Source organism: Pseudomonas sp. SDO5271_S396, from assembly GCF_054071795.1.
This window is the reverse complement of record NZ_JBSVWB010000026.1, coordinates 1-88,722: the sequence shown is the minus strand read 5'-3', so window position 1 is coordinate 88,722 and position 88,722 is coordinate 1. Positions and strand designations below refer to the sequence as shown.

Genomic DNA, 88,722 nt, shown 5'->3' with positions numbered 1-88,722 from the left:
AGCGATCTGTCAGTCAAGGAGTTTGTTGCTGATCTACCGCTATCGCAGGCAAGCCAGCTCCCACAGTTGAACAGCATTGCTCCCCCGACCGGTTTACATGCCCTGCACCCCGGGTAGAATGGCGCCTCTGCCCTACTCGAGTTCACTTCATGGCGTTGCCGACCCTGCGCATCATCGGTTTCATCATCGGCATCTTCCTGATCACCCTCGCGATCGCCATGGTCGTGCCCATGGCCACCCTGGTGATTTTCGAGCGCACCAGCGACCTGCCGTCGTTTCTGTGGGCCAGCATGATCACCTTTCTCGCCGGCCTGGCGCTGGTGATTCCCGGTCGACCCGAGCATGTGCACCTGCGCCCCCGGGACATGTACCTGCTTACCGTGACAAGCTGGGTGGTGGTTTGCGTGTTCGCCGCGCTGCCCTTTCTGCTGACCCAGCACATCAGCTACACCGACTCGTTTTTCGAAAGCATGTCCGGCATCACCGCCACCGGCTCCACCGTGCTGAGCGGGCTGGACAGCATGTCGCCGGGCATCCTGATGTGGCGTTCGCTGCTGCACTGGCTCGGCGGCATCGGCTTTATCGGCATGGCGGTGGCGATTCTGCCGCTGCTGCGCATTGGTGGCATGCGCCTGTTCCAGACCGAATCCTCGGACCGCTCGGAAAAGGTCATGCCCCGCTCACACATGGTGGCGCGGCTGATCGTGGCGGCGTACGTGGGTATCACCATTCTCGGTAGCCTGGCATTCTGGTGGGCCGGCATGGGCCTGTTCGATGCGATCAACCATGCCATGTCGGCGATTTCCACCGGCGGCTTTTCCACCTCCGATGAATCCCTGGCCCACTGGAAACAACCGGCGGTGCACTGGGTGGCGGTGGTGGTGATGATCCTTGGCAGCCTGCCGTTCACCCTGTACGTGGCCACGTTGCGCGGTAACCGCCGGGCACTGCTCAAGGACCAACAGGTGCAAGGTCTGCTGGGCCTGCTGCTGGTGACCTGGCTGGTACTCGGCACCTGGTACTGGTGGACCACCGATCTGCACTGGCTGGACGCTCTTCGCCACGTGGCACTGAACGTCACCTCGGTAGTGACCACCACCGGGTTTGCACTGGGCGACTACAGCCTGTGGGGTAACTTCTCACTGATGCTGTTTTTCTACCTCGGCTTCATCGGCGGTTGCTCCGGCTCCACCGCCGGCGGGATCAAGATTTTCCGCTTCCAGGTCGCCTATATCCTGCTCAAGGCCAACTTGAACCAGCTGATTCACCCACGTGCGGTGATCAAGCAGAAGTACAACGGCCACCGCCTCGATGAAGAAATCGTGCGTTCGATCCTGACCTTTTCGTTTTTCTTCGCGATCACCATCTGCGCCATCGCCCTGGCCTTGTCATTGCTGGGCCTGGACTGGATGACCGCGCTGACCGGCGCCGCCAGCACCGTGTCCGGCGTGGGCCCGGGGCTGGGGGAAACCATCGGGCCAGCCGGCAATTTCTCCAGTCTGCCGGACGCCGCCAAGTGGATCCTGTCGTTTGGCATGCTGCTGGGTCGGCTGGAGATCATCACGGTGTTTGTGCTGTGCATTCCGGCGTTCTGGCGTCACTGACCGCCGCTTCCAGCAGCCGCGCCCGGTATTCCCCGGGCGTGGCATCGAACCAGCGGCGGAACGCCCGGAAGAAATTGCTCGGATCGGCAAAGCCCAACAGGTAGGCAATCTCCAGCAAGGTCATGTTCGGCTGCGCCAGGTACTGCTCGGCCAGTTCGCGACGGGTGTCGTCGAGCAACGCCTGGAAACTGGTGCCCTCCTCTTGCAAACGCCGTTGCAAGGTGCGCTGGGACAGGTGCAGCGTCTGGGCCACCACCTCGCGCTTGGGCTCACCCTGGGGCAGCAGGCGGCACAGCACCTGCCGGGCCTTGTGGGTCACGCGGCTTTCCGAGAACCGTGCCAGGTACTCACCGGCAAACCGATCGTGCAACAACGCCATGGCCTCGTTGGCCGTAGGCAATGGCGCGTCCATGTCAGCCTTTTCGAAAATCAGCGCGTCATAGGGCGCATTGAATTCCAGCGGGGCGTGGAAGGCTTGTTTATAGGGGGCCAGGTCCGCCGGCTGATCGCCTTGCAGCACGACTTTGCGCGGTTGCAGGGTGCGCCCGGTCAGCCAGCCACACAGTGCCAGCGCACAGGCCAGCGACGCTTCGGCACTCTGGCGGGTGGGCGGCAGATGATCGCCGTGCACCGTCAGAATCAGCGCATAGCCTTCGGGTAACAGGCGGAAGCTCAAGTCGGCGCTTTCGGCGATGATGCGCTGGTAACGCACCAGTCGCATGAATCCCTCGGCCAGGGTGTTGCTGGACATCAACGCATAGCCGGCCACATGAAACGACGCCGGGCGCACCACCTTGCCCATGTTCAGGCCGATCGCCGGGTTACCCGACAGCTCCACCGCCCGCTGCCACAGCCGGGTCATGGAGTCTTGCGGAAAACGGGCATCGGGGTCGTCGAGGGCGGCGTAATCCAGGCCCAGTTGCTTGAACAAGGCTCGGCAATCCAGGCCGTCCATTTCCAATGCCTTGACTATCCCCATCGCCCAGCTTGCAGAAGTTGTTCGTTCGCTCATGGCGTCTTCTTAATCAAAGCAGGCTCATAACGGCAGCCAGGAAGCCAAGGATACTAAAGTGGCATCTATTGTCACTGGCTGTTACCACTGATCACTCTAGACTCAAATAAGCTCCCCGCCGAACATCTGTTGGGCGGTACAACAATCAAAGGGCCGTCCACCGTGGAAAACGTCAAGCGATTCAACAGCTTTGCCGAGTTTTACCCTTATTACCTGGCTGAACACGCCAACAGCACCTGCCGGCGCCTGCACTTTATCGGCACCACGCTGGTGATAGGCATTCTGGCGTATGCCATTGGCAGAGGGTCGCTGGGGTTGCTGATCGTCTTGCCGATTGCCGGCTACGGCTTCGCCTGGGTCGGGCATTTCTTCTTCGAAAAAAACCGCCCGGCCACCTTCCAGCACCCGCTCTACAGCCTATTGGGAGATTTCGTGATGTACCGCGACATGATCCTGGGCAAAGTGCCGTTCTAGCCGCGCGACCGTTTAAACGAAGAAAGTTCGGACAGCCGGCGACATAAAAATCTTTTTGTCATTTGCAGTGCTGTATCCTGCCAAGGCTTTTTGAGAGCGCGGAATCACCTGCGATTGAAAAAACAGACCTTGCGAGGAGCGACGACGATGCACGAGATACCCAATCTCCCCTTCCCAAGCCTGCACCCTACAGAGCAGCCAACACCGCAGCAGGCCAGCGACCAGCAGCCTGAGGCCAAAGAAGCCAAACCAGCCGACAGCGAAAGCCAGGGCTGAGCCGTACCAGACCGTGTGGAAAGCGCACCTTTGAGCGCTTTCCACACTGCCTGAACCACCCGAGGTACCGCATGACCGACACCCTCCCCGACACCCAGGACACCGCCGTACTCGACGCCGCCCTACAGATGGTCGAAATCTGGACCCGCCTCAGTGCCGACAAGCAAGCCGCGCTGCTCAAGCGCTTCGACACCCAGGAAAACGCCCTGGCCGCACTGGTCACAACGCAACTGCTGACCGCCCCCCAGTCCTGACTACCCGGCTTGAACGTCCTGAGGCGTTTTTGATCTGACGTTTTTGCCATTTACCGCCCAACGCACGGTCCGGCACCGGTATCATTAGCAGCCTATCTTTACCTGCTGCAACAGTGGACCTTTCCCATGCCAGATACCCAGCGCCCCATGGCGGTCACGCTGCAAGTCGTTTCCATCGTCCTGTTCACCTTTATCGGCTACCTGAATATCGGCATTCCTTTGGCCGTATTGCCGGGTTATGTGCACAGCCAGCTGGGCTTCGGCGCGGTGATCGCCGGCCTGGTGATCAGCGTGCAGTACCTGGCCACCCTGCTGAGTCGCCCGTACGCCGGGCGTATCATCGACAACCTGGGCTGCAAGCGTGCCGTGCTGATTGGCCTGGTGGGCTGCGGCCTGAGCGGCGTGTTCATGCTGCTCGCGGCCTGGCTGTCGAGCCTGCCGGCACTGAGTCTGGCCAGCCTGTTCATCGGCAGGCTGGTGTTGGGCAGCGCGGAGAGCCTGGTGGGTTCCGGCGCCATTGGCTGGGGCATTGGCCGGGTCGGCTCGGCCAACACGGCCAAGGTGATTTCCTGGAACGGCATCGCCAGCTACGGTGCGCTGGCCGTCGGTGCGCCACTGGGTGTGCTGCTGGTCAGCCATTTCGGGCTGTGGAGCATGGGCGTGAGCATCATCCTGCTGGCAGTGCTCGGCCTGAGCCTGGCCTGGCGCAAAGAAGCGGTGCCGATTGTCACCGGTGTGCGCCTGCCGTTCATGAACGTGCTGGGCCGGGTCTTCCCCCACGGCTGCGCGCTGGCCCTGGGCTCAATCGGGTTCGGCACCATCGCCACCTTCATCACCCTGTATTACACCACCCAGCACTGGGATAACGCGGTGTGGGCCCTGAGCCTGTTCGGCGCCAGTTTTATCGGCGCGCGCTTGCTGTTTGGCAACTTGATCAACCGGATCGGCGGCTTTCGCGTGGCAATCGTCTGCCTGTCGGTGGAAATCCTCGGCCTGCTGCTGTTGTGGCTGGCGACGGACGCCAACCTGGCGCTGGCCGGTGCGGCGTTGAGCGGGTTCGGATTTTCCCTGGTGTTTCCGGCGCTGGGGGTAGAGGCAGTCAATCTGGTGCCAGCTTCCAGCCGAGGCTCAGCAGTGGGGGCGTACTCGCTGTTTATCGACTTGTCATTGGGCATCACCGGCCCGCTGGCCGGGGCGGTGGCGGCAGGCTTCGGCTTTGCGTCGATCTTCCTGTTCGCCGCCCTTGCCGCCCTCGGTGGCTTGTCGCTGAGCGTCTATCTGTACCGGCAGGCACCCAAGGCCCGCGAGGCCCGCGGCGCCTAGAAGTCGACCTTGCCGCGCCCGGCCTTGATGCTACCGCGCTTGGTCTTGGATTCCAGCCGACGCGTCTTCGAGCCCAGGGTCGGCTTGGTGGGACGGCGCTTCTTTTCGACCTTGGTGGCGCTCTGGATCAACTCCACCAGCCGCTCCAGCGCATCCGCGCGATTCTGCTCCTGCGTACGGTATTGCTGGGCCTTGAGCACCAGCACGCCGTCGCTGGTGATCCGGCTGTCGCGCAATGCCAGCAATCGCTCCTTGTAGAACTCGGGCAACGACGACGCCGGAATATCAAAACGCAGGTGTACCGCGCTCGACACCTTGTTCACGTTCTGCCCACCGGCGCCCTGGGCGCGAATGGCGGTCAGCTCGATCTCGGCATCGGGCAGGTGCACGTTGTTGGAAATCACCAGCATGGGCAGCGCAGTCCTCTGAAAGGCCTCCAAGGATACGCGAATGTGCAGGGCCTGCCCCTTGAAACAACAAACCCGGCACAAGGCCGGGTCTGCTCGACAACATCAGGCGGTTACTTCGCCGCAGAAGGTGCAGCAGCCAATGTGTCCTGCGCACTGCGCCTGCCCTTGACGCAGTAGCACAAGCCCATAAACGCCACCCACACCGGAATCGCATACACCGACACCTGGATCCCCGGAATCATCAGCATGATCACCAGGATAAACACCACGAACGCCAGGCAAATGATGTTGCCGTAGGGGTACCACAACGCCTTGAACAACGGCGTCTGGCCGCTGCGGTTCAGGTGCTGGCGGAACTTGAGGTGGGAGAAGCTGATCATCGCCCAGTTGATCACCAGCGTGGCCACCACCAGGGACATCAGCAGTTCCAGCGCGTGTTGCGGGATCAGGTAGTTCATCAGCACCGCCACCAGGGTGATGGCGGCGGATGCGAGGATCGAACGCACCGGCACGCCGCGCTTGTCGATCTTCGCCAATGCCTTCGGCGCATCACCCTGCTCGGCCATGCCCAGCAGCATGCGGCTGTTACAGTAGGTGCCGCTGTTGTACACCGACAGGGCGGCGGTCAGTACCACGAAGTTGAGGATGTGCGCGGCGGTGTTGCTGCCCAGCATCGAGAACACCTGTACGAACGGGCTGCCGCTGTAGGCATCGCCGGAAGCATTGAGGGTCGCCAGCAGGCTGTCCCAAGGTGTCAGCGACAACAGCACCACCAGGGCGCCGATGTAGAAGATCAGGATGCGGTAGATCACCTGGTTGATCGCCTTGGGGATCACCGTGCGCGGCTGATCGGCTTCGGCTGCGGTGAAGCCGAGCATTTCCAGGCCACCGAAGGAAAACATGATGATCGCCATGGCCATCACCAGCCCACCGACGCCATGGGGGAAGAAACCACCGTGTTCCCACAGGTTGCTTACCGACGCCTGGGGCCCGCCGCTGCCGCTGACCAGCAGGTAGCTGCCCAGGGCGATCATGCCGACGATGGCCACGACCTTGATGATCGCAAACCAGAACTCGGCCTCACCGAAGACCTTGACGTTGGCCAGGTTGATCACGTTGATCAGCACGAAGAAGCCCGCCGCCGAAACCCAGGTCGGGATCTGCGGCCACCAGTAATGGATGTATTTGCCGACGGCGGTCAGCTCGGACATGCCCACCAGAATGTACAGGATCCAGCAGTTCCAACCCGACAGGAAGCCGGCGAAACCGCCCCAGTACTTGTGGGCAAAATGACTGAAGGAGCCGGCCACCGGCTCTTCGACGATCATTTCGCCGAGCTGGCGCATGATCATGAAGGCGATGAAGCCACAGATGGCATAGCCCAGGATCATCGACGGGCCGGCCGACTTGAGCACCCCGGCGGAGCCAAGGAACAGGCCGGTGCCGATGGCGCCACCGAGGGCGATCAACTGGATATGACGGTTTTTCAGGCCACGTTTCAGTTCGCCTGAAGCGGAAGGAGGGTTGCCACTCATGGAAAGGTTCTCCAGGAGTCAAGCGTGTGTCTTACGGTCATGCGCCACCTGTTTATTTTTATCTGTGACGAAATCGAACCCGCCAGGCTCGTGGCCGGGCGGAGTGATCAGGGCGGATAAACCCTGAGGTCTTGGCCTTTTGCGTGGTTACGCAAGGGAGTCACAGTAAAACGCGGCGCATTGTACACCGCTCGACTGCTTGCGGATGCACTAGGAAGGCGCACGCGACGATCTGTCAGGTATTTCTTACGGCGTGAGGATGCCCAAGCCCGTCTCGCCAAACGCGTAACTTAAACGTTACAGCTGTAAATTCTGCGTTACAAACAAGCTAAATCCGTCAGTCGACGGAAAAATGTCGGTAGGAAATTTCTGACACATTTAATAACTCAGTCGATTGTTTTTATTGATTAAAAAATTTTCGGGGAAAACAGAAAAAATAATTCAAATGAAACCGTGTCAATAAATTTTTTGCATTTTGAAACACATACACCTAGGTTCGATGCTTGCCAGCGAAGCCCGTTGGCAAGCCGTTCTCAAACATACGTCCTCTAGGAGATACACCATGCAAGTACTGGAAAACGACCTGGAAACCGAACTGCAACTCGACGATTGGTTTGAAGCGCCGACCCATGAGGCCGCCGTAGAAATGATGCAGGCCGACGCCGTTGTGCCGTTCGGCACTGCAATGTGGCCGTTCTGACACACGGCAGGCATTCGGCAGGTGCTGTGCACGGCACCTGCCTCCTTACCCAAGGCACAGAAGGACACCCGTCATGGACAAGGCCCGCGCCGTCGAACACTTTCTCTACTACCTCGCGCATCACCCGGCTCTCCACGGCCTGAACCGCCCCACGGTGCTGCTGGGCCATACCGAACGCTACGACACCATCGCCCAGGCGATCACCCAGGGCAGCACCGCCCGCTTCAACTTCCAGGTGCAGCGCCTGGACCTGGCCGCCACCGATACGCTGGCCCAGGCCATCGAGGCCTGCGACCTGTACCTGTTTCTCTATGACTCCTCCACCCTGCCCAACCCGCGTGCCGAAGGCCCGGATTTTGTCCGTGCCCTGCAAGGCGTGATGGCCGAACACTGGAAGAAGTCCCTGCTGTTCAAGGACTACGGCGACTATTTCTACGACACCTTCAGCGTCGAGCCGCAGCGCATCGCCGACCTGAACGCCACGCTGATCCGCCGCATGTCCCAGGCCAACGTACTGAGTTTCACGGACAAGCATGGCTCCCGCCTGGAAGCGCCGCTGAGCAGTATCAAGAAGTGGACCAATATCAATGGCGTCGGCAATCACGACCTGGCCCCCGGCGAAATCGCCACCCACAGCGAAGCCATCAACGGCCAGGTGCGGTTCGTCGGCACCTTTTTGAGCACTATTCCCTTTGCGCGCAAATACGGCGTACTGCAATCGCCACTGGAGTTGTGGATCGAAAACTCGACCATCTGCAGTGTGGCCAGCGACGTACCGGGGCTGGCGGATGACTTCAACAAATACCTGAATGCCAACCCGTCCAACCGGCGTGTGGAAGAGTTGGGCATTGGCACCAATGAAGGCGTGAAGGACCTGTACGCGCGCAATGCCGGCTTCGAGGAGCGCCATTGCGGCTTGCACCTGGGCCTGGGTGGCGGGCAGAAAGGCAGCCACCACCTGGATTTGATCTTCGCCAGCGGCGTGTTGGCGCTGGATGACAAGCCGGTCTTCGACGGCACTTTTGCGTTTTAGACGAACACCAGAATGACCCAGGTCCCTGTGGGAGCCGGGCTTGCCCGCGATGGCGGTGGATCAGTTGGCATACGTATCCAATGCCCCACCGCCTTCGCAGCGATGCGGCGACCCGACAAGCCAGCTCCCACAGTTGAACGCATTTCAAATCCAGATCCAAAAAAAACGCCAACCTGGGGTTGGCGTTTTTGTGCAGCACTTAAACCATCACTGCGGCTTCTTGCGACCGAAACCCGGGCGTTGACCCGAGCCGGCTGGCGCGCCACGGCGCTTGCCCGACGGCTCGTCCGCGACCAGTTTCGGGCCTGGGCGCTTGTTCGTCGCTGGTTTGGCTGGGCGCTTGGTGCTGGCGTTGTCGGCCGGGCGATCCGCTTCTCCACGGTTGCTGCGACCACCCGCCGGGGCTGGGCGCGGCGCACGGGGTGCACGCTCGCCTTCCTGACGCGAGGGTGCGGTCGGGCGACGCTCGCCTTCAATGTGCGGCTGGCGCGAGATACGCCCACCGGTCGCCGGTGCATCCAGCGCCGGGCGCAGGGTGCGGGCAACACGTTCGGTGCGAGGCACCGGGCGCGACGATTTACGCTGCAGGCGCTCGAGCTTGTCTTTGCTCTTGGCGTTCAGTTGCGGCATCGCCACCGGTGTCAGGCCGACTTCGGCACTGAGGATGTCGACTTCGTACTGGCTCATTTCGCGCCAACGGCCCATCGGCAGGTCGGAGTTGAGGAACACCGGACCGAACCGCACGCGCTTCAGGCGGCTGACCACCAGGCCCTGGGATTCCCACAGGCGACGCACTTCACGGTTACGTCCTTCCATCACCACGCAGTGGTACCAATGGTTGAAACCTTCGCCACCTGGCGCCTGCTGGATGTCGGTGAAACGCGCCGGGCCGTCTTCCAGCACCACGCCGGCCTTGAGGCGCTCGATCATCTCGTCGTCGACTTCGCCCCGCACACGCACGGCGTATTCGCGGTCCATCTCGTAGGATGGGTGCATCAGGCGGTTGGCCAGTTCGCCGTCGGTGGTGAACATCAACAAACCGGTGGTGTTGATGTCGAGACGGCCGATGTTGATCCAGCGACCTTCTTTCGGACGCGGCAGCTTGTCGAACACGGTCGGACGGCCTTCCGGGTCGTCACGGGTGCAGATCTCGCCATCGGGCTTGTTGTACATGATCACGCGGCGCACCGATTCGGCGGCCTCTTCACGCTTGATCACCTTGCCATCGATGGTGATTGCGTCGTGCAGGTCGACGCGCTGGCCGAGGGTGGCCTCGACGCCGTTGACCTTGATGCGCTTCTGGGTGATCCAGGCTTCGACGTCGCGGCGCGAACCTACTCCGATACGCGCGAGAACCTTTTGCAGTTTCTCGCCGGCGGGGCGGATATCGTGGCTGTCGTTCTGGTCTTGGTCGTTCATCTTAAGCACCTCCCGGTGGGTCGATTCAGGCATGGCCTGAAGAGTGTTGAAAGCAGGCTTTGGGCGAGCGCATCGCCAAAGGGTCGCGAATCATACGCCCATGGCGCGCGTTGCGCATCAGAGACTAGTCGATAAAGGCAAAGCCGCCGTATTTTCCGCCGACCGGTGCCCCTTGCGGGATCAGGTCAATCTTCGAACTGGCGGCGCTCGGCCTCGATAGCTTCGGCCAGCGCACGGGCTTCGTCTTCTTCGTCGCTCAGCGGCGGCTGTTCGAGGGCGGCGACGGCGGCCAGGAGCTTTTCGCGGGCCTCGGCGACGCCAAGAATGTCCTCTTCGAGTTCAGGCTCGGCTTCAACCTCAGGCTCGGCGTTCTCCTGAACCTGCGGGTCGACCGCATCGTCGCGCAGCAAGTCATCGAAGTCGGTCTTGATGCCCTGCTCCATGTCGTCCAGCTCCAGCAGCAAGGTATGGAAGCTGGTCTCGTCCTTGGGCTCTTCAGGCTCGGCCGTGGCGTCGGCCAACTCCTGCAAGCCTTGTGGCACCGGCGCGTCGTCGAAGTCGAGCACTGGTTCGGTTTCCATTTCGCGCAGCTCGGCGAGCGGTGGCAAATCGTCGAGGTTTTTCAGGTTGAAGTGGTCGAGAAAGGCTTTGGTGGTGGCAAACATCGCCGGTTTGCCGGGCACGTCGCGATAGCCGACGATGCGGATCCACTCGCGCTCCAGCAGCGTCTTGACGATATGGCTGTTGACCGCCACCCCGCGCACGTCCTCGATTTCACCCCGGGTGATCGGCTGGCGGTAAGCGATCAGCGCCATGGTCTCCAGCATCGCCCGGGAATAACGCTGCGGGCGCTCTTCCCACAATCGACCGACCCACGGGGAAAACTGCTCACGGATTTGCAGGCGATACCCCGAGGCCACTTCCTTGAGCTCGAACGCCCGCCCGTCGCACGACTTGCGCAGGATATCCAGGGCTTTCTTGAACACCGGCGGCTCCGGACGCTCGCCTTCTTCAAACAGTTCGAACAAACGCTCCATGGATTGCGGTTTGCCCGAGGCCAGGAGAAAGGCTTCCAGCAGCGGGGCCAGTTCGCGGGGTTCAGTCAGATTCATCGATTCAGCTCGTTATTCGGCTCGCGCCCGCACGTGGATGGCCGCAAAAGGTTCGTTCTGCACCAGCTCGATCAAGGACTCCTTGACCAGTTCAAGGATGGCCATGAAGGTGACCACCACGCCCAACTTGCCCTCTTCTGCCGTGAACAGCTCGACAAACGGCACAAAACCACCGCCCTTGAGCCGTTCAAGCACGTCGCTCATGCGCTCGCGGGTCGACAGGGCTTCGCGGCTGACCTGATGGCTTTCAAACATGTCGCCACGGCGCAGCACCTCGGCCATGGACATCAGCAACTCTTCCAGACTCACGTCCGGCAACAGCTTGCGCGCCCGGGCCTCGGGGGCGTCGAGCTTGGGCACGATCACATCGCGGCCCACGCGGCTCAGGCCATCGATGCCTTCGGCGGCGGCCTTGAAGCGCTCGTATTCCTGCAGGCGTCGGATCAGTTCGGCGCGCGGATCGTCCTCTTCGGCTTCGATCGTCTCCGAACGCGGGAGCAACATGCGGGACTTGATCTCCGCCAGCATCGCCGCCATCACCAGGTATTCGGCGGCCAGCTCCAGGCGCACCGACTGCATCAACTCGACATAGCCCATGTACTGGCGGGTGATTTCCGCCACCGGGATGTCGAGGATGTCGATGTTCTGCTTGCGAATCAGGTACAACAGCAAGTCCAGCGGGCCCTCGAAGGCTTCAAGGAACACTTCCAGCGCATCCGGCGGAATGTACAAGTCCACCGGCATTTCGGTGACGGCCTGGCCGTACACCACCGCAAAGGGCAGTTCCTGCTGCGCGCCCGCCTGGCTGTCGACGGTTTCCACGACCGACATTCAGGCCTCGACCCTGAACGGCGCCGGGTCGCCGCAGCCCACACGGATCACTTCGGGCTCGCCGTCGGCCAGGTTGATCACGGTCGAGGCCTTGCCGCCGCCGAAACCACCGTCGATGATCAGGTCCACTTGTTTTTCCAGGAGTTGGCGCATTTCGTAAGGGTCTTCGAGGGGTTCAGTGTCACCCGGCATGATCAGCGACACGCTCATCAGCGGCTCACCCAGCTCTTCGAGCAGCGCCAATGCGATGGGATGCTCCGGCACCCGCAGGCCGATGGTGCGCTTTTTCGGGTGCAGCAGCAGCCGTGGCACTTCTCGGGTGGCATTCAGGATAAAGGTATAGGGCCCGGGCGTGTGGGCCTTGAGCAGGCGGAACGTGCCGGTGTCGACCTTGGCGAACAGACCCAGTTGCGACAGATCGCTGCAGATCAGCGCAAAATTGTGTTTGTCGTCCAACTGACGCAAGCGGCGCACGCGCTCGACCGCACCCTTGTCGCCAATCTGGCAACCAATGGCGTAGGACGAGTCCGTAGGATAAATCACCACGCCGCCGGCGCGAATGATCTCCACAGACTGTTTAATCAGGCGCGCCTGGGGATTTTCCGGATGAATCTGGAAGAACTGACTCACATTTTCTACCTGTTCAGACGGTGACAAGAGCGGGGTCATGGTTGAAACGACGCCAAAGGGGTGGCAAATCGTCCGGAACCGCACGGTACTCGCCGATCTCGGACCAGCCGCCAGGGCCATGGAAATCACTGCCGGCGCTGACCAGCAGGCCAAATTCACGGGCCAGGATCGACAGGCTGCCCACTTGCTCGGCGGGCTGAAAACCATTGACCACTTCGAGCGCCTGGCCGCCCGCTTGAATATAGTCGGCAATCAGCTTGCGGCGCTTGCTGCGGGTGAAATCGTAATGCCAAGGGTGCGCCAGGCTCACCCAGGCGCCGGCATCGCGCAGGGTGCCGACGGTTTCCTCAAGGCTGGGCCAGTGTTGCTTGACGTCCCCCAGCTTGCCGGCCCCCAGCCATTTGCGAAAGGCTTCGGCGCGATCCTTGACGAACCCCTCGCGCACCATCCAGTCGGCGAAGTGCGGACGGGCCGGCGCGTTGCCGCTGTCACCCAGCTCCTGCTGGATGGCGCGAGCCCCCTCCAGCGCATTGGGCATGCCTTTGAGGGCCAGCTTGCGGCTTATTTCTTCGGACCGCAGCCAGCGGCCATCGTGCAATTTGGCGATCGCCGCCACCAGGGGCGGGGCATCCACCTCAAACCCGTAGCCAAGCACATGAATGGTGGCGCCGCCCCAGGTGCACGACAATTCGACACCATTGACCAGTTGCATGCCCAGGGCGTTCGTCGCCTCACGGGCTTCGGCCAGGCCTTCGACGGTGTCGTGGTCGGTCAGCGCGAGAATCCGCACCCCGTGTTCAAACGCACGCGCAACCAGTACCGCAGGCGCAAGGGCGCCGTCGGAGGCGGTGCTGTGGCAGTGCAGATCGACATTCACGGGCGTGTGTAACCTCAAGTCAGCTGGCGCTTTCGCAACCAAGGATGTTTGTTATTATGCCGCCACATCCAGCTTCTGGCTCTTACTGTGAAACAATTCATCGACTTCATCCCGCTGTTGCTGTTTTTCATCGTTTATAAACTCGACCCTCGCGTCATCGATCTGGCCGGCCATGAGCTGTCCTTCGGCGGCATCTACAGCGCCACGGCGGTGCTGATCATCAGCTCCATCGTGGTCTACGGGGCCATCTTCATCTCCCAGCGCAAACTGGAAAAAAGCCAATGGCTGACCCTGATCGCCTGCCTGGTGTTCGGTAGCCTGACCCTGGCCTTCCACAGCGAAACCTTTCTCAAATGGAAAGCCCCGGTGGTGAACTGGCTGTTCGCCCTGGCGTTCATCGGCAGCCATTTCATTGGCGATCGCCTGCTGATCAAGCGGATCATGGGCCACGCACTCACCCTGCCCGAGCCGGTGTGGTACCGCCTGAACATCGCCTGGATCGTCTTCTTTCTGTTCTGCGGCGCAGCCAACCTGTTCGTGGCCTTTACCTTCCAGAGCTACTGGGTCGACTTCAAGGTGTTCGGCAGCCTGGGCATGACCGTGCTGTTCCTGGTCGGCCAGGGGATCTACCTGTCGCGCCACCTGCATGACACCGACCCTACCACGCCCAAAACCGAGGACTGACATGCTCTACGCCATCATTGCCACCGACGTCGCCGACTCGCTGGAAAAACGCCTGAGCGTACGCCCGGCCCACGTCGAGCGCCTGAAACAGCTGCAGGCCGAAGGCCGTATCGTGCTGGCCGGCCCGCACCCGGCGGTGGACAGCAACGACCCGGGCGACGCCGGCTTCACCGGCAGCCTGATCGTCGCCGAGTTCGCCTCCCTCGCCGACGCCCAGGCCTGGGCCAAGGCCGATCCCTATGTCGCGGCCGGCGTGTATGCCGATGTCGTGATCAAGCCGTTCAAGCAAGTCCTGCCATAGCGCCGAGTCTGTGTCGAACCTGATACGTTCGGCACACTCCTAATTGCTCATTATTCTCGGTAACCTGCCGACAACGTTCTGAATATTCGTGTGGAATCAGGAGTTCCGATGCGCTTACGTCAGTTGTGTCTGTTGGCAGTGGTAATGATCGGGGCTACGGCCCACGCTGAAGAAACCCCGAACACCGGCAGCTCCACGGCCTTGTCCTTGAGTGCCGGCAGCCAGATCACCGAGTTGCAACAACGCTTGAAAGAGAGCGAACGGTTGCGCGAGGAACTGAGCAAGCAACTGCAAAACGCGGAAACCGCCCGCGAAAGCGCCCAATTGAGTCGCCTGCGCCAGGAGAACCAACGCCTTGCCCAGCAACTCAAAGAATCACAGGGCGGCGCCCTGGCCCGCTGGCTGACCGAGCAACAACAGTGGTTCGTCACCGGCGGGGCCGTCGCACTGATCGCCTTGCTGTGCGGGATCTTCGCCAGTGGTGGGCACCGTCGCCGTCGACAATGGCTAAATTGAGTGAGTCATGAGCGAGCTGTTACTGATAGATGATGACCAGGAGCTCTGTGAGCTGCTGACCAGTTGGTTGAGCCAGGAAGGCTTCCAGGTGCGCGCCTGCCATGATGGTTTGAGCGCACGCAAGGCCTTGGCCGACAGTGCCCCCGCCGCCGTTGTGCTCGATGTGATGCTGCCCGACGGCAGTGGGCTGGAACTGCTCAAGCAGTTGCGCAGCGACCATCCGGAACTGCCGGTGCTGATGCTTTCCGCGCGGGGCGAGCCGCTCGACCGTATTCTCGGCCTGGAACTGGGCGCTGACGATTACCTGGCCAAGCCCTGCGACCCCCGCGAACTCACCGCCCGCCTGCGCGCCGTGCTGCGCCGCAGCCACCCGGCCGCCGTGTCCACCCAGCTGGAACTGGGCGACCTGTGCTTCAGCCCGGTGCGCGGCGTGGTCAGCATCGACGAACAGGAGTTTTCCCTCACTGTCTCCGAAAGCCGCCTGCTGGAGGCGCTGCTGCGCCAGCCCGGCGAGCCGCTGGACAAACAGGAACTGGCGCAGATCGCCCTCGGCCGCAAGCTGACCCTTTACGATCGCAGCCTGGACATGCACGTGAGCAACCTGCGCAAGAAGATCGGCCCGCACCCGGATGGCCGCCCACGGATCGTGGCGCTGCGCAGCCGGGGTTATTACTACAGCCTCTAAGCGTTCCCTGTGGGAGCTGGCTTGCCTGCTCCCACAGGAGATGTGCCTGCCCTGACAGTTTTGTCAGCTCCAGCCAAAACCCTCTTTACCCAAGCTTTACCCACCCCTGACCGCCGCTGACCTTGATCTCCTTAACCTACTCACATCCGGACTCACCGGAATAGAGACAGGAGAATCACCATGCGCAAGACCCTTATCGCTCTGATGTTCGCCGCTGCCCTGCCCACCGTTGCCCTGGCCGCATTGCCTGACGGTCCCGGCCCGATGGGCGGCCCCGAAGGCCACATGATGGGTGGCCCTGGCCACGGCGGTGAACACGGCCCGCGTGGCAAAGGTGGCCCGTTCAGCCAGTTGGACCTGAGCCGCGAACAGCGTCAGCAGATCGGCAAACTGATGGGTGACCAATGGCACGCCCGCAAAGACCTGACCCAGAAGTACCTGAACAAACTGCCAGCCGCTGACCAGAAAGCCCTGCAGGACGAAATCGCCGCCGGCAAGCAAAAAACCCAGGCCGATATCCGTGCCGTGCTCAAGCCCGACCAGCAGAAAAAGTTCGACGAGATCGTCAAGCAACAGGCCGAGCGCCGTGCCGAGTGGAAGGAATTCCAGGCCTGGAAAGCGCAACAGCCGCAAAAAGCGCAATAATGCTCTAGCGTCACGTTCACAGCCCAGTGGCCCCCGCCGCTGGGCTTTTTCCTGTTTGGGGGGGTTCTGTGCGTTCATTGTTCTGGCGCATCCTGGCCAGTTTCTGGCTGGCCATCGCTCTGGTTGCCGGGTTGTCGATCCTGCTTGGGCACATGCTCAATCAGGATGCCTGGATTCTCAGCCGTCACCCCGGCCTCAATACCCTGGCCGAAGACTGGACCCAACTCTATGAAAGCCAGGGCGAGGACGCCGCCCAGGAGTTGCTGCAACAGCGCAAGCGCCAGTACCACATCGACGTTCAGGTATTGAACGAAAGTGGCGACCCGGTGGTGCGCGGCACCTTCCCGCGGCGCGCCGCTGCCTTTGAAGCCCGGCAGAATGACAGCCAGGACGGCCACCTGCCCTGGCGACGCCTGACCGCCGAGTACACCAGCGAAAAAACCGGCGACACCTACCTGCTGATCTACCGCATTCCCCACCCCGAGCTGGATGCCTGGCACCGCAGCAGCCTGCTGTGGCCGTTGAGCGCGCTGACCATCGCCCTGGTGGTACTGACCCTGTTCAGCCTGCTGGTGACGCTGTCCATCACCCGCCCCTTGAGCCGTTTGCGCGGCGCGGTGCATGACCTCGGCCAGACCACCTACCAGCAAAACAGCCTGGCTCGCCTGGCCGACCGCCGCGACGAGTTCGGCGTGCTCGCCACCGACTTCAACCGCATGGGTGCACGCCTGCAAAGCCTGATCGGCAGCCAGCGCCAGTTGCTGCGCGACGTCTCCCATGAACTGCGCTCGCCCCTGGCGCGCCTGCGCATTGCCCTGGCCCTGGCGGAACGCGCCGGCCCGGAAGAGCGCGAACGCCTCTGGCCACGCTTGACGCTGGAGTGCGACCGCCTCGAAGCGCTGATCAGCGAAATTCTGGTGCTGGCCCGTGTTGATGCCGACAACGCCAGCGCCGAAGACATCGACCTCAACGCACTGCTCAAGGGCTTGCAGAAGGATGCACAGCTCAGCGCGCCGGACCAGGAAGTACACCTGAGCGCTGAAACCGACCTGCACCTCAAGGGCTGGCCGACCATGATCGAGCGGGCCGTGGATAACCTGTTACGCAACGCTCAGCGCTTCAGCCCACCTGGCCAGCCGATCGAGTTGCAGGCGCAGCGCCTGGGCGAGCGCCTGCTGATCAGCGTGCGCGACCATGGCCCCGGCGTCGGCACCGAACACCTGGGGCAACTGGGCGAACCGTTTTACCGCGCCCCCGGGCAAACCGCCCAGGGCCATGGCCTGGGCCTGGCCATCGCCCGGCGTGCGGCGGAACGCCATGGCGGCAACCTACTGCTGGATAACCACCCCGAAGGCGGATTCATCGCCCGTATCGACCTGCCGTTGGAACCCGGGGTTGCCACACCCGCCGGATGATCTTCTATAGTGGCCCTTCTCTAAAACGGAGGGCCTTTGATGACTGACCTGCTGACCCCCATCCAAGCCGCACTCGATCTGCCGAACACCCCACTGACCGTGACCGGAGTCGGCGCATTGCCCTCGACCTTCGCCGTCACCGAACTGGCCGGCGCCAGCGTCGGTGCCGCCGGCCAGGCCGTGGCACGCCTGCTCGAACAACAAACCGGGCGCCTGCCCACTGTCACGGTGGACCGGCGCCTCGCCTCCTTCTGGTTCTCCTCCTCGATTCGCCCGGTGGGCTGGCAGGTGCCGCCGCTGTGGGACCCGGTGGCCGGCGACTATGCCAGCGCCGACGGCTGGATTCGTCTGCACACCAATGCGCCCCACCACCGCGCCGCCGCCGAGCGGGTGCTGGGCAAGGTCACGGACCGCGCGCAAATGGCCGCTCAGGTAGCCGCCTGGAATGCCGCTGAACTGGAACAGGCGATTGTCGATGAAGGCGGCTGCGCGGCGCAGATGCGCACCTGGCAAGCCTGGCAGGCGCATCCGCAGGGGCTGGCGGTAAATGCCGAAGCGCTGGTGCAGCGTGAGACATTCGACACCGTCATCGACAGGCCCTGGCTCGGCTCGGTCGCCCGCCCCCTGGCCGGCATCAAGGTACTGGACCTGACTCGCGTATTGGCCGGCCCGGTAGCCAGCCGTTTTCTCGCAGGCCTGGGCGCCGACGTGCTGCGTATCGACTCACCCACCTGGAACGAGCCGGGCGTGGTGCCGGAAATGACCCTGGGCAAACGCTGCGCCCGCCTGGACCTGAAGACCCCTCACGACCGGCAGGTGTTCGAAAACCTGCTCAAGGACGCCGACATTCTGTTCCACGGCTACCGCGCCGATGCGCTGGAACACCTGGGCTATACCGCCGCCGAATTGCACGCCATCGCCCCCGGGCTGATCGACGTGAGCCTCAACGCCTATGGCTGGAGCGGCCCGTGGCGCAACCGCCGAGGCTTCTACAGCCTGGTGCAGATGAGCAGCGGAATTGCCGCCGCCGGCATGGCCTGGAAACAATCGGATAAACCCGTGCCGCTGCCGTTGCAGGCGCTGGATCACGCCACTGGGTACTTGATGGCCGCCAGTGCGATTCAGGCGTTGAGCGAGCGGTTGAAGTCGGGGCGTGGAGGCTCGGCACGGTTGTCGTTGGCGCGCACGGCGACGTTATTGGTGGAGGCTGGGCAAGTGCCGGAGCACGTGGCATTGCGAGCCGAAGAACCGAGTGATCAAGGCGTGTTGGTGGAGCAGACGGTCTGGGGCCCGGCCCATCGACTGCTGCCGCCGTTGACCCTCAGCGGCACACCGTTGCAGTGGGATCTGCCGGCGGGAGAATTGGGCTCGCATCGGGCTCAGTGGTGACCTGAAGGCCGCTATCGCAGGCAAGCCAGCTCCCACATTTTGACCGCATTCCAAATGATGTACTCGGTCAAACGTGGGAGCGGCGGTGCGACGATTCGACTTGCTCGCGAAAAGGGCGGCAGGTACCCCCATCTCACAATGACAGCACCCCGCTGTACAACCCGTATGCCGCCAGCCCCGCGCCTGCAATCACGCAGGCGAAAATGCCTTTTTCCACCGAGGTAAACAAGGGTCGGCGCTGCTCACGCTTGGCCAGGGCGAACAGAATCACGCCCGGCGCATACAGCAACGCCGACAGCAGCAGGTACTTCAAACCGCCGGCGTACAACAGCCACACCGCATACCCGAGGGCAATGAGGCCCACCAGCAAATCCTTGAGGCGTTGGCCGTGGGCGCCCGCATAGGTTTCGCCACGCCCGCTCAACAGCACCGCATAGGCTGCCGACCACAGGTACGGCACCAGAATCATCGATGAGGCGAGGTAGATCAGCGTGGTGTAGGTGCTGTGGGAAAACAGCGTGATCACCAGAAACGCCTGAATCATCACGTTGGTCAGCCACAACGCATTGACCGGCACCTGGTTGGCGTTCTGCTTTTTCAGGAAGGCCGGCATGGTCTTGTCCTGCGCCGTGGCGTGGAGGATTTCCGCGCAGAGCAACGCCCAGGACAGCAAGGCACCCAACAGCGACACGGCCAGGCCCAGGCTGATCAACAGCGCCCCCCAGGGCCCGACGATATGCTCCAGCACCCCCGCCAGCGACGGGTTTTGCAATTTGGCCAGTTCCGGCTGGCCCATGATGCCCAGCGACAGCACGTTTACCAGCACCAACAGCGCCAGCACCCCGAGAAAGCCGATCACCGTGGCACGGCCCACGTCGGCGCGTTTTTCCGCACGCGCCGAATACACACTGGCGCCCTCGATGCCGATGAACACGAACACCGTGACCAGCATCATGTTGCGCACCTGGTCGACCACACCGCCGAACTGCGGGTTGCCCAGCCCCCAGATATCGCGGGTGAAGATATCGGCCCTGAACGCCACGGCAGCGATCACGATGAACATCACCAGCGGCACGATCTTCGCCACCGTGGTGATCTGGTTGATGAACGCCGCCTCTTTGATGCCTCGCATCACCAGAAAATGCACAGCCCACAACAGCAGCGATGCACAACCGATGGCCACCGGCGTATTGCCTTGGCCGAACACCGGAAAAAAATAACCGAGGGTACTGAATAGCAACACGAAGTAACCCACGTTGCCCATCCAGGCACTGATCCAGTAGCCCCAGGCGGATGAGAACCCCATGTAATCGCCGAATCCGGCCTTGGCGTACGCATACACGCCGGAATCCAGCTCGGGTTTGCGGTTGGCCAGGGTCTGGAACACAAAGGCCAGGGTCAGCATGCCGACGGCGGTGATCGCCCAACCGATCAGCACCGCGCCCACCTCCGCGCGCGCTGCCATGTTCTGCGGCAGAGAGAAGATGCCACCACCGATCATCGAGCCCACCACCAGGGCGATCAGGGCACCCAGTCGAAGTTTCTGTACGGATTGGGACATGGACACTCCTGTGCAGTGAACCGTTGTTCGAGCCAACAACCGTGCACTCGAATGATTAACTCAGCGAGTGTAGCGGTAATTGGAAAACACGAATTAAGCCGACGCGCTAATAGCCTATTGGCATGACCCTTAATAGGCTTAAGGCCTATTTAGAATTTAAATACTGCAACTGCGAAACCCTCGTCCAAAAAGTTTGCACATTCGAAAAAACGGACTAGCTTCAAACGTCCATACCCCTGACTAAATGATTAACCACAACGGACACAAGGCTCTGGAAAGCGCCTTGCCGAGGACTTTTATCGCCCGCGAACGCTCAACCCAAGTCATTAATTCACAATGGAATGTGCCAATGAAGTGATCTGAGTCAGCTGTTTGATTAGCGCACGGAATTATTCTGTGGTCTCTCTTCTCCTGCATTGGAGTCATGCAATGTCTGAAACTCCCGGAAAACTAAAACTGGGTGCATTGGTTGCACTTGTCGTGGGTTCGATGATTGGCGGCGGCATCTTCTCCCTGCCGCAGAACATGGCGGCCAGTGCCGATGTGGGCGCGGTGCTGATCGGGTGGGTCATCACCGCCATCGGCATGCTGACCCTGGCTTTCGTGTTCCAGACCCTCGCCAACCGCAAGCCCGACCTCGACGGCGGGGTCTACGCCTACGCCAAGGCCGGTTTCGGCGACTACATGGGTTTCTCATCCGCCTGGGGCTACTGGATCAGTGCCTGGCTCGGCAACGTCGGCTACTTCGTGCTCTTGTTCAGCACCCTCGGTTACTTCTTCCCGGTGTTTGGCGAAGGCAATACCCCCGCCGCCGTGATCGGCGCCTCGGTGCTGCTGTGGGCCGTGCACTTTCTGGTGCTGCGCGGCATCAAGGAAGCGGCGTTCATCAACCTGGTGACCACCGTCGCCAAGGTGGTACCGCTGCTGCTGTTCGTGTTGATCGCGCTGTTCGCGTTCAAGCTGGACATTTTCACCGCAGACATCTGGGGCGTGAAAAACCCGGACCTGGGCAGCGTGATGAACCAGGTGCGCAACATGATGCTGGTCACTGTGTGGGTGTTCATCGGCATCGAGGGCGCGAGCATCTTTTCCTCCCGCGCAGAAAAACGCTCCGACGTGGGCAAGGCCACGGTAATTGGCTTCATCACCGTGCTGCTGTTCCTGATGCTGGTGAACGTGCTGTCCCTGGGGATCATGACCCAACCGGAACTGGCCAAATTGCAGAACCCGTCGATGGCCGCCGTGCTGGAGCACGTGGTGGGCCACTGGGGCGCGGTGCTGATCAGCGTCGGCCTGATCATTTCCCTGCTCGGGGCGCTGTTGTCGTGGGTGCTGCTGTGTGCGGAGATCATGTTCGCCGCCGCCAAGGACCACACCATGCCGGAGTTCCTGCGCCGCGAAAACGCCAACCAGGTGCCCGCCAATGCCCTCTGGCTGACCAACGCCATGGTGCAGATTTTCCTGGTGATCACGCTGTTTTCCGCCAGCACTTACCTGTCGCTGATCTACCTCGCCACCTCGATGATCCTGGTGCCTTACCTGTGGTCGGCGGCCTATGCGCTGCTGCTGGCGGTGCGTGGCGAAACCTATGAAGCCGCCCTGGCCGAGCGCAAGAAAGACCTGTTCATCGGCGCCATTGCGTTGATCTACGCCATCTGGCTGCTCTACGCCGGCGGCGTGAAATACCTGCTGTTGTCCGCCCTGCTCTATGCCCCTGGCGTGATCCTGTTCGCCAAGGCCAAACGGGAACTGGGCAAACCGATTTTCACCAATGTCGAGAAGCTGATTTTTGCCGCAGTCGTCCTGGGCGCCCTGGTGGCGGCCTATGGCCTCTACGACGGCTTCCTGACTCTGTAACTTTTGTTCACTGGAGGATCTGTAATGACCACGGAAAAAGTGAAGTACGGCGTACATTCCGAAGCCGGCAAACTGCGTAAAGTCATGGTGTGTTCCCCCGGTTTGGCCCACCAGCGGCTGACCCCCAACAACTGCGATGAACTGTTGTTCGATGACGTGCTGTGGGTGGCCCAAGCCAAGCGCGACCACTTCGACTTCGTGACCAAAATGCGTGAGCGGGACATTGATGTGCTGGAAATGCACAACCTGCTCACCGACATCGTGGCCATCCCCGAGGCACTGGACTGGATCCTGGAGCGCAAGATCACCGCCAATACCGTTGGCCTGGGCCTGGTCGGCGAAGTCGGCTCCTGGCTGCGCAGCCTGGAACCGCGCAAGGTCGCCGAATACCTGATCGGTGGCGTGTCAGCCGATGACCTGCCGAGCAGCTTCGGTGGCAAGGCCATCGAGATGTTCCGCGATTTCCTCGGCCATTCGAGCTTCATCCTGCCCCCGCTACCCAACACCCAATTCACCCGCGACACCACCTGCTGGATCTACGGCGGCGTGACGCTCAACCCGATGTACTGGCCGGCGCGACGCCAGGAAACCCTGCTGGCCACCGCCATCTACAAATTCCACCCCGAGTTCACCAACGCCGACTTCCAGATCTGGTACGGCGACCCCGACCAGGAACACGGCGCCTCCACCCTGGAAGGCGGCGACGTGATGCCGATCGGCAACGGCGTGGTGCTGATCGGCATGGGCGAGCGTTCGTCCCACCAGGCCATCGGGCAATTGGCGCGCAACCTGTTCAGGAACAAGGCCGTGGAGAAAGTCATCGTCGCCGGCCTGCCCAAGTCTCGCGCGGCGATGCACCTGGACACCGTGTTCAGCTTCTGCGACCGCGACCTGGTCACCGTTTTCCCCGAAGTGGTCAGCCAGATCGTGCCGTTCACCCTGCGCCCTGACGAGAGCAAGCCCCACGGCATCGATATCCAGCGCGAGAAAACCAACTTCCTCGACACCGTCGCCGCCGCCCTCGGCCTCAAGGCCCTGCGCGTGGTGGAAACCGGCGGCAACAGCTTCGCCGCCGAACGCGAACAATGGGACGACGGCAACAACGTCGTGGCCGTGGAGCCCGGCGTGGTGATCGGTTACGACCGCAACACCTACACCAACACCCTGCTGCGCAAGGCCGGTGTGGAAGTCATCACCATCAGTGCCGGCGAACTGGGCCGGGGCCGGGGCGGCGGCCACTGCATGACCTGCCCGATCATCCGCGACCCTATCGACTACTAAGCGACCATCCCCTGGCCGGCGTCCATAAGACACCGGCCAGGCAGATCACCGAATCTCAGGAGAATCATCATGGCGTTCAACATCCACAACCGTAACCTGCTCAGCCTGGAACACCATACCGAACGCGAGCTGCGCTATCTGCTGGACCTGTCCCGCGATCTCAAGCGCGCCAAGTACACCGGCACCGAACAGCAGCACCTCAAGGGCAACAACATCGCGCTGATCTTCGAAAAAACCTCGACCCGCACCCGCTGCGCCTTCGAAGTGGCGGCCTATGACCAGGGCGCCAACGTCACTTACATCGACCCGAACTCTTCGCAGATCGGCCACAAGGAAAGCATGAAGGACACCGCCCGCGTGCTCGGGCGCATGTACGACGCCATCGAGTACCGGGGCTTCAAGCAGGAGATCGTCGAAGAGCTGGCCAAGTTCGCCGGCGTGCCGGTGTTCAACGGCCTGACCGATGAATACCACCCCACCCAGATGATCGCCGACGTGCTGACCATGCGCGAACACGCCGACAAGCCCCTGCATGAAATCAGCTACGCCTACCTCGGGGACGCGCGCAACAACATGGGCAACTCGCTGCTGCTGATCGGCGCCAAGCTGGGTATGGACGTGCGCATCTGCGCGCCGAAGGTACTGTGGCCCCACGATGACCTGGTGAGCCGTTGCAAGGAATACGCGCAAGCCAGCGGCGCGCGCATCACCCTCACCGAAGACCCGAAAGCGGCGGTCAAAGGCGTGGACTTCATCCACACCGACGTGTGGGTGTCCATGGGCGAGCCGGTGGAAGCCTGGGCCGAGCGCATCGAGCAACTGCTGCCCTATCAAGTGAATGCCGAACTGATGAAAGCGTCGGGCAACCCACGGACCAAGTTCATGCACTGCCTGCCGGCGTTCCACAACAGCGACACCAAGGTGGGCAAACAGATCGCGGAACAATACCCGCACCTGGCCAATGGCATCGAAGTGACCGACGACGTGTTCGAGTCGCCGGCGTGTATCGCCTTCGAGCAAGCGGAAAACCGCATGCACACCATCAAGGCGATTTTGGTGTCGACCCTGGCTGACCTCTAAGGCACGGCACCGTCAATGTGGGAGCTGGCTTGTGTGAGATCTGGCTTTTGTGGGAGCTGGCTTGCCTGCGATGCAGGCAACTCGGTCGATCAGATAGACCGCGGTGATGCCATCGCGGGCAAGCCCGGCTCCCACAAAAAGCCCGGCTCCCACATTGACTGCGTTCCTTCATCAGAATTTTTTCAGAAGGACATTTTGTATGCGTATCGTCGTTGCACTGGGCGGTAACGCCCTGCTCCGCCGGGGTGAGCCCATGACCGCGGACAACCAGCGCGCCAATATCCGGATCGCCACCGAACAGATCGCCAAGATCCATCCTGGCAACGAACTGGTGATCGCCCACGGCAATGGCCCGCAAGTCGGCCTGCTGTCGTTGCAGGCCGCCGCCTACACCCAGGTTTCACCCTACCCGCTGGACGTGCTGGGCGCCGAGACCGAGGGCATGATCGGTTACATCATCGAACAGGAACTGGGCAACCTGCTGGACTTCGAAGTGCCCTTCGCCACCCTGCTCACCCAGGTCGAAGTGGACGCCAAGGACCCGGCTTTCAAGAACCCGACCAAGCCCATCGGCCCGGTGTATTCCAAGGCAGAAGCGGAAAAACTCGCCGCCGAAAAAGGCTGGGCCATTGCGCCGGACGGCGACAAGTACCGCCGCGTGGTCGCCAGCCCGCGCCCTAAACGTATCTTTGAAATCCGCCCGATCAAGTGGCTGCTGGAAAAAAGCAGCATCGTGATCTGCGCCGGCGGCGGCGGCATCCCGACGATGTATGGCGAAGACGGCAAGCTCAGGGGCATCGAAGCGGTGATCGACAAGGACCTGTGCTCCTCGCTGCTGGCCGCGCAACTGGACGCCGACCTGCTGGTGATTGCCACCGACGTCAACGCCGCCTTCGTCGATTACGGCAAACCCGGCCAGAAGGCCATCGGCCAGGCCCACCCCGATGAAATGGAAAAACTCGGCTTCGCCGCCGGCTCCATGGGGCCAAAGGTACAAGCTGCCTGCGAGTTCGCGCGCCAGACTGGCAAAACCGCCGTCATCGGTTCACTCTCGGACATCGAAGCCATCGTCCAGGGCAGCGCCGGTACCCGCATCAGCACGGCAAAACCTGGCATCACCTACCTGTGAAGCAGAGGAGAAACGCCTATGGCCACGTTTGAACCCGGTCACTTGCACATCGAGCGTCACGCGCTCAATGCCCAGGACTTCAGCTACAACCTGTGCATCGACTACGAAGTCAGCCAGGACCCCAAGGAAGGCAAGGGCATGCTGTTCAAACTGCACGGTTCGGTGCAGGACAAGGACCTCAAGGAAGAATTCTTCCTGCCCAAGGACCAGGCGTTCGACTTTGCGCGGCATGCGATGAACATCGCGCAGAAATACGGCATGCCCAAGACCGCCGTACTGAGCGGAGCGATGCACAAGCAATATGACCTGATGTTCGAGGATGTGCGGCATCAGCTGGATGTGAAATCCGGCGACCCGGTCAAGCCTGAGCACCTGGAGTAGCCTTTTTCTCACAGGCAAAATGGATCAAATGTGGGAGCTGGCTTGCCTGCGATAGCGGAGTGTCAGGCGACATCAATGTCACTGTTGCACCGCTATCGCAGACAAGCCAGCTCCCACATTTTGATCTCCATCGTCAGCAAGGCATACTTGCCACCTCTCGCACCACAGAACCAAACGCCACCCCATGCGTATCCACGTCAGCTTCATCGACCGCGTCGGCATCACCCAGGAAGTCCTGGCCCTGCTCGGCGGGCGCAATCTCAACCTGGATGCGGTGGAGATGGTGCCGCCCAACGTCTATATCGATGCACCGACGTTGAGTGCCGCCGTGCTGGAAGAACTGCGCGATGCACTGTTCAGCGTGCACGGGGTGCAGGCCGTGACCGTGGTGGACATCCTCCCCGGCCAGCGCCGCCACTTGCAACTCGACGCCCTGCTGGCGGCCATGACCGACCCGGTGCTGGCCCTGGACAGCGCGGGCAAGATCCTGTTGGCCAACCCGGCGCTGATTGCGTTGTACGGGCGCGAGCCTGCTGGGGAAAGTATCAGCGAACTGTTCAACGACCCGGCACTGCTGGACACCCTGCTCGAACATGGCTTTCGCCTGCCCCTGCGCGAGATCAGCGTCAACGGCCAGACCCTGCTGCTGGACGCCACGCCGATCACCGACGCCGGCGCCCTGCTCACGCTGTACCAGCCCAACCGCATCGGCGAACAACTCTCGGCGCTGCACCATGACCATGCCGAAGGGTTCGATGCGCTGCTCGGCGAGTCGCCGGTCATCCGCACCCTCAAGGCCCGGGCGCAGCGCGTTGCGGCGCTGGATGCGCCGTTGTTGATCCAGGGCGAAACCGGCACCGGCAAGGAATTGGTGGCCCGCGCCTGTCACGCCATCAGCGCGCGCCACAGTGCGCCGTTCCTGGCGCTGAACTGCGCGGCGCTGCCGGAGAACCTCGCCGAAAGCGAGTTGTTCGGCTATGCCCCTGGCGCCTTCACCGGCGCCCAGCGCGGCGGCAAGCCGGGGCTGATGGAACTGGCCAACCAGGGCACGGTGTTCCTCGATGAGATCGGTGAGATGTCACCCTATTTGCAGGCCAAACTGCTGCGCTTTCTCAATGACGGCAGCTTCCGCCGTGTGGGCGGCGACCGCGAAGTGAAGGTCAATGTGCGCATCCTCAGCGCCACCCACCGCGACCTGGAAAAAATGGTCAGCGAAGGCACCTTCCGCGAAGACCTGTTCTACCGCCTCAATGTGCTCAACGTCGAGGTGCCGCCACTGCGCGAGCGCGGCCAGGACATCCTGTTGCTCGCCCGCTATTTCATGCAGCAAGCCTGTGCGCAGATCCAGCGCCCGGTCTGTCGCCTGGCGCCCGGCACCTACCCGGCGCTGCTGGACAACCGCTGGCCGGGCAACGTACGCCAGTTGCAGAACGTGATCTTTCGCGCCGCGGCCATCTGCGAAAGCAGCCTGGTGGACATCGGCGACCTCGACATAGCCGGCACTTCGGTAGCCCGCCAGAACGACGGCGAAGTCGACAGCCTGGAACAGGCCGTGGAAGACTTCGAGCGCAACCTGCTGGAATCGCTCTACACCCGCTACCCCTCGACCCGCCAACTGGCCAGCCGCCTGCAGACCTCCCACACGGCGATTGCCCATCGCCTGCGCAAGTACGGCATTCCCAACAAGCCCTGACGGGTAAAACGCAGTGCAAATGTGGGAGCTGGCTTGTCGGGTCGCCGCATCGCTGCGATAGCGGTCTGTCAGTGACACATGGGCTGGCTGATCCACCGCTATCGCAGGCAAGCCAGCTCCCACAGTGACCACAATCCAATTTTTTGGTCCAGGAACGACATCGGCTGTACCGAAAGCGCTACAGCGTAACGATATCGCTACAACCCTGTTTTTTGCGCGCCATGCAAGGCTTTGATCCACATAGGCTTTTTTTCTTGCGCGTAGCTGTAGCGAAATCGCTACAGCCAGGCCGAACAATGCTTGACCAATTTTTAATAAGTCATTGTTTTATAAAGATTTAAAAACATTGGCCGCGATTTTGCTAAGCAACTCCCCATTATTCCAATCCCGTCCACCAGACGAATCTGGCCCCGAGGAGTTTCCATGAGCGAGTTGCGTTTTACTGAAGATCACGAATGGCTGCGCGCCGAAGCTGACGGCAGCGTCACCGTGGGTATCACCGCGTTTGCGCAAAACGCGCTGGGTGATGTGGTTTTCGTGCAACTGCCAGAGCTGCAGGCCTACGACAAGGGCGCGGAAGCGGCCACGGTCGAGTCGGTCAAGGCCGCAAGCGGCGTTTACATGCCCCTCACCGGTGAAGTGGTGGCAGTGAACCCGGCGCTGGAAGACAGCCCGGAACTGGTCAACGAAGATCCGCTGGGCGAAGGCTGGTTCTTCCGCTTCAAACCGGCCGATGCCGGGGCGGTGGCTAAACTGTTGGATCAGGACGCGTACGACCGCCTGATCAAAGCCAACGCTGAAGCCTGAGGAGCGCGCAATGACCGTCAACATCACCACCGCCAACGAATTCATCGCCCGCCACATCGGCCCACGCCAGGAAGATGAGCAGCAGATGCTCGCCAGCCTGGGCTTCGACTCCCTGGAAGCACTGAGCGCCAGCGTGATCCCGGAAAGCATCAAGGGCACCAGCGTCCTCGGTCTGGAAGACGGCCTGAGCGAAGCGGCGGCCCTGGCCAAGATCAAGGCCATCGCCGGCAAGAACCAGCTGTTCAAGACCTACATCGGCCAGGGTTACTACAACTGCCACACACCGTCGCCGATCCTGCGCAACCTGCTGGAAAACCCGGCCTGGTACACCGCCTACACCCCCTACCAGCCCGAGATTTCCCAGGGCCGTCTCGAAGCGCTGCTGAACTTCCAGACCCTGATCAGCGACCTCACCGGCCTGCCGATCGCCAACGCCTCCTTGCTCGACGAAGCCACCGCCGCCGCCGAAGCCATGACCTTCTGCAAGCGCCTGAGCAAGAACAAAGGCAGCAACGCTTTCTTTGCCTCGATCCACAGCCACCCGCAAACCCTCGACGTGCTGCGCACCCGTGCCGAGCCGCTGGGCATCGACGTGGTGGTCGGCGATGAGCGCGAACTGACCGACGTCAGCCCGTTCTTCGGCGCCCTGCTGCAATACCCGGCGAGCAACGGTGATGTGTTCGACTACCGCGAGCTGACCGAGCGTTTCCACGCCGCCAACGCCCTGGTGGCCGTGGCCGCCGACCTGCTGGCCCTGACCCTGCTGACCCCTCCGGGCGAGTTCGGCGCCGACGTGGCCATCGGCAGCGCGCAGCGCTTCGGCGTGCCGCTGGGCTTCGGTGGCCCGCACGCGGCGTACTTCTCCACCAAGGATGCGTTCAAGCGCGACATGCCGGGCCGTCTGGTCGGTGTGTCCGTGGACCGTTTCGGCAAGCCGGCCCTGCGACTGGCCATGCAAACCCGCGAGCAACATATCCGCCGCGAGAAAGCCACGTCGAACATCTGCACCGCCCAGGTGCTGCTGGCCAACATCGCCAGCATGTACGCGGTGTATCACGGCCCCAAAGGCCTGACCCAGATCGCCCAGCGTGTGCATCAGCTGACCGCGATCCTGGCCAAGGGCCTGACCGCCCTGGGCTTGAAGGTCGAGCAGGAACACTTCTTCGACACCCTTACCCTCAACACCGGCGCCAACACCGCCGCCCTGCACGACAAGGCCCGTGCCCAGCGCATCAACCTGCGTGTGGTGGATAGCGAGCGTGTTGGTGTGTCGGTCGACGAAACCACTACCCAGGCCGACATCGAAGCGCTGTGGGCGATCTTCGCCGACGGCAAGCCCCTGCCAGCTTTCGCCCAAACGGAAAGCACACTGCCCGCCGCGCTGCTGCGCCAGTCGCCGATCCTCAGCCACCCGGTGTTCAACCGTTACCACTCCGAAACCGAGCTGATGCGCTACCTGCGCAAACTGGCCGACAAGGACCTGGCGCTGGACCGCACCATGATCCCGCTGGGCTCGTGCACCATGAAGCTCAACGCCGCCAGCGAAATGATCCCGGTGACCTGGGCCGAGTTCGGTGCCCTGCACCCGTTCGCCCCGGCCGAGCAAAGCGCGGGCTACCTGGAGCTGACCTCCGACCTGGAAGCCATGCTCTGCACGGCCACCGGTTACGACGCGATTTCCCTGCAACCGAACGCCGGTTCCCAGGGTGAATACGCGGGCCTGCTGGCCATTCGCGCCTATCACCAGAGCCGTGGCGAAGAGCGTCGCGATATCTGCCTGATCCCGTCGTCGGCCCACGGTACCAACCCGGCCACTGCCAACATGGCCGGCATGCGCGTCGTCGTCACCGCCTGTGACGCCCGTGGCAACGTCGATATCGAAGACCTGCGCGCCAAGGCCATCGAGCACCGCGAACACCTCGCCGCATTGATGATCACCTACCCGTCCACCCACGGCGTGTTCGAAGAAGGTATCCGCGAGATCTGCGGCATCATTCACGACAACGGCGGCCAGGTGTACATCGACGGCGCGAACATGAATGCCATGGTCGGCCTGTGCGCCCCGGGCAAGTTCGGCGGCGACGTATCTCACCTGAACCTGCACAAGACCTTCTGCATTCCCCACGGCGGTGGTGGCCCGGGCGTCGGCCCGATTGGCGTCAAGTCGCACCTCACGCCGTTCCTGCCGGGCCATGCGGCCATGGAACGCAAGGAAGGCGCGGTGTGCGCGGCGCCATTCGGCAGCGCGAGCATCCTGCCGATCACCTGGATGTACATCAGCATGATGGGCGGCGCTGGCCTCAAGCGCGCTTCGCAACTGGCGATCCTGAATGCCAACTACATTTCCCGTCGCCTCGAAGAGCACTACCCGGTGCTCTACACCGGCAGCAACGGCCTGGTGGCGCATGAGTGCATCCTGGATCTGCGCCCGCTGAAGGACAGCAGCGGCATCAGCGTGGATGACGTGGCCAAGCGCCTGATCGACTTCGGCTTCCATGCGCCGACCATGTCGTTCCCGGTGGCCGGCACCTTGATGATCGAGCCGACCGAAAGCGAGTCCAAGGAAGAGCTGGACCGCTTCTGCGACGCCATGATCGCCATCCGCGAGGAAATCCGCGCGGTGGAAAACGGCACCCTGGACAAAGACGACAACCCGTTGAAAAACGCGCCGCACACTGCGGCGGAACTGGTCGGCGAATGGAGCCATCCGTACAGCCGTGAGCAAGCGGTGTACCCGGTTGCCTCGCTGATAGAAGGCAAGTACTGGCCGCCGGTGGGTCGTGTGGACAATGTGTTTGGTGATCGCAACCTCGTGTGCGCTTGCCCGTCGATCGAGAGCTACGCGTAACCGACTGACGGAACACGGTCCAATGTGGGAGCTGGCTTTTGTGGGAGCTGGCTTGCCTGCTCCCACATGGACCGCCTCCACAGTTGGACCGAGCCCCCCAGAAAATAATAAGAAACCGGAGAACAACCATGTCCCTCAGCGTGTTCGACCTGTTCAAGATTGGTATCGGCCCCTCCAGTTCCCATACCGTTGGCCCGATGCGCGCCGCCGCTCGATTCGTCGAAGGGCTCAAACGCGACAACCTGTTGAGTGCCACCGCCTGCGTCAAGGTGGAACTCTATGGATCACTGGGCGCCACCGGCAAAGGCCACGGCAGTGACAAGGCCGTGCTGCTGGGTCTGGAAGGCGAACACCCGGACACCGTGAATACCGAAACCGTGGCCACGCGCCTGGCGCAGATGCGCAAGGACGGCCGCCTGAATCTGCTCGGTGAACACAGCATTGCGTTCAACGAGAAAGAACACCTGGCGATGATTCGCAAACCCCTCGCCTACCATCCCAACGGCATGATTTTTCGTGCGTTCGACGCCGCCCATATCCAGATCCGCAGTCGCGAGTACTACTCGGTGGGTGGCGGTTTTGTGGTGGATGAAGACGCAGCCGGTGCCGACCGCATTGTCGAAGACGCCACGCCCCTGACCTTTCCGTTCAAAAGCGCCAAGGACCTGTTGGCCCACTGCACCACCTACGGGCTGTCCATCAGCCAGGTGATGCTGACCAATGAAAGTGCCTGGCGCCCCGAAGCGGAAACCCGTGCCGGCCTGCTGAAGATCTGGCAGGTGATGCAGGACTGCGTGGACGCGGGCTGTCGCAACGAAGGCATTCTGGCCGGAGGGCTGAAGGTCAAGCGGCGTGCCGCAGCCTTGCACCGGCAGTTGTGCAAGAACCCGGAGTCGTCCCTGCGCGACCCGTTGTCAGTACTGGACTGGGTCAACCTTTACGCGCTGGCGGTCAACGAAGAAAACGCCAACGGCGGCCGCGTGGTCACGGCGCCCACCAACGGTGCGGCCGGGATCGTGCCAGCGGTGCTGCATTACTACATGCGGTTTATCCCCGGCGCGAACGAAGACGGCGTGGTGCGCTTTCTGCTCACCGCTGCCGCCATCGGCATTCTGTACAAGGAAAACGCCTCGATCTCCGGTGCCGAAGTCGGCTGCCAGGGTGAAGTGGGCGTGGCCTGTTCCATGGCTGCCGGTGCCTTGTGTGAAGTGCTGGGCGGCACGGTATCCCAGGTGGAAAACGCTGCCGAAATCGGCATGGAACACAACCTGGGTCTGACCTGCGACCCGATTGGCGGCCTGGTGCAGGTGCCGTGCATCGAGCGCAACGCGATGGGCTCGGTCAAGGCCATCAACGCCGTGCGGATGGCCTTGCGCGGCGATGGCCAGCACTTCGTGTCCCTCGACAAGGTGATCCGCACCATGCGCCAGACCGGCGCCGACATGAAAAGCAAATACAAGGAAACCGCCCGTGGCGGTTTGGCGGTCAACATTATCGAGTGCTGACGCCAAAGACGCGCCAGCACGTTTTTCAGGAGCTGAATATGTCCACCGAAACCCTGTTGAAAACCCCATTGCATGCGCTGCATATCGAACTGGGCGCGCGCATGGTGCCCTTCGCCGGCTACGACATGCCGGTGCAATACCCGCTGGGTGTGATGAAGGAACACCAGCACACCCGTGAACAGGCCGGGTTGTTCGACGTGTCCCACATGGGCCAGATCCGCCTCACCGGCGCCAACGCCGCCAAGGCCCTGGAAACCCTGGTGCCGGTAGACATCATCGACCTGCCGGTGGGCATGCAGCGCTACGCCATGTTCACCAACGATCAAGGCGGCATCCTCGATGACCTGATGGTGGCCAACCTGGGCAACGACGAACTGTTCCTGGTGGTCAACGCCGCCTGCAAGGAGCAGGACCTGGCCCACCTGCGCCAACACATTGGTGACCAGTGCACCATCGAGCCGCTGTTCGAAGAACGCGCCCTGCTGGCCCTGCAAGGCCCGGCGGCGGTAAAAGTGCTGGCACGCCTGGCACCGGAAGTCACCAAAATGACCTTCATGCAGTTCGCCGCCCTGCGCCTGCTGGGCGTGGACTGCTATGTCAGCCGTTCGGGTTACACCGGCGAAGACGGCTTCGAAATCTCGGTACCCGCCGCCAGCGCCGAGAGCCTGGCCCGCAGCCTGCTGGCCGAAACCGAAGTGCAGGCCATCGGCCTGGGCGCCCGCGACTCGCTGCGCCTGGAAGCCGGCCTGTGCCTGTACGGCCACGACATGAACACCGACACCACACCGATCGAGGCCAGCCTGCTGTGGGCGATCTCCAAGGCACGCCGCGCCGATGGCGCACGGGCCGGGGGTTTCCCGGGCGCGGACCGGATCTTCACCCAGCAGCAAACCGGTGTGAGCCGCAAGCGTGTCGGCCTGCTGCCACAAGAACGCACGCCGGTGCGTGAGGGTGCGGAGATTGTCGACGAACACGGCACCGTGATCGGCAGCGTATGCAGCGGCGGTTTCGGCCCGAGCCTGGGCGGCCCGCTTGCCATGGGTTACCTGGACAGCGCGTTTATCGCACTGGATACCGAAGTATCTGCATTGGTACGTGGGAAAAAGGTGCCATTACGTGTAAGCAAAATGCCATTTGTACCGCAGCGTTACTACCGCGGCTGATTTACTGTTCCTATAAGTAACACGGTTGCGTTAACGTGCACTAATCTGTAACGCAACCGCCATAAAACAGTGCATTGACGATAGTCAATGTAATGGGAACTTCGCTATAACAAGTGAATAACGCTATCGCATAAACGGGATCCACGTTTGTTGACCGAAGTGTCATAAAGCCGAGCAAAATCGCGCGGTTGCCCGGGGCTTGTTTTTTCTGCATTAGTTGGCGTAGAGTCTGCCCACTGTGTTTGCATGGGTCGCTTGGAACCTGGACCTGGGCAGTAGCTGAAGTAGTTGCGCTACAACCCGTTCGACGTCTCTTACTTTCCTGCAACCCAGCCCAGTACTCTTTCAGGTGAAAGGGGCTGTCATTAATTTTTAGCGTCAAAGGAAATAAGAAAATGGCTGAACGTCAGAGCGGTACCGTCAAGTGGTTTAACGACGAGAAAGGGTTTGGTTTTATCACTCCAGAAAGCGGTCCGGATCTGTTCGTGCATTTCCGCGCTATCCAGGGCAACGGTTTCAAGAGCCTGAAAGAAGGCCAGAAAGTCACCTTCCTCGCCGTGCAAGGCCAGAAAGGCATGCAGGCTGACGAAGTACAAGCAGAAGGCTGATCCCTGCTGCGACAAAAAGCCCCTGATGGTGACATCAGGGGCTTTTTTATGCGCGTTTGCTCGTAAAATGGCTTTTTTCCCATGAGAGCCCTGTCATGTCGAAACCCCTGCTGAGCCCCCAGGGCGAATTCCCCGCCGCAGGCCTGGGCCGTCGTCTGGCAGCCATGTTCTATGACTTCCTGCTGTGCACCGCCCTGCTGATCGTCACCGCCTTCCTCTACAAGCTGGTGTGGATGGCGTTTATCGGTGAGGCGAAGATGCGCACGCTCACCGAGTCCGGCGCGCTGGACGGCGACCCGCTGCTGTCGACGATCCTGTTGTTCGTACTGTTTGGGTTCTTCGCCAAGTTCTGGACCCATTCCGGACAGACCCTGGGCATGCAGGTGTGGGGCGTACGCGTACAGAACGCCGACGGCTCACGCATCAGCCTGTGGCAAGCGCTGTTGCGCTTCGTGGTGGCGATTGCGTCGTGGTTATGCGTGGGGCTGGGGTTTGTCTGGTCGCTGTTCGACAAGCGCAAGCGCAGCTGGCATGACATCTATTCGGACAGCCAACTGGTGCGGATCCCGAAGCAAAAGAAGTAATTCCAGACGACGCAAATCAAAGGTGGGAGCTGGCTTGCCTGCGATAGCGTCAGTCCAGTCACTGCAATATTGACTGATAGACCGCCATCGCAGGCAAGCCAGCTCCCACACAACGAGGTTAGGCGTTACCCGCCAGCTTGAGGCGTGCCGCCTGGGTGAAATCCAGCATGCGCTTGAGCGGGCGCACCGCGTGCGGAATCACCGAGGGTTCCACGAAAATCTCGTTGCTGCCTTCGCGCAGGCACTGCAACGTGCGCTCCAGCGTGTTCATCGCCATCCACGGGCAGTGCGCGCAACTGCGGCACGCGGCGCCGTTGCCGGCGGTGGGCGCTTCGACAAAGACTTTATCCGGGCACAACTGCTGCATCTTGTAGAAGATGCCGCGGTCGGTGGCCACGATAAAGGTCTTGTTCGGCAGGCGCTGTGCCGCCGCGATCAGTTGGCTGGTAGAACCCACCGCGTCCGCCAGTTCGATCACCGACGTCGGTGACTCCGGGTGCACCAGGATTGCCGCGTCCGGGTACAGCGCCTTCATGTCTTCAAGCTGCTTGGATTTGAACTCCTCGTGGACGATGCAGGCACCGTCCCACAGCAACATGTCGGCGCCGGTCTGGCGCTGGATGTAAGTGCCCAGGTGCTTGTCCGGCCCCCAGATGATCGTCTCGCCGTTGTCCATCAGGCTTTCGACGATTTCCAGCGCACAGCTGGAGGTCACCACCCAGTCAGCCCGGGCTTTGACCGCCGCCGAGGTGTTGGCGTACACCACCACGGTGCGCTCGGGGTGCTGGTCGCAAAAGGCGGAAAACTCATCCACCGGACAGCCGAGGTCCAGGGAGCAGGTGGCTTCCAGGGTCGGCATCAGGATGCGTTTTTCGGGGGTCAGGATCTTCGCGGTCTCGCCCATGAAACGTACCCCCGCGACCAGCACGGTCTTGGCCGGGTGGGCGGCACCGAAGCGCGCCATTTCCAGGGAGTCGGAGACACAGCCCCCGGTTTCTTCGGCCAGGGCCTGAATCACCGGGTCGCAATAGAAGTGGGCCACCAGTACCGCGTCCTGAGCTTTCAACTCAGCGGCGATGGCGGCGCGCAGGCTCGCCTCTTCGTCGGCGCTGAGGGCCTTGGGCTGCTTGGCGTCGAGGTGGGCTTGAACCAGAAGGCGTTCGGAAATGTGCGTCATGTTCGCAAGACCTGCAGGCGCAGTTGCGCGAAAGTCGAGTGTACCACCGGCTCTGGAGCCCTTCGGGCGCCGCCGGACGAAGTGATTGTGTTCATCAAGCACGGGTCAGGGTGAAGCTGCGCAAGGCTACAGAATATCGAGTGGATTCAAAAGCCTAAAGATGCATTCCGCATGTCGGCGCCAGACGCGTACCTGCTCAACCAAGTAGTCACTTGCGTTCCTAATCGGCTAATTAAAGCCGGATTTATACAACGCCACGATCAGCTCAAACAAAAAAACAGAACTTAAGACTTGTCTCAAAAACGTCCCGACAAATTGCCAAGCGCCTAAGTAACGGTAAGAATTGCCTCACTCAATTCATACCCGAGTCATACCGTGAATATTAAAACCATCATCGCCGATCATCATCCGGTCGTCCGTCTGAGTCTGCGCACGGTGCTGAACGAAGGTGGATATAAAATCGTTGGTGAAGCCGATACTGCCGAAGCCGTATTGAACTTGTGCAGCACACTTCGCCCGGGTTTTTTATTACTGGACGTCGCCCAGCCCGAGCTGGACGGTTTGCACTTGATCAGGCAATTGAAGTTGCGGGAGTTGCCCACCAAAATCCTGGTCTTTACCGGCCAGGTGTCGAACGCGATTACCGATCGCTGCATGGCGGAAGGCGCGCACGGCCTGGTCTACAAGCATGAAGATCCGTCCAGGTTGATCGACTCTATTCGCACGATCGCCACGGGATACACCTACTTTCCCAGTCGGAGGCCCGCCCCCGCCCACCAGGAATTCGATACCCAGCGGGACGAAAAACTGTTGAGTGCGCTGTCCCTGCGGGAACTCTGCGTCTTACAGAGACTGTCTTGGGGGCAGACTCAAAAGTCCATTGCCCAGACCTTGTGTTTAAGCAATAAAACGATCAGCACCTACAAAGCGCGGTTGTTATTCAAGTTAAACGCCAACACGTCCGTTGAACTGTATGAAATCGCCCGACGCAACGGATTGTCCTGAGCACTAAGGCTCCTGACATTTTTCAACTTACACCTGCAACGCCGCCACCTGTCACTGAAGAGGTGCGCACTTACGCGCCCGTTTCTTACATCACGTTAACGGAGGTCAGATTGCAATAGAGGACATTCAATGAGCACGGTCAACACACTCTTGTGCCTGGCGCTGAATATTTACCATGAGTCGCGTGGAGAGTCGGAAAGCGGCCAGATCGCCGTGGCCATGGTCACGATGAACCGCGCCGGATGGCAGCCGGAAAACGTCTGCACGGAGGTCTACAGGGAACGGCAGTTTTCCTGGACGAACATCCGCACCCCACTGCATCAAAAAGAAGACGGGGCGTGGCGCCAGGCCAAGAAAATCGCGAAAGAAGTGCTCAACGGCGAGCACCGGGACATTACCGACGGCGCCACACATTTTCATGCCCATGGCATTCGTCCGTACTGGAGCCGAACCTTTGAGCGAAAAATGCGCATTGGCCGGCATATTTTCTACACCCAGAATTGAGCGCTCAAATGTCCTTGAGGTGCAGGTGCAGTTTGAACAACTCGGTGTCGGTACGCACATTCAGCTTGCGCAGGGCGGCCTGTTTCTGACCGCTGATGGTCTTGCGACTGCGCAGGAACTTCACCGCAATCTGCGAGACGGACATGCCCTCCAGGCAGCAACGCAGCACTTCGCGTTCCTTGGGCGACAACGCAGGATAGTTGACCAGTTGCCCGGTACCGGGCTCACCGTCCTCACTCGCCGCAGTGGGCGTCTCGGGAGTGGAATCCAGCTCCGAGGCCATTGCCGGCGAAAGGTACAAACGGTCCAGCGCAACGGTGCGAATCGCCCGCACAAGGTGCTCAGGGTCCTGGGACTTGCCGAAGAAGCCGTTGGCGCCCGCGCGAATGGCCATGTTGACCGTCGCGGGCCGCTCCATGGAAGAAAGCACCAGGATGCGCAATTCAGGGTAATGACCGCGCAATAACTGGATCAGCCGCAAGCCGTCGAGTTCACCGTCGCTCAATTGGTAGTCGAGGATCAGCAGGTCGATGGGCTCTTCGCGCAGGGCCTGCAACAGTTGATTACCTTGGGCGTAGACACCGACGACTTTGATGTCGGACTCGGCTGACAGCCGGATGGTCAGCGCGTCGCGGATCAACGCATGATCATCCAAAAGGGCCACCTTGAGCGGTGAAACGACCGACCATCTCATCGTAAAGCCCTCTTGATGCATACAAGGTTGAACGAATCGCCTTACAGGATATTCGCTGATTGTGAACACACTATCCTAAGTTCGGGATAAAAAAAACCAGGGAATCACGTTTGCGAAGCGAGCGTTTCGGCCCTCGACAATAACAACATAACTATTTGTTTTTAATGATTTTTTTAAAAAATATCGCTTGACCTGGCTAACTGATCAGCGGCACGCCGCGACGGCGGGGGAAAAATCTTTCGGCACCGTTACACAAGCACACTGGCGGACGCGGAGCTATGTTGACTAGTAACAAATCTTACAAACTGATATGACATGGACTACAAAATCTGACGTTTTTTAAAGCGCACCTCCAACCGGGCTGAACCGTCAATGCTTCCTGATCGGACCTGACACCTTGAAGAGTTCCCAACGCTTGTTCGCCTGGTTATCGGGCACCCTGATCATACTGACGGCCATCGGTGCCCTGGCCCAGACACGCGAGCCGGTGCAACTGCTGGTCAATGCACCCATCACCGCGCCGCCGGTCAAATTCGATGCCCAGACCCGGGCGTGGCTGGCCACTCACCCAGAGGTCAACGTGGCGATCTGGAGCGGCGCGCTGCCGCCGTTGCACATGGGGTTCGAGCAAAACCAGTTCGAAGGCGTCGCGGCGGATTACCTGGGAACCGTTCAAGCCGCCACCGGGCTGCACTTGAAGTTCTGGCGCTATCCCAACCGCAAGGAGGCCCGGGAAGCCCTGGCCCGAGGCGACGTTGACCTATTGGCGCTGCACGACATCACCGAAGGCCAGGACGGGCCGATCACCCAGTCCCGACCCTATCTGCTCAACCGCAAGGTCATCGCCCGGCGCATCGGCGAAATCCTGCCGGCGACCACCGACCTGGACGGCCAGCGCCTGGCCTACGTCGGTGACGACAGCGTCGGCGCTGCCCTGCAACAGCAGTACCCCAAGGCTCGCCTGATCCAGTACTCCAACCACCTGATCGGCCTGACCTCCCTGGTGTACAACCAGGCCGACGCCATGTGGATGGACGCCATCACCGCCGAATTCATGATTCGGCTGCTGTACAACAATGACATCTACATCGCCGGCAGCGCCCTGCCCCGCGTCTCGGCGGATATCAATTTCGCGGTCAGCGACCGCCAGCCGCAATTGCTCACAGCCATCAACACCACGCTCGATGCCATCCCGCCGCTGGACATGATGCGCATCACCACGCGCTGGGGCTTGAGCAACAACTTTGTGGTCGACCAACCGCCCCTGGACCTGGATGCCGCCGAGACGGCCTGGCTGGCCAACCACAAAGAGATCAAGGTTCTGGTAGCCGGAGCCTATGCGCCCTTGACGTTTTTCGATGACCATGACGGCTTCCAGGGCCTCAGCGCCGACCTGCTGAAAATCGTCGGCCAGCGCACCGGCCTGAAAATCGAGATCGTGCGCAGCAACAGCATTACTGCGATGCTCAAACAGCTCCAGGACAATCAGGCCGACCTGATCGCCGCCCTCAGTATCGGCGAGGCACGGCTCAAGCCCGAGCAATTCACCCGGCCCTACCTGATCAACCCGTTCGTACTGGTCACCCGCCGCACCGGGGCAACGTTCGACAGCCTCGACGCCCTAAACGGCAAACGCCTGAGCCTGCCCGCCGGCAACCCGCTGGCTGCCTGGCTCACGCAACACTACCCGCAGATCATCCAGGTGCCGGTGCCCAATGCCGTGCGCGGCATCGAAATGCTCTCCAAGGGCGAAGTGGAAGCCGCCATGAATATCCAGATCGGCGCCGATTACTTCATCAAGCAGCATTTCCAGGACGCCTTGCAGATCAGTGCGGTAATCGGCGAGTACCCGGCCCGCATCGCCATGGCCGTGGGTGACGACGACCAGGCGCTGAAAAGCATCATCAACAAAGTGCTGCTGGGCATTCCGCCGGAAGAACTCAAGACCCTGAGCGACCGTTGGCGCAACCACGCCGCCCCGGCGGTGTCCAGTTCCTGGAACGCCTACAAGGACGACCTATACCCCATCATCGGCGGCGCCCTGGCCTTTGTGCTGGCGTTTCTGGTGTGGAATTACTACCTGCAAATCCAGATCAAGAAACGGCGCAGTGCCGAACGGGCCCTGAGTGACCAACTGGCGTTCAGCAAAACCCTGATCGACGGCTCACCCATCGCGCTGTACGTGCGCGACAAGTCCGGCCGCCTGGCCCATTGCAACCGCGCCTATCTGGAGTTTCTGCACACGACCCAGGACGAGGTCATCGGCAAGACCCTGAGTGAAACCGGGGTCATCTCGCCGACGCTGAGCGAGCAGTATCAGCAGATCTACGCCCACAGCGAGCAGAACCCGGAACCGACCTTCGCCGACCTGGACATCGACATCGACGGCCAGCAGCGTCAGATCTACCACTGGACCCTGCCCTTCCAGAACGCCGCCGGCGAGTTCTCCGGGGTGATCGGCGGCTGGCTGGACATCAGCGAGCGCGAGCAATTGATGGAACAACTGCTGCTGGCCAAGGAAGCCGCCGATGACGCCAATGAATCCAAGTCGACCTTCCTGGCGAGCATGAGCCATGAAATCCGCACGCCTATCAGCGCCTTGATCGGGCTGATCGAAATGCTCCGTGTCCGCGGTGGCACCCCGGAGCAACTGGACGAAAACCTGCGGGTGGCGCACCTGTCCGCGCAGTCATTGCTGTCGTTGATCGGCGACATCCTCGACCTGTCGAAAATCGAAGCCGGGGCCATGCAACCCCTGCACCGCCCCACACAGTTGGTCGAACTGCTGGAGTCGGTGCACACCCTGTTCGAAGTCAATGCCCAGCACAAACAGCTGGCCTTCGAGCTGCGCGTGGACGTCCATGACCCGGTGGTGGTCATCGACTCGCTGATGCTCAACCAGATCATCGCCAACCTGATCAGCAACGCGATCAAGTTCACCGAACAGGGTTCGGTGACGCTGTCCCTCAAGCAATTGCCGGATGACGCGGTCTCCGGCTTTTGCCGCTACCTGATCGAAGTGCGAGACACCGGCGTGGGCCTGAGTGACACGGCGAAAAAAGCCATCTTCGAACCCTTCGTGCAGGTATCGCCCAACACCAGCGGCGTGCGCAGCACCGGCCTGGGCCTGAGCATCTGCACACGCCTGGCGGCACTGCTCAACGCCCGCTTGAGCGTGACCAGCACCCTGGGCAAAGGCTCCTGCTTCCAGCTGGAATTCGCCGCCGAACGCACCCGGCTCAGTGCGGGCGTCCTGCCGGATCAGGCCCCCGGCCCGATGAACCACCGCCTGAATATCCTGGTGGTCGAAGACCACGCGCCCAATCGCCTGCTGCTGTGCCAGCAACTCGAATACCTGGGGCACCGCGTAGTGCCCTGCGACGATGGCGAAACCGCCCTGGCCGAGTGGAAACAGGCCGATCCGCCCTTCGACCTGACCATCACCGACTGCAATATGCCGTTGATGGACGGCTTTGAACTGACCCGTCAGATGCGCAGCCTGGAGCAGGAACGGGCGCTGAGCCCGCACCCGATCTTCGGCCTGACCGCCCACGCCCAATCGCAAATCGTGCAGGAATGCCTGGACGCGGGCATGACTCAGTGCCTGTTCAAACCCACCGGCATCGAGGCCCTGGCCCAGCACATCGGCACGGTATCGGCCGAGGCGGCCCGGCGTGTCGGTGCCGCCCGGGCCAGCGGCGGCGAGCTGCAAAAACTCAAGGTACTGGCACCCGAGGCCTACAAGCCCCTGGTCGAAAAGTTCATCAGCGCCAGCCGTGAAGACCGCGCCAGCTTCGAGGCGTTGCTGGGTACGGACGATGTGAGAAAACTCGGCACCCTGACCCATAAAGTCAAAGGCGGCGCCTTCATGGCCGGCGCCCAGCAACTGGTCGAAGCCTGCACCCAGCTCGAAGCCTTGCTCGAACAAGACCCGCCCGGGGCTTACCACGCGCAGGTGGAACGGGTCATCGCCATCATGCACAGCCTGGAACAGCAGTTGCTGGCCGAGATCGCCTGACGCGTCAGTCCGTCAGCTCGACCCGCCACTGCCCGGCGCGGATAGGCGCCGCGATGAAAAACGGCAGGTCCGCCGACCAGTGCCGGTGTTTCACTGTCGAGTGGTAACGGCAGACCTCCTGGCCGGCCTGATCCAACACGCGCCAGCCCTGGCGCTCACCGCAGGCTTTGGGGCTCGAACCCCGAATCGCCTGAAAGCTTGCATTGCTGCCCACATGAAAACGCTCGGTCTGCCAGCGGATCGGCCCATGCCTCGGAAATGGCCGGGCGCCCTGAAAGTCGAACCACTCATCATGGTTCAGCACGCTCTGGCGCAGCATCGGCCAGACCTGCTCGCGCAAGAAGATCTGATCGGCGAAGCGCGTCACATCCGCCTGCCGCGCCAGCCAGGCTTGCATCAACGGTTTCAACCGCGGCAACCCGCCCCGGCAACCGCCCCACAGCCCCGCCAGAATCAGCTCGGTATGGCTGAAGTAATCGCGAATATGGTGAAACCAGCACGGGCTCGCCAGCCACTGCTCGACCGCGACTTGCTCGCGTTCGGATAACAGCGAATCGGCATCGCGAATCAGGTAACGATCCACCTCCGGGTCATCCACCACCAGAAAGCGCCACATCAACGGGTGCACGCCATCGCGGGCCGCACCGCTCATGTCGATCACCTGGGCGCCGGCGTCCAGCAGACGTTGGCGGATCAGCGTCGGCACGCTGTCATCCAGGTAGACGCGGCAACGCCACGCCGGGAACAACTCCCGCGCCGCGTGCACGTTGGCGATGGCCGATTCGCAATAGCGCGGGCTGTCGCCGAACAAGGTGTAGGCAATGATATTGCGCTCGGGCGCGTCGGGCCTGAAGGCCGCAGGCGCCGCCGCGCGCGGGCCGAGGTCGACGCCCTTGCCGTGACGCGCGTCGGCCAGGGTCAACGAACGCTGGCCGTAACGGCGGACGTCGTCGCGCAGGCCCAGGTGGCCGCAGACTTCAGTGAGACCGTCAAGCCAGGTCGAACTGGCCTGGGCCTGCAACGCCGGGGGCGCGTTGAAGATCTGCAGGTACACGGCATGCGCCCGGCTGAACTGATTGAGCCGCATCAGGCACAACGCATAATCCGACAGCACGCCCATGTGCTGCGGCACGATCTTCAACGCGCCCTCGGCGGCCCCCAGCGCGGCAGCGAAGTCACTGCGCGCCATGGCCGCCTGGAATGCCTGGGCACACTGTTGAAACTGCCGGGCCGGGTTGGCCGCAGGTTTTTTGTGCATTTTCATCGTGCTTCCCCCCGCAGCCAGGCGCCCAGCGCACCGGCACCAGCGTACTGACGCAGAATCGCCTGGTAACCGTCGAAGCGGTTGCTGATCTCGCTGACACGGTTGCCGTAGTGATCGGACTCGGCCGACAACACGTCCAGCAAGGTGCGTTTACCCAAGTGGTACCACTGCTCATAAAACGCCACGCGAATACCGTCGGACTCGTTCGTCAGGCTGCGGTACAACTCGGCCCGCTCCAGGAACGTCCTGGCCTCATGGTTCGCGGTGCGGATGCCGTATTCCAGGTCCAGCCGCTGTTGCTCGGCGGTTTGCCGACCGGCTTCGGCGCGCTGCAACGCTGCGCGTTCCGAAGCACGGGTGGAGCCGCCCCGGAAAGCGCCCCAGGACAGCGCCAAGTGGGTTTCCCATGGCTGCTCGCGGCCCAGAGAGTCCTCGGCGGTGGATTTGTTGATCACCCAGTTCAGTTGCGGCAAGGACGATGCGCGCACCACCTTGGCTTGCAACTCGGCGGACTCGGTCTGCTCCCGCGCCTGGTTCAGCGACGGGTGGTTGTCGACCTTGCCCAGCAACGCATCGAGGTTGGCCAGGCGGATGTTCCATTGCGGCGTGCGCGGGATCGCAATCGGGCGATCACCCACCAGTTTGCGCAGGCTGATCTCGGCATCCTTGGCCTTGGTGTCCGCCGCGTCACGTGCGGCCTGGGCCTGTAACATGCGCGACTTGGCCTGGGTCAGCTCGCTGGCGCGGCCCTTGTCCACCGCAACGATACCGGCCAGCATCTTGACCAGTTCGTTCATGCGGTCCACGTACTGCTGGCTGAGGTCGACGATCAAACGCTGCTTGCCCAGTTCGACGATCCGGTTGGTCACATCGAACGCCGAGTTTTCCAGCTCGGCCTCGATGGCCGATGCCGCTGCCGCCGACAGGTGCCGACGGCTCTCGATGGTGCTGCGGATGCGTCCCCAGTCATACACCGGCGTGACGATGCTCAGGTTGATCCCGGTACCGCCGGAGCTTTGGTCATCCGACGAGCCGCCGAACTTCTTCGAACCGGCGGTGGTGCTCAGGTCGACCTGGGGCCAGCGTTGTCCCTTGGCTTCATCGATGTCGGCATCGGCGGCGGATTGCTCCGCCACGGCGGCCTGCACCTTGGGGCTGCGCTCGGCGGCGGCTTGCACGGCCCGTTGCAGGATCTCACGCAGCTCACGCTCGGACGGCCCCACCGCAGTCACCTGCCGCATGGCCACCGACTCGGACACGCCCAGCGTGGCCAACGCCGATACACCCGGCAGTTCGCCGCTGCGCGAAGGCGCCACGTTGACCGTCGACGGCGCACGCGGCACCGGCTTGGCCACGCTGTCGGCGTCCACCCTGGAGAACGACAGGTTCTCGCTGCGTGACGACGCGGCACGCGCCGGTGGCGGAGAAACCGTTGCCACTGCGGGCTTGAACGTCACTACTTCAGCACGACGCGGTTCGACGACCGGTTGCACCGCACGCACTACCGGCGGCGTCGGCTCAGGCTTGAACGCCACCACCTCAACGCGACGCGGTTCGACAACCGGTTGCACCGCACGTACCACCGGCGGCGTCGGCTCAGGCTTGAACGCCACCACCTCAACGCGACGCGGCTCGGCAACGACAGGCACCGTACGCACCACAGGCGCCGCCGGAGGCGTATAGACCGCAGCCGGAGCGGGCTTGAACATCACCACTTCGGTGCGACGCGGCGCGGCGACCGCCGGCGCTGCACGCGCCGGAGCCGGTGCGGCCTTGGCCGGTGAAGCCGCTAAAAACGCGAGAAACTCATCGGCCTGAACCGAGGCGCCGGACAGCCCCATCGACAGGCCGCAAACCAGCGTGGCCAGCAGGCTCAGGCGAAACGCCGGCGCAGCCGTGCCCTGTGCCGACGGCGTGGGCCGTCGGTCATGTGTGTAAGTCATGATCATCTCTCCCGGAAGGCTTCGCGCGCCTTGAGCACGGGCTTGAGCAGGTAATTGAGGATGGTTTTTTCACCGGTGCGGATTTCCACCGATGCCACCATCCCCGGAATGATCGGCAGCGACTTGCCGCCCGCCGTCAGCTCACTGCTGTCGGTCAACACCAGCACGCGGTAGTAGGTGTCATCCGGGCGACCCGACGCGGCCTTTTGGTCGTCCTTGAGGGTGTCCGGGCTGATGTGTTCCACCCGGCCCTTGAGGCCGCCATAAATCGCGTAGTCATACGCCGTGATCTTCACGGTCGCCGCCAGGCCCGGGCGCAGGAACGCCACGTCCGAAGGGCGGATCTTGCCTTCCACCAACAGTTGTTCTTCCAGGGGCACGATCTCAAGGATGTGCTCGCCCGGCTGGATCACCCCGCCAATGGTGCTGACCCGCACGTTCTTCACGGTGCCGCGTACCGGTGCGGTGATGGTGGTGCGGTCACGCACGTCGGCGCGGCCCACCAGGTTTTCGCTGATCTGCGACAGCTCCAGTTCCAGCTTGGAAAGTTCGGAGTTGGCGTCGGCCTGGAACTTGTTGGTGCGCTCGACGATTTGCGACTTGATATCGTTGGCCGAACGGCGGATCCGCAGCAGCTCGACTTCAGACATCAAGCCCTTGGCCGCCAGCGGCTCGGCCAGACGCACTTCACGAGTCGACAACTGATAGCTGCGCTCCAATGCACTGATGCTGTCGTTGAGCGCGCGTTTGCGCGACTCGTAGGCACGGGTTTCCTGGGCGACCACATCCTTGTCCTGCTTGACCTGGTCGTCGAATTGCAACGGCTGCGAATAGGCCTCGGAGCGCAAACGGCTGATCGAGGCTTTCAGGCCGATGACCTTGGACAGCACTTCGCGGTAGCTCGACTCGGCACGGGTCGGGTCGATGCGCAGCAGCACATCGCCCTTCTCGACGATGGCGCCTTCACGCACATTCATGTCCAGCAGAATCCCGCCTTCCAGGCTCTGGATCACCTGCTCGCGGCTCATGGAAATAATCTTCGCTTCGCCCAGGGTGATTTCCTCGACCCGTGCGAAGTACGCCCACACCACACCGATCACCAGTACTGCGGCGATGAGGTACAACACCAGCTTGGAGCCGGGGGTGGTCTGGGACAGCAACGACTCTTTGACATCGTTCATGAACGCGGCATCGCCGGGTTCGAGGTTGGCCTTGGGTTGACGGCCGAAAAGTGTACGGATCACGGGGCTACCTCACCTGTCGCGGGGCCTGAAACAGGAGGGGCCGCGGGTCGTGTTGCGTTGTTCGTGGGCACCGGGGTGCGTGGATTGATCTGAAACGACGGCGCTTCCTTGCCGGGCGTACGCACCGGCGCCGGGGCCGGACGCGCCCGTGTCTTGGCCGCTGCGGCCTTGGTCGACTGCTCGGGTTGTGCCGGCTGCGCCGTTTTGGGCTCGGCCTTGCCCGACAGCGCTTCGAGGATCTGCGCCTTCGGGCCATCGGCCACGACCTTGCCGTCGTCGACCACCACGATACGGTCCACCAGCGCCAGCAACGAGGGGCGATGGGTCACCACCACCATGGCCTGGCCTTCGGTGGCCCGCTTGAGATGGTCGAGAAACGCCATCTCGGTCTGGGTATCCATGGCACTGGTGGGCTCATCGAGCAGCAGCATTTTTGGCCGCGCCAACAGGCTGCGCGCCAGGGATACCAACTGCCGTTGACCGCCCGACAAGCCCTCGCCCATTTCGCCGATCGGCAAGTTGATGCCCTTGGGGTGCTTGGCTGCGATGTGGTCCAGGCCGGTCAGGCGCAGTACCCGCAGGAACTCCTCGGCGGTGGCGTCGGGGCGGCCGAGCATCACGTTTTCACGCAGCGAGCCGTAGAACAGGCGGGCATCCTGGCCCACATAACCGACGGCTTTGCGCCAGTCGGCCGGGTCGATCTGGTTGACGTCCAGACCATCGGTGAACATCTGCCCTTCGACCGGTGCGTACAGCCGGCCCATCACCCGCAACAGCGTGGATTTGCCACTGCCGATACGGCCCAGGATCGCCACGCGCTCGCCGGGCGCAACGGTCATGTTGACGCCTTGCAACACCGGTGGGTTGGGCTGCATCGGCGGTGCCGGGTACGAAAAGCCGACGTTCTTCAGGGTCAGTTGACCCGACAGCGGTGGCTTGGACAGGTACTGGGCTTTAGGGTCGCGGTCCACCGGCATGGCCATCAGGCCGTTCAGTGAACCGAGCGCCGCCTTGGCTTGCTGGAAGCGCACCGCCAGACCGATCACCTGGCCCAACGGCCCCGTGGCGCGACCGGCGAGCATCACGGTGGCGATCAGACCGCCCATGCTCAAGTCGCCGGCGTCGATCAGGTACACGCCGATGATGATCAGCACCACGGTCTGGATCTGTTGCAGGAACGCCACCACGCCGGTTGCCAGGCTCGACAGCGAGCGGGACTTCATGGATGTGGCCGCCGACAGCGCGCTGAAGTTTTCCCAGCGCCGCTGCATGTAGGCTTCGCCGCCCACGGCCTTGAGGGTTTCCAGGCCTTCGACCGACTCCACCAGCACGCCTTGCTTGAGCGCGCCTTCGCGCATGTTCTCTTTCATGGTGCGCGCCAGCGGCCACTGGATGATCACGCTGATGATCAGAATCAGCGGAATCAACAGCAACGGCACCCAGCCCAGCGGGCCGCCCACCACAAAGATCACGCCGACAAACATCAGCACGAACGGCAGGTCGGTGAGCGCCGCCAGCGTGGCCGAGGTGGCGAAGTCGCGCACCGATTCGAACTCGCGCAACTGGTTGGCGAACGAGCCGGACGACGCCGGTTTGTTTTCCATGCGGATCGACAGCGCCTGGCGGAACAACATCGTGCCCAACACCAGGTCGGCTTTTTTACCGGCCACATCCAGCAGGTGTGCCCGCACATAACGGGCAATCGCTTCGAAGATCATGGCGATGGACACACCGATGCCCAACGACCACAGCGTGACGAACGCCTGGTTCGGCACAACGCGGTCGTACACGTTCATGGTGAAGAAAATGGTGGCCAGGCCCAGCACGTTGATCAGCACCGCGCCGATGGCCGCGCTGCGGTAGTAGCTGCGATAGCGCCACAGGGTACTGAGCAACCAGTGGCCGGCCGGGCGCGGGGTTTCATCGCCAGCACGCAGGTCGACCTTGGCGCGGGGTTTGACCAGAATCGCGTGGCCGGCGTACAGCGCGTCCATGCCGGCCTGGTCCAGTTCCACCGGCTCGAGGCTGACTTCCGGCAGGATCACCTGGTAGAAGCAGGCGCGCTTGCCGTCGGCGTCGTTGCGCACGGTGCGACCGAGCAAGACGCAGCCGCCGTGCTCCTTGCGCAGCAATACGATGGGCACCAATTGAGCGGGCAACGCCTGGGGGCGTCGCTCCACCAGGCCCGCCGACAGGCCGGCGGCCGACAAGGCGGCCAGCGCCAGCGACGGGGGCAGCATGCCGCCCTTGGGCAGGCCGGCTGTCAGGGCTTCAGGGCTTTTGCCCACGCCGTAGTGATCGCAGATCCACGACACGCTGTCGAGCAGCGTGTCCTGGACCGTGGTTTGAGGCGCGGGCAACACGGGAGGTTGCTCGCTGGGGCCAACAGGCACGTCTGTAGTCATCACAAGAGTCCTGGGTCGCTGGTGGCGACCGCATTGAAAATGGATGTCTCAAGGCGGCGCTGTCGAGCAGGCAGGCCTTGGAAACCGTTAGGAGAATTCTGACGAGACGGCCTGTTTGTAAGAATAAGACCTGTCCCAAAACGCCCGGCTTGCCGTCAGGCAGGCGTCAAGGGCGGCCGAGTTCCACCTTGACCACCACACGCCGGTTCGGCGCATAGCAGGCAATTTGCTGCGCACGGTTGCCGTAGCAGCTGTACACCACCGGTTCACGGTTGCCGGCGCTGGAGGCGCTGACGATGGATTCCGGAATGCCCTTGTTGATCAGCAGTTGGCGCAGCGTGTCGGCCCGCTGCTGGCCCAGTTGCTGGTTTTTGGCTTCGTCGCCGATGGGGTCGGTATGGCCGATCACCTGAACATTTTTGACCTGTGCATCGTCCTCATGCAGGTCGTTGATCAGGCGCGCAATCGCTTGATGCCCGGCTTTGGAAATATCCCCCGCGCCGGCTTTGCCGAACGCAAACAGCACGTCGCTGGCCAGCTCGTAATGCTTGAAGCGCGAATCGTCCACCAGGTAGTCGTAATGCCGGCAAGCTTCGACAGACGCCGCACGGGACACCGCGTGCACTTGGGTGCGCGAGGTGGTGAGTTCGGCCTCGGCCGCATCGCGGGCGACGGGCAGCGGGAAGGTGCTGCCGTCTTCGCGCACACGCAGGTAATAGGTCTTGCCGCCCTGCAACGTGGCCTGGTACAGGTCGCTGTGCTTGCCTTTGTAGGTCGGCATATCGTCCAGGTAAGCGCCCAGGGTATAGGTGCCCGGCGCCACGCAGAATGCAGTGTGGCCCCCCGGCAGCAGGCCGGTGTGGAACTCACGGTCAACATACACATGGGCCGCGCCTTTGCGCTGCACCCCGCCGAGGGTGCGGTAGTACACCACCTGGGCCTGGTCTTCGCCGATGGCCGCGACCGGTTCGTAGGTGGCATCAAACACTTTGCCCGCCACGGGCGCAGGGATGTTGGCCAGGGCCGGTAGATTGAACAAGGCTGCGCCGATCAGCACGGCGGCTCGGTTCCGGTTAAGTAAAAACATGGGCGTCACTCCGCCGTGGCCACCAGCGAACCGGTGACGGATTATCGAGTCGAGAAAAAGGCCGCAAACGCACAGCGCTTGCGGCAAAGAACGGGAAGCCCGAAGGCCTCCCGGAGCGGGCTTTGCGTGAGGGCGTTACTGGCCGCTCACGTCCACGCGAACCACCACACGACGGTTGGGCGCGTTGCACGCCACTTGCTCGGCCTTGCTGCCGTAGCATTCGTCGGTCACGGGCTCGCTGCTGCCGGCGCTGCGGGCAACCACGGCGGTGGACGGAACGCCACCGTCGATCAGCAGGCGACGCACGGTTTGCGCGCGCTTGAGGCCCAGGGCCTGGTTGGCCTGGTAGGAACCGATCGGGTCGGTGTGACCGATCACCACCACGCGGTCCAGCTGGCTGTGTTCACGGTTGAGCTGGGTGACCAGCTCAAGGATCGCCACGCGGCCACGGCGGCTGATGTCCTGGTAGCCCGATTTGCCGAAGGCAAACAGTACGTCACTGGACAAGGCGTAGTCCTTGAAGGCCTCGGCCGGTTTGTCGACGAAGTTGCACTGCTGCACCTTGGAGGCACGGGACAGTGCCTGCACCTGGGCACGGCTGCCGGCCAACTCACGCTCGGCGTCGGCACGGTCTACGGACAATGGCGCGCCGTTGCCGTTCTCACGCACTTTGAGGAAGTAGGTCTTGCCGCCTTCCAGCTTGGCCGAGTACAGGTCGGTGGTCTTGCCACGGTAGCTGGGCGCATCCCCGAGGTAAGCGCCGAGGGTACGGCTGCCCGGCTCCACGCAAAACGCGGTGTAGCCGCCAGGCAACAGGCTGGTGTGGAACTCACGGTCAACGTAGACGTTGGCCGAACCGCGCTGCTGAGCATCGGTACCGCGGTAGTAGACCACCTGGGCCTGGCCGTCGGAGACCGGGGCCACCGGCTGGTAACCATTGCCGAACGGCTGGATGGCCGCCGACTGGTAAGTGTATTGCTGTTCTGCCTGAGCCAAGGGCATCGCGCAGACGGCCGCCGCGAACAGCGCAGCGGTAAGGGTGTTGTTGCGTGTAAACATGATCAAAACTCCGCACGGGTGCCGCTGGGCACCCGGGCAAAAAAAGTAAAAGACAATTGAGAGCGGCAGTCACCTGCCTGGATCAACCTGGGCACCCGAGCCCCGGGGGAAACCCACGGGGCCGGGTGGGCCGGCTTACACCAGGTTGGTAGTGACGCCGTCCTGAACCAGCAGCTGTGCGTCCTGGGACGAGTGTTGGTAGACGTTGTAAACCACGCCCGCCACCGTCGCGGTGCCCGCACTGGCCCAATCACCCGGATCGGTGCCGTCCGGCAGCAGATCCGCGAGGTTGACCACATCGCCGGCATTGCCCTTGATCATCATCTGCGTGCTGTCATCGCCGGTGAACAGGCTGTTGCCACCCTGTGCCAGCACGTCGCTCAGCGACAGGTTCAACGTGTTGTTGCCCGTGCCGGTGATGTCGATGACTTCCATCGACGTCACCTGGCCTTCGGCCAGGGCGGTCAGGTCGAGGACCTGGTTCGCGCCGGTGAGGGTCAGCGTGTCGATGGCGTCGGTGCCTTCGGCTTCGACGGTGAGTTCTTCGCCTTCGGCTACTTCGATGAGTTGGTCGGCGGCGGAGAGGTCGTCTGCAATGTTATCCGTACCTACTTTGGTATCGGGGATACGGTCTGGGTTGCCGAAGATAATATTGTCAATACCAAATACATAGTCATAATTATGGGGCGCTTGATATTGCACCACGTGAAAGCTGGAAAACTCCATGCCATTCGGCATTGTAATAGTAAGATAATTATTCGAATCGCCAGCTTTTATAGTATGAGTAAAAATCGGCTCTTCACCCCCCTCACCAAAAAACTGAATAACACCAATAATAGTATTGGACGGTGCTGAACCACCAGAATTAAGATAAGTGCTCACATTAAAATCCAATGCAACCGAGCGCATAGGCTCACCACTCAGATCGAATATGGCTTTTTGTTCTCCGTAACCATCAGAATTACTAGCCCCGCCGTTTCTTAGTTCTATATTTTTACCCGAGGTCATCTTAGACGATCCGCTGACGACTTCTTTAGTCAATGTAAAGTCATCCAGAACCACGGTATGACCATCAGTAAAAATTACAGGAGGACCAAAGTCAGAAATTACTTCAAACGGCGTTTGGCTGGCTACGATATTATCGATCATAACTGAATAACCAATACCACTTGGCGGCGTTATTTGAACCACCTCAAAGCTCGCAAACTGCTTGCCATCTGGCATAACAAAATGCTTAACATCAGCTAACCCGGAGTACGCCGGCACACTGAGAATTTGATAAGTGTATATTTCAACACCATTTGCATCGTAAAACTTCAACTCTGCTACAGGTGTACCAACATTTATATTACCGGTACCGTTCCTGCCAATTCCTTCAAGTTCCAACGAAAGCTGCGATGCTGTTTCGCCTTTAAGGTCAAACACCATTTTTTGCGCATTATAGCCGGGTGACGGCACCCAACTACCACTCGACATTGCGATATAGTCGCCGCCGTAGTTGGAGCTAGCCCCCCCGCCAAAATTTGCGACCGTCATAACCCCAAGATCAAGAGGTGTTGTGCCAATAACGGTACCATTCGGACCAAAGTTATCCACAATCACCGGCCGATGGAAAATCCCCACCAAATCAAACTCAAACAACTCACTCTCCGGCCCGGTATTACCCGCCGCATCGGTCGAAGTTGCAGTGAGCGTATAAGCCCCCAACTCCAGCGGCTCAGCCGGTTCGAACGTCCAGGCACCGGTGGTGGCGTCCGCCACAACACTGCCCAGTTCCACACCGTTGGCGTAGATCGTCACCAGGGCACCCGGCTCCGAGGTGCCGTTGATCACCGGTGAACGGTCATCGGTTTCGCCGCCGTTGAGGATGGTCTCCGGCAGGGTTGGGGTGCCCACACCCACGTCATCGCTCAGGGAGGCGATGACGGTGACCGGGCCCACGGTGTCGACGATCACGGTCCATGCTTCGGACGGCGCGCTGGCGTTACCGGCCGGGTCACGGGCGATGACCGTCAGGTCGTGCTTGCCGTCGTTGAGTGGCGTAGTCGGCGTGTAGCTCCAGGTGCCGTCCGGGTTGACCTTGGTGGTACCGATCAGGGCGCCGCCGTCGAGGATTTCCACCGTGTCACCGGGATTCAGGCCGCTGCCGCTGAGGGTCGGAGTGGTGTCGTCGGTGGTGTCGCCGTTGCCGATCGGGCCCTGGATGCTGCCCACGTCGTCACTGGCACCGCCAATCGCCGGAGCGGTCGGCGCGGTGGTGTCGATGAAGGTTTCGAACACAGGGGTCGGGGCGCTTTCGCCGTTGGCCGGGGTGGTGGCGGTCGCGGTCAGGTTGTGCGCGCCTTCACTCAGGACGGGCGTGGTGAAAGTCCACTGACCAGTGCCGTTGGCGATTACGGTACCCAGTGGGGTGGCGCCATCGTAGATCGTGACAGTGGCACCCGGGGTGGCTTGGCCGTTCAGGGTCGGGGTGGTGTCGTCGGTGGCCTGGCCGCTGGTCAGGTTACCGGTAACGCTGCCCACGTTGTCTTCCACGGAAGTGATGGAGATCACAACGGACGAGGTGTCCACGGTAAAGTCAATTGCCGGGCCCATCGGGCCGACGTTACCGGCATCGTCTACCGCCTGGGCGGTGAGCGAGTGCTGGCCGTCCACCAAGGCGGTGGCCGGGGTGAAGCGCCAGACGCCGGAGGCATCGGCGGTGGTGCTGCCAATGAGCACGTCGTTGTCGTAGATGTTTACGATGGAACCTGGTTCGGCCATGCCTTCGAACGTCGGGTTGGCGTCGTCGGTGGTGTTGCCGGACGAGATCGGGCCGGTTACGGCGCCTACGTCATCGATCAGCGCTTGGCCGGTCGGTTCGGTCGGTGCGGTGGTGTCCACGATGATCGGGTAGACACCGGTGGCCGGGCTCAGGTTGCCGGCGGCGTTTTGCGCCTGGGCGGTCAGGCTGTGATCGCCTTCTGCCAATGGGGTGGAGGGAGTGAAGCTCCACTGGCCGCCCACCACGGTGGTGGTGCCCAGCAGGGTGTCGCCGTCGTACACGTAGATGATGTTGCCGTCTTCACCGGTACCGTTGATGGTCGGGGTGGTGTCGTCGGTGGTCGAACCCATAGGCAGCGGGCCTTGATTGTCGCCCTGGTCATCGACCACGCTGATGATGGCCGGTGCGGCAGGGGCGCCGCCAGCGACCACTTCCAGCTCGAAGGCCAGGGTGGGTGCGCTGACGTTGCCGGCCGCATCGGTGGAGGTCACGGTCAGCGAGTGCGAACCATTGCTCAGCGGCAAGGACGGGGTAAAGGTCCAGCTGCCGTCGGCGCCCGCGAGTACGCTGCCAATGGCGGTGCCATTGTCATAGATGGTCACCAGGGAACCGGCTTCGGCGGTACCGGAGAGGTCCGGGCTGGCGTCATCGGTGATGTCGCCCGAGGTGAGTTCGCCGGTGATGGCGCCTTGGTCATCGATCACCGAACCAAGGGTCGGTGCAACCGGCGCCTGGGTGTCGACGATGATGGTGATCGGGTCGGAAGGCTCGCTTTCGTTACCCGACGGGTCTTTGATGACCACAACGATTTCGTGGCTGCCCTCGGCCAGCTCTTCGCCTGCCCCCGGGGTGTATTCCCACTTGCCGTCGTCGCCCACCACAACGCTGCCGATCGGCGTGCCGTTGTCGATGATGGTCACGATGTCGCCAGGCTCGGCGCCGCTGCCGCCAAAGGTCGGTGCGGTGTCGTCGGTGCTGTCGCCGTCGCCAATGATGCCGGTGACCGGGCCGACGTCGTCGGTGATGATTTCAATGCCGCCCGCACCTGGAGTTGGCTTGGCCGGAGGGGTGGTGTCTTCCACGATAATCACGGTGATCGGGTCGGACGGCTCGCTTTCGTTGCCGGCCGGGTCTTTGATCACGACCACGATTTCGTGCGGACCTTCGTCCAGCGCCGGATCCGGGGTGAATTCCCACTTGCCGTCGTCGCCAACGACCACGCTGCCGATTGGCGTGCCGTTGTCGATGATGACCACGGTGTCGCCCGGCGTTGCGCCGCCACCGGTGAAGGTCGGGGTTTTGTCGTCGGTGCTGTCGCCGTCGCCGATGCTGCCTTGGACCGGACCTTCGTTGTCGATGATGTCGCTGATGCCACCGTTGTCCGGGCCTGGTTTTTCCGGCGCGGTGATGTCGATAACGATGGGGAACGGTGCCGAAGGCACACTGATGTTGCCGGCTGCGTCTTCAGCGGCGATAGTGAATGCGTGATCGCCTTCTGCCAGTTCGGTTTCCGGGGTGAATTCCCATTTGCCGTCAGCGTCTGCGATGGCGGTGCCGATTTCCACGTCATTGTCGTAGATGTGCACGATGGCGCCCGCTTCAGCGGTACCGCTGAGGGTCGGGGTGGTGTCGTTGGTGCTGTCGCCGCTGGCCAGCAGGCCTTCGTTCGGCGCGGTGTCGTCGTACACGCCTTCGATCAGCGGAGCCGCCGGGGCCACGGTGTCGACGATGATGACGTGGCCAGGCGAACCTTCGCCTTTGTTGCCATCGGCATCCACCGGAACGATCACGATGTTGTGAGAACCGTCGGACAGGCCCGGCTCTTCAGGGGTGAAGGTCCACTTGCCGTCTTCGCCCACTGGCGCGGTGCCGATGACTTCGCCGTTGTCGACGATTTCAACGCTGGTGCCAGGCTTGCCGATACCGGTGAAGGTCGGGGTTTTGTCGTCGGTGGATTCGCCGTTGCCAATCAGGCCTTGTTTGTCGCCCACGTCATCGGTCACGCCTTCGAGCGAGCCTTTGTCGCCGTTGCCGCCGCCCACTGGCGCGTCCGCGTTGTTGTCTTTGTCTTTGTTATGAACGGCGGCATACACGCCACCGAGCAAGCCCAATGCGCCCAGGCCCAGCAGTGCAGGCCAGAACCAGCCGATACCGGCGCCAGCGACCAGGCCATTGCCAAAACCGGTCAGGGGTTGCGAGCCCAATACCTGGGCAGACTCCGCGCCGTCGTACAGGTAGGCAGCCGAGCTGTCCTGGTCGGCATCCGAGGAAATGAATTCGTAGTAGGAACCGTCTTCGGCCAGGCCGACCAGTTGGCCGCCGCTGCCTTCGAAGTTTTCGATGATCAGTTGCGCCTGGTCAGGGTCGGTGCCTTCCAGGGCGATGTGCAGGTTTTTGCCCACACGCTTGATGGTGAGGTTTTCCGGCGCGAAGCCTTTTTCACCCTCGCCAATAAGGTATTTGCCACCCTGTACCGCTTTGATGCGTACAGGAAGACCGGTTTTGGCGGCACCGAGGTCCACCGTTTGGGTAATTGTCTTGCCGTCTACTACGGCGACATTCACAGAGTTAGCGTTCACGTTTTCTGCCTTTGAGTTAGTCAGGATTGCGTACACCGGTTCATCCGGCATTCCTATCAACCAAGCCACTCCGTTAAGAGGAATCCTTGGGATGTCGGAATTCTCCGCAAACGACGTAATTGGCAATATAAGAACTGTCTCAAAACCCCCACAGGCTTAAACAATAAAGGCGACGCCGCCTTATGAATCACGCCCAAACAAAAAACCCGCACGCGGCGGGTTTTGAGCAACTAACACGGTGAGCGGCAGGCTGTCTTTGAGACTTGTCTCAAAGCCCTTTCATGGTTTTGTATTGGGACAAACGCTTGAACAAGTCCATGTCGCTGGTGACACCCAACTTGCGGTAGGCGGCCAACTTTTGCGTGCTCACGGTTTTAAGGCTGCGGTTGAACATCTCGGCGATGCGCGTCACGGTCAGGCCGCTGATGCACAGCCGCAACACTTCACGCTCGCGCAACGATAATGAAGCGTGGGAGGCCAGGGCTTCTTCCGCGCCGGTGGCTTCCCACCAGCCGGCGACGGCGTCATCTTCCTGGGCCACCACAATGCTGGAACACAGGTAGCGCTGGCCGCACGCCAATAATTCAATGGCCTGAATGAACACTCCCAGCGGCTGGCGCTTGCACACCACGCCCTGCACACCCGCCGCCAGGAGCAGCATGGCGACCCGGGGATCGGCCTCGGGCACCAGCACCAGCACCCAGATCTGCGGAAACTCGGCGCGCACGGCCTTGATAAAATCGTGCGCGGCGTTGTTGGCCAACTCGTTGTCCATCACCAACAGGTCCAGCTGGCCGCGCTGGATCGCGCGCCAGGCGTTGTCCGTGGTGTCGAACAGCCCCGTTACTTCAATACTGGCCTGGTCGGCCAGGTGGTATCGCAACCCCTGACGGACCACTTCATGTTCATCCAGCACCCCCACCCTTATTAACCCAGACATCACACACCTCGTCTTCCCAGGAATTCAACCTGCATCCTTGTATCGCACGGCCTAAACCGTCTAACGCCGTATTTAAATTATGGCTTCGCCGACATCGGCGAATACCCCGAGCAGGAATTAACGGATAACTCATCCGCTCCCCAAAAGGCCTCTTACACTCACGCTGCACAGCGTAGGGTTGGACCGATAGAACTACGGTAGTGGCTTGGAAAAAAAATGGCTCTAAGAACTGTCTCAATAAAAACAACGGAGCATTCCATAAGCAAGCCCATGCAATTGAGACATTTCTTAAATATCCGACGCCCTGGGGGCGCACACACTAAAGAGGTACTGACTTGCGCCAACCTCTGTTGTTGGCCTCCTTCAAAATTTCCGGAGCCTTATTATGTTGGCCTGTATGCCTGTGCGTTTCGTTCGCCAGTTTCCCTTGTTGTGTGCGTTGAGCCTTAGTTCATTGGTACTGTCGGCGCACAGCAGTCCACTCACCCGCGACAATGGCGCGTTAGTGGGCGATAACCAGAATTCGCAGACCGCAGGCCCCAACGGCCCGGTGTTATTGCAAGACGTGCACTTGATTCAGAAACTGCAACGTTTTGACCGCGAGCGCATTCCCGAGCGTGTGGTGCATGCGCGCGGTACCGGTGCTCACGGGGTGTTCACCGCCAGCGAAAACCTGCTGGACCTGACCAAGGCCGCGCTGTTTACCACCGGCACTGTTACTCCGGTGTTCGTGCGGTTCTCCTCGGTGGTGCACGGCACTCATTCACCAGAAACCCTGCGCGACCCCCGAGGCTTCGCCACCAAGTTCTACACCGCCGAAGGCAACTGGGACCTGGTGGGCAATAACTTCCCGACGTTTTTCATCCGCGATGCGCTCAAGTTCCCCGACATGGTCCACGCATTCAAACCCGACCCGCGCACCAACCTGGCCAACGATTCGCGCCGCTTCGATTTCTTTTCCCACGTACCGGAAGCCACCCGCACCCTGACCGAGCTGTATTCCAACAACGGTACGCCCGCCAGCTACCGGGAAATGGATGGCAACGGCGTGCATGCCTATAAGTTCGTGAACGCCAAGGACGAGGTGAGTTACGTCAAGTTTCACTGGAAGAGCCTGCAAGGCGTGCGCAACTTCACCCCGGAAGAAGCCACCCGCGTGCAGGGCGCCGACTTCAGCCACATGACCCTCGACCTTATCAAGCACATTGAAAAAGGCGAGTTCCCGAAATGGGACCTGTACATCCAGGTGCTCAAGCCTGAAGAACTGGCCACGTTCGATTTCGACCCGCTGGACGCTACCAAAGTCTGGCCCGACGTGCCCATGCGCAAGGTCGGGCAGATGGTGCTCAACCGCAACCCGGCCAACGTGTTCCAGGAAACCGAACAGGTGGCCATGGCCCCTTCCAACCTGATCCCCGGCATTGAGCCCTCTGAAGACCGCTTGCTGCAAGGGCGCTTGTTCGCCTACGCCGACACGCAGATGCATCGCCTGGGCGCCAATGCCCTGCAACTGCCGATCAACGCCAGCAAGGCGCCGGTGGACAACGGTAACCAGGACGGTGCGATGAATGCGGCCTCGACCCTCACCGGCATCAATTACCAACCGAGCCGGCTGTTCCCACGTGAGGAATCTTCCGCTGCGCGTTACAGCATGCTCCTACTGACCGGCAGTACCCAGCAGGCCAAGATCCAGCGCGAACAGAACTTCCAGCAGGCCGGTGATTTGTATCGCTCGTTCAGCAGCAAGGCGCGCAAAGACCTGATCAACAGCTTTGGCAGTTCGCTGGCTCAGGCGGACACCGTGAGCAAACACCACATCCTGTCGTTCCTCTACAAGGCCGACCCGGAATACGGCACCGGCGTGACGGATGTGGCCAAAGGCGACCTGGATCAGGTGAAAAAAATGGCCGCGCTGTTAAGCGACTGAGCCTTCCCTCGACGGCCGCTTCGGCCATAACCCCACAAGGCCTGCGCTCACTGCGCGGGCCGTTTTTTTTATCGCGACAAGGTGCAACATGGATTTCAAGCTCGATCAACTGATTCAACACAGCGAGGCCTGGCTACCCGTCATTCTGGAACACAGCCTGAACATTGCCCTGGCCGGCCTCACGCTGGTACTGGGCTGGTGGTTCATCAGCACGGTGACGCGGCGTATCGGCGAGGTGCTGGGCAAGCGCAGCGTGGATAAAACCTTGCAGAGTTTTGTCGGCAGCCTGGTGAAGATCGCGCTGAAGATCATGCTGGTCATCAGCGTGGCCTCGATGGTCGGCGTGCAGACCACCAGCTTCGTCGCCGCCCTGGGCGCAGCGGGCCTGGCTATCGGTCTGGCGTTGCAGGGCAGCCTGGCCAACTTCGCCGGTGGCGTGCTGATCCTGCTGTTTCGCCCATTCAAGGTGGGCGACAGAATCGAGGTGCAGGGCGTGTATGGCACGGTGGATGCCATTTTGATTTTCCACACGGTGATTCTCAGCACCGACAACAAGCGGATCGTGGTGCCCAATGGCAGTCTGTCGAATGGCGTGGTGGTCAATTTTTCCAGCGAGGCCACGCGCAAAGTGGTATTCGACGTGGGCGTGGACTACAGCGCCAACCTGGACACGGTTCGCCAGGTGTTATTGGGCCTGTGCGACGACCCGCGCATTCATCAAGACCCGGAACCTGTGGTGGTCGTGACCACACTGGGCGACAGCGCGATCACCGTGTCGCTGCGCGTGTGGGCCGACAATGATGATTATTGGGATGTGCTGTATCGGCTCAACGAGAAAGCTCGCGATGCCTTGGCACAACAAGGTATCGGCATCCCTTTCCCGCAACGGGTGGTGACGTTGATTCAGGGTTGATTCGGCAGCGACGACATTTGTGGGCTGGTCTGGGTTTGAGGTCATTTTTGTGGTGAGCGGGCTTGGTCGCGACTGGATCAATGAAAGCGCTTGGCCGTCAGGTAGCTTTTGTTCCAGTAGGTATTGCTCAGGGAATCGATGCGGATGGTCTTGCCAGTCCGGGGGGAGTGGATAAAACGATTGTTGCCGATGTAAATACCGACATGTTTGAGTTGCGCCGCGCCGTTGTGCTTGAAGAACACCGCATCCCCCACTTTCAATTGATCGCGCGCTACGGTCTTGGCATTCGATGCCAGCATTGTGGTGGTGGTACGCGGCAGTTTGATGCCCGCTTCGGTGCGAAACAGGTACACCAACAACCCGCTGCAATCGAAGCCGTCCTTGACCGAAGCACCACCCCAACGGTACGGGGTGCCGATCAACTCGTGGGCCCGTGCCACCACGCCGCCCATCCGTGAATGGGTCTGCGCGGCCAGGCTGGAGTCATGGCGCAGGTAGCTGACCTTCATCTCGTCGGCGCGGGAAGAGGTCGCGAACAGGTACTCGAAAAAACAAAAAAGAGAGCCGACAGCCAACGTTAACTTGAACACGATAAACACCTTTAAATGTTTCAACAAAAGAAGAAACACAAGGGTATTTATAAGAAACCTCCCAAAAAATGAGACTTGTCTCAGTAATCTTAAGACTGCTCCCAGGCCGACAAACGGAAAGTCCTACACCGAACGGCACGCAGGCAACCCCTTGCTGGGGCTGCCTCCCAGGGGGATCTAGAAGCGGTAAGTCACCGATCCGCCAAAACCGTTCGCGCTGTTTTCATACTTGGCGTCGTAGGTCAGCCCGAGCGCGGTCTGGTTCTGGCGCACCTTGATCGGCTCTTCCTTCAGGTAGGAATACGCCACGTCGAAGGTCAGGTTATCGACCGGTGTCCAGCCCGCACCGAGGCTGAACACGGTGCGATCGCCCGTGGGAATGCGCACGGAGCGGTTGGTGTTGTTGGTCGGTGTCTGGTCGACCGAGAACCCGGTGCGCAACACCAGTTGCTTGTTCACCCGGTAGGCCGCGCCGATGGCGTGGGACCAGGTGTCATGCCAGTGCTGCTCTTCGGTGATGGAGTCCAGGCCGGCCAGCGCAACGGCCAGGTCGGACACACCGCTGTTGTTCACGGTGATTTTCTTCAGCTGGCTCCAGCGGGTGTAGGTGCTGCCCAGGTAGAGGGTCCAGTCATCATTCAATTGATGGGTGACGGAGAAGTCCACCGAGGACGGCGTGGTGACGTTCAGCTTGGCGTCGTAGCGCTGTGGCCCGCCGTCCACCAGATCAGTGAGGAAGCCTGAAGCGTTGGTCTTGCCGGTGAGGTGATAGACCACTTGCGAATGGTAGGTCACGCCGACACGGGTGCTGTCCAGGGCCTGCACCAGCAGACCGGCGTTGAAGCCAGTGGCGGTGTCGTCCCCCTTGATCTTGACGGTCTCGGTGCCCAGGCCGAAGGCGGGGACTTTGGAGTCCAGCTCGCCGCTGATCTTGTTGAAGGTCGGGCCGAAACCCACAGAAACTTTGTCGTTGAAGGCATAGCTGACCGTCGGCTGCACGGTGACGACCTGGACCTTGCTCTTGTTGCCGAAGCCATTGCCCTGGAAGCTGTGTTCATAGTCGGTCACCAGGCCGAACGGCGCGTAGATCCCCAGGCCGAACGCCCAGTGCTCGTCGATCGGCGTGACCAGGTAGCCCATCGGCACGGCGATGCCGGGAACCATGTCGCCTTTGTTGGTGCCGGGGTTGTCAGCGCCGCCCTGGGTGGAACTGGCGTCTTTGATGTTGGATTTGGCATCGAGGTAGGTCGCGCCGATGCTCACTTCATTGTGCTTGAGCCGGGACATGCCCGCCGGGTTGCCGAACACGGTGCTGGCGTCTTCGGCCGAGGATGATCGACCGGCGTAGCCCGTGCCCATTGAACTGATGCTTTGTTCATTGAGCGCAAAACCACCGGCGAACAGTTGAGTGGAGGCAAGCGAAACGGAGAGCGCCAGGGCGCCTTTCAGAGTTTTTTTATTCATTATTAGGACTCGAATGATGGGGCAGCGATGGGAAAACTACCAACGATCGAGCGAGCCGATTATGAAAGGTTTTTCATGTTGCGGATTGTCCTACAATCCTATGTATTTCAATGACTTTTGCGGATTCAAGGTCGCGATTTATGACCTTTTGACCGGGTTGTGACTGGCCGGTTTCAGGCTTTAAAAGCTGTCAATTCAAGTACTTTTTGCCAAGACAGCCAGTGCCCGCACTGGCTGCCTGCATGCGTTACGGGTTCCAGTATTTATTGGCCGCCGCGATGGTCGCGAACTCCGTCGCCACGACCTGGCCGATGCTGATCAGCATGGCCGCGTCATTGGCATACACATCGCGCAACCGACCGCGCACCGCTTCGTCCGGCTGCGTGGCCTTGATCACCAGCCGCGCCATTTTGATCGCCAGCTCACGCCCTTCTTCAGGGGTGGCGGTGATCAGTGAATTGTTCGGTATCAGACTCATCAGGGTGTCCTCTTGTTATAGGCAGGGCGGCGGCTTACTGCCGACGACCGAATGAAACAGGATAGGCGGCAGAACGCGCGTTGATCATCGGATCTTGCGGCTCGATGCCAGCAGGTACGTTGTTGGGCAGGAACAGCAGGCTTTTCTGCGCGGCGACGTTGTCGGCGACGGCCCGGGTGATCTCAAGCGTGCCCAGTTCCACCACGGGGCGACTGTCTGGCCAGGCGATGGACGGGTCATCCAGCTTGTCGCCCTCGACCGCTTCCTGCACCACCAGTTTGAAACGCACCGCACCTTTGGTGATGCGCTGGTGGATTTCGTCGCTCAGGTAATCCGGCTTGGCCTTGGCGGTTTGCGCTTCGCTCAGGAAGTGGCTGCCGCTCACCGGCAGGAACTGATAGCGGCCATAGGTGACAGTGCCCGCCGCATTGATGAACTTGAAGGTGTTCACGCCGTAGTACGGCAGCGTGGCAAAACTCTGTGGCGCAGGCTTGGGTGCGGTGAGGAATGCTTTGGCCACCGGGTGGGTGCCGAGGTAGCCATCCAGGGGCGTTGGTTTGGCCACGTCGGGGCCACTGGTGCCCAGGGCGATCAGCAGGTCACGGAAGTCATCGGCGGTGGGCGACGGAAAGCCGTTGAACGAATGGGCGACGATGTCGGTAGAGCCACCGTTGGGCAGCGCGAAACGAATCGCCAGACCACGGGGGCTGGCCAGGCCGTGGTTGTCTGGAATGTCCGGAATCCCGGCAAAGTTGGAGAAGCGCACGGTGATCGGCACCGCCGTGGCCTGCAAATGCGGCGCCTTGCTGATGGACGCGGCGGAAGGGCTTGGGGTGAAACGCCCCTCCAGTACCACGCCCTTGGCGTGCACGGCACGGGCACCGGCATGCTGGCCGAACACACCGTTCAAGGCATCGACCAATTGGGTGGGAGTGGACTGCTGGGCGGGCTGATCTTGTGCAACGACGTTGCCGATCAAGGTGGCGGCGAACGGCAACGCAATCAATAAACGCTGAGTTGTTTTCATCGAAGGACCTGCGGTGGGTGGGTGATTTCGGCGAATTCTAATCAGCTTACGACAATAATGACAATATGTTTTGTCATTATTGTTTTTCCTCTATCACCCACACGTTATGACGGTATACTCGCCCTCTTCATTCGCCAGCGAATCCTGCCTGCCGTGAGTACCAAAAGTGACATCCTGCATCTGCTGCAACGCGAGCCCCTGACGGTGGTGCAGCTTTGCGAACACCTGTCGGTCACCCGCAATGCGGTGATCGTGCAACTCAAGCAATTGGAATCGGAAGGCCTGGTACGGCGCAGCAAGGTTCGCCCGCGCAACACCGTGGGCAAGCCGCCGGTGGTGTTCGAAGCGGCGCCGGGCAGTGAGGATGTGACCTCCACGGCTTACCAGGTCCTGTTGACCCAATTGCTGGCCACCCTCAGGGACCGCTATGACGCCGACGAGCTGGGGGATGTGCTGGAACAGACCGGTCGCCAGTTGGCCCAGCGCGCCGGTCTGGCCAACCCTGTGAGTTTCGACAGCGGCCTGCGCGCGGCCATGGCCGCCGCCGATGCCCTGGGCGCCAGTACCGAAGCCGTGCCCCATGAGGACGGTGTGATGGTGCGTAACTTCACCTGCCCGGTGGGCAGCGTGGTGCGCGAGGAACAATGCGCGTGCCGGGCGATGGCGGCGTTCTTTTCCGAAGCCACGGGCATGCCGGCCAGTGAGCAGTGTCTGCGCGAGGATCGCTTGATTTGCCAGTACTTGATCGAGCGGCGCGAAGCGTCGGGGGAGTGAATGCGCAACTGCGGCAGCGCAGCTTTTCGAAAGGCAAAAAAAAACCCGGAAATCCTCACTTGCGTGGGCCTTCCGGATTTTCTAAACCGCCAAATATGGTGGGTCGTGTGGGATTCGAACCTACGACCAATTGGTTAAAAGCCAACTGCTCTACCAACTGAGCTAACGACCCGCTGTGTGGTGGCGCGTATAATACTGATTTCTAAGGACTATTCAACACTTAATTTGAAATATTTCAAAAATAACGCGTTGGATCGGCTATTCCGGCCGCCTGGAAGCCCTCTGCACGCAGTCGGCAACTGTCGCATTTCCCACAAGCACGGCCGTCATCGTCTGCCTGGTAGCAGGAAACCGTCAGCGAATAATCAACACCAAGCCCTACACCAGCCTTCACGATATCGGCCTTGCTCAGGTTCTGCAGCGGCGCCTGGACACGGAAACCCTGCCCCTCTACCCCGGCCTTTGTCGCCAGGTTGGCCATGCGCTCGAACGACTCCACAAACTCCGGACGGCAGTCCGGATAGCCGGAATAATCCACTGCGTTGACGCCAATGAAGATGTCGCGGGCGTTGAGCACTTCAGCCCAGCCGAGCGCCAGGGACAGGAACACGGTGTTGCGTGCCGGCACGTAGGTGACCGGGATGCCTTCACTCGGCGCCTCCGGCACATCGATGCTGCTGTCCGTCAGCGCGGAGCCGCCAATGCCATTGAGGTTCAAGCCGATCACCTTGTGTTCGACCACGCCTCTGTCGCGCGCTACGCGGGCAGCGGCGTTCAGTTCGGCACGGTGGCGCTGGCCGTAGTCAAAGCTCATGGTGTAGCAGCTATAGCCTTCAGCCTGCGCCATGGCTACCACGGTGGCGGAATCAAGGCCGCCCGAGAGCAAAATGACCGCGCGTTTTTGATCAGTGTGTTGTTCAGTCATGTCAGCGTCCTGGCTCGTCGTTCCAAAGGTATTTGTGCAATTGCAATTGCAGGCGGACCGGCAGGTTATCCGCCACCACCCAATCGGCCAGATCCCGCGCGTTCAAGTCGTGGTGGCTGGGAGAAAACAGCACCTCGCCAACGCGACGGTCCAAACCGTACTGGATGAGCTTGGAGTTGGCCCAATCGTAGTCATCGCGGGAACAGATCACGAACTTGACCTGATCGTTGGCAGTCAGCAGGTCCATGTTCTCGTAGCGGTTGCGATGCGCCTCTTTGGACCCCGGGGTCTTGAGGTCGACGACGCGGCTTACACGCGGGTCGACCGCCGAGATATCCAGCGCGCCGCTGGTCTCCAGGGACACCTCGTAACCGGCGTCACACAGCTGCTTGAGCAAGGGAATGGCATTGGGCTGGGCCAAAGGCTCGCCACCGGTTACACAGACGTAGCGCGGTTTGAAACCGGCCACCTGCTCCAGGATATCGTCGAGGGTGCGCACGGTGCCGCCACTGAAGGCGTAGGCGCTGTCACAGTATTGGCAACGCAAGGGGCAGCCGGTCAGGCGCACAAATACTGTGGGCAGGCCGGCCGTTCGCGTTTCACCCTGCAACGAGTAAAAAACTTCGGTGATGCGTAATGTGTCTTGCATAGTCGCCACGGGCGTAACAGCTAAACAGGCTGTCCGCCTCCGTCAGGCACTTCAAGGGATCCCGTCAACGCGTAGACCCCAGGAAGCGTATTTCATAAAAGGGCGTGGATTCTAACGAAAAAACCCGCGTCAGGCGCGGGTTTCTTCTAAACGGGCCGTGCAGTTTACAAACGCTGCAGGTCCCGTTGGGCCAACTGGGCAGCGGAAGTGCCCGGATACTGGGCAACCACTTGCTGCAGAATGCCTTTGACCTTGTCGGTATGACCCAGGCGGCGTTCTACGTCAGCGAGTTTGTACAGCGAGTCCGGCACCTTGGCGTGCTTGGGGTACAACTGGCTGACCTTGGCGAAAGCCTGGCCGGCCCCCTGCAAGTCACCCTTGGCCAGGTTGACTTCGCCCAGCCAGTACTGGGCATTGCCCGCGTATTGGCTGTTCGGGTATTTGCGCAGGAATGCGGTGAAGGCCTGGCTGGCCTTGTCGAAATCCTTGGCTTTGATCAGGTCGAAGGCTGCGTCGTAATACAGTTTTTCCTTCGCCGGATCACCCGGTTCGCTGCTGGCGGCAGGGGCTTGGCTTGCAGCGGCCCCTGCGGCTGCACCACCGGCAGCAGCGCTTGGCGCGCCACCGGCAGAAGAATTATCAGGAGTTGCGGCAGGTGTTACGCCGGCTCCAATGCGTCGATCAAGATCCTGGTAACGCTCCAGGCCTTCTTGCTTCAGCTGGTTCACCTGGTTCTGCAGAACTTCAATGGTGCCTTGTTGCTGCGCCAATTGATCCTGCATGCGTTGCAGCTGATTGAACAGTTCGCCCTGTGCCGAGGGAGCGGACGTTGCCGCCCCCCCAGCATAGGCGCCGTTCGTGCCATAACCCGCTGGCGGATAACTGCTCCCGCTATTGTTATAGCCAGAGTTGCTATCTTCCACAGGAACCGCAGCCCACACCGCAAGCGGTGCGAGGCTGAGGGCCAATACAGTCAGAGCACGACGGCACGTTCGCATGACGAATTACTTACGCAGTTCGACGCGACGGTTTTGAGCCCAGGACTGCTCGTCGTGGCCAGTAGCAACTGGACGCTCTTTACCGTAGGAAACCAGCTCCAGTTGAGCTGGCGAAACGCCTTGCAGTACCAGGTAGCGCTGAACGGCTTTCGCACGACGCTCGCCCAGTGCCATGTTGTACTCACGAGTACCACGTTCGTCGGTGTTACCTTCCAGAACAACGCGAGCGCCGTTAGCTTTCAGGTCCTTCGCGTGAACGTCCAGAGCGCGCATGGCTTCTGGCTTCAGGTCCGAACTGTCGTATTCGAAGTAGAAAGTGGTGATAGCGCGCAGAGCAGCTTCTTCGCTCAGGGAGCCGTCAACTGCACCAGTGTTGGCGCCGTAACCAGCGTTTGGATCAACAGCTGCGCCTTCACCGGCATTGTCGCCGCCTTTGGACGAGCAACCAACGGCTACGGACAGAGCCAGAGCCAGAGCAGCAAACTTACCAAACTTCAGCATTTCCATCGTGAAACTCCTAATGAACCCCAGTGTGTTAAGTAAAACGTGTTTCGCCGCGTCAGTTCAGGTAAGGGGACCAGGACGGTTCTCTGACTTCGCCTTGAGCGGTAGGAAGCGGGAGCCTCACGCGTCCATTAATGGACACGAGCATCAAGACTCCCCGGCCCTGCTGGCGGGTGGCGTAGATTACCATGGTGCCGTTGGGCGCAACAGTGGCTGACTCATCAAGGTTGGTATCTGTAAGGATTTTTACCGTTCCACGCTGCAAATCCTGGGCCGCAACCCGGAAATTAGTGAAACCATCCTGACGGTGAATCATCACCAACGTCTTTTCATCAGCCGAAAGCTTCGGGTTGGCGTTGTAGTTACCGATGAAAGTCACGCGTTCCGCGCCCCCACCGTTCACGTTAGCCTTATAGATCTGTGGTTTGCCGCCACGGTCCGAGGTGAAGAAGATGGTCGAACCATCCTTGCCCCAGAACGGTTCGGTGTTGATGCCCGGGCCACTGGTTACGCGGGAGATCTGGCGCGAAGCCATGTTCATCACGTAGATGTCCGGGTTGCCGTCCTTGGACAGCACGAATGCCAGGCGCGAACCATCCGGCGACCAGGCTGGAGCACCGTTGAGGCCTTCGAAGTTGGTGATCTGCTCACGACGGCCAGTGTCGATGTGCTGGACGAAGATGCGCGGACGCTTCTGTTCGAAAGATACATAGGCAATACGCTTGCCGTCCGGCGCAAAGCGCGGCGACAGGATAGGCTCACGCGATTGCAGCAGGGTCACCGCACGCGCGCCGTCGTAGTCCGAGCGCTGCAGGGTGTAACGCGTGTTGTCGACGGAAAAACGCTCAGCGGTGACGTACAGCAGACGCGTGGAGAACGCCCCCTTGATGCCGGTCAGTTTTTCGAACGACTGGTCCGAGATGTAGTGCGCCATGTCCCGCAGTTGTTCGGCAGTGCCCGAAACGCTGCCGGTCAGCACCTGCTGCTCGGTCGCCACGTTGAACAACGCGTACTGGATCTGCAGGCGACCGCCGGCCGGCACGATGTTGCCGACCATCAGGTACTGCGCGCCCACGGCCTTCCAGTCACGGAAGATGACTTCGCTGGCCTGGGTCGGCTGGCTGATCATGTTGCCCTTGTCGATCGGGGCGTAGTAACCGGAATTGCGCAGGTCGTCGCTGACGATCTGCGCCATGTCATCCGGCAGCACGCTGCCGCCCTGCCAGCCGAACGGTACAACCGCGATCGGCGTGGCCCGGTCGCTACCGCTGGTGACCAGGATGTTCTTTTCATCCGCCGCCGCTATCCCTGCCATACAGCAAATAACGACAAGCATTCCTCGAAGAAGGTTTCTCACAAGGCTAGATCCTCAGGTGTGAATGTCATCTTGAATGAACGATAGGGAGCGAAGTCGCTTGGTTTCATTCCCTGCATCTCGGTCAACCGGCCAATATTCTTGACCGCGGCAACCGCTGAACTGTCAAACGAAGCATCGCCACTGCCCTTCGCCACGCTGACCGAAGTCACCGTACCGTCCGGCAACATGCCGATCTGCAGCACGACTGTCATGCCTTTGCGTGCCGAAGGTGGACGTGTCCAGCCTTCCGCTGCCCGTGCCCGAATCAGGTCGTCGAAGCTGCCCGCGACTTCATCGCCACGTTCATCGGCCAAGGCTTGCTGACGCTGCGGCGTGTCGGAAAGCAAATCTGCCAGGGCCTGGGCCTTTTTCTCTTCGGCGGATTTGCGTGCTGCTTCCTGGGCCTTTTTCTTCTGGGCATCGGCGGCAGCTTTCTTCTTCGCGTCCTCGGCGACCTTCTTCTTCGCCTCGTCTGCTTCAGCTTTTTTCTTGGCGTCTTCGGCGGCTTTCTTCTTCGCGTCTTCGACTATCTTTTTCTTGGCATCTTCAGCGGCCTGTTTCTTGGCCTCTTCTTCAGCAGCCTTTTTCGCTTCGTCTTCGGCTTTCTTTTTAGCTATATCAGCCAATTGTTTCTCTTCGGCCTTTTTCGCTTCGGCAGCTTTCTCGGCTTTCTTGGCTTCATCAGCCTTTTTCGCCTCGTCGGCTTTCTTCGCTTCGTCAGCCTTTTTCGCTTCCTCGGCCTTTTGAGCCGCCTCTTCTTTCTTTTGTTCCGCAGCAGCCTTCACCGCTTCCTGCTCGACCTTTTTCTGTTCCATCTGCTCGACTTCAGTCTGGCGCGCAGCCGACTTCTGGGCCTCACCCGCAATCTTCTGATTGGTCTGGGTAGTGGCCTGACTTTTCGATTTCAGCTGATACAGGGTCGCCTGCACGATCGGCTTGGCTGGCGGCAGGTCCGGGGTCATGGCAAAGCTGACGAACAGCATGCCAAATACCAGGACGTGCAGGGCTATCGCCCAGACGCTGGGCCAGAAGTAGCTTTCCGAGGCGGACGGCTCTCGCTGTTGCTGCATCAGGGCGCCTCGGTAATCAAGCCAACGTTACCGACGCCGGCCTTCTGCAGCCCGCCCATGGCGCCCATGACGGAGCCGTAGTCGACCGCCTTGTCGCCGCGGATAAACACCTGGGTATGCTTGCCGCCTTCGTTGCCGGCGCGAATGATCTTGGTCACCGCATCGGTCATCGCCGGCAGGGTCATCGCCTTGTCCTGCTGCTTCTGGGTATCGACTTCGCTGCCAAGGTTCCAGTAGTAGGTCTTGTCGGACTTGATCGAAATGGTCAGCACCTGGGTGTTGTTGTCCTGGGGCAAGGCTTCGCTGGAAACCTTGGGCAGGTCAACCTTCACGCCCTGGTTGAGCATCGGCGCGGTCACCATGAAGATCACCAGCAGCACCAGCATCACGTCGATGTAAGGTACGACGTTCATCTCGGCGACCGGCTTGCGCTTGGTTCGAGCTCGAGTGATTAAAGCCATCGGGGAGTACCTGCTTATTCTTCGCTGGTGTGCACTTTACGGTGCAGGATCGCCTGGAATTCATCGGCGAAGGTGTAGTAACGGCCAATCAGGTTTTCGCCACGGGCGGCAAAACGGTTGTAGGCGATAACGGCAGGAATAGCCGCGAACAGGCCGATCGCGGTGGCGATCAGGGCTTCGGCGATACCCGGGGCCACGGTGGCCAGGGTGGCTTGCTGAGCCTGGGCCAGACCACGGAAGGAGTTCATGATCCCCCATACGGTACCGAACAGACCGATATACGGGCTGACCGAACCTACGGTGGCCAGGAACGGCAGGCTTTGCTCGAGCTTCTCTTCTTCACGGGAGATGGCGACGCGCATGGCGCGGGCCACGCCTTCCATGACCGCTTCGGGGTCGACGCCCGGTTGCTGGCGCAGGCGCGAGAACTCCTTGAAGCCGGCGCGGAAGATCTGCTCCACGCCCGAATCCGGGTCGGGGTTGCTGCCGGCCTGGCGATACAGTTTGGACAGGTCGATGCCCGACCAGAAGCGCTCTTCGAAGCTCTCCAGGGCACGTCGACCGGCACGCAGCAGGTTGCTGCGCTGAAAAATCATGACCCAAGAGGTAACCGATGCGGCTACCAGGGTCAGCATGACCAGTTGAACCACAACACTGGCATTGCTGACCAGGCTCCACATGGAGGAATGGTCGACGACGGTAGGTTCCACGCTAAATCTCCTGCTTTGATTGTTTACCCGCGCCGCTTGCGTCGGCAAAGGCCGCACGCAGAGCTTCGGGAATGGCCCGGGGTTTCAAACTATGGGTGCGCACACAGGCCACCAGGAACTGCCCCTCACAGAGCAGCGTTGCATCCGTTGCCCGCCTGACCTGCTGCTTGAAGCGCAGGCTGGCACGGTTCAATTCGATCACTTGCGCACTGACCAGCAATTCGTCGTCCAGCCGCGCCGGCGCGTGATAGCGCGCCTCGCTGGAATGCACGACGAACAACAGGTCCTCCCCTGCCAGCTGGGATTGGGCAAAGCCCAGCTCCCGTAGCCGCTCGGTTCGAGCCCGCTCCATGAACTTGAGATAGTTGACGTAATACACGATGCCGCCAGCATCGGTGTCTTCGTAATAAACGCGACAGCGATGTGCGAACGACTGATCCCCGTTTTGCGCGCGCATACTCTAGTGCTTACTCCTCAGGTTGCCAATCCGGCCTGCCGCTGTTTTTTCATTCTCGCTCTTCATTCTGAAGAATATTTCCAGCGACTGAATGACGACACTCGCCACTAGGACAGCACAAAGTTCGGATAAATCGACTGGCGTGGTGTTTTTAATCGTCCACTGCATCGAGGAATTCGTCTACCACGGGCATCTCCCCCAATCGTGACGGAATGTTTAATCCGAAGTGCAGGTACGCATGACGCGTGACGACCCGCCCCCTTGGGGTCCGCATGATGTAGCCCTGCTGGATCAGGTAAGGCTCCAGCACGTCCTCGATGGTATGACGCTCCTCGCTGATGGCCGCAGCCAGGCTGTCGACGCCCACCGGGCCGCCGTCAAACTTCTCGATCATGGTCAAGAGTAGACGCCGATCCTGGTGATCGAAGCCATGCTCATCCACATCCAGCAGGTTCAAGGCCAGGTCCGCCACCGCCTTGGTGATATGCCCTTTGGCACGCACTTCGGCAAAGTCTCGCACTCGGCGCAGCAGCCGGTTGGCGATCCGCGGCGTGCCCCGTGCACGACGAGCCACCTCAAAAGCGCCTTCCGGGTCCAGCGGCAGGCCCAGAATGCCCGCCGAACGACTGACGATGGTCGCCAGATCCGTGGTGCTATAAAACTCAAGACGTTGGACGATGCCGAAACGGTCTCGCAGCGGGTTGGTCAACATGCCTGCGCGGGTGGTCGCCCCTACCAGGGTGAACGGCGGCAAGTCGAGTTTGATCGAGCGGGCGGCCGGGCCTTCGCCGATCATGATGTCGAGCTGGAAGTCTTCCATGGCCGGGTACAGCACTTCCTCGACGATGGGCGAAAGCCGGTGGATTTCGTCGATGAACAGCACGTCGTGGGGCTCAAGATTCGTCAGCAGCGCCGCCAGGTCGCCCGGGCGCTCCAGCACCGGGCCGGAGGTGGACTTGATCGACACCCCCATTTCCTGGGCAATGATGTTGGCCAGGGTGGTCTTGCCCAGCCCCGGCGGGCCGAAGATCAGCGTATGGTCCAGAGACTCGCTGCGTCCGCGCGCGGCCTGGATGAACAGCTCCATCTGCTCGCGCACGGTGGGCTGGCCGATGTAGTCGGCCAGGCTCAGGGGGCGAATGGCCCGGTCCTGGAGTTCTTCACGGTCGCGCGGGCCAGTGGCCGCGATCAGACGGTCAGCTTCAATCACTTAAATCATTCCCTTCAGGGCGCGGCGGATCATGTCTTCACTGCTCAGGTTCTTGTCCTTGATGGCCGACACCGCCTTGCTGGCTTCCTGGGGCTTGTAGCCCAGGGAGATCAGCGCGCTGACGGCATCGCTTTCGGCGCTGGCCACCTGGCTCGCCGGCATATCCGGCTGATTGGGCACCAGAGCGAACATGCTCGGTACCACCTCCCAGGCCTTGAAGCGGTCTTTGAGCTCCACCAACAGGCGCTCGGCGGTTTTCTTGCCGACGCCGGGTACCTTGGTCAGCGCCGAGGTGTCCTGGGCCGAGACCGCACGCACCAGTTCATCCACTTCCAGGCTCGACATCAAGGCCAGCGCCAGCTTGGGGCCCACACCATTGAGGCGAATCAGCTCACGGAAGAAGTCGCGGTCGCGCTTGCCAATGAAACCATAGAGTAGTTGCGCATCCTCGCGCACCACCAGATGGGTGTGCAGGGTAATGGGCTCACCGACCGACGGCAGGCGATACAGAGTGGTCATGGGCACTTCCAGCTCATACCCCAACCCGTTTACATCCAGTATCAGGTGCGGCGGCTGTTTCTCAGCCAGGGTGCCGCGCAAGCGTCCAATCACGGTTAGATCCTTAAAGCTTGGAGGTCAGAACAGGCCTGACCGCAAATAACAGTTGCGCTGATGCTATCAGAGACGCAGGCGCCCGCCACGACTGCGTGCCGTGCCGAGGCCGTGGGGCAACAGGCTGGAACGGGTATGTGCGTGGCAAATGGCGATGGCCAGGGCGTCGGAGGCATCGATTTGCGGTTTGGCGGTGAGTTTGAGCATGTGCATGACCATCATCTGCACCTGCTCCTTGTTGGCACCGCCGGTACCGACCACGGCCTGCTTGACCTGGGTCGCGGTGTACTCGGCGATTTCCAGGCCCTCCTCGGCTCCGGCGACGATGGCTGCCCCCCGGGCCTGGCCCAGCTTGAGGGCCGAGTCGGCGTTTTTGGCCATGAACACTTTTTCGATGCCCATGGTCACCGGCCCGTAGGTCTGGATCACTTCACGCACGCCGCGATAGACGATCTGCAGGCGCTCGGCCAACTCGCCCGCGCCGGTACGGATGCAACCCGAGGCTACATAGATGCAGCCGCGCGGGGTCTGTTGCACCACGCCAAAACCGGTGATGCGCGAACCGGGGTCGATACCTAGGATTAAAGTCATAACGCCTGCGGGTTGGGTAAACACAATTTTTTGATACAGATCAGATCCAATGTGGGAGCGGGCTTGCCCGCGAAAGCGGTGGGTCAGCCAACATTGTCAGCGACTGGTACACCGCATTCGCGGGCAAGCCCGCTCCCACATTTTGATCTACGCCTGGCCTCAGCTTAGCTGGGCGGCTACTTCTTCCGGGATGTCGGCATTGGAATACACGTTCTGCACGTCATCCAGGTCTTCGAGCATATCCAGCATCTTCAACACTTTCTGCGCACCATCCAGGTCCAGCTCGGCACTGGTGGTCGGCAGCATCACGATTTCTGCGTCGGTGCCTTTGAAACCGGCGGTTTCCAGGGCGTTGCGCACAGCATAGAAACCGGCAAACGAGGTGAACACGTCAATGGAGCCGTCTTCGTTGGTCACCACGTCGTCGGCGTCCGCCTCCATCGCCGCTTCCATCAGCGCGTCTTCGTCCACGCCCGGCGCGAAAGATATCTGCCCCTTGCGCTCGAACAGGTAAGCCACCGAGCCGTCCGTGCCGAGGTTGCCGCCGCACTTGCTGAACGCATGGCGCACGGCGGCTGCGGTGCGGTTACGGTTGTCGGTCATGCATTCGACCATCACCGCCACGCCACCCGGGCCGTAGCCTTCGTAGCTCAGTTCGACCATATCGTCGGTGTCGGCCGCACCGGCGCCACGGGCCACGGCGCGGTCGATGATGTCGCGGCTCATGTTGGCGCCCAGCGCCTTGTCCAGCGCCAGGCGCAGACGCGGGTTGGAACCCGGGTCACCGCCACCCTGGCGGGCCGCGACGGTCAGTTCGCGAATCCACTTGGTGAAGATCTTGCCTTTCTTGGCATCCTGACGCTCTTTGCGGTGCTTGATGTTCGCCCACTTGGAATGGCCAGCCATTACACAACTCCGAATTCTCTAGAAACCTTGATGATCCCGCCGTGCGGGATTTACCCCTTGTAACGCAAAGGCGCATCCGAAGATGCGCCTTTTAGACTGCGTAAACCTCAATGCGCTTTCACGCAGCGGCCTTACTCAGCCTTCGGCGTCTCGCGCAGACGAATGTGCAGCTCGCGTAGCGCCTTGGCATCCACCACACCCGGAGCCTGGGTCATCACGTCCGCAGCACTCTGGGTTTTCGGGAACGCGATCACTTCACGGATCGACTGGGCGCCGGTCATCAGCATCACCAGGCGGTCCAGGCCAAAGGCCAGGCCACCGTGGGGCGGTGCACCGTATTTCAGCGCGTCGAGCAGGAAGCCGAATTTCTCTTCCTGTTCCGCTTCGTTGATGCCCAACAGGCGGAACACCGCTTGTTGCATCTCCTTGCGGTGGATACGGATCGAACCGCCGCCCAGCTCGGTGCCGTTGAGCACCATGTCGTAGGCACGGGACAGCGCGCCCGCCGGGTTGGCTTCCAGCTCCGCTGGCGAGCACTTCGGCGCGGTGAACGGGTGGTGCAAGGCGCTGAAGCTGCCGTCGTCGTTCTCTTCGAACATCGGGAAGTCAACGACCCACATCGGGGCCCATTCGCAGGTCAGCAGGTTCAGGTCGTGACCCAGCTTGATGCGCAGCGCGCCCAAGGCTTCGCTGACGATCTTGGCCTTGTCGGCGCCGAAGAACACGATGTCGCCGTCGACGGCACCCACACGATCCAGGATCACGTTCAGGTTGGCTTCGGGGATGTTCTTCACGATTGGCGACTGCAGGCCATCCACGCCATTGGCGCGCTCATTGACCTTGATGTACGCCAGGCCCTTGGCACCGTAGATGCCGACGAACTTGGTGTAATCGTCAATTTGTTTACGAGGCATGCTCGCGCCACCTGGCACGCGCAAGGCGGCAATGCGGCATTTAGGGTCGTTGGCCGGGCCGCTGAACACCTTGAAGTCGACTTCTTTCAACTGGTCGGCCACGTCCACCAGTTCCAGCGGGTTGCGCAGGTCCGGCTTGTCGGAACCATAGCGACGCATGGCTTCTTCGAAGGTCATGTGCGGGAATTCACCGAATTCCAGACCCAGCACTTCCTTGAACAGGTTGCGGATCATTTTTTCGGTCAGGCCCATGATCTCTTTTTCATCGAGGAAGCTGGTCTCGATGTCGATCTGGGTGAATTCCGGCTGACGGTCGGCGCGCAAATCTTCGTCGCGGAAGCACTTGGCGATCTGGTAGTAGCGGTCGAAGCCGGCCACCATCAACAGTTGCTTGAACAGTTGCGGCGATTGCGGCAACGCGAAGAACGAACCTGCGTGGGTACGGCTCGGCACCAGGTAGTCACGCGCACCTTCTGGCGTAGCGCGGGTCAGGATCGGCGTTTCGACGTCCAGGAAGCCGTTTTCGTCGAGGAAGCGGCGGATGCTGGTGGTCATGCGCGAGCGCAGGCGCAGTTTCTCGGCCATTTCCGGACGACGCAGGTCCAGGAAGCGGTAGCGCAGGCGGGTTTCTTCGCCCACGTCGGAATATTCGTTGAGCGGGAACGGCGGGGTTTCCGCTTCGTTCAACACTTCCAGCTCGTAACCCAGCACTTCGATGCCGCCGGAAGCCATGTTTTTGTTCACGGCACCGGCCGGACGCAGGCGAACCTTGCCGGTGATCTTCACGACGTACTCGCTGCGCACGCGGTCGGCGGCGGCGAAGCTTTCGGCGCGATCCGGGTCGAACACCACCTGAGCCAGACCATCACGATCACGGATATCGAGGAAGATCACCCCGCCGTGGTCGCGGCGACGGTGAACCCATCCGCAAAGGGTGATTTCCTGACCTTCCAGGGTCTCGTTCAGTTGGCCGCAATAGTGGCTGCGCATCATGGTAGTGGTTTCACTTCTCGTAATTCGAAATTCGGTGGAGGCCCGCCTCGTCACCGTACATTAAAGCAGGGGACGGATAATGCAGGAGCCTGCGCGTAGAGTTCAACTCAGTCTGCTTTGTCGCCGCCCGCCAGGTTCTTCTTCGAACCCGTCTTGAAATCGGTCTCGTACCAGCCGCTGCCGCTCAGGCGAAATCCCGGCATGGATAACATCTTCTTGAGCTCAGGTGCCTGGCAAGCCGGGCAATCGACCAGCGGCGCGTCGCTGATCTTCTGAATGGCTTCCACTTGATGACCACAGGAAGCGCATTGATAGTCGTACATGGGCATGGCGGTGTCTCGGCGATCTGATCGTTACCGCGCTGCGCCCGCCTTGCAGATAAAGCCCGGCATGCGCAGCAAAGCGCGGGATTATATCTGGTAAATCGAGGCAGCGCAGCCGGCTTTCTGTCCCGAGCCCTGCCCCGCCGGATCAACAGACAAGTCCCGAGGAGGACCGAATTACCCGGGGTCGCACGCCGCCACACAGCCTTTGAGCAAGTGCGCCACACACACAACCCTGACCAACCCGCTGAAGTTCTTCACACCGCCATAGCGCAAATGCACTTCCCGGTCGACGTAAGACAACAACGCACTGACCGAACAGGCATTGAGCCTGGCGATTTCCCCAAGAATATTCCAGTACACCTGCTCCAGTCGCAGGCAGGTGGAAAACCCGTTGAGCCTGACCGACCGGGACAATGGCCTGGCCAGCCCCATGTCGAACCCCTTTGCAAAGGGGTCGACCCTTATCTTATGAAAGCCACCGGCTTCCATCACTCCATTACCCACTCCACGTGACATATACCTGACACTCCATTGCCAAACGGCAACCCCCGGGCTAGTCCCAGGGATTGATGGCTCAATGAAACATCAGGAACACAGAGGCAACCAGAAGACGCGGAGTCGATGATCGTAGGACAAGCCAACGGGCATGTCGGGAAGCGCGGGCAGCGACCCCGCCCGGGGGTGCCGCCCTTGACTCGGTTTACTGGTTTTCGAGCAACGAGCGCAGCATCCACGCGGTTTTCTCGTGAACCTGCATACGCTGGGTCAGCAAGTCGGCCGTCGGCTCATCGCTGACCTTGTCGAGCAACGGGAAAATGCCGCGAGCGGTACGCGTCACCGCCTCCTGACCATCGACCAGTTGCTTGATCATCTCTTGTGCACTCGGCACACCCTCTTCTTCCTTGATGGAAGAAAGGCGTGCGTAGATGGAATAGGCGCCCGGCGCCGGGAAGCCCAGGGCACGAATACGCTCGGCAATCGAATCCACTGCCAGCGCGAGTTCGTTGTACTGCTCCTCGAACATCAGGTGCAGCGTACGAAACATGGGGCCCGTGACGTTCCAATGGAAGTTGTGGGTCTTCAGGTACAGTACATAGGTATCGGAAAGCAGCCGTGAAAGCCCATCGACGATGGATTTACGGTCTTCTTCACTGATACCGATATCGATTGCCATGTTTATCCCCTTCAATTGTCCAGCATTCATTGATCAGGTGCCGTTCCACTCTAGCAAGAGTGCCGACCCTGTGCAGCCCGGGGCAACCGGCCGAGGTGCGGCAAATCGCCCCGCGGTGACACGCCCGCCTGCGGTGTGCATGGCTTGTGCCCTGCCAGGAAAAATCCCACACAGCCGCTCAAAAAGCTTGCACCTGTCTAGGACAAGCGTTTGACGCAGAAATGCCGCAAGCCCTGTAACACCCGGAAATGCTTGATTTGAGTAGGCACAGCCTTTGCTGTTAAATAGACGGCGTGTCGTCGCCGTTCATTTCTGCGGCAGGCGACATAGGCTGATACCCGCGCACGTGCCCAACGCCTTCCATTGTTCTGAAGCGAACCGTGCCAATCAGCTCTTCCTTGTGATCCGTCTTAACGTGAGTTAATCAAAATGTTGAAAATCGTCCACCTAGTAACGGGCGTTGCAGCGTTGCTGCTGTCCTTTATACCGAGCCTGCAAGAGGGAAGTCCTCCCTACCTGGAACAACACGACGCTCTGTACCTGGCCTTGTTCGGCCTTCTCAACCTGACGCTGACACCCGCGATTCCTTACTGGAGCAAAGGTACGCGTCATCAACTGCAAAACCTGGTCAGTGCGCTGCTGGTACTGACCGTTGTCGTACAAACCCTCACCCTCCTGGCGCCCATGCCTGAAGTAGGCGGCCACCCGGCCATCCTGCTCAGCCTGGTCATTGCTGCGGTCGCTCTGGTTCTTCACCTGGCCATCAGCTTCTACCGTTCGTCCCCTGCGGCCGCGTCGCAAAACTACGACATGTCCAACCGGGATACCGGGACCGTCAAGTGGTTCAACACATCCAAAGGCTTCGGCTTTATTTCCCGGGATTCGGGCGACGACATCTTCGTCCACTTCCGGGCCATTCGCGGCGAAGGCCATCGTGTCCTGGTGGAAGGCCAGCGCGTGGAGTTCTCCGTGATGAATCGCGACAAAGGCCTGCAGGCCGAAGACGTGATCGCTGCACTGCCGCGTCGCTGATCCCGGCGTTCGCCGCATGAAAAAAACCGCGATCCAGCCTGGCTGGATCGCGTTTTTTTTATGCTCCCTGTCAATGACAGGCTGATCAATAGTGCGGCGGCGGTGCTTCCTCTTCGGACGTCTCGAACTGCCCGCCCATCTCTTCCTGGCGCTTGAGCAGTGCCGTCATCTGCAATTGCAGGCGCTCGACCGCGCGCTGCTGGGTGACCAGGATGTCATTGAGGGTCTCGATGGTGTCATCCTGAAAAGCCAGGCGGCTCTCCAGGTCCATCACGCGGTCTTGCAAATCCATAATTCCGTCCCGCCACTCAGGCCTGGGTAAAGATGAAGTCGGCGGGCAACAGCTCGCGCAGGCGCGCCCGGATAGCCGACACCTGATCGTCGGTATAAGGCTGCGCAGGATGCTTGCCCCAGACCGGTGCCGGCCAGGCGACGTCATCGCGTTTGCGCACAATGACGTGCACATGCAACTGACTGACCACGTTACCCAGCGCGCCGATGTTCATTTTATCGGCGCCCAGGCCTTCATTCAGCCGTTGGGCCAAGGCCGTCGTTTCTTGCCACAGCCGCTGCTGGTCAGCGACATCCAGTTGAAACACTTCACTGATACCGTCGATGCGCGGCACCAGGATGAACCAGGGGTAATTCGAATCATTGGACAGCAGCAGGCGGCACAAGGGGAAATCCCCGATAGCCACTGTGTCTTGTTGAAGGCGTTGGTCTAAAGCGAACACCGCGGGCACTCCGTTCGGCAGGTCAGGTTCAGGGCACAGCATACCTGCGAATGGCAGCCGCTTCACGCCGACGGCCAGGCACTCGCGTCAGCACAGGACAAAAAATACGCACCATTTCGAGACAAAGGGATATTTCGACTACGCTCAATGACCAATCCTCCGGTCAATCGCCAGCTACAAAATGAAAGCCCGAGGTAAAAGCCGCCATACAGACGCCTTAGCGAATGAGGCATTGGGCCATCATGGGACGACTTGGCGGCCGGCGTAGATGCACCAAAATGACCCATGCCTGTGTAAAAGGGATCCACGAAGTACCCACTGACAGGGTGAACCGGTAACGTTTTCCCCAGGTTCAGGATTTATGAACAACTGGACAGACAAAGATTACAGACGTGAAGGCCAAACCAATCGGCGTAAAAACCCCGTGCTTATGCGGTTTTCACGAAGCGCAGACGCTTTTCACGAAAAAATGACATTCGGTTACCGGTTTGTGCACGCTTGTTGCATTCATCCCTTTATCGTCGGTAACGGCACCTGGAGGGAAGCAGGTGATTCGCGATGACAACACCCTTGTTTCAATGCACTTCATGGAAGCGTTACAACTTTGAAAGTATGTCCTGTGGCACGCTTTTAACGGTTTAAATACAGTATTGAAGTTGTCAGTCCCGTTACATCCGGACTGTAAGATTGCGACATGGACCTAGCCATTCACGACAGGCTCGTAAAGAAGCTGAAAGGATAGATAGGCAAGTATCGCCAATATTGTCAGCGTGAGATAAGTTTGCGCCGACACAAAAAGAAAGAGCCGCCCAGACAAAAATACAGGTGGGACGGCAGTACTCTTCCTAAAACCAAAGGAGCAAATCACGATGCGCGTGATGAAGTGGAGCATGATCGCCCTGGCTGTTTCAGCAGGCACCTCGCAGTTCGCAATGGCGTCCGCCCAGGACGATTCCAAGGGCTTTGTTGAAGACAGCACTTTCAGCATCAACACTCGCCTCCTGAACTTTGGCCGCGACTTCCGTAACAATGACACCGGCAAGAGCCGCGTCAACGAAACCGGCCTGGGCTTCAACGGCCTGTTCCAATCCGGCTACACCCAGGGCACCATCGGGGTCGGTGTTGACGTGATCGGCCTGCTGGGCGTGAAACTGGACAGCGGCAAAGGTCGCTCCGGCACCGGCCTGTTCCCTACTGGCTCCGACGGTCGCTCGCAAGACGACTACTCCAAAGGCGGCGGCGCGGTTAAATTCCGTATCTCCAATACCGTCCTGAAAGTCGGCGACCAGTACACCACCGCACCGGTATTCGCCTCCGATGACAGCCGTTTGCTGCCAGAGCTGCCACAGGGTATCTCCCTGACCAGCAGCGAGATCAAGGACCTGAAACTGGAAGCCGGTCACTTCACTTCCAGCCGGGCACAAGCGCAAACCTTCCGTGACAGCCTGGGCCTGACCAAAACCGACTTTATCGGTGGCGTATACGCTCTGACGCCAGAAGTCAGCGCCAGCCTGTACTACGCAAAAACCGAAGACTACTTCAAGAAAACCTACGCCAACCTGAACTGGACCCACGCCATGGGCTCGGATCAGTCCCTGGCGGTGGACTTCAACATCTACAACACCAAAAGCGACGGTCTTGGCCTGCAACGCGCAGAAAAAGACGGCACCACCAAACTGGACAACCGTGCCTACAGCCTGCAAGGCGCGTACACCATCCAGGCTCACACCTTTACCCTGGCCTACCAGAAGGTTAGCGGTGACGGTGACTACGGCTACGGCGTAGACGGCGGCGGCACCATTTTCCTGGCCAACTCCATCGCCCGTTCCGACTTCAACGCTGAAGACGAGAAATCGTTCCAGGCTCGCTACGACCTGAACATGGCCACTTTCGGCATCCCAGGCCTGAGCTTCATGACTCGCTACGTGAAAGGTACCGGCGCGAACACCGCCGAAACTTCGAACGGCAAAGAGTGGGAACGCGACATCGAAGCCAAATACGTGATCCAGAGCGGCCCGGCAAAAGACCTGAGCCTGCGCGTACGTCAAGCGACCTATCGTTCGTCTGACGGCGTGTACTACGGTTCGGCGTCGATCGACGAACTGCGTCTGATCGCGCAATACCCGCTGAACATCTTGTAATCGATAGTTTGATTGCAACGATGACTTGAGGCTTCGGCCTCAAACAAAAAAGCCGCCCCTTTGTTGGCAAAGGGGCGGCTTTTTTATTGGTATCTGTCTGCGGCCAGATAAATAGCAAGCAAACTATCTAGATAAATTGTTTGTATCGAACCTGACCTGAAGGCCAAGTTCGATAACATTATCTTCGATTACTTTGCGACAGGATCTTGCATCACTCGAATAACGCGTTGTGGAAACGGAATATCAATACCCGCCTCTTTCAAACGATCACGCGCCAATTCATTCAACATAAACACCACATCCCAATAATCGGATGTCTTGGTCCAGCACCGCAGCGAAACCGTAATAGAGCTGTCGCCCAGGGTCGAGACCACTGCCACCGCGGCGGGATCGGCCAATACCCGGGGGTCCTTGGCCAGTTCCAGCAACACCCCGCGGGCTTTCTGCAAATCGGCTTCGTAGTCCACGCCTACGTCGAATACCACTTTGCGGGTCGGCTGACGGTTGGTGTTGGTGATGATGCCGTTGGACAGGCTGCCGTTGGGGATGATCACGGTCTTGTTGTCACCGGTGCGCAGCACGGTGTGGAAGATCTGGATGCTGTCGACGGTGCCCGAAGTGCCTTGTGCCTCGATCCAGTCACCAATGCGGAACGGACGGAACAGCAGAATCAGCACGCCACCGGCGAAGTTCGCCAGGCTGCCTTGCAGCGCCAGGCCGATGGCCAGGGTCGCAGCACCGATCGCGGCGACGAACGAAGTCGTCGCCACGCCGATCATCGAGGCGACGTTGACCACCAGCATGACTTTGAGCGCGATATTGGCCAGGCTGGTGATGAAGTGTTGCAGCGCCAGGTCTGCGCTACGTAGCGCCAGCAGACGCCCCACGCGGTGAGTCAGAATGTTGATCAGCCACCAGCCGATAGCCAGGGTGATCATCGCCAGCAATACCCGGCTGCCGTATTCCATGATCATCGGGATCCAGGACTGCGAGGTCTTGATCAAGTGATCCACTTCAGCGTTCAAATCCATCTACCTTCTCCTGTCTAGCGGATGTGCGGCATTTTTGAATGCCCATTAACGCCATTGAGCCCCGTAGGGCTCAATGGTGGGCGCAGGTTCTGGGGCGTGGGACGTCAAAAACGCCCGCAGGTTCCCCAGCGTGCCATCAGTCGCGAAAGTTATTGAACTGCAGCGGCATGCCGAATGAGTGAGCGCGCAGGGCCGCGATCGCTTCTTGCAAGTCGTCACGCTTCTTGCCGGTCACCCGAACCTGTTCGCCCTGGATAGAGGCCTGAACCTTGAGTTTGGCATCCTTGATGTGAGCGACGATTTTCTTCGCCAGCTCCTTGTCGATACCTTCCTTGAGGACCGCTTCCTGCTTCATCACCTTGCCCGACGCGAAGGAATCCTTGACTTCAAGGCACTGCACATCGATCTTGCGCTTGACCAGGGCCAGCTTGAGGATTTCGATCATCGCTTCCAGCTGGAAGTCGGCTTCAGCGGTCAGGTTGACGGTCAGTTCCTTGTCCTTGAATTCGAAACTGCCCTTGCCTTTCAAGTCATAGCGACGGTCCAGTTCCTTGACGGCGTTCTCGACGGCGTTGGTGACTTCGTGTTTGTCCAGTTCGGATACCACGTCGAACGAAGGCATGTCATTTCTCCAATATAAGGGGCGGGCTCAGTAGAGATGGAGCGCGCCCGAGCTAAAATGCCGGGGCATTATAGCGGTTCTTTCGCCCCGTTCACCGTGAGCGACCCTACGGAGCACAAACACATGTCGATCCCCTGGCACATTCTTGGCGCTGGCAGCCTTGGCACCCTCTGGGCCACACGGCTGGCCCGCGCCGGTTTGCCGGTGAGGCTGGTCCTGCGCAATCAAGCGCGCCTGGCCAGCTACCAGGCGGCGAACGGGTTGACCCTGGTGGAACACGGCGTTGCCCATACCTACCCGATCATCGGCGAAACGTGCGACACCCCTGGGCCGATTCATCGACTGCTGGTGGCCTGCAAAGCCTACGACGCCCAGGCGGCCATCGCTCAGTTGCACCATCGGCTGGCGCCCGACGCCGAGCTGATCCTGCTGCAAAATGGCCTCGGCAGCCAGGATGCGGTGGCTGCGCAGTTGCCCCAGGCCCGTTGTGTGTTTGCCTCGAGTACCGAGGGTGCCTTTCGCGACGGCGACTGGCGTGTGGTGTTTGCCGGGCATGGCTACACCTGGCTGGGTGACGCCAGCCACCCCACTCCACCGTTATGGCTTGATGACCTGGACGCGGCCGGTATCCCCCACGAGTGGAGCACCAACATTCTTACGCGCCTGTGGCGCAAGCTGGCGCTCAACTGCGCGATCAACCCGCTGACGGTGCTTTACCAGTGCCGCAACGGCGGTTTGCAGGACCATCAGTGTGAAGTTGCCACCCTGTGCGCCGAATTGACCGAACTGCTGGAATGCTGCGGTCAGCCTGCCGCGGCCCTGGACCTGCACAGCGAAGTGGAACGGGTGACCCAGGCCACCGCCGCCAACTATTCTTCCATGTACCAGGACGTGGCGAGTGCCCGACGTACCGAAATCAGCTACCTGTTGGGGTACGCCTGCCAGGCCGCTGCACGTCATCAACTGATTTTGCCGCACCTGCAACAGGTCCAGGCGCGACTGGTCGAGCACTTGCGCGCACGCGGATTGCCCAGCGACTGAGGCACGCGCTACCCTGACTGAATGTCTATTACCTGCGAAAACCCTGATGCCACTGCGCCAGCGTCTTGAAAACCTACCGGTCGGGCAAAAGCTGCTGGCCGCCTTGCTGGTATTGCTGACCACTGTACTGCTGGTGGCCAACCTCACATTTATCAGCGCCGCTTACTGGATCTCCCAGGAAAGCATGGCCCCCCAGGCGTTGCAGGCCATTGGCCGTCTGGTGTCCAACCCCGCCCTGGCCGCCGAGGCACTCCAGTCGCCGGACAAGGCCGACGCCCTGCTCAACGAACTGACCAGCTACTCACCCTTGCGCGCCGCCGCGCTGTACGACGGCGAAGGCAATCGCCTGGCGCAGATGCAACACGGCGACCGCCTGCACCTGCCGGACAACTACCGGCATATCGAGGCGTGGCGCGTTACCGAGTTTCGCAGCAATCAAGTCATCACCCTGCCGCGAGCGGGCCAAGCCTCCGGGCATTTGCTGCTGGTGGCCAGCAGCGAACTGCCGGTGGCGTTTTATACAGGTACCCTCACCGCCAGCCTGGGCATCCTGATTTTCAGTGTGCTGCTGTGGCTGATCATCGCCCGCCAGATCAAACGCCTGATCACCCGACCGATCCACGAGCTGGAAGAGCTGTCACGCCAGGTAACGCGGGAAGAGAACTACGCCCTGCGTGCCGGCCGTGGCAACCACGACGAAATCGGCAGCCTGGCCGAAGCGTTCAACACCATGCTGTCGCGCATCGAAGCCCGTGAACAACAACTCAAACGCGCGCGGGACGACTCCCAGGCCGCCTACGACCAGGCCCAGGGCCTGGCCGAAGAAACCCGCCACACCAACCGCAAGCTGGAACTGGAAGTCCAGGTGCGCAGCAAGATCGAGAAAAAACTCACCGGGTTTCAGAATTACCTGAACAGCATTATCGACTCGATGCCCTCGGCGCTGATCGCACTGGATGAACAGCTCTACGTGACGCAGTGGAATCAGGAAGCCAGCGCACTGTCCGGCACACGACTGGATGAAGCGCTGAACCAACCGATCTACCTCGCCTTCGAACCGCTCAAGCCTTATCTGCCGCAGATCCGCGCCACCGTGGAGCAGCACACCGTAGAGCGGATCGAGCGGGTCACCTGGATCAAGGACGACGAACCCAAACACTATGCCCTGACCTTCTACCCCCTGACAGGCGGTGCCGGGCGCGGGGTGGTGATCCGTATCGACGACATCACCCAGCGCCTGTCCCTGGAAGAAATGATGGTGCAATCGGAGAAGATGCTCTCCGTTGGCGGCCTGGCTGCCGGCATGGCCCATGAAATCAACAACCCGCTGGGTGCGATCCTGCATAACGTGCAGAACATCCGTCGCCGCTTGTCCCCCGACCTGCCGAAGAATCTGGAACACGCAGAACAGACGGGCGTGGAACTGGAGACCGTCAACCGCTACCTGCAAAGCCGCGAAGTACCGCAGTTGCTGGACGGCATCCAGCAGGCCGGTGCGCGGGCGGCGAAGATCGTCACCCATATGCTCAGCTTCAGTCGCCGCAGCAACCGCCAGATGGCGCCCTGCGACTTGCCGGCATTGATCGATCAGGCCGTGGAAATCGCCGGCAACGACTTTGACCTGACCATCGGTTTCGACTTCAAGGGCCAGGCGATCGTCCGCCAGTTCGACCCCCTACTCGGCCCGGTTCCCGGCACCGCCAACGAACTGGAACAAGTGCTGCTCAACCTGTTGAAAAACGCCGCTCAGGCCATTCACCTGCGCGAAGACGACCACGAGCCGGGCCGCATTATTTTGCGCACCCGACTGAACCCGCCATGGGCCGAAATCCAGGTGGAAGACAACGGCATCGGCATGAGCGAAAGCGTGCGCAAGCGCACCTTCGAACCGTTCTTCACCACCAAGGAAATCGGCCAGGGCACCGGGCTCGGGCTGTCGGTGTCGTATTTCATCATCACCAATAACCACAAAGGCCAGATGGAGGTGCATTCCACCCCTGGCCAGGGCACCTGTTTCACCCTGCGCCTGCCCTTGGCCGGCAGCCAGTTGCCGCCCGCCGAACTGACCCCACTGGAGCACTGATCATGGGCTTTCGCCTGTCGAAGATTTACACCCGCACCGGCGACAAAGGCGAGACCGGCCTGGGTGATGGCCGTCGCGTCCCCAAGGATCACCCACGGGTCGAAGCGATTGGCGAAGTCGATACGCTGAACAGTCAGCTCGGGCTGCTGTTGGCCAATCTGGAAGAACAGAGCGGCAAGCACCCGGAACTAAAGGACGTGATCGAAGTGCTTACGCCTTGCCAGCATCGTTTGTTCGATCTGGGCGGCGAACTGGCGATGCCGGTGTACAAAGCGTTGAACGCGGCTGAAGTGGATAGGCTGGAAGCGGCGATTGACCGCTGGAACGAAGAAGTGGGGCCGCTGGAGAATTTCATTCTGCCCGGTGGCTCGGCGTTGATCGCCCAGGCCCACGTGTGTCGCAGCCTCGCACGCAGTGCGGAGCGACGGTGTCAGCAGTTGAACGCGGTGGAGCCATTGGAGGGGGTGGGGTTGGCGTATATCAATCGACTATCGGATTTGCTGTTTGTGGCAGCGCGGGTCATTGCCAAGCGCCAAGGTGTGGCCGAAGTGTTGTGGCAGGCGGCCGCCAAGCCCCATTGATAATTTGGTGTTGACTGATTTGGGCTCATCGCAGGCAAGCCAGCTCCCACACTTGAATGTATTCACAAATCAACTGTGGGAGCTGGCTTGCCTGCGATGAGGCCCCTCAGAACGCCATCAAG

General features: G+C 61.0%; 81 protein-coding genes and 1 tRNA gene. 37 read left to right on the top strand and 45 right to left on the bottom strand.

From position 1 onward, the window contains the following. Window positions 1–149: 149 nt before the first annotated feature. The gene (locus ACW9IN_RS18235) at window positions 150–1,604 is read left to right on the top strand and encodes a TrkH family potassium uptake protein (protein WP_457367194.1); all 1,455 of its coding nucleotides are present in this window, start codon (window positions 150–152) and stop codon (window positions 1,602–1,604) included. On the opposite strand, the gene ACW9IN_RS18230 is transcribed toward ACW9IN_RS18235, so the two are convergent. Next, on the bottom strand, window positions 1,561–2,616 hold the full coding sequence (locus ACW9IN_RS18230) for an AraC family transcriptional regulator (protein ID WP_457367193.1): 1,056 nt from the start codon (window positions 2,614–2,616) through the stop codon (window positions 1,561–1,563). The genes ACW9IN_RS18235 and ACW9IN_RS18230 overlap by 44 nt on opposite strands. 162 nt (window positions 2,617–2,778) lie before the next feature. On the opposite strand from ACW9IN_RS18230, the gene ACW9IN_RS18225 reads away from it, so the two are divergent. The 4 genes from ACW9IN_RS18225 to ACW9IN_RS18210 all read left to right on the top strand — a co-directional run bounded on the left by ACW9IN_RS18225 (window position 2,779) and on the right by ACW9IN_RS18210 (window position 4,943). Continuing rightward, on the top strand, window positions 2,779–3,090 hold the full coding sequence (locus ACW9IN_RS18225; protein WP_457367192.1) for an Mpo1-like protein: 312 nt from the start codon (window positions 2,779–2,781) through the stop codon (window positions 3,088–3,090). Between the two features lie 147 nt (window positions 3,091–3,237). Continuing rightward, window positions 3,238–3,366 (top strand): hypothetical protein, encoded by a 129-nt coding sequence (locus ACW9IN_RS18220; protein WP_457367191.1) that lies wholly within the window; start codon window positions 3,238–3,240, stop codon window positions 3,364–3,366. A gap of 71 nt (window positions 3,367–3,437) precedes the next feature. Then, window positions 3,438–3,620: a hypothetical protein gene (locus ACW9IN_RS18215; RefSeq protein WP_457367190.1), complete on the top strand. Its 183-nt coding sequence runs from the start codon at window positions 3,438–3,440 to the stop codon at window positions 3,618–3,620. Window positions 3,621–3,746: 126 nt separating this feature from the next. After that, a complete protein-coding gene (locus ACW9IN_RS18210; protein ID WP_457367189.1) occupies window positions 3,747–4,943 on the top strand; it encodes an MFS transporter in 1,197 nt (398 codons plus the stop codon). Here ACW9IN_RS18210 and arfB read toward each other — a convergent pair. Then, a complete protein-coding gene (gene arfB / locus ACW9IN_RS18205; RefSeq protein WP_457367188.1) occupies window positions 4,940–5,353 on the bottom strand; it encodes an alternative ribosome rescue aminoacyl-tRNA hydrolase ArfB in 414 nt (137 codons plus the stop codon). The genes ACW9IN_RS18210 and arfB overlap by 4 nt on opposite strands. Before the next feature lie 110 nt (window positions 5,354–5,463). After that, window positions 5,464–6,888: an amino acid permease gene (locus ACW9IN_RS18200; protein ID WP_457367187.1), complete on the bottom strand. Its 1,425-nt coding sequence runs from the start codon at window positions 6,886–6,888 to the stop codon at window positions 5,464–5,466. Between the two features lie 562 nt (window positions 6,889–7,450). On the opposite strand from ACW9IN_RS18200, the gene ACW9IN_RS18195 reads away from it, so the two are divergent. Continuing rightward, window positions 7,451–7,588, top strand: coding sequence for a hypothetical protein (locus ACW9IN_RS18195; RefSeq protein ID WP_034100099.1), 138 nt, complete (start codon window positions 7,451–7,453; stop codon window positions 7,586–7,588). A gap of 73 nt (window positions 7,589–7,661) precedes the next feature. Next, the gene (locus ACW9IN_RS18190; RefSeq protein ID WP_457367186.1) at window positions 7,662–8,621 is read left to right on the top strand and encodes a leucyl aminopeptidase; all 960 of its coding nucleotides are present in this window, start codon (window positions 7,662–7,664) and stop codon (window positions 8,619–8,621) included. Between the two features lie 207 nt (window positions 8,622–8,828). Here the strand turns inward: ACW9IN_RS18190 and rluB are convergent, their stop codons facing one another. The 5 genes from rluB to ACW9IN_RS18165 form a co-directional block, all read right to left on the bottom strand. After that, window positions 8,829–10,040, bottom strand: a complete 1,212-nt coding sequence (rluB, locus tag ACW9IN_RS18185; RefSeq protein ID WP_457367185.1) for a 23S rRNA pseudouridine(2605) synthase RluB — start codon at window positions 10,038–10,040, stop codon at window positions 8,829–8,831. 185 nt (window positions 10,041–10,225) lie between these two features. Next, window positions 10,226–11,152, bottom strand: a complete 927-nt coding sequence (gene scpB / locus ACW9IN_RS18180) for an SMC-Scp complex subunit ScpB (protein ID WP_457367184.1) — start codon at window positions 11,150–11,152, stop codon at window positions 10,226–10,228. A gap of 12 nt (window positions 11,153–11,164) precedes the next feature. Further along, complete coding sequence (locus ACW9IN_RS18175; RefSeq protein ID WP_457367197.1) at window positions 11,165–11,863, bottom strand: segregation and condensation protein A; 699 nt, start codon at window positions 11,861–11,863, stop codon at window positions 11,165–11,167. A gap of 120 nt (window positions 11,864–11,983) precedes the next feature. Beyond that, complete coding sequence (locus ACW9IN_RS18170) at window positions 11,984–12,613, bottom strand: L-threonylcarbamoyladenylate synthase (RefSeq protein WP_457367183.1); 630 nt, start codon at window positions 12,611–12,613, stop codon at window positions 11,984–11,986. 13 nt (window positions 12,614–12,626) lie between these two features. After that, window positions 12,627–13,490, bottom strand: a complete 864-nt coding sequence (locus ACW9IN_RS18165) for a PHP domain-containing protein (RefSeq protein ID WP_457367182.1) — start codon at window positions 13,488–13,490, stop codon at window positions 12,627–12,629. A gap of 87 nt (window positions 13,491–13,577) precedes the next feature. Between ACW9IN_RS18165 and ACW9IN_RS18160 the strand changes: the two genes are divergently transcribed. The 7 genes from ACW9IN_RS18160 to ACW9IN_RS18130 all read left to right on the top strand — a co-directional run bounded on the left by ACW9IN_RS18160 (window position 13,578) and on the right by ACW9IN_RS18130 (window position 19,125). Next, window positions 13,578–14,174: a septation protein A gene (locus ACW9IN_RS18160; protein WP_457367181.1), complete on the top strand. Its 597-nt coding sequence runs from the start codon at window positions 13,578–13,580 to the stop codon at window positions 14,172–14,174. Window position 14,175: 1 nt separating this feature from the next. Then, the gene (locus ACW9IN_RS18155) at window positions 14,176–14,475 is read left to right on the top strand and encodes a YciI family protein (RefSeq protein ID WP_071489417.1); all 300 of its coding nucleotides are present in this window, start codon (window positions 14,176–14,178) and stop codon (window positions 14,473–14,475) included. Between the two features lie 108 nt (window positions 14,476–14,583). Continuing rightward, window positions 14,584–14,991, top strand: a complete 408-nt coding sequence (locus tag ACW9IN_RS18150; RefSeq protein WP_457367180.1) for a translation initiation factor 2 — start codon at window positions 14,584–14,586, stop codon at window positions 14,989–14,991. A gap of 7 nt (window positions 14,992–14,998) precedes the next feature. Then, window positions 14,999–15,676 carry a response regulator transcription factor gene (locus ACW9IN_RS18145; protein WP_457367179.1) on the top strand — a complete coding sequence of 226 codons (678 nt, stop codon included), beginning with the start codon at window positions 14,999–15,001 and terminating at the stop codon, window positions 15,674–15,676. Window positions 15,677–15,856: 180 nt separating this feature from the next. Next, on the top strand, window positions 15,857–16,321 hold the full coding sequence (locus ACW9IN_RS18140) for an LTXXQ domain protein (RefSeq protein WP_457367178.1): 465 nt from the start codon (window positions 15,857–15,859) through the stop codon (window positions 16,319–16,321). A gap of 68 nt (window positions 16,322–16,389) precedes the next feature. After that, entirely contained in the window at window positions 16,390–17,736 is a 1,347-nt protein-coding gene (locus ACW9IN_RS18135; protein ID WP_457367177.1) for a sensor histidine kinase, read from the top strand. 39 nt (window positions 17,737–17,775) lie between these two features. Then, on the top strand, window positions 17,776–19,125 hold the full coding sequence (locus tag ACW9IN_RS18130) for a CoA transferase (protein WP_457367176.1): 1,350 nt from the start codon (window positions 17,776–17,778) through the stop codon (window positions 19,123–19,125). 133 nt (window positions 19,126–19,258) lie between these two features. On the opposite strand, the gene arcD (ACW9IN_RS18125) is transcribed toward ACW9IN_RS18130, so the two are convergent. Beyond that, entirely contained in the window at window positions 19,259–20,686 is a 1,428-nt protein-coding gene (gene arcD / locus ACW9IN_RS18125) for an arginine-ornithine antiporter (RefSeq protein WP_457367175.1), read from the bottom strand. Between the two features lie 429 nt (window positions 20,687–21,115). On the opposite strand from arcD (ACW9IN_RS18125), the gene arcD (ACW9IN_RS18120) reads away from it, so the two are divergent. From arcD (ACW9IN_RS18120) to ACW9IN_RS18065, 12 genes are all read left to right on the top strand, one after another. Continuing rightward, a complete protein-coding gene (arcD, locus tag ACW9IN_RS18120; RefSeq protein WP_457367174.1) occupies window positions 21,116–22,543 on the top strand; it encodes an arginine-ornithine antiporter in 1,428 nt (475 codons plus the stop codon). Window positions 22,544–22,567: 24 nt separating this feature from the next. Next, a complete protein-coding gene (gene arcA, locus ACW9IN_RS18115) occupies window positions 22,568–23,824 on the top strand; it encodes an arginine deiminase (protein WP_457367173.1) in 1,257 nt (418 codons plus the stop codon). A 69-nt stretch (window positions 23,825–23,893) separates the two neighbouring features. Further along, a complete protein-coding gene (locus ACW9IN_RS18110; RefSeq protein WP_457367172.1) occupies window positions 23,894–24,904 on the top strand; it encodes an ornithine carbamoyltransferase in 1,011 nt (336 codons plus the stop codon). Window positions 24,905–25,103: 199 nt separating this feature from the next. Then, window positions 25,104–26,033 (top strand): carbamate kinase, encoded by a 930-nt coding sequence (gene arcC, locus ACW9IN_RS18105; RefSeq protein WP_457367171.1) that lies wholly within the window; start codon window positions 25,104–25,106, stop codon window positions 26,031–26,033. 18 nt (window positions 26,034–26,051) lie between these two features. After that, window positions 26,052–26,414, top strand: a complete 363-nt coding sequence (locus ACW9IN_RS18100) for a DUF5064 family protein (RefSeq protein ID WP_457367170.1) — start codon at window positions 26,052–26,054, stop codon at window positions 26,412–26,414. 184 nt (window positions 26,415–26,598) lie between these two features. Next, entirely contained in the window at window positions 26,599–28,107 is a 1,509-nt protein-coding gene (locus ACW9IN_RS18095) for a sigma-54-dependent transcriptional regulator (protein WP_457367169.1), read from the top strand. A gap of 423 nt (window positions 28,108–28,530) precedes the next feature. After that, window positions 28,531–28,914, top strand: coding sequence for a glycine cleavage system protein GcvH (gene gcvH, locus ACW9IN_RS18090; protein WP_457367168.1), 384 nt, complete (start codon window positions 28,531–28,533; stop codon window positions 28,912–28,914). A gap of 10 nt (window positions 28,915–28,924) precedes the next feature. Next, window positions 28,925–31,762 carry an aminomethyl-transferring glycine dehydrogenase gene (gene gcvP / locus ACW9IN_RS18085; RefSeq protein ID WP_457367167.1) on the top strand — a complete coding sequence of 946 codons (2,838 nt, stop codon included), beginning with the start codon at window positions 28,925–28,927 and terminating at the stop codon, window positions 31,760–31,762. 128 nt (window positions 31,763–31,890) lie between these two features. Continuing rightward, a complete protein-coding gene (locus tag ACW9IN_RS18080) occupies window positions 31,891–33,267 on the top strand; it encodes an L-serine ammonia-lyase (RefSeq protein ID WP_457367166.1) in 1,377 nt (458 codons plus the stop codon). A gap of 38 nt (window positions 33,268–33,305) precedes the next feature. After that, entirely contained in the window at window positions 33,306–34,430 is a 1,125-nt protein-coding gene (gene gcvT / locus ACW9IN_RS18075; protein WP_457367165.1) for a glycine cleavage system aminomethyltransferase GcvT, read from the top strand. 395 nt (window positions 34,431–34,825) lie between these two features. Then, a complete protein-coding gene (locus ACW9IN_RS18070) occupies window positions 34,826–35,038 on the top strand; it encodes a cold-shock protein (protein WP_457367164.1) in 213 nt (70 codons plus the stop codon). A gap of 95 nt (window positions 35,039–35,133) precedes the next feature. Further along, window positions 35,134–35,622 carry an RDD family protein gene (locus ACW9IN_RS18065; RefSeq protein ID WP_457367163.1) on the top strand — a complete coding sequence of 163 codons (489 nt, stop codon included), beginning with the start codon at window positions 35,134–35,136 and terminating at the stop codon, window positions 35,620–35,622. 118 nt (window positions 35,623–35,740) lie between these two features. Here the strand turns inward: ACW9IN_RS18065 and nadA are convergent, their stop codons facing one another. Beyond that, window positions 35,741–36,799, bottom strand: coding sequence for a quinolinate synthase NadA (gene nadA / locus ACW9IN_RS18060; RefSeq protein WP_457367162.1), 1,059 nt, complete (start codon window positions 36,797–36,799; stop codon window positions 35,741–35,743). A gap of 375 nt (window positions 36,800–37,174) precedes the next feature. Between nadA and ACW9IN_RS18055 the strand changes: the two genes are divergently transcribed. Beyond that, window positions 37,175–37,804 carry a response regulator gene (locus ACW9IN_RS18055; protein ID WP_457367161.1) on the top strand — a complete coding sequence of 210 codons (630 nt, stop codon included), beginning with the start codon at window positions 37,175–37,177 and terminating at the stop codon, window positions 37,802–37,804. 129 nt (window positions 37,805–37,933) lie between these two features. After that, window positions 37,934–38,308 (top strand): cell wall hydrolase, encoded by a 375-nt coding sequence (locus ACW9IN_RS18050; RefSeq protein ID WP_457367160.1) that lies wholly within the window; start codon window positions 37,934–37,936, stop codon window positions 38,306–38,308. A 4-nt stretch (window positions 38,309–38,312) separates the two neighbouring features. On the opposite strand, the gene ACW9IN_RS18045 is transcribed toward ACW9IN_RS18050, so the two are convergent. Continuing rightward, window positions 38,313–39,002: a response regulator gene (locus tag ACW9IN_RS18045; protein WP_457367159.1), complete on the bottom strand. Its 690-nt coding sequence runs from the start codon at window positions 39,000–39,002 to the stop codon at window positions 38,313–38,315. A gap of 397 nt (window positions 39,003–39,399) precedes the next feature. Between ACW9IN_RS18045 and ACW9IN_RS18040 the strand changes: the two genes are divergently transcribed. Next, window positions 39,400–43,020, top strand: a complete 3,621-nt coding sequence (locus tag ACW9IN_RS18040) for a transporter substrate-binding domain-containing protein (protein WP_457367158.1) — start codon at window positions 39,400–39,402, stop codon at window positions 43,018–43,020. A gap of 4 nt (window positions 43,021–43,024) precedes the next feature. Here ACW9IN_RS18040 and ACW9IN_RS18035 read toward each other — a convergent pair whose 3' ends face one another. From ACW9IN_RS18035 to ACW9IN_RS18000, 8 genes are all read right to left on the bottom strand, one after another. Continuing rightward, window positions 43,025–44,284, bottom strand: a complete 1,260-nt coding sequence (locus ACW9IN_RS18035; protein ID WP_457367157.1) for a hypothetical protein — start codon at window positions 44,282–44,284, stop codon at window positions 43,025–43,027. Then, window positions 44,281–46,227: a TolC family protein gene (locus tag ACW9IN_RS18030; protein ID WP_457367156.1), complete on the bottom strand. Its 1,947-nt coding sequence runs from the start codon at window positions 46,225–46,227 to the stop codon at window positions 44,281–44,283. The genes ACW9IN_RS18035 and ACW9IN_RS18030 overlap by 4 nt, the downstream gene beginning before the upstream one ends. A gap of 2 nt (window positions 46,228–46,229) precedes the next feature. Next, a complete protein-coding gene (locus tag ACW9IN_RS18025) occupies window positions 46,230–47,471 on the bottom strand; it encodes an HlyD family type I secretion periplasmic adaptor subunit (protein ID WP_457367155.1) in 1,242 nt (413 codons plus the stop codon). Continuing rightward, complete coding sequence (locus ACW9IN_RS18020) at window positions 47,468–49,876, bottom strand: type I secretion system permease/ATPase (RefSeq protein ID WP_457367154.1); 2,409 nt, start codon at window positions 49,874–49,876, stop codon at window positions 47,468–47,470. The genes ACW9IN_RS18025 and ACW9IN_RS18020 overlap by 4 nt, the downstream gene beginning before the upstream one ends. A gap of 166 nt (window positions 49,877–50,042) precedes the next feature. Beyond that, window positions 50,043–50,963, bottom strand: coding sequence for an OmpA family protein (locus ACW9IN_RS18015; RefSeq protein WP_457367153.1), 921 nt, complete (start codon window positions 50,961–50,963; stop codon window positions 50,043–50,045). A gap of 135 nt (window positions 50,964–51,098) precedes the next feature. Continuing rightward, window positions 51,099–52,022 carry an OmpA family protein gene (locus ACW9IN_RS18010; protein WP_457367152.1) on the bottom strand — a complete coding sequence of 308 codons (924 nt, stop codon included), beginning with the start codon at window positions 52,020–52,022 and terminating at the stop codon, window positions 51,099–51,101. Window positions 52,023–52,157: 135 nt separating this feature from the next. Next, complete coding sequence (locus ACW9IN_RS18005) at window positions 52,158–57,365, bottom strand: Ig-like domain-containing protein (RefSeq protein WP_457367151.1); 5,208 nt, start codon at window positions 57,363–57,365, stop codon at window positions 52,158–52,160. Between the two features lie 268 nt (window positions 57,366–57,633). Continuing rightward, window positions 57,634–58,305, bottom strand: coding sequence for a LuxR C-terminal-related transcriptional regulator (locus tag ACW9IN_RS18000; protein ID WP_457367150.1), 672 nt, complete (start codon window positions 58,303–58,305; stop codon window positions 57,634–57,636). Between the two features lie 397 nt (window positions 58,306–58,702). Here ACW9IN_RS18000 and ACW9IN_RS17995 point away from each other — a divergent pair, with 397 nt between their 5' ends. Both ACW9IN_RS17995 and ACW9IN_RS17990 read left to right on the top strand, forming a co-directional pair. Next, the gene (locus ACW9IN_RS17995) at window positions 58,703–60,232 is read left to right on the top strand and encodes a catalase (RefSeq protein ID WP_457367196.1); all 1,530 of its coding nucleotides are present in this window, start codon (window positions 58,703–58,705) and stop codon (window positions 60,230–60,232) included. Window positions 60,233–60,320: 88 nt separating this feature from the next. Then, window positions 60,321–61,145 carry a mechanosensitive ion channel family protein gene (locus ACW9IN_RS17990; protein ID WP_457367149.1) on the top strand — a complete coding sequence of 275 codons (825 nt, stop codon included), beginning with the start codon at window positions 60,321–60,323 and terminating at the stop codon, window positions 61,143–61,145. Between the two features lie 77 nt (window positions 61,146–61,222). Here ACW9IN_RS17990 and ACW9IN_RS17985 read toward each other — a convergent pair whose 3' ends face one another. From ACW9IN_RS17985 to ACW9IN_RS17970, 4 genes are all read right to left on the bottom strand, one after another. Further along, window positions 61,223–61,597 (bottom strand): C40 family peptidase, encoded by a 375-nt coding sequence (locus ACW9IN_RS17985; protein ID WP_457367195.1) that lies wholly within the window; start codon window positions 61,595–61,597, stop codon window positions 61,223–61,225. A 315-nt stretch (window positions 61,598–61,912) separates the two neighbouring features. Next, window positions 61,913–63,199, bottom strand: a complete 1,287-nt coding sequence (locus ACW9IN_RS17980) for an OmpP1/FadL family transporter (protein WP_457367148.1) — start codon at window positions 63,197–63,199, stop codon at window positions 61,913–61,915. 247 nt (window positions 63,200–63,446) lie between these two features. Continuing rightward, window positions 63,447–63,677, bottom strand: coding sequence for a hexameric tyrosine-coordinated heme protein (locus tag ACW9IN_RS17975; protein ID WP_016973255.1), 231 nt, complete (start codon window positions 63,675–63,677; stop codon window positions 63,447–63,449). A 34-nt stretch (window positions 63,678–63,711) separates the two neighbouring features. Next, window positions 63,712–64,704 (bottom strand): catalase family peroxidase, encoded by a 993-nt coding sequence (locus tag ACW9IN_RS17970; RefSeq protein WP_457367147.1) that lies wholly within the window; start codon window positions 64,702–64,704, stop codon window positions 63,712–63,714. A 153-nt stretch (window positions 64,705–64,857) separates the two neighbouring features. Here ACW9IN_RS17970 and ACW9IN_RS17965 point away from each other — a divergent pair, with 153 nt between their 5' ends. Next, window positions 64,858–65,478, top strand: coding sequence for a helix-turn-helix transcriptional regulator (locus ACW9IN_RS17965; protein WP_457367146.1), 621 nt, complete (start codon window positions 64,858–64,860; stop codon window positions 65,476–65,478). A 96-nt stretch (window positions 65,479–65,574) separates the two neighbouring features. Here ACW9IN_RS17965 and ACW9IN_RS17960 read toward each other — a convergent pair. From ACW9IN_RS17960 to ACW9IN_RS17875, 18 genes are all read right to left on the bottom strand, one after another. Then, a tRNA-Lys gene (locus tag ACW9IN_RS17960) sits at window positions 65,575–65,650 on the bottom strand. A gap of 63 nt (window positions 65,651–65,713) precedes the next feature. Then, window positions 65,714–66,403, bottom strand: a complete 690-nt coding sequence (gene queC / locus ACW9IN_RS17955) for a 7-cyano-7-deazaguanine synthase QueC (RefSeq protein ID WP_457367145.1) — start codon at window positions 66,401–66,403, stop codon at window positions 65,714–65,716. 1 nt (window position 66,404) lies between these two features. Further along, window positions 66,405–67,052: a 7-carboxy-7-deazaguanine synthase QueE gene (queE, locus tag ACW9IN_RS17950; RefSeq protein ID WP_457367144.1), complete on the bottom strand. Its 648-nt coding sequence runs from the start codon at window positions 67,050–67,052 to the stop codon at window positions 66,405–66,407. Window positions 67,053–67,216: 164 nt separating this feature from the next. Then, the gene (gene ybgF, locus ACW9IN_RS17945) at window positions 67,217–68,050 is read right to left on the bottom strand and encodes a tol-pal system protein YbgF (protein WP_457367143.1); all 834 of its coding nucleotides are present in this window, start codon (window positions 68,048–68,050) and stop codon (window positions 67,217–67,219) included. A gap of 6 nt (window positions 68,051–68,056) precedes the next feature. After that, on the bottom strand, window positions 68,057–68,557 hold the full coding sequence (gene pal / locus ACW9IN_RS17940; protein ID WP_034100156.1) for a peptidoglycan-associated lipoprotein Pal: 501 nt from the start codon (window positions 68,555–68,557) through the stop codon (window positions 68,057–68,059). A gap of 52 nt (window positions 68,558–68,609) precedes the next feature. After that, a complete protein-coding gene (gene tolB / locus ACW9IN_RS17935; RefSeq protein ID WP_457367142.1) occupies window positions 68,610–69,890 on the bottom strand; it encodes a Tol-Pal system beta propeller repeat protein TolB in 1,281 nt (426 codons plus the stop codon). A gap of 17 nt (window positions 69,891–69,907) precedes the next feature. Beyond that, window positions 69,908–70,981: a cell envelope integrity protein TolA gene (tolA, locus tag ACW9IN_RS17930; RefSeq protein ID WP_457367141.1), complete on the bottom strand. Its 1,074-nt coding sequence runs from the start codon at window positions 70,979–70,981 to the stop codon at window positions 69,908–69,910. Continuing rightward, window positions 70,981–71,433 carry a protein TolR gene (gene tolR / locus ACW9IN_RS17925; RefSeq protein WP_161549410.1) on the bottom strand — a complete coding sequence of 151 codons (453 nt, stop codon included), beginning with the start codon at window positions 71,431–71,433 and terminating at the stop codon, window positions 70,981–70,983. Before tolR ends, tolA begins: the two co-directional genes overlap by 1 nt. A 23-nt stretch (window positions 71,434–71,456) precedes the next feature. Next, window positions 71,457–72,152 carry a protein TolQ gene (tolQ, locus tag ACW9IN_RS17920; RefSeq protein ID WP_010208111.1) on the bottom strand — a complete coding sequence of 232 codons (696 nt, stop codon included), beginning with the start codon at window positions 72,150–72,152 and terminating at the stop codon, window positions 71,457–71,459. A 1-nt stretch (window position 72,153) separates the two neighbouring features. Then, the gene (ybgC, locus tag ACW9IN_RS17915) at window positions 72,154–72,609 is read right to left on the bottom strand and encodes a tol-pal system-associated acyl-CoA thioesterase (RefSeq protein WP_457367140.1); all 456 of its coding nucleotides are present in this window, start codon (window positions 72,607–72,609) and stop codon (window positions 72,154–72,156) included. A gap of 151 nt (window positions 72,610–72,760) precedes the next feature. Continuing rightward, complete coding sequence (ruvB, locus tag ACW9IN_RS17910; RefSeq protein ID WP_457367139.1) at window positions 72,761–73,819, bottom strand: Holliday junction branch migration DNA helicase RuvB; 1,059 nt, start codon at window positions 73,817–73,819, stop codon at window positions 72,761–72,763. Continuing rightward, window positions 73,820–74,431, bottom strand: a complete 612-nt coding sequence (gene ruvA / locus ACW9IN_RS17905) for a Holliday junction branch migration protein RuvA (RefSeq protein WP_071489393.1) — start codon at window positions 74,429–74,431, stop codon at window positions 73,820–73,822. A 66-nt stretch (window positions 74,432–74,497) separates the two neighbouring features. Beyond that, on the bottom strand, window positions 74,498–75,022 hold the full coding sequence (gene ruvC / locus ACW9IN_RS17900) for a crossover junction endodeoxyribonuclease RuvC (RefSeq protein WP_457367138.1): 525 nt from the start codon (window positions 75,020–75,022) through the stop codon (window positions 74,498–74,500). A gap of 159 nt (window positions 75,023–75,181) precedes the next feature. After that, window positions 75,182–75,928, bottom strand: a complete 747-nt coding sequence (locus ACW9IN_RS17895; protein ID WP_457367137.1) for a YebC/PmpR family DNA-binding transcriptional regulator — start codon at window positions 75,926–75,928, stop codon at window positions 75,182–75,184. A gap of 131 nt (window positions 75,929–76,059) precedes the next feature. Next, window positions 76,060–77,835 carry an aspartate--tRNA ligase gene (aspS, locus tag ACW9IN_RS17890; protein WP_457367136.1) on the bottom strand — a complete coding sequence of 592 codons (1,776 nt, stop codon included), beginning with the start codon at window positions 77,833–77,835 and terminating at the stop codon, window positions 76,060–76,062. Between the two features lie 107 nt (window positions 77,836–77,942). Further along, on the bottom strand, window positions 77,943–78,164 hold the full coding sequence (locus ACW9IN_RS17885; protein WP_457367135.1) for an FmdB family zinc ribbon protein: 222 nt from the start codon (window positions 78,162–78,164) through the stop codon (window positions 77,943–77,945). A 171-nt stretch (window positions 78,165–78,335) separates the two neighbouring features. Continuing rightward, window positions 78,336–78,677, bottom strand: coding sequence for a ribbon-helix-helix domain-containing protein (locus ACW9IN_RS17880; RefSeq protein WP_457367134.1), 342 nt, complete (start codon window positions 78,675–78,677; stop codon window positions 78,336–78,338). Between the two features lie 184 nt (window positions 78,678–78,861). Then, window positions 78,862–79,335, bottom strand: a complete 474-nt coding sequence (locus ACW9IN_RS17875) for a Dps family protein (RefSeq protein WP_457367133.1) — start codon at window positions 79,333–79,335, stop codon at window positions 78,862–78,864. 429 nt (window positions 79,336–79,764) lie between these two features. On the opposite strand from ACW9IN_RS17875, the gene ACW9IN_RS17870 reads away from it, so the two are divergent. Further along, a complete protein-coding gene (locus ACW9IN_RS17870; protein WP_457367132.1) occupies window positions 79,765–80,367 on the top strand; it encodes a cold shock domain-containing protein membrane protein in 603 nt (200 codons plus the stop codon). A gap of 85 nt (window positions 80,368–80,452) precedes the next feature. Here the strand turns inward: ACW9IN_RS17870 and ACW9IN_RS17865 are convergent, their stop codons facing one another. Together ACW9IN_RS17865 and ACW9IN_RS17860 are read right to left on the bottom strand one after the other, a co-directional pair. Next, window positions 80,453–80,659 (bottom strand): SlyX family protein, encoded by a 207-nt coding sequence (locus tag ACW9IN_RS17865; protein ID WP_457367131.1) that lies wholly within the window; start codon window positions 80,657–80,659, stop codon window positions 80,453–80,455. Window positions 80,660–80,675: 16 nt separating this feature from the next. Continuing rightward, on the bottom strand, window positions 80,676–81,101 hold the full coding sequence (locus ACW9IN_RS17860) for an HIT domain-containing protein (protein WP_457367130.1): 426 nt from the start codon (window positions 81,099–81,101) through the stop codon (window positions 80,676–80,678). Window positions 81,102–81,970: 869 nt separating this feature from the next. On the opposite strand from ACW9IN_RS17860, the gene ACW9IN_RS17855 reads away from it, so the two are divergent. Next, on the top strand, window positions 81,971–83,242 hold the full coding sequence (locus ACW9IN_RS17855) for an OprD family porin (protein WP_457367129.1): 1,272 nt from the start codon (window positions 81,971–81,973) through the stop codon (window positions 83,240–83,242). Between the two features lie 188 nt (window positions 83,243–83,430). On the opposite strand, the gene ACW9IN_RS17850 is transcribed toward ACW9IN_RS17855, so the two are convergent. Together ACW9IN_RS17850 and ACW9IN_RS17845 are read right to left on the bottom strand one after the other, a co-directional pair. After that, on the bottom strand, window positions 83,431–84,273 hold the full coding sequence (locus ACW9IN_RS17850) for a mechanosensitive ion channel family protein (RefSeq protein WP_457367128.1): 843 nt from the start codon (window positions 84,271–84,273) through the stop codon (window positions 83,431–83,433). A 136-nt stretch (window positions 84,274–84,409) separates the two neighbouring features. Then, the gene (locus ACW9IN_RS17845; RefSeq protein WP_457367127.1) at window positions 84,410–84,895 is read right to left on the bottom strand and encodes a YajQ family cyclic di-GMP-binding protein; all 486 of its coding nucleotides are present in this window, start codon (window positions 84,893–84,895) and stop codon (window positions 84,410–84,412) included. Between the two features lie 123 nt (window positions 84,896–85,018). Between ACW9IN_RS17845 and ACW9IN_RS17840 the strand changes: the two genes are divergently transcribed. From ACW9IN_RS17840 to ACW9IN_RS17830, 3 genes are read left to right on the top strand one after another with little or no spacing between them, the layout of a single operon-like run. Beyond that, entirely contained in the window at window positions 85,019–85,936 is a 918-nt protein-coding gene (locus ACW9IN_RS17840) for a putative 2-dehydropantoate 2-reductase (protein WP_457367126.1), read from the top strand. Window positions 85,937–85,982: 46 nt separating this feature from the next. Next, a complete protein-coding gene (locus tag ACW9IN_RS17835) occupies window positions 85,983–88,019 on the top strand; it encodes an ATP-binding protein (protein WP_457367125.1) in 2,037 nt (678 codons plus the stop codon). A gap of 2 nt (window positions 88,020–88,021) precedes the next feature. Next, entirely contained in the window at window positions 88,022–88,600 is a 579-nt protein-coding gene (locus tag ACW9IN_RS17830; protein WP_176994320.1) for a cob(I)yrinic acid a,c-diamide adenosyltransferase, read from the top strand. Window positions 88,601–88,722: the final 122 nt, after the last annotated feature.

Excerpts from the sequence above, each read along its gene's own strand:
- ACW9IN_RS17895 (WP_457367137.1), bottom strand. The coding sequence starts at position 75,928 with ATGGCTGGCCATTCCAAGTGGGCGAACATCAAGCACCGCAAAGAGCGT.
- arfB (WP_457367188.1), bottom strand. The coding sequence starts at position 5,353 with ATGCTGGTGATTTCCAACAACGTGCACCTGCCCGATGCCGAGATCGAG.
- ACW9IN_RS18065 (WP_457367163.1), top strand. The coding sequence starts at position 35,134 with ATGTCGAAACCCCTGCTGAGCCCCCAGGGCGAATTCCCCGCCGCAGGC.
- ACW9IN_RS18100 (WP_457367170.1), top strand. The coding sequence starts at position 26,052 with ATGGCCACGTTTGAACCCGGTCACTTGCACATCGAGCGTCACGCGCTC.
- ACW9IN_RS18035 (WP_457367157.1), bottom strand. The coding sequence starts at position 44,284 with ATGAAAATGCACAAAAAACCTGCGGCCAACCCGGCCCGGCAGTTTCAA.
- ybgF (WP_457367143.1), bottom strand. The coding sequence starts at position 68,050 with ATGCGAACGTGCCGTCGTGCTCTGACTGTATTGGCCCTCAGCCTCGCA.
- ACW9IN_RS18010 (WP_457367152.1), bottom strand. The coding sequence starts at position 52,022 with ATGTTTACACGCAACAACACCCTTACCGCTGCGCTGTTCGCGGCGGCC.
- ACW9IN_RS17840 (WP_457367126.1), top strand. The coding sequence starts at position 85,019 with ATGTCGATCCCCTGGCACATTCTTGGCGCTGGCAGCCTTGGCACCCTC.
- ACW9IN_RS17975 (WP_016973255.1), bottom strand. The coding sequence starts at position 63,677 with ATGAGTCTGATACCGAACAATTCACTGATCACCGCCACCCCTGAAGAA.
- pal (WP_034100156.1), bottom strand. The coding sequence starts at position 68,557 with ATGGAAATGCTGAAGTTTGGTAAGTTTGCTGCTCTGGCTCTGGCTCTG.
- gcvH (WP_457367168.1), top strand. The coding sequence starts at position 28,531 with ATGAGCGAGTTGCGTTTTACTGAAGATCACGAATGGCTGCGCGCCGAA.
- ruvC (WP_457367138.1), bottom strand. The coding sequence starts at position 75,022 with ATGACTTTAATCCTAGGTATCGACCCCGGTTCGCGCATCACCGGTTTT.
- nadA (WP_457367162.1), bottom strand. The coding sequence starts at position 36,799 with ATGACGCACATTTCCGAACGCCTTCTGGTTCAAGCCCACCTCGACGCC.
- ACW9IN_RS18210 (WP_457367189.1), top strand. The coding sequence starts at position 3,747 with ATGCCAGATACCCAGCGCCCCATGGCGGTCACGCTGCAAGTCGTTTCC.
- ACW9IN_RS17980 (WP_457367148.1), bottom strand. The coding sequence starts at position 63,199 with ATGAATAAAAAAACTCTGAAAGGCGCCCTGGCGCTCTCCGTTTCGCTT.
- ACW9IN_RS18130 (WP_457367176.1), top strand. The coding sequence starts at position 17,776 with ATGACTGACCTGCTGACCCCCATCCAAGCCGCACTCGATCTGCCGAAC.
- ACW9IN_RS18220 (WP_457367191.1), top strand. The coding sequence starts at position 3,238 with ATGCACGAGATACCCAATCTCCCCTTCCCAAGCCTGCACCCTACAGAG.
- ACW9IN_RS17885 (WP_457367135.1), bottom strand. The coding sequence starts at position 78,164 with ATGCCCATGTACGACTATCAATGCGCTTCCTGTGGTCATCAAGTGGAA.
- ACW9IN_RS17830 (WP_176994320.1), top strand. The coding sequence starts at position 88,022 with ATGGGCTTTCGCCTGTCGAAGATTTACACCCGCACCGGCGACAAAGGC.
- aspS (WP_457367136.1), bottom strand. The coding sequence starts at position 77,835 with ATGATGCGCAGCCACTATTGCGGCCAACTGAACGAGACCCTGGAAGGT.
- ACW9IN_RS18070 (WP_457367164.1), top strand. The coding sequence starts at position 34,826 with ATGGCTGAACGTCAGAGCGGTACCGTCAAGTGGTTTAACGACGAGAAA.
- ACW9IN_RS18140 (WP_457367178.1), top strand. The coding sequence starts at position 15,857 with ATGCGCAAGACCCTTATCGCTCTGATGTTCGCCGCTGCCCTGCCCACC.
- ACW9IN_RS17835 (WP_457367125.1), top strand. The coding sequence starts at position 85,983 with ATGCCACTGCGCCAGCGTCTTGAAAACCTACCGGTCGGGCAAAAGCTG.
- ACW9IN_RS17855 (WP_457367129.1), top strand. The coding sequence starts at position 81,971 with ATGCGCGTGATGAAGTGGAGCATGATCGCCCTGGCTGTTTCAGCAGGC.
- rluB (WP_457367185.1), bottom strand. The coding sequence starts at position 10,040 with ATGAACGACCAAGACCAGAACGACAGCCACGATATCCGCCCCGCCGGC.
- ACW9IN_RS17865 (WP_457367131.1), bottom strand. The coding sequence starts at position 80,659 with ATGGATTTGCAAGACCGCGTGATGGACCTGGAGAGCCGCCTGGCTTTT.
- ACW9IN_RS18095 (WP_457367169.1), top strand. The coding sequence starts at position 26,599 with ATGCGTATCCACGTCAGCTTCATCGACCGCGTCGGCATCACCCAGGAA.
- ACW9IN_RS18030 (WP_457367156.1), bottom strand. The coding sequence starts at position 46,227 with ATGACTTACACACATGACCGACGGCCCACGCCGTCGGCACAGGGCACG.
- ACW9IN_RS18015 (WP_457367153.1), bottom strand. The coding sequence starts at position 50,963 with ATGTTTTTACTTAACCGGAACCGAGCCGCCGTGCTGATCGGCGCAGCC.
- ACW9IN_RS18000 (WP_457367150.1), bottom strand. The coding sequence starts at position 58,305 with ATGTCTGGGTTAATAAGGGTGGGGGTGCTGGATGAACATGAAGTGGTC.
- arcA (WP_457367173.1), top strand. The coding sequence starts at position 22,568 with ATGACCACGGAAAAAGTGAAGTACGGCGTACATTCCGAAGCCGGCAAA.
- arcD (WP_457367174.1), top strand. The coding sequence starts at position 21,116 with ATGTCTGAAACTCCCGGAAAACTAAAACTGGGTGCATTGGTTGCACTT.
- ACW9IN_RS17880 (WP_457367134.1), bottom strand. The coding sequence starts at position 78,677 with ATGTCACGTGGAGTGGGTAATGGAGTGATGGAAGCCGGTGGCTTTCAT.
- ACW9IN_RS17845 (WP_457367127.1), bottom strand. The coding sequence starts at position 84,895 with ATGCCTTCGTTCGACGTGGTATCCGAACTGGACAAACACGAAGTCACC.
- ACW9IN_RS18155 (WP_071489417.1), top strand. The coding sequence starts at position 14,176 with ATGCTCTACGCCATCATTGCCACCGACGTCGCCGACTCGCTGGAAAAA.
- ACW9IN_RS18110 (WP_457367172.1), top strand. The coding sequence starts at position 23,894 with ATGGCGTTCAACATCCACAACCGTAACCTGCTCAGCCTGGAACACCAT.
- arcC (WP_457367171.1), top strand. The coding sequence starts at position 25,104 with ATGCGTATCGTCGTTGCACTGGGCGGTAACGCCCTGCTCCGCCGGGGT.
- queC (WP_457367145.1), bottom strand. The coding sequence starts at position 66,403 with ATGACTGAACAACACACTGATCAAAAACGCGCGGTCATTTTGCTCTCG.
- ACW9IN_RS17850 (WP_457367128.1), bottom strand. The coding sequence starts at position 84,273 with ATGGATTTGAACGCTGAAGTGGATCACTTGATCAAGACCTCGCAGTCC.
- ACW9IN_RS18020 (WP_457367154.1), bottom strand. The coding sequence starts at position 49,876 with ATGACTACAGACGTGCCTGTTGGCCCCAGCGAGCAACCTCCCGTGTTG.
- ACW9IN_RS17990 (WP_457367149.1), top strand. The coding sequence starts at position 60,321 with ATGGATTTCAAGCTCGATCAACTGATTCAACACAGCGAGGCCTGGCTA.
- queE (WP_457367144.1), bottom strand. The coding sequence starts at position 67,052 with ATGCAAGACACATTACGCATCACCGAAGTTTTTTACTCGTTGCAGGGT.
- ACW9IN_RS18235 (WP_457367194.1), top strand. The coding sequence starts at position 150 with ATGGCGTTGCCGACCCTGCGCATCATCGGTTTCATCATCGGCATCTTC.
- ACW9IN_RS18230 (WP_457367193.1), bottom strand. The coding sequence starts at position 2,616 with ATGAGCGAACGAACAACTTCTGCAAGCTGGGCGATGGGGATAGTCAAG.
- ACW9IN_RS18145 (WP_457367179.1), top strand. The coding sequence starts at position 14,999 with ATGAGCGAGCTGTTACTGATAGATGATGACCAGGAGCTCTGTGAGCTG.
- ACW9IN_RS17875 (WP_457367133.1), bottom strand. The coding sequence starts at position 79,335 with ATGGCAATCGATATCGGTATCAGTGAAGAAGACCGTAAATCCATCGTC.
- tolA (WP_457367141.1), bottom strand. The coding sequence starts at position 70,981 with ATGCAGCAACAGCGAGAGCCGTCCGCCTCGGAAAGCTACTTCTGGCCC.
- ACW9IN_RS18150 (WP_457367180.1), top strand. The coding sequence starts at position 14,584 with ATGCGCTTACGTCAGTTGTGTCTGTTGGCAGTGGTAATGATCGGGGCT.
- gcvP (WP_457367167.1), top strand. The coding sequence starts at position 28,925 with ATGACCGTCAACATCACCACCGCCAACGAATTCATCGCCCGCCACATC.
- ACW9IN_RS17970 (WP_457367147.1), bottom strand. The coding sequence starts at position 64,704 with ATGAAAACAACTCAGCGTTTATTGATTGCGTTGCCGTTCGCCGCCACC.
- scpB (WP_457367184.1), bottom strand. The coding sequence starts at position 11,152 with ATGAATCTGACTGAACCCCGCGAACTGGCCCCGCTGCTGGAAGCCTTT.
- ACW9IN_RS17995 (WP_457367196.1), top strand. The coding sequence starts at position 58,703 with ATGCCTGTGCGTTTCGTTCGCCAGTTTCCCTTGTTGTGTGCGTTGAGC.
- ACW9IN_RS18195 (WP_034100099.1), top strand. The coding sequence starts at position 7,451 with ATGCAAGTACTGGAAAACGACCTGGAAACCGAACTGCAACTCGACGAT.
- ACW9IN_RS18050 (WP_457367160.1), top strand. The coding sequence starts at position 37,934 with ATGAGCACGGTCAACACACTCTTGTGCCTGGCGCTGAATATTTACCAT.
- ACW9IN_RS18200 (WP_457367187.1), bottom strand. The coding sequence starts at position 6,888 with ATGAGTGGCAACCCTCCTTCCGCTTCAGGCGAACTGAAACGTGGCCTG.
- ACW9IN_RS18190 (WP_457367186.1), top strand. The coding sequence starts at position 7,662 with ATGGACAAGGCCCGCGCCGTCGAACACTTTCTCTACTACCTCGCGCAT.
- tolB (WP_457367142.1), bottom strand. The coding sequence starts at position 69,890 with ATGCTTGTCGTTATTTGCTGTATGGCAGGGATAGCGGCGGCGGATGAA.
- ACW9IN_RS17985 (WP_457367195.1), bottom strand. The coding sequence starts at position 61,597 with ATGGGCGGCGTGGTGGCACGGGCCCACGAGTTGATCGGCACCCCGTAC.
- ACW9IN_RS18045 (WP_457367159.1), bottom strand. The coding sequence starts at position 39,002 with ATGAGATGGTCGGTCGTTTCACCGCTCAAGGTGGCCCTTTTGGATGAT.
- ybgC (WP_457367140.1), bottom strand. The coding sequence starts at position 72,609 with ATGCGCGCGCAAAACGGGGATCAGTCGTTCGCACATCGCTGTCGCGTT.
- gcvT (WP_457367165.1), top strand. The coding sequence starts at position 33,306 with ATGTCCACCGAAACCCTGTTGAAAACCCCATTGCATGCGCTGCATATC.
- arcD (WP_457367175.1), bottom strand. The coding sequence starts at position 20,686 with ATGTCCCAATCCGTACAGAAACTTCGACTGGGTGCCCTGATCGCCCTG.
- ACW9IN_RS17870 (WP_457367132.1), top strand. The coding sequence starts at position 79,765 with ATGTTGAAAATCGTCCACCTAGTAACGGGCGTTGCAGCGTTGCTGCTG.
- ACW9IN_RS18080 (WP_457367166.1), top strand. The coding sequence starts at position 31,891 with ATGTCCCTCAGCGTGTTCGACCTGTTCAAGATTGGTATCGGCCCCTCC.
- ACW9IN_RS18215 (WP_457367190.1), top strand. The coding sequence starts at position 3,438 with ATGACCGACACCCTCCCCGACACCCAGGACACCGCCGTACTCGACGCC.